Source organism: Proteus sp. G2618 (assembly GCF_009915995.1).
In the GTDB taxonomy this organism is placed as follows: Bacteria; Pseudomonadota; Gammaproteobacteria; order Enterobacterales; family Enterobacteriaceae; genus Proteus; species Proteus terrae.
The window spans coordinates 1-115,343 of the sequence record NZ_JAABNI010000011.1; the positions used below are offsets into that span (position 1 = coordinate 1).

Below are 115,343 nucleotides of genomic sequence, written 5' to 3' on the forward strand. Positions count from 1 at the left end.
ATGCTGGAGGTATCAGAAGTGCGAATGCTGACATAAGTAACGATAATGCGGGTGAAAAACCCGCACGCCGGAAGACCAAGGGTTCCTGTCCAACGTTAATCGGGGCAGGGTGAGTCGACCCCTAAGGCGAGGCTGAAAAGCGTAGTCGATGGGAAACGGGTTAATATTCCCGTACTGGTGGTAACTGCGATGGGGGAACGGAGAAGGCTAGGTTGTCCGGGCGACGGTCGTCCCGGTTCAAGCATGTAGGCAGAGTGATTAGGCAAATCCGGTCACTTAATGCTGAGGTGTGATGACGAACCACTAAGGTGGTGAAGCAATTGATGCCCTGCTTCCAGGAAAAGCCTCTAAGCTTCAGGTTACCAACAATCGTACCCCAAACCGACACAGGTGGTCAGGTAGAGAATACTCAGGCGCTTGAGAGAACTCGGGTGAAGGAACTAGGCAAAATGGTGCCGTAACTTCGGGAGAAGGCACGCTGGCGGTAAGTGAAGTCCCTCGCGGACGGAGCCGAAGCCAGTCGAAGATACCAGCTGGCTGCAACTGTTTATTAAAAACACAGCACTGTGCAAACACGAAAGTGGACGTATACGGTGTGACGCCTGCCCGGTGCTGGAAGGTTAATTGATGGGGTTATCCTTAGGGAGAAGCTCTTGATCGAAGCCCCAGTAAACGGCGGCCGTAACTATAACGGTCCTAAGGTAGCGAAATTCCTTGTCGGGTAAGTTCCGACCTGCACGAATGGCGTAATGATGGCCAGGCTGTCTCCACCCGAGACTCAGTGAAATTGAACTCGCTGTGAAGATGCAGTGTACCCGCGGCAAGACGGAAAGACCCCGTGAACCTTTACTATAGCTTGACACTGAACATTGAGCCTTGATGTGTAGGATAGGTGGGAGACTATGAAGTGTGGACGCCAGTCTGCATGGAGTCAACCTTGAAATACCACCCTTTAACGTTTGATGTTCTAACCTAGGTCCATAATCTGGATCGGGGACCGTGTCTGGTGGGTAGTTTGACTGGGGCGGTCTCCTCCTAAAGAGTAACGGAGGAGCACGAAGGTTGGCTAAGCATGGTCGGACATCATGCGGTTAGTGCAAAGGCATAAGCCAGCTTGACTGTGAGAGTGACGGCTCGAGCAGGTACGAAAGTAGGTCTTAGTGATCCGGTGGTTCTGAATGGAAGGGCCATCGCTCAACGGATAAAAGGTACTCCGGGGATAACAGGCTGATACCGCCCAAGAGTTCATATCGACGGCGGTGTTTGGCACCTCGATGTCGGCTCATCACATCCTGGGGCTGAAGTAGGTCCCAAGGGTATGGCTGTTCGCCATTTAAAGTGGTACGCGAGCTGGGTTTAGAACGTCGTGAGACAGTTCGGTCCCTATCTGCCGTGGGCGTTGGAAGATTGAGAGGGGTTGCTCCTAGTACGAGAGGACCGGAGTGAACGCACCACTGGTGTTCGGGTTGTCATGCCAATGGCATTGCCCGGTAGCTAAGTGCGGAAGAGATAACCGCTGAAAGCATCTAAGCGGGAAACTTGCCTCGAGATGAGTCTTCCCTGTCACCTTGAGTGACCTAAAGGAACGTTTAAGACTAAGACGTTGATAGGCTGGGTGTGTAAGCGTAGCGATACGTTGAGCTAACCAGTACTAATGAACCGTGAGGCTTAACCTGACAACACCGAAGGTGTTTTGTCTGAGAGACAAAGAGTAGATGAAGTAAGCTTGTTTTAAGATTGAAAATTGCTGGTTATGAAGAGAAATCGAAGTAACGGGTAATTAAACAGAATTTGCTTGGCGGCCATAGCGCAGCGGACCCACCTGAATCCATGCCGAACTCAGAAGTGAAACGTTGTAGCGCCGATGGTAGTGTGGGGCCTCCCCATGTGAGAGTAGGGAACTGCCAGGCATTAAATAAGACGAAAAAGCCAACCCAATGGGTTGGCTTTTTTGCGTTTGTAGGTTTAGCTACTCCGAATAAAAAACTATTATTGTTGTTATATTCCTCAATAAAATTGCCACTTTTAACGCAATTAAACCCTATTTATGGTATTTCATTGGCGTGGTTATCCTCTTCTAACATCACTTAATTTGATACCTAGCATTCTGCTATTTTCAACTCTTGTCATCTCAGATAGATCTTATTAGAAATAAATAATGAGAATATAAATACACTTTTCATTATTAAGTGTATTTCGTATTTAGATATTTTTGACGAGAATATTATTGTGGTGTCTGCTCTTCTGAACTTAATACATCATAGTTTAAGAGATTTTTATTCCCATCAATAACCGTTATTTGTGATTTAGGCTGATAGCATTCATTTAATGGTGAATGGCACTTTTGGGGTGAATTATGTTCTATCCCAAGCCAACTACTTAACAGCCAATAGTTATTTACCGTTGAATAAGGTTTATTCACTACATCATCATTAATAATAGGTTTAATAGATGATGGGCTATACCAAATAAATAGCGGTATATCATAAGCTTCTTTTCGTGGTGTATTTACGCCATGATGATAACGAACCTCTCTATTTTTATCGAGACGCTGTAAAGCGTGATCTGCAAAGTAGAGAATAGAAGCTGGCTTGTCTTTGACTCTCTCAATAATGTCATTAATTAATTTATCTGTATAAGCGATAGAGCTGTCATAGCAGTTATCATCATCTTCTTGCGTGAATTTCTTTAAATATTGATTTGGAAACCGATTACAGGCTGGTTCATGGCTACCATATGTATGTAAGATAATTAGTTTTTTCTGTGTAGAAGGTTCATTGAGAGCCTGATCTAAATAAGGAAGTAGTTCTTCATCATAACCGATAAACTCATTCCACTTTTTATTTTGAGCCATATTAGCAATGACAGAAATAACACTGGTTTTTTGATTACCTTTACCTTGGTTACTTAGCCAATATGTTTTAAATCCGGCGTGATTCGCGAGAGAAACAATATTATCAGCATAATGATTTTTATCTTGTAACTGCTCTAATCTTATATTTGAGAGTGAAATGGGTACAGAAAGAATAGTTACTGGTGCTGGGGAATAAACTTGATTGAATAGGATAAGATTACTCTTTTCTTTCATCAAATTAGGCGTTGTATCGTACTGATAGCCATAAATTCCTAGATGATCTCTGCGAACTGATTCCCCAAGAATAAGAATATAAACTTCTGTATTATCATTACTTTTATTATATTGATACTCTACTTTCTGAGTAGCAATTTTTCTAATTTGGCGATTTTCATGGAAGGTTCGGACAAGCGCTGCAGCATTATAAAAAGGGGTATTTAAAAGAGCATATTCTGCAAGTAATTTACTTTTGTTATCGTTTCTTAATGCTAAGTTTTTATATATTGGAATAATGGCGATTAATATAACAAATACAATCACACTTTTTTTTGCTGTTTTTAGATCAGAGACTCGAGCCGTTTTATGGATGAGAAAATAGTAAATGGCAAAAGCACATAGGTAAAATAAGACATAGTACTTATTATAAGAGAGCATACCAACAGTTTCACTACCGTTAGTATTAATAAAAGTTTCAGCAATAGATGATGAAAAAGCAATATCGTGTTCACGATAAAAAAACAGAGAAATAGAAAGGTTTAAAGCCCATAATGCACTAATAATAAAGGTTATTATTTTTCCAAAAACAGAACGATAAATGCCACTACACATCAGCATAAGTAGCCAACCAATAAGAACAATATAGATTTTTTGTTCTATATACAGCGTTGAACCACCCAATATTGCTGGTGCTATAGATAAGAAAAATAAAAGTGCGTAATGAGTTAACGGAGACATAATCTATTTAAAAACTACCACCTCTTCTTATGTAGAATAAAAAGTTAACCATTTACTTTTTGACAATACAAGCCTTGTTTGGCTGAAGTGTGTCTGAAATTGTTATTATTATGGTTATTCCTCACTATTTTGGGCTTTTTGAGTTTATTAATATGTGATATAGCAAATAAATTGTGTTTATTTTTATTTGTAATTAATTGATTTTAAATTAATTTATCTTCCTATTTATAATAATGGAATAACTAATAATAAGTTATTTAAACAATCGTATAGATATGTAGTTGAAGCTTAAATTTATTCTAAATAAGTAAATGATAGAAATATAATCGAGATTCTTATGATAATTGATAAAAATGTTGAAAATGAATAACCCCAAAGTTGAAAATCACTTCGGGGTTACTTTTATTTAGAAAGATAACATTATTTTAGGTTGTTAGTGTTGTTTACCTTGTTCAATGCCTAAGCCAATTTGAGAACGAATAAATTGTACTTGGAATTTTGCTTTCTCTTGTTCACCTAAAGATGATTTATCTGTAATAGAGAAAAGCCACGAGACAACAAAAGCAATAATTATTGAGAATAATGCTGGATATTCATAAGGATAAATAGGTTTTTCATGGCCTAAAATACTTACCCAAATTGTTGGTCCTAAAATCATCAACGTGACTGCAACTAATAGACCAGACCATCCTCCCGCGACAGCACCTCGCGTTGTAAGTCCTTTCCAATACATAGATAACAATATGATTGGGAAGTTACAGCTTGCCGCAATAGAGAAAGCTAATCCCACCATAAAGGCAATATTTTGCTTTTCAAATAAAATACCTAAACCAATAGCGACGACACCTAAGATAACTACAGTAATTTTAGATACTTTTAGTTCTTGTCTTTCATCCGCATGACCATTTTTAATTACATTGGCGTAGAGATCATGTGATACGGCAGATGCACCCGCCAAAGTTAGTCCTGCTACAACGGCTAAAATAGTGGCGAAGGCAACAGCTGAGATAAAGCCTAAGAAGAAATTACCTCCAACAGCATCTGCTAAGTGAACAGCCGCCATATTGGTTCCACCTATTAAAGCACCAGCGGCATCTTTGAACACAGGATTAGGGCTAACGAGTAAGATAGCGCCGAAACCAATAATAAAAGTAAGGATATAGAAATAACCGATAAAACCTGTTGCATAGAAAACACTCTTACGGGCTTCTTTTGCATCGCTAACAGTAAAGAAGCGCATGATGATATGAGGAAGTCCCGCGGTACCAAACATAAGTGCAAGACCTAAAGATAGAGCAGATATAGGATCAGAAACCAAACCACCTGGGCTCATGATAGAGAACCCTTTTGAGTGCACACTAACTGCTTCTTTAAATAAGGTGTTGAAATTAAAATCGACGGCTTTCATAACCATAACAGCCATAAAACTAGCACCTGCAAGTAATAAAATAGCTTTAATGATTTGAACCCATGTGGTGGCTAGCATGCCACCGAATAAAACATATAGCACCATTAGAATACCGACTAGCACAACAGCAATATGGTAATTTAAGCCGAAAAGAAGTTCGATTAATTTTCCAGCACCTACCATTTGTGCAATTAGATAAAGTGCAACAACAACCAGTGATCCAACAGCTGAGAGTGTTCTAACAGGTTTTGGGCTTAAACGGTAGGAGACAACATCAGCAAAGGTATAACGCCCTAAATTACGTAAGCGCTCAGCAATGATAAAAAGAATGATAGGCCAACCAATCAGAAATCCAATTGAATAGATAAGTCCATCATAACCAGAGGTATAAACTAGTGCGGAGATCCCTAAGAAGGAGGCAGCAGACATAAAGTCACCTGCGATCGCCATACCGTTTTGAAAGCCAGTAATTTTCCCTCCAGCAGTATAGTAATCAGCACGAGAGCGGGTGCGTTTAGATGCCCAATAAGTGATGTAAAGCGTTAATCCTACGAATATTAGGAACATTATAATGGCCTGAATATTCATAGGTTGTTTCTCTCCTCCTTCTGTTATTGCGCTAGCATAAGCAACCGTTGAGGAGAGGAAAAATAAGCTTATTGCATAGAGTAACTTTCTCATTTTTCTACCTCTTCAATAATTTCAGCGGTAAGTTTGTCGAACTCTGTATTGGCTTTAATAACGTAAACGCCTGTTAATAGAAATGAGGCGATGATTAAGCCCATACCAATAGGAATACCTCGTGTAATGTAGCTTCCTTCATACAGCGGCGTACCTAACCATTGTGGATAGAACGCAATAAGTAAGATAAATGAGACATACATAACGAGCGTAATAATCGAAAGTGTCCATGAAAAACGACTACGTTTTTTAACCAGTTCTTTAAAGCGAGGGTTATTTTCTATCTCTTGATAAATATTGGCATTCATCAGAGTTCTCCTCTATATAATTGTTTGGTTTATCACTTGATTTAGAGGTTTCAATCCCCCGCATTTCATGATTTTTAGGTAAGAGAGCTCAGCAAAGGCATTTTCATGCCTTTGCTTTGTCGTATTACGTTTTTTTAAATGACAGCTATTTGTTGTGTATTAAGCAGTAAGTGATAGAGACTGTTTTTCTTCTAACAGTTTCTCTACAACACCCGGATCGGCGAGTGTTGAGGTATCCCCGAGGTTAGTTGTGTCGCCAGAGGCAATCTTGCGCAAGATACGGCGCATAATTTTCCCTGAACGTGTTTTAGGTAAGGAATCTGTCCAATGTAGGATATCAGGTGTGGCTATTGGCCCAATTTCTTTACGTACCCAGTTGCGAACTTCAGTGTAAAGTTCAGGTGTTGGTTCTTCACCGTGATTTAAAGTGACATAAGCATAAATAGCTTGCCCTTTAATATTGTGAGGAATACCAACTACTGCGGCTTCCGCAATCTTAGGATGTGCAACAAGAGCGGATTCAATCTCTGCTGTTCCTAAACGGTGACCTGAAATATTCAAGACATCATCAACTCGCCCTGTTATCCAATAGTCACCATCTTCATCGCGACGAGCACCGTCACCAGAGAAATACATACCTTTAAAGGTTGAGAAGTAAGTTTGTTCAAAACGATCATGATCACCAAAAAGTGTTCTTGCTTGACCAGGCCAAGAATCAGTAATCACTAAGTTGCCTTCACAAGCCCCTTGCTGTACTTCTCCCATATTATCGACTATTGCTGGCTGAACGCCGAAGAAAGGACGTGTTGCTGAACCTGGTTTTAGATCCATTGCACCTGGTAATGGGGTTATCATGAAACCACCGGTTTCTGTTTGCCACCATGTATCAACAATAGGACACTGGCTACGCCCCATCTTTTGATAGAACCATTCCCATGCTTCTGGGTTAATAGGTTCACCTACAGAGCCTAGAATACGCAGAGAGGTGCGTTGAGTGCCTTCAATCGCCTTATCACCTTCAGCCATTAATGCACGGATTGCGGTAGGTGCAGTATATAAAATATTGATTTGGTGCTTATCAACGACCTGAGCCATACGGTTAACTGATGGATAATTAGGAACACCTTCAAACATAACAGTAGTAGCACCATTTGAAAGAGGGCCATACAGTAAGTAGCTGTGTCCTGTTACCCAACCTACGTCAGCGGTGCACCAATAAATATCGCCTTCGTGATAATCAAAGGTGTATTTAAAGGTCATTGAAGCATAAACGAGATAGCCTCCTGTTGTGTGCAGTACACCTTTAGGTTTACCTGTTGAGCCGGAGGTATACAGAATGAAGAGTGGATCTTCTGCATCCATAACTTCAACATCACATTCTGTGCTGACATCTTGAATGATTTCATCCCACCAAACATCACGTCCTTCAATCCATTGTTCGGTATGTCCTGTTCGACGAAATACCACTACATGATTAATAGGAGGGATATCAGCGTGATTTAAAGCATCATCAACATTTTTCTTTAAAGGGATGGCGCGGCCCGCACGCAATCCTTCATCAGCAGTGATCACTAATTTAGCTTTTGAATCAATGATCCTACCAGCTACAGCTTCAGGAGAGAAACCGCCAAAAATAACAGAATGGATAGCTCCAATACGAGTACAAGCGAGCATAGCAATCGCAGCTTCTGGCACCATTGGCATATAAATCGCCACAACATCGCCTTTTTTAATACCTAAGTTTTTTAATACATTAGCGAATTGGCAAACATCTTGATGGAGTTGTTTGTAAGTGATTTTTTTCGATTCATTAGGTGAGTCACCTTCCCAAATAATGGCGACTTGATCTCCTCGTGTTTTAAGGTGGCGATCAAGACAGTTTTGACTGATATTTAGCTGACCATCTTCAAACCAGCGAATGCGTACATGGCCTGGGTCAAAAGAAGTATTCTTTACCACGGTATATGGTTTTATCCAGTCAATGATTTTCCCTTTATCTGCCCAAAAGGCCTCAGGGTTTTTGATGGATAATTCATAATCTTTTTGGTATTGCTCTTTATTGATCAGGGCATGTTCTGCAATGCTTGCAGGAATATGATGTTGGTTTATTTTTGTCATAATAGTTCTCCTCACTATTGTTAATACTATGTCAAAAAGTCGTTAACAAAAGAGGGCAAATAAAGATTGTTTCTTTTTTGCGCAGAAGATCACGAATTAATGGAAATGCTTTTCATGGAATGTTCAATTAGTGCTAAAGCGAGTAGAGCATTATTTATCTATTATTTTCTTGTTTAATAGGATTATCATTTAATAGAACGCTTTTAAATTAAAATAATATACTGTGAAAATTAATTAAACCGTGCTGGATAAAAAAAACCACAAAAATAATATGGATATGATAATGATTTTCATTAACGTTTTTTTCACTATAATGAAATGAAAAGATAAATCACATGGTGTGATCCAAGATAAAACAGCACTGGAGATTAATATGAGCTATACATTACCTGCACTGCCTTATGCTTATGATGCATTAGAGCCTCACTTTGATGAGCGTACAATGGAAATTCATCATACTAAGCACCATCAAACTTATGTTAATAATACCAATACAGCATTAGAAAAATTGCCTGAGCTTGCTGGCTTAGAAATTGATGAGTTAGTTAAAAATCTTCATAAAGTCCCTGCTGATCAACGTACTTTTCTACGTAATAATGCTGGTGGTCACTCTAACCACTCATTATTCTGGAAAGGTCTGAAGCTAGGTACTCAATTACAAGGCTCGCTAAAAGACGCGATTGAACGTGATTTTGGTAGTGTTGATGCCTTTAAAGAGTTATTTGAAAAAGCTGCGGCTAGCCGTTTCGGTTCTGGTTGGGCTTGGCTAGTATTAAAAGACGATGGCAAACTTTCGGTTGTTTCTACTGCGAACCAAGATAGCCCATTAATGGGTGAAGAGTTAGCTGGCGCATCTGGTTACCCAATTGTAGGGTTAGATGTGTGGGAGCATGCTTACTACTTAAAATATCAAAATCGTCGCCCTGATTATATTAAAGCGTTCTGGTCAGTGGTTAACTGGGATGAAGCGCAAAAGCGTTTTCAGAGCAAAGTATAATTGAGTTAATAACTTCCTTTCTCTTTTATATTTTCAATGCCGACAAATGTTGGCATTGTTTCTTTTGAACACTATCTTTACTATGAGTTATTCTTTTCTGTTTAGGTAGTGAGCTATGCGTTATTTTCCTAGTGTTTTTATCGGTAATATCACAACAACATCTAATGGATTTACTAGTGCGATCACCAAAAGGTTGGTGGATGGTCATATCAAATTAACATCACTAGGATTAGAAGGTGATGAGCAAGCAGAAAAGAGTTTTCACGGTGGTCCTGATCGTGCACTTTGTCACTATCCTAAAGAGCATTATCTTTATTGGGCTGAGCAATTCCCACAATTGACAGATTTTTTTCATGCCCCTGCATTTGGTGAAAATATCTCAACAACAGGTATGACAGAAGAGAATGTTTTTATTGGTGATATTTATCAGTGGGGAACAGCATTAATTCAAGTTACTCAACCTCGCTCTCCTTGCTACAAACTTAACACTGTGACAGAAGTCAGTAACTTTTCGCAAATTATGCAAGATAGTGGTTATTGTGGCTGGTTATATCGTGTTGTGAGTACAGGTGAAACAGGCAGTCATCATCCTCTTGTCTTGGTTTCAAGAAACAGCGATGTCTCTGTTAAAGAAGCGATTTCGATTGCTTTTCATATGCCATTCGATGAAGAGCTTTATCATCGTCTATTAAGTGTCGCAGGATTATCAGCAAGTTGGAGCAAGACTATGCAATTAAGACTGCAAAATCAAACCATTGAGAGTTTTAATCGACGGTTATTTAAAGAGTAAATAGTTAACTTGTTGATAATTAATATTATTATTAATAAAAATTAGCTTGTAGTATTAAGAACCCAATAATTCCTCTTTACTAAAAAACACCTCCCTAAAAATAGGCGAGGTGTTTTTATGTATTAATGAAAAATTACGGATGTGCAATAAATCCGATCGCGTCATAAACCTTGTCCAAGGTTGCTTGAGCGCGAGCTTTGGCTTTATCAGCACCTTCTTTCATGATTTTATTGAGCAGTGCTTCATCATTACGGAAAGTGTTAAAACGTTCTTGAATGTTGGTTAGCATTTCAGATACTGCATCAGCGACAGCACCTTTTAGATGACCGTACATTTGGCCTTCAAATTCAGCTTCTAATTCAGGGATCGTTTTACCTGTAACACCCGCTAAAATATCGAGTAAGTTAGAGACACCTGCTTTGTTTTCAAGATCGTAAATAACACGAGGTGGCTCTTCTGAGTCTGTCATTGCACGTTTGATCTTTTTAGCCGCTGCTTTTGGATCTTCTAGCAATGCGATAACGTTATTACGGTTATCATCAGATTTAGACATTTTTTTAGTCGGATCTTGTAATGCCATTACACGAGCACCGCCTTTTGGAATAAAAGGATCTGGTACGGTGAAGATATCGCCATAAATAGCGTTAAAGCGCTGAGCAATATCACGGCTTAATTCAAGATGTTGTTTTTGGTCGATACCAACAGGCACTTGGTTTGTTTGATAAATCAGAATATCCGCTGCCATTAATACAGGATAATCGAATAACCCTGCGTTAATATTTTCAGAGTGACGTGCTGATTTATCTTTAAATTGAGTCATTCGGCTCAATTCACCAAAATAGGTATAGCAGTTAAGTGCCCAGCTTAATTGTGCATGTTGTGGAACATGTGACTGAACAAAAATAGTGCTTTTTTCTGGATCAATACCACAAGCAAGATACAGAGCCAGTGTATCTAAGGTTCTTTTTCTTAACTCTTTAGGATCTTGGCGCACTGTAATAGCGTGTTGGTCAACGATACAGTAAATGCAATCATAGTCATCTTGCATTTGTACCCATTGACGTAGTGCACCCATATAGTTTCCGATAGTTAATTCACCAGAAGGTTGTGCACCACTGAATACAATTGGCTTTTGTGCCGTTTTTTCTACTGAAGTCGTCATTTTAATTCTGTTCCACAGTTGTCATTGGCGTGATATCGAGGATAGAGAGCAAGTCAGCAAAATTATCGAGAGTAAAATCAGGTTTGCTGTCTGCAATAGGTACGCCGTAGTTATAGCCGTAGGTTAAACCTACGCAAGGGCATTCAGCCGCTTGTGCTGCAATAATATCGTTGCGAGAATCCCCAACAAAAAGGAGTTCTTCCTTTTTAACACCAAACGTGCCCATTGTTAAATATAATGGTGCTGGATGCGGTTTTTTTTCTTTCACATCATCGCCACCTAACACTAAGGAAAAATATTTTTCAATTTCCAGTTGTTGTAGTAATGGTGCAATAAATGGTGTTGGTTTGTTTGTCACGATACCCAGAGGAATATTGTGTGAAGCTAATACTTCAAGGGTTTCTTTAACGTGAGGGAATAAATCACTACCCGTTTTGACTGAGGTTGCATAATGTTCATCAAAAAGATCACGCATCTCTTTTAATAAGGTATCAGTCACATCTTCAACACCCGCATTGTGCAAAGCGCGTGTCAGTAGCATATCCACGCCATTCCCAACCCAAATAGTAACATTATGTTTGCCAGCAGGCGGGAAGCCTTTTGCTTTTAATGCATAGTCTGTTGCTTCTGTAAGACCAACAGCGCTGTCGGTGAGAGTGCCATCAAGATCAAAGGCGATAGCACGGATACCTTTGAGTTTTTTATCTGTCATTACGATACCTTTTCTAATTCACGGCGCATATTGTCGATAACATGCTTATAGTCTGGCTGATTGAAAATAGCAGAGCCTGCAACAAACATATCAGCGCCAGCTTGCGCTATTTCAGCAATATTATCGACTTTGACACCGCCATCAATTTCTAAACGAATGTCATAACCACCATCATCAATCATCTTACGAACTTGGCGTAATTTATCGAGGGTATTAGGAATAAATGATTGCCCACCAAAGCCTGGGTTAACAGACATCAGCAGAATAAGATCCAATTTATCCATAACATAGTCGAGATAGTTTAATGGGGTTGCTGGATTAAGCACTAAGCCTGCTTTACAACCACAATCTTTGATTAATTGAATAGTACGATCGACGTGGTCACTGGCTTCAGCGTGAAATGAGATATAAGTTGCGCCCGCTTTTGCAAAATCGGGGATGATACGGTCAACGGGTTTAACCATTAGATGAACATCAATAGGTGCTGTAATACCGTAGTTACGCAGAGCCTTACAAATTGGCGCACCAAATGTCAGATTAGGAACATAGTGGTTATCCATAACATCGAAGTGGACAACATCTGCACCTGCTGCGAGCACTTTTTCAGTATCTTCACCAAGGCGAGCAAAATCAGCGGATAAAATAGAAGGGGCAATCAGAAAATCTTTCATCGCATTCTCCAGACAACACTCCCATTGTCGGGAGGTGTTAACGATTATTTATATAAGGCAAGTAATTCGTTCACTTTGCTACGACCGAGTGTGTTGCTACTGATTGTTCTTCTGACTTTCACACTGTGTAGCTCTTTTGCGTCTACATACCACTCTTTTGTTAACGCAGTCTCATGATTTGATATTAACACGGGTATCTGTCTCTCGTAAGCCAGCATTGAGGCAAGTTGAGCCAGATGTTCCTGCTCTTGAAAACTAAAGCTATTTGTATGGTATGACGTAAAATTTGCAGTCTGTGATAATGGTGCATAAGGTGGATCGCAATAAACGACAGCGCCTTTTTCTGCATTTGTCATAGTTGATGAATAGCTTTGGCAAACAAATTCGGCTTTTTGGGCTTTTTCAGAAAACCAGATTAGCTCTGCTTCAGGAAAATAAGGTTTTTTATAACGACCAAAAGGGACGTTGTATTCGCCTTTTGAATTATAACGACACAGCCCATTGTAGCAATGACGGTTAAGATAGAGAAATAACACACTACGCTGATAAGCGTCCGTTGAACGATTAAATTCTTGTCGTAGTTGATAAAACTCTTCTGCGATATTCATTTGAGGGGTAAATAATAAGCGGGCATCCTTCATAAATTTTTCAGGATGTTGCTTTACCGTATTATAGAGATGAATTAGATCACTATTTATATCGGCAAGAATATATGAATCGTATTCTGTATTCAAAAAAACAGAACCGGCACCCATAAAAGGTTCAATTAAACAATTACCCTCAGGCAGATGACGTTTAATGTCATCTACCAAAGGATATTTACCACCAGCCCATTTTAGGAATGCGCGTTTTTTTTTCATGCCGTCCAAATTTCTCAATCGTTTCAGAGTCGCCGATTGTACTCTGTTTCAGACAGCATATCAGCGGTGAACTTCGTCTTAATTATTTTTTTAGATCCTGATGAACATGTTTCATCGGTCTAACCCAAGGTTGTTTCGCTTGTACCGGTGCAGGTAATGAAGAAACTGCCTGTTTAGCTTCGCTTATATTACGATAGTTACCATAGATGAGTACATACCAAGGGTTGCCATTACGCTGAGTTTTATAGATAGCGTAGTTTCCATTGAGGTTCTTTTTAGCGAAAGCCTCTAAGGTATCTTGGCGACTTGCACCACTTAATTGTAACGTATAGTTAGTGGCAGGGATCGCATTTAAATTACCTGCTGATAATGAACCTGAAACAACAGGTTTAGTCGTTGTAGGTTTAGGTTGCGTTGTTGCTGGTGGTGTCACTGGTTTTGCCGGTGGTGTTTTTACTTCAGCCGGTTTTTGTACAGGTTTGGTGACAGGAGGTTGTGTAACAGGCTGTACCGGTTTGGGTTGTTGAGCATTTAACTGCTGACTAGTTGCTTGATTAATACCCGCTTGTTGTTGATTTAATGAATCAACAATATCTCCAGGGATCTCTACTCGTTGACCTTGCGAATCAATCATTGGAGGTAAATTTTGTGAAGGTGGTGTCGCAGGTTGTATATCTTGCCCAGAAATAGATTGAGGTGTTGATGGTTGACCATTTTCTGAAGGCGTAACGGATGACGGTTGCTGAGACAGATCGATATTTCTTTCTGTATTGGCCGGAGAGGTAGGCTCAGTTGTTTCTGGTGATTTTAATGCTGAACTTATTGCGATAATTAGCAGAATAAGGACTAAAACACCTACACCAATCATCATCTGTTGACGGGATACAGAGAATCGTGCGTTTTTTAATGGATTGCTACGAGGTCGGTTGGTTCGACGTTCAGGTCTATCCGATGTATCAGGTTTGAGTGAATTATCACCCTTGGTTTCATTGTCAGGTTTGAACTCGTCCATTATGCCCTCCGTCAGAGCGTCAAAAAGCGAAAAATATTCTATTCAGCCTTAGCCATTACCTCATAGTATAAGGATGAAACGCTTTTTCTGAAACGTTGCATTTGACAATATTAACCAGAATTTTCCTTAAATGAATATTCCGGTTTATTTCTTGTCAGGTAATGGGGAGCTTAATTTGCATTAATGCAAGATGTTATCGCTTTGTGGACTTGTTCGCGAGTAATATCGGCACGCAATTCAGATTGGCCAATACCTTTTGGTAAAACAAGGTGTAATTTGCCGCCAGATACCTTTTTATCTCTCATCATATGAGGTAAATAGTCATCAGGTGTCATTTCAATAGGGCCATTGACGGGGAGATTGGCTTTCTCAAGCAATTGAATAACACGTTGAGTCTCTTCTTCCGTGAATTGACCAAGCGCTTGAGATGTTCTTGCCGCCATTACCATACCTGCGGCAACGGCTTCACCATGCAACCAAACACCATATCCCATATGAGCTTCAATGGCGTGTCCATAAGTATGGCCAAGGTTGAGTAGTGCGCGTAAACCACTTGTTTCTTTTTCATCAGCAGCAACGACATCAGCTTTTAATTCACAGCAACGACGGATACAAAATGCCATGGCTTTAGGATCAAGAGCTAAGAGTTTATCAATATTATTTTCAAGCCAGATAAAAAAGTCTTTATCTAAAATGATGCCATATTTAATAACTTCAGCTAAACCCGATGAAAGTTCACGAGGCGGTAATGTGGCAAGACAATCGAGATCGATAACAACAGAAGCGGGCTGATAAAACGCACCAATCATGTTTTTGCCAAGAGGGTGATTAACTGCAGTTTTTCCACCAACAGAAGAGTCGACTTGTGACAAGAGTGTGGTTGGTACTTGGATAAAGCGAACACCGCGTTGATAGCTTGCTGCGGCAAAACCCGTTAGATCCCCAATAACACCACCGCCTAATGCGATAAGTGTTGTATCTCGATTGTGATTTTTTTCTAATAATGCAGTAAAGACATCATTCATGATCTCAAGCGATTTATATTGTTCACCGTCAGGTAAAGTCACGCTATCAACCAAAACACCCTGTTTTTTTAAGGTGTCTGTTACCTTTTCTAAATAGAGTGGAGCAAGCGTCACGTTTGTGACTATCATAACTTGCTGCCCTGATTTTAAAGGTAAAAAGGTATCTTTTTGATGAAAAAGGCCAGAAGCAATGGTAATGGGATAGCTTCTTTCACCTAATGTGACAGTGATTTTTTCCATAACAGTGGCCTTCTTCTTATTGTCTTTACTTAACCTTATAAATAGCTGAATTTATTAGTTTTGTTCTAATAATTCAATTATTTGATTGGCTACAATTTTTGCACTCTGATCATCAGTATGAATAGTGATGTCAGCAATCTCTTCATAAAGAGGATTACGTTCTTCAGCTAATGTCTCTAGGACATCGCGCACAGGTTCAACACCTTGCAATAAAGGACGTTTTTTATCACGTTGGGTACGAGCGAGTTGTTTTTCAATATTGGTTTCTAAATAAACAACCACACCACGTGCAGATAGTCTGTTACGGGTTTCTCGCGATTTCACCGAACCACCACCTGTTGCAAGTACAATGCCTTGTTTTTCAGTAAGTTCGTTGATTATTTTCTCTTCTCGTTGACGGAAGCCTTCTTCGCCTTCAACATCAAATACCCAACCTACATCCGCACCTGTACGCCGCTCAATTTCCTGATCGGAATCATAAAACTCCATACTAAGTTGTTGAGCTAACTGACGACCAATAGTGCTTTTGCCGGCACCCATAGGCCCAACCAGAAAGATATTACGTTTCTCTGCCATGTTTTTGGTATTACTAAGATATTCGTTAATGATAACCCGCCCCGCCAAATTCATTCAGCGACGGGACCTAAACTGAAATTTATGAGTGTTTATCTAATGCACACCTGATAACATTTGTTATCTACTCTCACAATAAGACTGAGTTCTTTCAGTAGATCGCTATAAAATAACCACATGCTGTCATAAGCGACAACATAGGATAAAAATCCCTTTGCCCACAGTACATAACAAAAACTACTAAAAAAAGTAATTATCTTTGTTGGCAACGCAGAGATTCTAACACAATTTAGTCGGAAAACCGCATCTGATAATATTGTCTTTTTCGTCATCAATCGATCAATATTACATATAAAAAACCCTACCTCCAAGAATAGAGGAAGTGCATAAAATGTATCCGTATTTTTATTGTGATGTTTCAGGCCCACTCAAATTAGCTAACCCTTGTAAGCTAAATCGTCCTCATCGTCAAATCTATAAATACTGATTATAAGAAAAAACAATGAATAACTCTCAGTTTAATCCTAGTAAAAAACATATAGTGCCTTGTATTTTATGATAAAAGTATTTATTGCATAAAAAATTAGATTAATTTGGGTGTAATAAAAATAACCAATTCATGGCGACTGTGTTGATCTCTTTTATGACTAAAAAATGCCCCTAAGAATGGAATAGAGGATAAGAAAGGGATCTTTGCCGTGTGTTCTTGCTGTTTTTGTTGAAATATTCCACCTAACATAATGGTTTCTCCATCACGAATAGTTACTTCTGTGCTGATCTCTTGTTTATCGATAGATAGATGTTCACTTCCACCTTGAACAAGTGCAATACCCGGTGTGTTTTGACTAATTTTAAGTATTAATCTTATCTTTTTATTTCTTTGGATCATGGGGGTTACTTCCATACCCAAGACAGCCTCTTTAAATTGAACTCGTGTCATTTCATTATCTCGACTGACATAGGGGATCTCCGTTCCTTGTTTGATGGATGCTGTTTTTTCATGAACGGTCGTTAGCCGTGGACTTGCAATAATAGATAACTGTTTTTCTTGCTCTAACGCGCTTAATTCAAGTTCTAATAGACGCCCATTAATTCTGGCAATATTAAATGCAATATAATGAAGGGGGTTTTTGGTGTTTTGATGGAGTGATAATGCAGAAAGTGAAGGGGTTGTTGGAATAGCATTAGGTATTGTAGATGTGGCTTCGGTTTGTGTTTTTAATGCTTGTAATCCCCATTGAGTACCTAATTCATTTAAAGCATCCTGACTGCTACTCACAATATGTGCGGTGATATGAACTTGTTGTTGCGGAGTATCCCGTAATTTTAACCAATCCTCAATTTTAGACAGTGTCTTACTATTATCAACTATAGAAAGACTATTTGATTCACTATCTACAATAACACGTCCCTGCTGACTAAGTAATGGAATGGTATGATTACTTAGTTGTTCACCTAATTTCTCAGCATCAGCATAATTTAAAGAATAAAGTTGGTGATGTAATTCTTCAGGTTGTTCTGTGATTGATGTTCGCTCTTCAATAAAGGTGGATGATATTTTTTCATCATCAATATTCTCAGGAAAGAAGGGATCTCTGGTGTGAGCCCAAATGGCGGTTGTCATACATAAGATGATAATTAAAATTCCTATCTTCATGATATATCACCCTGTATTGCGCTAGGATAACTTAGCTCTGTAAGGCTCATTTTTACTGAAATTAAATGGGTTTCTATTGGAATAATATTCAGAGAAATAAGCGCTAAACTCGTTTGATTAAGGTATTCCAATAGCGCTAAAAATTGTGAGTAAGACAAAGTAAAAGTAAGTTTATATAAAGAGTTAGGCATAACTTCCCAAGTCTCCGGTATAAAGTGATAAGCCATCAGTAAGCGTTGTAATTGCTCACTAACTGGTGAGTTATTTAATGGGATGTCATAATCTATTTGCTGTGTGATCAGTGAATTAATAGAAGGCATTGTCTCTAACGTACTTTGATGGTGATTAATGCGCTTTAGCCTTTGTGCAATTTCTATATGTTGTTGGGTTATCTCTTGTTGGTAGTCTGTGTAGATAAAGAGGTAATAAAATAGAAAGGTAATAAAAGGTATAATTAAGCTCAATAAAGTGAGTTTCCACTTAGGTAAAAATGCAATAAATAACAACCATTGTGCATTTATTTTCATTGGATTCCCTCATCTTCTTCATTTTCGTACCCTCGATCTTGCTCTTCTGATTTTCCGTTTAAGTGTACTTCTGTATAAGACGGATCAGCTTTGCTTTGTTTTAAATAACTCAATGTTAAAGAGGATAAAATAGGGTGAGTTTTAAGGTTGGTAATAAAGGAGAGTGATTGTGTATTGGGGAGAGTGAGATACAGAGAGCGTTGATTATCTGCTTCATCATAGTGGTTAATCCAACCTGTTGAAGGAAGATGCGTTTCGATAGCTCGAAAGAAGCGAATGTAATGTAAATAGCGCAGCCAGTTTTGATAATAGAGTGAATAGTTTTGATAGTGTAAAAGTGTCTGCTTTCTTTGTTCTTGATATATATCGAGCTGTTTTAGTAATAAATCTTCTTGTTGTTGTGTTTGACGTTGTTGTGTCGTTATGAGTGTTCGTTTTTGTGTCAGATGGTAAGTGTAATAGCTACAAATAACGAAAGTGATTGTGACCAATGATAGCGTTTGAGAAAGCCATAACATTGCTTTCTGTCTAAATAACCGGTGGCGCCAAGGTAGGTAATTTACTTGGTACATAACACCTCTTCAGGGCGTAATGCCAAACCCAAAGCAATAAGTGGAATGAGATCTTTATTTGACGTTATTTTAAATAAGTCGTGGGAATGACAGGGCCAAATAGGCATTAACTGGCTAAAATACTCCTCATTATCACCCGTTAAGTAACAGTGCTCTAATGACCAATGATATTTTTCTATTAACTGGTCAATACATGCTTGTTGTTCTTGTTGGTTTTCATAGGCGAGAGAGCCGTAATGGGGCATGTTTTCATCAGATGATACCCAAAGTAGCATTTTGTTTTTACAGTATAAAAGTGGATCTTGAGGTGAGATATCAAGGTAAGTTGCTAAGTAGCGTAGTGCACATGCAGGGGTATCAATCGCAGTTATTGTTAAGTTTATTCGAGAAAATAAGTCAATATACTTATCTAAAATTGGTTTATGACATAGATGAATAGCGAGTTTCCCTTTATTTTGCCGATAATCAAAATTAACAGGGATTTTCGTGTTTTGTGTGTAAGATGTGGCTCGTAGTTGCGCTAACCGATAACATGCTGCTGATGTAAGGGAAATAGCATGAGGTAGTGGGATAATTTGATAATTTTCATAAATATCCGGTAGAGAAAGCGTAACATTATTAACAGAGGGTAATTTTTTACGCCAATCTATTAGGATTTTTCTTAATTTTATATCATTCAAATCGTCATTAAGAGGTAAAGGGAATTGCCAAAATGCACTGATCTTCCATTGATTATTCTGCTGAAATACCAAAACTGCATTGATATGATGAGTGTTAATTTCAATACCAATCTGGTAATTGTGTGTTTCCATAAATGATATCCATATCTATTGATGAGTAATTGCCTATTTTCAAAGTGGCGTTACCTTTATACTACGCACTGTTTGTTTATAAACCGCCCAATTCACACTACATGGGAAATTTAAGGTGAAGTTCTTAAAATATTTTTTCATCTTCGTTTTTGCTTGCATAATTTTGGGAGGAGCCTCGATATACGGTATGTATAAGTATGTTGAGCCTCAGTTACCCGATGTCGCGACATTAAAAGATGTTCGTTTACAAACCCCTATGCAGGTATTTAGTGCAGACGGAGAGTTGATCGCGCAATACGGAGAAAAACGTCGTTTACCGTTAACATTGGAGGAGATGCCTCCTCAACTTATCAATGCCTTTATTGCAACAGAAGATACACGTTTTCGTGAACACCACGGTATTGACCCTATTGGGATCACTCGTGCTGTTGTCGTGGCATTAACATCAGGACAAGCCTCTCAAGGCGCAAGTACCATCACGCAACAATTAGCTCGAAATTTCTTTTTGACACCTGAAAAGAAATTAATGCGAAAAATTAAAGAAGCCTTTTTGGCGATCCGCATTGAGAAAGAGCTTACTAAAGATGAAATTTTAGCGTTGTATCTAAATAAAATTTATCTAGGTAACCGTGCTTACGGTGTGGGTGCTGCAGCTTATGTTTACTTTGGTAAAAGTGTTCATGAGCTTAGTCTAAATGAAATGGCAGTGATTGCTGGTTTACCAAAAGCGCCATCGACACTTAACCCGCTCTATTCTTATGATCGTGCCTTAAAACGTCGTAATATTGTTTTACAGCGTATGTATGAAGAGAACTATATCACTCGTGCACAGTATGAAAGTGCAAGAGCAGAGCCGATAGTTGCTAAATACCATGCACCGCAAATTGATTTCTCTGCACCTTATCTAACAGAAATGGTGAGAATGGAGATGTATGAGCGCTATGGTGAAAATGCTTATACAGATGGCTATAAAATCTACACTACGGTTGTTCGTAAAGATCAACTAGCAGCAGAAAAAGCGTTGCGTGACAATGTTATCGACTACGATATGCGTCATGGTTACCGAGGTGCTCAAGAAGTTTTATGGAGTGAAGGGCAAACGCCATGGGATAACGAAGCTATCAACAAGAAATTAAAAGGGATCCAAACGTATGGCTCTTTAATTCCGGCTGTTGTGTTATCCGCGGATGCTAAAGAAGCTAAAGTTATCTTAAAAACGGGTGACAACATTACGCTAGATTTAAAAGCGGTTCGTTGGGCTCGTAAATTTATTTCTGATACCGCTCAAGGTGCAACACCGACAAAAGTTGATGCCGTTGTCCATGTTGGTGAGCAAATTTGGGTACGTCAAAATAACGAAAACAATTGGGTATTAGCGCAGCTTCCGGGTGTTAATGCTGCATTTGTTGCATTAGATCCAATCAATGGTGGGATTATTGCGCTTGTTGGCGGTTTTGATTTTGAGATCAGTAAATTTAACCGTGTTTCTCAATCTTTACGCCAAGTCGGTTCAAACATTAAACCTTTCTTATATGCTGCGGCGTTAGATAAAGGGTTGACGTTATCAACACTGCTTAATGATTTACCTATTAGCCGTTGGGATGCTGGGGCAGGAACAGATTGGCGCCCTAAAAATTCACCGCCAACTTACGCAGGCCCTATTCGTTTACGTCAAGGTTTAGGTCAGTCTAAAAACGTAGTGATGGTACGCGCAATGCGTGCAATGGGGGTGGATTATGCTGCTGATTATCTATTGCGTTTTGGTTTTCCTAATCAAAATATTGATAGAACAGAATCTTTAGCATTAGGATCACCATCATTTACACCAATGCAAATGGTACGAGGGTTTGCTGTTATGGCAAATGGCGGATATCTCATTGAACCTTACTATATCCAACGTATTGAAAATGCTGATGGTGAAGAACTGTTTACTGCAAAACCAAAAGTAGCTTGCCCAGATTGTACTGATATCCCTGTTATTTACGGCGATACTATGCGTTCTATTGCATTATCTGATGACTATATGGAAAACGTTGCTCAATCTCATCAGTCTCAGTCTGTCAATGTAGCTCCTGACATTGAATTAGAACAAGCACCACTGGCTGAGACTGTAAAAGAAAGCCCTTATGCACCACATGTTATCAGTACACCTCTTGCTTATTTAATGCATGATGCATTGAGAACAAACCTTGTGGGTGAGCCGGGATGGTCTGGTACAGGTTGGCGTGCTGTTCGTGATCTTAAACGCCAAGATATTGGTGGTAAGACAGGAACAACAAACAGCTCTAAAGATGCGTGGTTCTCTGGATATGGTGCCAATATTGTTGCCACAGCTTGGATTGGCTTTGATGACAGTAGCCGCAATTTAGGTCGAACCGCTGCTAGTGGCGGTGAAGCGGGTGCTAAAACAGCGCAACCTATTTGGAACGACTTTATGAAAGTGGCTCTGGATGGAGTACCCGTTAATATGATGCCTGTACCAAAAGGTGTCGTGGCTGTTCAAATTGATAGAAGAACAGGAAAACTGGCAGGTGATGGCGCTTCAATGAAAGAATATTTTATTGATGGCACTCAACCGACAGAAAGAGCAAAAAATGAAGTGGGAACAAAGATTTTTGAGGATAATGGTGAATCTAACGAGCTATTCTAATTAATCGAAAATAAAAACCGGATGTCAAAGTCCGGTTTTTTATTATCTACTTATTTTGTAATAGATAGCGATGTGCTAAGAAGAGAGCACTGACGCTACGAGCCTCAGTGAAGTCTGGATGATCGAGTAAGTCCATCATTTTTGCGATAGGCCAACGTATTTGGAACAATGGTTCAGGTTCATCACCTTCAAGTTGCTCTGGATAAAGGTTATGTGCAATAACAATGTTCATTTTGCTAGAAAAGTAAGATGGCGCCATAGAAAGCTTTGCAAGCTCTATTAATGAGTGAGCACCATAGCCAATTTCTTCTTTTAGTTCGCGGTTCGCGGCTTGTAGGGCATTTTCACCAGGATCAATAGCGCCTTTGGGAAAACCAAAATCATAATTTTCGATACCTACGGCGTATTCGCGAATAAGAATAAGATTGTCATCAATAATAGGAACAATCATAACGGCTTCACGATTAGCAGGTTTCATTCGCTCATAAGTACGCTTTTCTCCGTTACTAAACTCCAGATTAACTGATTGGATCTGAAATAATCGAGAACGGGCGATGTTATCAACGTTTAATATATTGGGTTTTTTTAGTTTTTTCATAACAGCCCCTGGCAGAATAGAGATTAACCTGAATTTAACACACTAATGACAAAATAAATCTAACAATTAGATTTAGCTTTTAAAGAAAAATTGAGTACACTCCGCTATCAAACCTAGTTATTTATTGATTTTTTGAGAATATTATTATTTATTGATTCGCTATTTTACCCGAAGATAGCATTGTTAGCGGATATAAACTTGATAAGAGATATAAATTATAACGCGGCAACAAGAATATAATCTATTGTATTTAAATAAAAAATAGAACAAAAGAATAGGAATTGCCTTATGTTAGGCAGGGTTTTAAATTTGTTATTGTTACTACGCAGCATCAGTATAAGTATGGGGAAAAAATGAGATTATCAGTCATTATATTGGCTATCTTGATGATAAGCCTATTTATAATGGCCGCCTTTCTATTCTTTAAAAGAAGGCGGCTTGATGGCTCACATCATCTCCCATCTCTCGCTAAACCTACTTATCGCAAGCTCACTTCTGATGACTATGGGCTTATTAGTGATTATTTATCTTATTTTGGTACATCTGACTTCTCTTCTGGCTATTCATTACAAAACTTCCCCGAGATGCCAATTAAAGGCGAAGTCGTTACTACATTAAGAAATATCGTTAATCGCTTTGCGGGCTCTAGTGAAGGATTAAATCATTGGCGCTACTATATTGATGCTGTAGAAATTCATATCCCCCCGCTGCTTGTTCCTTATCTTCAGCAAGAAAACGTTCTTGATGTTGTCTGCACCCCTTCGATCCCCATCGTGGTTGGCGTGAATGGCCATTTTTTAAAAGATGAAAAAATTCATTTTTCTGCTTTAAGTTTAAAGCAGCTTTCTGAGCCTATATTGGCAAATGGTTCATCAACAATTCAAAAGAATGAAGGTGATGCGGCTCACTTATTACAAATCCGAGAAGAAACAAACGAAGAATATCGATTACATAACTCATCTGGTTTTTGGGATGGTTCTTTTATTTGTATAGGGCTTACTTTGTGCCTAACAGCCTTAATGATGCCTCAAGTTTTTCTTCCTTGGATTTTAGCGACCGGTAGTGCTTTTCTTGCTGTTGGTGTTTTTCTGATCCACAACCCTTTGATCAAACCTCGTAAACAAGAAATTCACTGCTTTAAAGGTCGTTTAAAGCGCTGGGGGCTTTTTGGCAACTTTGATCATGGTCAGGTAAAGAATGTTTCTTTAGGGGGGATTGATCTCGTCTACCCGCCTCATTGGGAGCCTTATATTCAAAGCGATATTGATAAGGTGACTTATTTAGAAATGTATCCAAGTCATCATGTTGTAAAGCAAGGAAATTACCTTTCATTGCATGATGAAGAGAAAAATTATCCATATAAACGCTATATTAAAAATATTATCTTCGTTTTTTGGAGCCTGTTTATTATTTGCATGTTGTATCTCTATCAGCCTCTTTCTCTTTCAATGAAACTCAGTTTTTCATGGCTTAAAGATACAGAACCTCATTTAGTCACTAATTTTACTGAGTTGGAAACAACTGATTTGCATGTAGGAGACATTATTCAAGCGAAAGGCGTTGGGATGTGCTACATGCCACCTAATTTATCAAGTAAGAATAATAAAACGATTTTTGCACCTTTTGATTGTTCTGGAATTTATTGGAATAACAGTAATCCCATGCCAATGCCTGAGTCGAGCACGATAGAAAAAGCTGCCGCGTTATTGCATATGGTTGAAGAACAATTACATCCCGTTTCTAATAACCGAGTTAACCCGAGTTTAGGCCAAGCGATTACTAAATCTGGGATGAATCTGTTAGATAATTTTGATGGCATTGTGTTGAAAACACAGGATTTATGCCCAAGAGAAAATGAGTGTATTCGCCTTAAAATGGCGTTAGTTAACCTAAGTAATGTCAATGATTGGGCTGCATTAGTTCAACGAGCTGAAAGTGGTAAATTAACCGGAACCAATGTTTTATTGCGTGCTGTGAGTGCTGAGGCCTTGGAAAAGCTTATCGACACCACCACATCTTCTTTTATCTACCGAGAAATAGATAAAGCCGCAATACTGTTAAACAGTCCTCCACCGGGTGGTGTGCTGTTAATCAGTGATGAAAGAAAACAGCTTGTTGATTACGCTTCAAGTTCAAACTCTGTGTTTGAACCTACTCCGTTAGAACAGTGGCGAGAACTACAACGTTTATCCGATATTTTATTACATACACCTTTTGATACAGGTGGCGTAATAACCGGCATGGTTGTTGATGCGAATGGTACGTTACAGATATTTTTACATAGCCTGCCCGATTCGATGACGATGTTATATTACATCGGGAATACGTTATTATTGTTTATCGCTATTGGGTTCTTAATATTGAACCTATTTCTTATCATCCGGCGTCGGCGACAAAATAACCAACGCATGAATAAAATCAGTCTCTACTATGAGCACTGTTTTTATCGCCCTCCTCAGTAAGTCCCTTGTTGTGGAAGGCTATGTGTTTACACTATCGCCTTCATAAAGAAGTTGAAGTTAAGGAGAAAGGGATGAGTCAACAATCGCAAGAAAGTGGCGTCCGTTTAGATAAATGGCTTTGGGCTGCACGTTTCTATAAAACGCGCGCAATCGCTCGCACAATGATTGAAGGTGGCAAAGTTCACTACAATGGTGTGAGAGGTAAGCCAAGTAAAATCGTTGAAGAGGGCGCTGAAATACGCCTACGGCAAGGTAATGATGAACGGACGGTAACCATTCTTATGGTCAGTTCACAGCGACAAGGTGCTACCCAAGCACAAGCTCTTTATTGTGAAACACTAGAGAGTATTGCTAAAAGAGAAAAAATTGCTTTAGCAAGAAAAATGAATGCGTTAACAATGCCTCATCCTGAACGTCGCCCCGATAAAAAGGAAAGACGCACCTTACTTCGCTTCAAACAGACAAATTTACAAGAATCGGATTAACCGATTCCCTGAAATGAGAGAAAATCATGTCTAAAAAAGACTCTTTATCACGTTTTTTATTCGAAAAAAACGCGGTACGTGGCGAATTGGTCAATGTGACTGAAACCTATCAATCAATGCTTGAGAATCACCATTATCCTGAGCCAGTTCAACACCTTCTGGGTGATTTACTGGTGGCTACCAGTTTGTTAACAGCTACGCTTAAATTTGAAGGTGATATTACGGTTCAAATACAAGGTGATGGCCCTGTGCGATTGGCAGTGATCAATGGAAATAACAATCAACAAATGCGTGGTGTTGCACGTATTGGGGATGATGTTAAAGCGGGTAGTACCTTAAAAGAGATGATCGGGAATGGTTTTATGGTCATCACGGTAACACCTGAAAAAGGTGAACGTTATCAAGGTATTGTTGCTCTTGATGGTGAAACTATTGAATCCTGTATTGATAACTACTTTAAGCAATCAGAACAGTTACCTACGCGCGTATTTATTCGTAGTGGTATGCAAGCGGGCAAACCAGCTGCAGCGGGTATGTTATTACAAGTATTGCCAGCATCAGAAGAGTTCACCGCAGAACATACTGCTGAACATTTTGAATTGCTCACACAGTTAACACACACAATTAAAGCGGAAGAGCTATTTACGCTAGATACTAAAGAGATCTTACATCGTTTATATCACGAAGAAGATGTCACTCTTTATGATCCTCAAGTTGTTGAATTCCATTGCACTTGTTCGCGCGAACGTTGTGAAAATACATTAGTAACATTGTCGAAAGAAGATGTGAACCATCTGTTGCAAGAACAGGGAAATATTGATATGGAATGCGAATATTGTGGAACACATTATATCTTCACTGAGAATGATATTAACAATATCAATAAGTTGGATGAGTCTGAATTGCACTGATTCGATTTAGCAAGACTGTTTTATCAAAAGGACGCTATTTTGCGTCCTTTTTTATTCAACAATTTTTCTGTAGTTTTGTGCATTAGCTCTCGTTCTTAACATAAAAAAATTATAAATTTTCAAAATATTGATAACAATCGCTGTTAATTACTCGTAACACCTTAATATTATTCGTAGAAAGGTCTATTTATCAGGAGCGAAACTATGAGCGTTAAAGGTCTTACCCCTAAGGATCTCCAGCAGTACGGTATTAAGGACACGAGTGAAATCATTTATAACCCAAGCTATGAGCTGTTATTTGATGAAGAAACCAAGCCAGGATTAACAGGTTACGAGCGAGGTACACAAACCTCGTTAGGCGCTATTGCCGTTGATACAGGTATATTTACTGGACGTTCTCCGAAAGATAAATACATTGTTCGTGATGATGTTACTCGTGACACCGTATGGTGGGCTGATCAGGGTAAAGGTAAGAACGATAATAAGCCACTTTCACAAGAAGTGTGGACTGACTTAAAATCATTAGTCACTAATCAACTATCAGGCAAACGTTTGTTTGTTGTCGATGCGTTTTGTGGTGCGAATGCGGACACACGTTTAAAAGTGCGTTTTATCACAGAAGTTGCTTGGCAAGCGCATTTTGTTAAAAATATGTTTATTCGTCCTGAACAAGAAGAGCTGGAAAATTTTACACCAGACTTCATTGTGATGAACGGAGCGAAATGTACAAATCCAAACTGGAAGGCGCAAGGTCTGAACTCAGAGAACTTCGTTGCTTTCAATTTAACTGAACGCATTCAGTTAATTGGTGGTACTTGGTACGGTGGCGAGATGAAGAAAGGTATGTTCTCTATGATGAACTACTTCCTTCCTCTTAAGGGTATAGCTTCTATGCACTGCTCAGCAAACGTTGGTGAAAGTGGTGATGTTGCTATTTTCTTTGGCCTATCTGGTACAGGTAAAACTACTCTTTCGACCGATCCTAAGCGTAAGCTAATTGGTGATGATGAACATGGTTGGGATGATGACGGTGTGTTTAACTTTGAAGGTGGCTGTTACGCAAAAACAATCCACTTATCAAAAGAAGCCGAACCCGATATCTATGGTGCAATTAAACGTGATGCATTGTTAGAAAATGTGGTTGTGTTATCTGACGGCTCTGTTGATTTCGACGATGGCTCGAAAACAGAAAACACCCGCGTTTCTTACCCTATTTATCATATCGATAATATCGTTAAACCTGTTTCCAAAGCAGGTCACGCTAAGAAAGTTATTTTCTTAACGGCGGATGCTTTTGGTGTGTTACCTCCTGTTTCACGTTTAACACCAGAACAGACGCAATACCACTTTTTATCAGGTTTCACCGCAAAACTTGCGGGAACTGAACGTGGTGTAACAGAACCAACGCCAACATTCTCTGCTTGTTTTGGTGCAGCATTCTTATCTCTGCATCCAACACAGTACGCTGAAGTATTGGTAAAACGTATGCAAGCATCAGGTGCAAAAGCTTACTTGGTTAATACAGGTTGGAACGGTACAGGTAAGCGTATTTCAATTAAAGATACACGTGCGATTATTGATGCCATCTTAAATGGTGATATTGATAAAGCACCGATGAAAACATTACCAGTGTTTGATTTAGAGATCCCAACAGCATTGCCTGGTGTTAACAGCGAAATCTTAGATCCTCGTGATACTTATGCTGATAAAACACAATGGGATACCAAAGCAGATGATCTTGCCGATCGCTTTGTGAAAAACTTCGATAAATATACGGATACCCCAGCAGGTCAAGCGTTGACTAAAGTTGGACCAAAACGTTAATTACTATTAGCGTTAATAAGAACATAACGTTAATGTTAATAAAAACACCAAACTCACAGGATGTGATTTTGGTGTTTTTTTATTTTTTTGAGAGCTTTGAAAAAAAAATCCCTGAAATGCGAGAAGATTTCAGGGAATAGAAAAATAAAATGAAATAGGTTATTAGAGAAAAAGTGGCTTTAGAGGGTGATAGCCCAACTATGCTGTTACAGGAGGTAAGTCAAACAGTAAGATTTCACTATCTTCATCACCAACGAAACGGATCATATCTTCATTAGCAATTGCTACACCATCACTGGTGGTCGCAATAATGTCATTAATCGTTATTTTACCTTTCACAACTTGTAACCAAACATGACGACCCGCTTCGGCTTGATATTGTGCTTTTTCACCTTTTTTCAGGTTCCAGCGCCATAGCGTCATATCTTGGAAGACTTTTAAAGAGCCATCACGGGCATCTGGCGATAAAATAAGCTGTTTGCTTACTGTCGTATCAAAACGGCGTTGATCGTAACGTGGTGTGATACCGACGGTGTTTGGCATAATCCAAATTTGGTAAAAATGCAGTCCTTTATCACTATTCGGATTATATTCTGAGTGAGTAATACCTGTACCTGCACTCATTATTTGAAACTCACCAGCAGGAACATTTTCTTTATTACCCATGCTGTCTTTATGCTCGATATTACCTTCAAGCACATAGGTTAAAATTTCCATATCTTTATGTGGGTGAGTACCAAATCCTTCACCGGGTATGACGCGATCTTCATTAATAACTCGTAGTGCAGAAAATCCCATAAAGTCACGATCGTAATAATTTGCGAAAGAGAAGGTATGCCAGCTATCTAGCCAACCATGATTAGCGTGTCCTCTTTCATTTGCTTTGCGTAGATAAATCATAATGTGTTTCCTTCTCTGAAGTTGTTGAACACAGTTTACTCAATAGCGCAAAGTAAAAAAGCGGAGGAATTTAACCTGAGGATCCAAATAATTTGAATAAGAGGAAACAAAAACATCGAATAAGTTTTAGAAAAGAAAAAGCCAGCACCCGGCTGGCTAAAGTAAAACACTGGAAGCAATGTGAGCAATGTCGTTCTTTCATATGACCCTGAAGGTGGTGCATCTGAAAGTGTTATTGATGATAATGGTTCTCAGTATCATTTGTAAAGTCCTTTTTTTAAGCAAATTAGAAAAAAGAGTCAAAAAAGTCTTAACTCACTGATTAGCGTGTTATTTTATTTTAATAATTTTTTAAAACATTAATATAACCAAATAGTTAACAATATTCTTTATAAGGTTATTTATAGGAAAAATAAGAGAAAATACGGCATAAAACCAGATAAAAGGAAAGGGTATAAGGTATTTTTAATCGCTACTAAGAAATATAAGAAGAAAAAGCCATCACTGATTGATGATGGCTGGTTTTTATTCTGTATGACTTATAAGTTTAAAGAATTATGAAGCCAATATTTATAACTTTAACATTTGCAAATTTATTCATTATTACTCAACAAAAGTCTATTTTGGTGTAGAGATAAGGCTCTGTGCACAGGCATAAGCTGAACTCCATGCCCACTGGAAGTTATATCCACCTAACCAGCCTGTTACATCGACCACTTCTCCAATAAAATAGAGTCCTTTTACTTTTGTGGCTTCCATTGTTTTAGAGGATAGGGCTCGAGTATCTACGCCACCCAGTGTGACTTCTGCGGTGCGATATCCCTCAGTACCATTGGGCTGAACTTGCCATTCTTGTAGTAATGTTGCAATTTGCGTAATACGTTCGTTACTAAGTTGAGTCAGAGAAATATCAGGTAACTGTTTATTTTCTATCATTATTTCAATAAAGCGCTTTGGTAATAAGCGAGAAAGCGTATTTTTTAATGATTGATTCGGATGCTCTTGACGTTTTTCTTGTAAAAGGCTTTCAAGGTCAGTGTTCGGAAGTAAGTTAATACTCACATACTCACCTGGTTGCCAATAACTAGAGATTTGCAAAATAGCAGGGCCTGAAAGACCGCGGTGAGTAAAAAGAATGTTCTCTTTAAAACTCGTTCCATCCTTTGCTGTCACAATAGCGGGTACAGCTACCCCTGATAGTTGGCTTAATTGCTCAAGTTGAGGTTTATGCAATGTAAAAGGAACCAATCCTGCACGCGTTGGTAAAACTGAAAGCCCAAATTGCTCTGCAACTTTATAGCCAAAAGGGGTAGCACCTAAACCGGGCATAGAAAGCCCCCCACTGGCAATCACCACCGAAGGTGTCGTAATAGCTTTTCCATCAACCCAAACAGTAAAGCCTATATCTGTTTTCTCTATTTGCGTGACTTCACTACGTAAGCGAACACTTACTTTTCCTTTTTGGCATTCAGTGAGTAATAAATCAACAATTTGTTGTGCTGAATCATCACAAAATAGCTGCCCTAGCGTTTTTTCATGGTAGGCAATGTTATGTTTTTGCACTAACTCAATAAAATCCCATTGTGTATAGCGAGCAAGTGCTGACTTACAGAAATGTGGATTCTCTGATAAATACGCCGAAGGTTCGATATACATATTGGTGAAATTACAACGTCCACCACCTGACATTAGAATTTTACGGCCTGCTTTTTTACCATTATCGAGGACTAAAACAGATAATCCTGCTTGTCCTGCTAAAGACGCACAAAAAAGCCCCGCGGCACCTGCACCTATAATTACTGTATCGTATGATCCCACAATGATGTCTCGTTCTTGGTTTTCTCTGACTACTTAATCAATGATTTTCGCGTAAGATCAGAGTGTTTTTGTAAAATTATATGGAGAAATCTGCATTTTTCACCTAAATTCGTATTAGCAAGGAAAAAATTTGTCAGAAATTTACTTTTTTTTTATTTTTATTAATTAAATGATATATAAGGAATTATCTTAAAAAGACTCTGATTTTCATGGTTATCAAATCAAAAAAAGGTTAAATTTCGCTTCCACCGTTCGCATTTGTCGCTGATAATGCGCCGCGTTCATGTCCAACTAACTGGCTTAACGTCTATGCTACATTTGTTTACTGACCTAGAATTTCATACAGGTTTAATGTTGATTTTAGCACTGTTATTTGTGCTATTTTATGAAGCTATTAACGGCTTCCATGATACCGCAAATGCGGTAGCAACTGTTATCTATACTCGTGCTATGCGTGCGCAATTTGCGGTCGTAATGGCGGGTGTATTTAACTTCCTTGGAGTTTTGCTCGGTGGATTGAGCGTAGCTTATGCTATCGTTCACTTGTTACCGACAGATCTTCTGCTGAATGTGAGCTCAGCTCATGGTCTTGCCATGGTCTTCTCGTTGCTGTTAGCCGCCATTATCTGGAACTTAGGTACATGGTATTTCGGTATTCCAGCATCAAGTTCACATACGCTGATAGGTGCTATCATTGGTATTGGTTTAACAAATGCTATCGTGACAGATTCGTCTATCGTTGACGCATTAAACATACCAAAAATGATCAGTATCTTCCTATCACTCATTCTTTCACCAATTATCGGCTTGGTTATTGCAGGCGCGATGATTTTCTTACTGCGCCGTTACTGGAGTGGTACGAAAAAACGTCGTCGTATTCACCTGACACCAGCTGAACGTGAGAAACAAGATGGTAAGCGTAAGCCGCCATTTTGGACTCGTACTGCACTAATTTTATCTGCAGTTGGAGTAAGTTTCTCTCATGGTGCAAATGATGGGCAGAAAGGTATCGGTCTTATCATGTTAGTATTAATTGGCGTGGCGCCTGCGGGCTTTGTCGTCAATATGAGTGCGAGCGGATACGATATCACCAAAACTCATGATGCAGTTGTACACTTACAACAATATTATGAGAAACACCAGCCAGCGCTACAGCATGCTATTGAGAATACACCAGTAGTACCAGCACAAGCTGATGCTAGTGATACAGATTTCCATTGTAATAGCGCAAGAACGCCAGTTGTTCTGAATCAAACAGAACAGATGCTTGCAAATATTAGCTCTTATGATGAGCTAACAGCAGACCAGCGTGCTCAAATGCGCCGATTGCTTATGTGTATCGCTGATACCGCAACAGAAGTGGCTAAATTACCAGAAACTAGTTCCCAAGATGCACGGTTCTTAAAAACATTGAGTCGTGACCTGCTAAACACAGTGGAATATGCTCCGATTTGGATTATTATCGCAGTGGCATTAGCGCTCTCTATCGGGACAATGGTAGGTTGGAAACGCGTTGCAGTAACAATTGGTGAGAAGATCGGTAAAAAAGGTATGACTTACGCTCAAGGGGTTTCTGCTCAGGTTACAGCAGCAGTTTCCATCGGTGTTGCAAGTTATACGGGTATGCCTGTATCAACAACACAAGTTTTATCATCTGCAGTAGCTGGTACGATGATTGTTGATGGTGGTGGTGTTCAAACGAAGACAGTGAAAAACATTGCACTGGCTTGGATCTTAACATTACCAGTAAGCATTGGTTTATCAGGTTTACTTTATTGGATATCACTGACATTTATTGTGAATAGCTGATAACAGTAATTTACCCAAGTTTGTTTATAAACGGTGACTTTTAGTCACCGTTTTTTGTTTCTGTCACTACCAGAAAAGCATCGCAATTAAACTTGCGACAGCCAAAATACAAAAACGGCTAACAAGATAAAATTGCCGATATATTCGTTCGCAACGCATAATAACTTCAGGATTATGATGGTTGATGTATTGGCGTTGGTTAATATAGCGGATAAGTCGCAACTGTTTTGAAAATTGCCCATGCATAGTAAAAAATCCATTGCCATCCACCGATTGGTAGAGCAAAGGATCTGATTGGCGCAATATGGTGAGTAATACCCGAATAGATGAGAAATAACGCACCATATTAATCAGGCAAAGAATACATAGCGCCCAAAAGACAACAATGACATTAAACATAATCCCCTCCCTAGAATAATAGATTCTGAGATGAGAAAACCTTTACCAACAAAGGCTACTTTTTTCTCTAATTTAAGTTTAGGTGAAATTAAGCAATAAACAAAAGTGACTTTTTCAAGTTGTTTCCTTTTTCAGAAAAAAAGATAAAAAATAACTCTAAAAGGGTGTTTTTGTTGTTTTTTATACTCAATTCTCATTATTATGATGATATTGTCGCTGAATGACATCGTGCTAATCTAAAATGGTGTATATTGTTATTTATCGATAGATGCTTTCTTGATGAATTTGACATAAGTTGTGATCAAGGCGACATCTAACTTTCATCTTAAAACGTTATATTTAATACATAGGATTTAGGCTTAACCGCCTTTCCAACCGATTAATCAGCTTATGGAAGGAGTTCACGATGGCTTATAAGCATATTCTAGTGGCAGTTGATTTATCCCCTGAGAGTAACGTCTTAGTACAGAAAGCTGTATCTATGGCAAAACCCTATAATGCCAAAGTTTCCTTAATTCACGTTGATGTTAACTACTCTGATCTTTATACCGGTCTAATTGATGTCAACCTCGGTGATATGCAACAACGTATTACTGATGAAACCCGTAACGCGTTAAAAGACCTCTCTGATAAATCAGGTTATGAAATTCAGGAAACCCTGAGTGGTAGCGGTGATTTAGGTCAAGTTCTGGTTGATGCGATTAAGAAATACGATATGGATTTAGTCGTTTGTGGTCATCACCAAGACTTCTGGAGCAAATTGATGTCATCAGCACGTCAACTAATTAATACTGTGCATGTTGATATGCTAATTGTTCCTCTGAAAGATGATGAATAATAATCGCTTGCTTTTTTAAGCAAAAAAAATGCCTGCTTATGCAGGTATTTTTTTGCCTAAAATTCCTATTTTTCCTGCTGTTAAATAGAGTCAACCTTTTTTTTTTGTCTAATTATGAAAAAAATGTCTTGAAGTGTGAATACATTTTAATGATATATTCAAGAAGCAAAACAACATCAACCTCACAAAACCCAAAAATATTCCGAATAAATGAGGTTATGCCAACATCACATTACACAAAAAAGGAATAGCTGAATGAATATATCTGGCTCATTATCTTCGTTTTTAGAAGGGGTAGAAAAATATAACGCTCATCAGCCTGAGTATCATCAGGCGGTTCGTGAAGTTTTTACCACTTTGTGGCCTTTTTTAGAGAAAAACCCACAATATCGTGAACAATCATTACTTGAGCGCTTAGTTGAGCCTGAACGTATTATTCAGTTTCGCGTCTGTTGGTTAGATGATAAAGGTCAAGTGCAAGTTAACCGTGCATGGCGCATTCAATTTAACTCAGCCATTGGACCTTACAAAGGTGGTATGCGTTTTCACCCCTCAGTGAACCTTTCCATCCTAAAATTCTTAGGTTTTGAGCAAACATTTAAAAATGCATTAACCACATTACCGATGGGAGGAGCCAAAGGAGGTTCTGATTTTAATCCTAAAGGCAAAAGTCATGGGGAAGTGATGCGTTTTTGTCAGGCACTAATGACTGAACTTTATCGTCATTTGGGCGCTAATACGGATGTTCCTGCCGGTGATATTGGTGTAGGTGCTCGAGAAGTCGGCTTTATGGCAGGCATGATGAAAAAGCTATCTAATAGCAATGAATGTGTCTTTACAGGTAAAGGTCTTTCATTTGGTGGTAGTTTAATCCGCCCAGAAGCCACTGGGTACGGTTTAGTTTACTTTACGAATGCGATGCTTAAACGTCACGGCATGTCTCTTGAGGGAATGCGTGTGGCGGTTTCTGGTGCAGGTAACGTTGCACAGTTTACTATCGAAAAATGTTTAGAGTTAGGCGCTAAAGTCATCACTGCATCAGATTCGGGCGGTACTGTGGTTGATGAAGCTGGATTTACTACTGAAAAACTAGCTCGTCTCACTGAAATTAAAAATAATTACGGTCGTGTTGAAGAGTACGCAAAAGAATTTGGTTTAACGTATCTTGAAGGGCAACAACCTTGGGCTGTTCCTGTTGATATTGCTTTGCCTTGTGCGACACAAAATGAGTTAGATTTAGAAGCAGCCAAAGTACTTATCAAAAATGGCGTTAAAGCCGTTGCTGAAGGCGCAAATATGCCAACAACAATTGCAGCAACTGATGCTTTTATCGAAGCCGGTGTCCTTTTTGCACCAGGTAAAGCTGCCAATGCGGGTGGTGTTGCAACTTCTGGTTTAGAGATGGCGCAAAATGCGGCACGTTTAAGCTGGAAAGCAGAGAAAGTGGATGCTCGCTTACATCACATCATGTTAGATATTCACCATGCTTGTGTGAATTACGGTGGTGAAGGTAAGCAAACTAATTATATTCAAGGTGCGAACATTGCTGGCTTTGTAAAAGTTGCGGATGCAATGTTGGCGCAAGGCGTGCTGTAAATCTCATTGATTCTGAACGGGTGTTTAACACCCGTCAGATCCCCTTGAATCTGCTACCCTCGTTTACCTATCTTATCTTTTTCAAATTTTTCATCTGCTATCCTTAAAAAAGAGGCACTTTATAAAGTGGTTATTTTTATGGGAGAAATTTATGGCAATGCAGATCGATTTTACTCTACCAAATAAAGTCGCTGTTATTACTGGTGGAGCCGCTGGAATAGGGTTATCTATTGCTAAGATGTTTATTCAGAAAGGGGCTAAAGTCGCGTTATTAGATAGATCAGATAAAGTAGAACAAGTTGCTCAGCAATTAAATAGTGCGGTTGGTATTCAATGTGATGTCACAAATGAAGAGTCTGTACATCGTGCAGTTTATTCTGTAATTGAAGAATTTGGCCATATTGATATTTTGGTGAATTGCGCAGGTATTGTGGCGTTAGCGCCCGCAGGATCACTTTCTGTTGCGGACTGGAATAAAACGCTATCAGTTAATTTAACGGGGACATTCTTGTTATGCCAAGAAGTGGGACAATATATGTTACAACAAGGGCAAGGGAAGATTATCAATTTAGCCTCTCAAGCGGGAGTGATAGCTTTGCCTGAACATATTGCTTATTGTGCCACTAAAGCGGGTGTTATCGGTATGACTAAAGTGTTAGCGTTAGAATGGGCACCTAAAGGTTTACAAATCAATGCAATATCCCCCACTATTGTGATGACCGATTTAGGAAAGCAGGCTTGGGAAGGAGAGAAAGGCGAAAAGATGAAAGCTCAAATTCCAGCTCAACGCTTTGCTGAACCTGAAGAGATTGCTGCTGCCGCTGTCTTTTTAGCGAGTAATGCTTCAGATATGATAAATGGTCATAATCTTGTTATTGATGGTGGGTATAGTATTCAATAATCAGAAAATAGAAGAAAAGTAGTGGTGGTGTAATAAAGGGGCTATAAAAGCCCCTTTATAATAAAAGGATAGCCTTAAACACAAGGATAAATATCAAAACGGTGATTTTTGGTTGTTACATTGGCATGTGCAGGCTGATTATTTAATGGCTCTGCATAATCAGGTCGTTTTACGACGACACGCTTTTTAGCTAAAGTGATTGCTGGTTCGAGTAATGCATCTGCATCTTCATCAGCACCCACTAAAGATTGAAACACTCGCATCTCTTTTTTTACTAATGCGCTTTTCGCCTTATGTGGATACATCGGATCAAGATAGACGACATCAGGAGGAGGCGTGATCTCAGCGAGTGCTTGAGCAGAAGAGGCATGAATTAATGTCATTCTCTCTTGCATCCATTCGCCAATATCTGCATCAAGATAGGCACGCTTTAGGCCGTCTTCAAGTAATGCAGCAACGACAGGGTGGCGCTCTACCATTCTGACTTTGCAACCAATAGACGCTAATACAAACGCATCTCGACCAAGTCCTGCCGTCGCATCAACAACATCCGGTAGATAGTCTTTTTTGATCCCGACAGCTTTTGCGACCGCCTCACCTCGACCACCGCCAAATTTACGCCGATGTGCCATTGTGCCTTCTACGAAATCGACATAGATGCCCCCTAATTTAGGTTCATCTTGCTTGCGTAATTCAAGGTGAGTAGGTGTTAACACTAAAGCCATGATTTGCGTTTCGTCGTGAACTAATCCCCAACGTTGCGCTAAATCAGATAAGGCGCTGTTATCAGCGCCTTCTTCACAAAGTAAACAGATATTCACATATCATCCTTTAATGCCGTAGCCTTTGAGCATAGCATCAAGTTTTGGCTCACGACCACGGAAGCGTTTGAACAGCTCCATTGGCTCTTCTGAACCACCACGAGTTAAAATATTATCAAGGAATGATTGACCTGTTTCGCGGTTAAAAATACCTTCTTCAGAGAAGCGAGAGAAGGCATCAGCAGCCAGGACATCCGCCCATAAATAGCTGTAATAACCTGCGGCATAGCCACCGGCAAAGATATGGCTAAAGGCATGAGGGAATCGCGCCCAAGGTGTTGAAGGAACAACAGAAACTTGCTCTTTCACACTGGTTAAGGTTTCCATCACACGAGCCCCTTTCTCGGGATCATATTCAGTATGTAAACGGAAATCAAACAGACCAAATTCTAATTGGCGTAATACAAACATTGCTGACTGATAATTTTTTGCTTTGAGCATATTATCAAGCATTGCCTGTGGTAATGGTTCGCCAGTTTCATAATGACCAGAAATAAAGGCTAACGCTTCTGGCTCCCAGCACCAGTTTTCCATAAATTGGCTTGGTAATTCAACGGCATCCCAAGGAACGCCATTAATACCTGCAACATCAGCAGTATCAATTTGCGTTAACATGTGATGTAAGCCATGACCAAACTCATGAAACAGTGTGGTGACTTCATTATGAGTAAACAGAGCTGGTTTATCACCTACAGGTTTATTGAAGTTACAGGTGAGATAAGCAACTGGGTTTTGTAGCTTGCCATCGGCATGACGCATTCTTCCCATGCAATCATCCATCCAAGCACCGCCACGTTTGTGTTCGCGTGCATATAAATCAAGATAGAAGCTACCACGTAAGGTGTTGCTTTCATCGTAAAGCTCAAAGAAACGAACATCATCATGCCAAGTGTCGATGTCGTTACGTTCTTTAGCTGTTAAACCATAGATACGATGAACAACTTCAAATAAGCCACTTAAAGCACGTTGTTCTGGGAAGTAAGGACGTAGTTGTTCATCATCGATTGAGAATAGGTGTTGTTTTTGCTTTTCGCTGTAGTAAGCCAGATCCCATGACTCTAATTTATCAACGCCATAGTGTTCTTTTGCAAATTGAGTGAGTTCAGCTAACTCTTCTTCACCTTGCGGATGAGCTCGTTGTGCTAAGTCAGTTAAAAAGCTAAGGACTTGCTCTGGAGACTCAGCCATTTTAGTAGCAAGTGACTTTTCAGCATAATTTTTAAAACCAAGCAGTTGAGCGAGTTCGTGGCGTAGTGCGAGGATCTCGGCAATAATTTCGCTATTATCCCACTGACCTGCATTTGGACCTTGATCGGAGGCACGCGTGCTATAAGCGATGCTCATCTCTTTTCTAAGTTCACGATTATCCGCATAGGTCATGACAGGAAGGTAGCTTGGCATATCAAGTGTTAATAGGTAGCCGTCTTGTTCTTTAGATTGTGCGATAGCTTTTGCCGCATCAATAGCGCTTTGAGGCATACCTGATAAATCTTCTACATCAGTAATTAGTTTAGACCAACCCATTGTGGCATCTAATACATTATTACCGTATTTAGCACCTAACTCAGACATACGCGCACTAATTTCACCAAAACGCTGTTGTTTCTCTTTTGGCAAACCGATGCCTGATAATTCAAAGTCACGTAATGCATTTTCAACCGCTTTTTTCTGTGGTTGAGTTAACGCATTAAAATCAGCACTTTCTTTAATTGATTTATAAGCTTGATATAAGCCTTCGTGCTGTCCCATCCATGTACTGAATTCAGATAGTAACGGTAAACTTTGTTCATAGGCTTCACGTAGTTCAGCACAGTTTTTAACAGAGTTTAAATGGCTAACAGGGGACCAAACACGAGAAAGCTTATCGCCAGCTTCTGCTAATGGTTGGCAAAGGTTATCCCAGTTAAATTGAGTATTATCAGCCAGTAATTTTTCAACTGTTTCACGATATGTGGTTAAAACTTCGTTTAGTGCAGGAACGACATGTTCTGGTTTGATAAGGGAAAATGCAGGTAATCCCGTTGTGCTAAGTAATGGATTTGACATAAAAAACATCCTGTATTTTGGTTTGCAGTGACGTAAAACACACCACTGAGTTTATTCGTTATAGATAGTAAGATGAGGATGAAACTGTATAAGTTCAATAGTATCGCGGTAATTATCGGAGGTTTTACTCAAAAACGGGATTATTTTATTTGAAAGGGGTTTTATTGATTTGATGCACTTGGGATTAAAAATAATTCAGCGTATAATCATCCCGTTATTTCATTTTGACCCATTCAAAAATGGAAGATCATCGTCCCCGGTGGGGCGGCTGGACTTCAAATCCAGATGGGGCCGCCAGCGGTCCTTGGCAGGTTCGACTCCTGTGATCTTCCGCCACTTAAGTTCAATACACCTCCACAAAAATCAAGTAACCCATTATAATACCTGCTATTAATACACTTTCTAGTCTCCTGATATCAACCAAGGTCAACCTACATCAATAGGTTTTTGGGGGCATATCAGAGGGCACTAAAAATTCACCCCGAAATGAGATGCCCCCAATGACATTAACAGCCCGTCAGGTTGAGACTGCAAAGTTGAAAGAGAAGTCATATAAACTCTTTGATGGTGGTGGTTTATACCTTGAAATTACCGCTAAAGGCTCATGCTACTGGAGAATGTGGCGGTAAAGAAAAAAGATTAGCTTTTGGTGTTTTTCCTACCGTGACACTTGCTGAAGCACGTGAAATAAGAAACTAAGCAAAAAAGGTACTCGCTGCTGGTGGAGATCCGGGAGAGGTCAAAAAAGAAGAGAAGGCGATTCAAAAGCTTAGTACAGGAAATACGTTTGAAGATATTGCTTGCGAATGGCATAAATCGAAAGCCGATCGCTGGTCACTGCGTTACCGTGATGAAATTATTGATATCTTTGAAAAAGATATATTTCCTTATATCGGTAAACGCCCAATAGCGGAAATTAAGCCATTAGAGCTGCTAGAAACTCTGCGAAAAATGGAGAAGCGCGGAGCCTTAGAGAAGATGCGCAAAGTCCGCCAGCGTTGTGGTGAGGTCTTTCGCTATGCAATTATTACCGGTCGAGCGGAATATAACCCAGCCCCTGATCTAGCTTCTGCTCTAACTTCACCAAAGAAACAGCACTTCCCATTCTTAACAACTGAGGAGTTACCTTACTTCTTGAAAGATCTAGCTGGTTATACTGGCAGTGTAATCACTAAAACAGCGACTAAAATTATTTTGCTAACGGTCGTTCGGACACAAAAACTCCACTTTGCTCGTTGGCAGGATATTGATTTAGAAAAAGGTATCTGGGAAATACCTGCTGAAGTAATAAAGATGAAACGCCCACATGTTGTGCCGTTATCAAAACAGGTGATTGAGCTGTTTAATTCACTTAAGCCGCTATCAGGGCGTTATGAGCTAGTGTTTATAGGCCGTAACGACCATAGAAAGCCAATCAGTAAGGAAAGTGTGAATCAGGTTATTGAGTTGTTGGGGTATAAAGGAAGGCTGACAGGACATGGTTTTCGCCATGCGATGAGCACGATTTTGCATGAGAAGGGATTTAATTCTGCTTGGATTGAGACACAACTTGCACATATCGATAAGAACGCGATCCGTGGCACGTATAATCATGCTCAGTATATGGATGGACGCAGGGAAATGATGCAGTGGTATACAGATTACATGGATGAGTTGGAGAGGTGCTTGGATAATGTGTTGAGTGTGAATTTCAAATAATACTAATTAGTCATCTTTGTGTCCAGACGTAAAGGTGGCTAATATATGAGTTATTTTTTATACGTTTTAGCGATATTTGAGTCTGCGCGTAGTGTGTATGGCAAGAATACAGGATTTATACAGCGCCTACAGATGTAGGCTGATCACATGGAAGGCTTGATACAATGCATTAAATCATTAGTGTTTTGATTTATTGTGATTCTATTTTTAATTTTATACTCAACAGTGTGCTTATTTAGAACAAGACTCCACCAGAATAGTGCTGACAACATTCTTCTAAGTGAGTTAAAAGAACATTAAGATTAACATCATTATAATCGGGCATGCAGGCTGTATAAAATAAGTACGCATCAATAATCATCCCCCTTCATCTATTTATTTATCGACGATGTACCGTTAGATAATGACTTGTTGCAATAACAGGTTATTTCCATTTTGATACGTTATCAGTACGGGCTTCAGGGCTTCACTAGCCAAAGAGAGTGTTACGCTATGTCTTGCTAAACCACCTATACCCAAAAATACGTTTGAGTCATAAAAATGCTCAGAAAGACAATTTATATTTTGTTGAATATAGTGCGGAATACATTCTCCTTGATCACTCTCACTCACATTACTGTGCCAGAGAGCGGTTAATTGAGGACCACTTAATTGAAATTCACATTGTGTCTTTAATGCATCAGCAAAAGTATCTCTCTCTGTGGCTATCGGACGTAGAAGTTTTGCTTTAATCGGGGCGTTCAGTTGTTCATAAAGCCCTTGGGGGGCAAGCAATAGGCTCGTGGCTTCTTCGCTGGCCGTCGGATCTAACTGAAACGTTAATATCGCGTATACTTTAGGTTCAAAAGCATTTTCATACAGCGCTAATAGCCATTCACTGAACGACGCGTAGGGCAAGATTTCGACAGTATCTAGCGGTAATGATAAGTATACCGCTTCTTGTTGAATAAGCGCTTGCCAATCAGTCTCTTGTTCTTCCGCTTGCCAATATAATGTTAGTGGTACAGTCAGATTGTATTGATGATAATACTCTGCAATCGGAGCCAATAATTTTTGCACCACCCTTTCTTGTTTTTCCCATAAAGAACATGATTTCAACTGTTCGAGCTTAAGGATATTGCCTTTATTGGGAGCCAATGAAGATAAAGGCTCATCTTCTTTTCTCTCTTCATCAATATGCGTTAATCGAGCATGCGTTAATAACCCAAGATGCTTACCCGCCCAGTGACGCCACTTTTGTCTTGCATCATCAAGCATGTCGGTAAAAAGTTGATGACGATAAGAGGCAAAAGAATAAATAAAGAGTCGGATTAACCCCGTTAATAGCGCGGGACAAAGCGCAAAGACAACGATTAGCATGGTGTTATTTATTGTCGGTGATAGCATTTCACTTATGGATAAATAAAGGCCGAGTGCAAATCCAATTGCTCCCATCATGATCATGATAAATAACCAACGTATAAAACGAGGAGGTTTAGGGGCGGGTGGGTGCGTTAAGGAAGGGATGTTCCAACTTATCATGATTGCTCACCTGACGCTGATAAGCTGGCAATCAGTGTACAACCACATTCGGTTTGAAAACCATTGAGTGCAACTCGACGCCCTGACATTATCATACGCGTTGAACCGGGCAAAATAGCATTTATTCCATGTCCTTGCTTAGGGCAATTTACCTTATCGCCGACAAGTGCTATTGGTTTACCGTACATGATGGAACCCGATGCGGTAATCACTTCACCGCCATGGGTTGTCTTGTCCCCTAAACGAATAATCGCGCGCATACTCAAATCCTTTTTATTGGTTTACCTGTTTTTTATACTCAAAAGTACCGTCCCATTCAGGCAGTTCAGCTGGGGGAAGAGGGACAATTTTATCGATATCGGGAAAAGTGGCGGTTTCATTAGAAGCATCAATTTCTTTTACGATAGCTTGGTAACGAGCTGAACGTTCAGGATCAGGCTTGACTGCGAGATAATAGTAGTCTTTGGGGGTTGTAGTTGGTTTAAACGCATCAACTAGCATAGACGCTGACATTTCATGTCCCATAATCGTCGCTAATTGATAGTATTTTAAAGCACTCTCAAAATTTTTTTCAACATTAATTGAATATGCAGCTAAACGCCATGTCGCTTCGTTATTTCCTTGTTGAGATGCACAATTGAGTATTTTTTTTCCAATGTCAGGGCGGTAAGCAGGATTGTTATTATCTCCAATTCGTCGTGCAATAAATATTTTGCCAATCACATATTGTGCTTCAGGATTGCCTAAATCAGCGGCTTGGCGAAAATAAGCTAAGGCACTGGTTTTATCTCGATCAACACCATAGCCCGTATCCAAATAATGCCCCATTTGGTAATAACCATAGCTAATATTGAGTGTGGCCATTTTACGGGCAATATCCCACGCTTCTTGTGCGGGGCCTTTCCCTGCAAGGGGTGCTACTTTACCATAGCTAATTAAGTTACCCAGATTGAGCATGGCTTTAGGGTGATTACGGTCAGCCGCTTTACGATAGAGTTCACCAATTTTGACATAGTCTCGTTGGTATTGGTTGACCTTTTCAAGCTCACGGGCTTGTTTAAACCAGTTATCAGCTTCAGGGTCAATCGGTGGTAAAGTGTCTTTTTCATAGACACAAGTAAAGGTTAAATCGGGTTCGGCTTTTTGATTTATTGAGGCGTCTTTTTTATCTAACGGCTTACAACTTATCAGCAATAGCGCACTGCAAATGATTAGGTATTTGGCGCTATCGCGGATAAAGGATAATGTTGTCGATAAAAAAGAAGTCGCCATTTAATTATTGCTCCTCAGCCTGTTTTTTATACTCAAAGGTGCCATCCCATTCGGGGAGTTCAGCAGGAGGAAGAGGGACAATTTTATCAATATCGGGAAAGCGTGCCTCGGGGTTATTTCTTATTTCTAATTTGATAGATTCATAACGGAGAGAACGTTCAGGATCTGGTTTTACAGGTAAATAATAGTAGGAGTTTTCTTTTACATTAGGCTTAAATGCGCCTTCAAATGTTGACGCAGCAGATCTATATCCATTTTTTGTAGATAGCTGATAGTATTTTAATGTTCCACTAGTATCTTCTTCAACATTCCATAAATAATTTGCTAGACGATATGCAGCCTCTCCATTACCTTGATTTGCAGAACAATCCAGCATTTTTTTCCAATATCAGGTCGATAAGTAGGATTATCATTATCCCCAATTCGTTGTGAGATAAAAATATCCCCAATCACATATTGCGCTTCAGGATTTCCTAAATCAGCGGCTTGGCGAAAATAAGCTAGCGCGCGGGTTCTATCTCTATCAACACCATAGCCGGTATCTAAATAGTGCCCCATTTGGTAATAACCATAGCTAATATTGAGTGTGGCCATTTTGCGGGCAATATCCCACGCTTCTTGCGCGGGACCTTTTCCTGCAAGGGGTGCTACTTTACCATAGCTAATTAAGTTACCCAGGTTTAACATGGCTTTAGGGTGATTACGGTCAGCCGCTTTACGATAGAGTTCACCAATTTGGGCATAGTCGCGTTGGTATTGATTGACCTTTTCAAGCTTACGGGCTTGTTTAAACCAATGGTCAGCTTCAGGGTCAACAGGCGGTAACGTGTCTTTTTCATAGACACAAGTAAAGGTTAAATCGGGTTCTGTCTTTTGAGTCACCGTGATATCCTTTTTTTCAATGGGCTTACAACCCGCAAGTAAAATAAAACTTAGCAATAATGCCGTCATTATTTTGTTTTTCATGATTTAATCCGAATTTTTTAGATTAATGGTTTTATCTTCAAAAGGGATAAGTGAACTTATGGGTGTTTTTTTATCTTTTTTTAATCCTTTGTTTTTATTAGCGATATCAGCCCATTCATCAAATTCCGTCTCTGAATCATCAGAAATATTTCCTATTCCTTTATGCAACCCCCATAACCTTTTTCTTAACGGTTTAACAATGGGAAAGTCGTCGGTATCTTGCAATACCACAGCAATTTCACTATCAAATGCCATACTGCGTAGATTAATATTCGCAGAGCCTTGAATTAAAAGCGTATCGTCAACTAAGGTTAATTTGCTGTGCACATATACGGGTTGCCATTTATCTGAATCAGGCGATACCAATGTACAAATCATGGTTTCTAGACCTTCAATTTTTTCAGGTTTAATATCATCAGGACTTTTTATATTCTCATCGGGAATATAGGTTCCCCAAAAACCTGATTTTATTTTATAGTTATAGTCGAAAACGTGTTCTTTCATTAAATCTCGACGACCTAATTGATCTAACATCTTAAAAGTTTGATAACCGCCGACTTCATTAGACTCACCTACACTCGGTTTTTCCGTTGAATTCGTGACCACAAAAAGATAAAACGGGGGAGGATTAAGACCTTGTAACTTGCTATCGGTGGTTGCGGCTTCGGCAAAACGCTTATTACGTTCACTGACCATATCTCGCAAATTTTGTGCAATAGATGACAAGCGAAAATATTGGTTCTCAAAATAGATATAATGACGAGCATGTTTCACACCATGGTCGTAAGCTTTTAAAATATCGTATTCGTTATATTCAGGTTGAGTACGGCAAATTTTACCACTGGTCTTTATTAGGGGTTGTTTTAAAAAAGAATAACGGTTAGCGATAGCATTAATTTGTGCATCACTAGGCGTATAATCACAACGTGAGCAGTTTTTTCTTTGGGAAAGCTGTTTTAAGTCTTCTTTATTTGCTGATCCTGCTTTTTCCCATGCCGTCACAAAGTTATCATTTAAATCATATAATAACTCGCCATACACACAATTCGAGGTATCTTGCCATGCAGTAGGGCCATCACGTCCTTGATTAGGAGCACAACGTTCAATGCTATGAGCATCTTGATCCCAATATTGAGAATGCATATTGTGTCCCATTACAAAACCAATGGCATCGAGACTCTCTTCATAATCAATTAATACCATTTTTTGATGATGGGTTGAGCCACCAGCAAGTGCTGCCCATCGAATACTTAACTCTGATTCTTCACTCGAAAACGGATGGTTTGTTTGTTTAGTGACGTCGGCTAATCGTGAGCCAGGGATACTCATAGAAAGGGCGCGTACTCGTACAGATAGGTTGGGAATTTCTTGTCGTAAGACTTTCCTTGTCCAAGCAATATCAAATTGGTACTGTTTCTCTGATTGATAACCTAGCTTTTCACCGAATACATTATAGTCATTAGTATTAAAATGCGTATATTCAGGTAGCTGAAGTGGCTGCCCCCAACCCGGAAAGCTTTTTTCTGCTAATTTTCCCACATGGTCAAACCAAACTAACACCCGAACTTGAATACCTTTATTGGCTTTTTGCACTAATAATTCACCAATATTGGGGTAACGTCCTGTCGATACTGGACCACTCTCTCTTTCAAACCACATAGAAGGCTGAAACCCCCAAGTAATAATATCGATGCTTTTTTTCGCTTTTCGTATTGCTTCAGCAACGGCTGCAAAGGTCTCTTCGCCGTTAACCAGTGGAGAATAAGCGAATAGGCTCATGGGGTACTTTGTTCGTTCAGGTATCCAACTTGGCGTTGCTATTGTCTGCATACACTGAGAAACGGGGATTTCAATCATCGGCGGTGTCGCTGATTGAGGGAGTTTAACTCCTATCGGAAATTGATCCCATGGATTGCCAGCCATATTACTTATCCCCCTTGTCGGTTGCTAAAAATTGAGCCAGATTTTCACTCCACTGATTGCCTATTCTCGATACTTCTCTATCTTGACTTGGGGCGCTAGTTCTAAAACCTTGATTGACCGGTAAATTCTCGCTCTCCTCATTCTCTTCATTTTCACTTGTTGGGATGGTGATGTCATAGCGATCGCCACTCAATAAACACAATTGATAACTTTCGGTTGAGATATCGTGATTAATTTGGATATTTCCCTCTGCATCACTTACCCCTTTATGGATAAGCGCGCCATTGGTATAAAGCTCATAAGGCTCAAATGCTCTCGCTTTCATGGGGCTTTGGGGAGAGGCACTTAATTGAAAGCGTAGCGTTTGTTTAGGTAAGGACTGAGGAAAATGGGGATGTGTGATATCCATAGATTCAGGGCCATTGACCACCCAATTAGTGGCTTTTACCGTTTGATTTCCTGGGCTACCGTACTCAATTTGTCCCCCTTTTAAGCGAATAAACGCCCCGCCACAGGTGAGTAATAGCTCATCTTTGGCGGCTACCACGGTTTTCCCTCCCGTACTGGTGACGGTTAAATCTTTTAGCGATGTTAAATGCATTTCATCACTTTGTGCTTGCAGTTCGACCTTTCCTTTTGCCGCAAAAGCTTTAATACCACTGCTTTGAGCAAATAGACTGATGGCCTTGCCCGCGGCTAAGGTGATTTTTTTGCCCACTGAAATATCCGCTTGGTGTTGTGCTGTTAGCACAATGTTTTCACCGCTATTGACATGAACCGTTTTAGGCGATGTCAATGCCATCCCCGCAGGTGCACTTAACAGCATGGCATTTTGTTGTAATTCACTGATTGATTGCGTTAATAAATGCTGTTGGGCTTTGACATTGGCTAATTCTGCTTTTGCTACCTCGGCGGCTTCACGCAGAGAATCGACTAAATGAAGTGCATCTTCTAACTGTTGTTTGGCTTCACGAATATCCAGTTGTTCAGAAGACGCTTTGGTGCGTAAATCGGTACTAATAAACAGCCCTTTACCTGCTCTGATAGCACCCCAACTGTCGGTGCGTAATTCAAAGCCGTCACCGCGCTTTTCACGCCCTTGGTTAACCAAATGCCCTAAATTGAGTTGCGTTTTTCCGCCATACTCAGTACTCAGCTTGATATGTTCTTCACCCCGTTTGTCTTCCATTCGCAATTTATTATTTGCAGGAGTACGAATCACATTACGGGTATTATTTTTATCGGTGATGGGATCAGGGTGGCGAGAATCATGCAATGCATGGGCAATATAAGGGCGGTCAGGGTCGCCTTCATGAAAGGCAATGGCGACTTCGGTGCCTTGAATTAGCGGAAAATGCATACCGTAGGTGTCGCCCGCATAAGGTTTGGCAAGCCGCACGGGCATACTTTCATACCCCATGGGTTTATCGTCACGGTCGGCATCAAATTTCACCCAATAAAAACCCGCATCATTTTGATGAGCATAAATATCGTTATCTTTCGCGCTAGTAATACGTGCGGTTAACGTTCCTGTGACGACAGGGCGTGGCTTTAATGCCGGTCGCCAACACAGGGTTTCACTGTAAGGAACAGCGTTAAATCGTACTTGCAGTGCTTTTTCTCGTCCGCCACTAAAGCGTAAACGAGTGATTAAAATCGGTGATTGAAATACGGTAGGTAATGAGGAAGTTAAACTGTTATCCGTAATGGTGAACACTTGTAATGGTGATAAGAAATCCGCATTACTCTCGCCTTTTAAGCGCGTTTGATGAGTAAGGAAACGTTCATGATCAAGACGTGCCCAAAAATTGGCGCTTTCCACCTCGGGATTGATTTTATCACCGCGGGTCAAATGACGTGCTTGATAGTGATAGACCTCGCCATAATGAATATCATCGGCATCACCCCGCGTCATATCCGTGACGGCTGAAATCAAGGTATCTTGTGCTTGGCGGTGGTTGTAATCTTTAGTTAAAACACTTTGTTCGACCACTTGGTGATGTAATGATAATCCCCACACACTTTCTTGATGATTATCATTCATGCCTGATGGGCTATTTAACGGCAGGGTTTTATCAAAGGCATACGCACTTTGGCGGTCGGCAAAACGGATCACTTCGGTTTGAGCGTCATCTTGCAGATAAAAGGAGTAGAAAATCCCCACTTCACTTAGTAAACGCTCAATAAATTGACGGTCGCTTTCGTTATATTGGTTGATTTGCGCCCGTTTGGGGTAATCTTGCTTAAGGATAAATTCAAATTCCCAATCTTTAAAATTATGCTCACGTAAGATTTGACTTACCACATCAGGCACCGATTGATTGAGGAAAAATCGATGGCTACGAATTTGATGACGCAATAAAGCAAACATTGGCTCAATCACCAATTGATAGCGCGCTTCATCAGCAGAGCCAGATAGACGACGAAATTGAGTCACAACACCATGAACTTGTTTAGTGACAGGAGGTTGGGAGACTAAATCACCCAAGCTATTCAGTGGTGGCGTAAAAGCGAGTGTGGCGCTACGGCGAAGTAACTGTTGCGGTTGTAAATCTTGAGCATCACAAGTGAAGGTAATTTGGTAATAGTAGGTATCACTGATAGCTTCATGCCCTGTGAAGTGCTCGACATCTAATAATGCCTCACAGCCTTGTACCGTGAGATGATAACGATCCTGAGATTGTATAAAAACATCCATGCTTATTTCCTTTCAGATGCAGGGTGGCAACTGAAAATAAAGCAGACCATTCCGTTATCCACCGCATTTATTTCACATATTTACTTTAAGCTAGCAAGTTGTTTCAGATAAGCGCAAGCTAAATAGTAAATAAATTTAATCTATATGCCGTAAATAAGACTTATCTGTACAAAGTGAGTGGTCGATGTGATTGGGTGAAGAAATCCATAGGAGACGTTATTCTTTGTTTGCCACAAGGCGATAATGAGCACTCGAGTAGGTTTATTTACTGTTATGTCTATAAATCCTTATGCAGTAACTTAGGATGAATTGGAGGTGGTAAAGACTTCAGAGGGCTCTTCACCTTTTGAGGGGGTGTAATGAATATATTATGTGCGACCTTTTAGCAGAGAAAGGGCGTTATAGCGTGGTAAAAACTCAGCTACCTAGAGATTGTGGATCAGGTGGAATTTGGGCTGTTAACGTTAAGAAGAAACAAGCCGTCTTTATGCCTAATATGATTCACTGTGATTTTGATATAGAAAAAAATGCGGTAATTATTTATCCGCAGCAAGGGTATGCCAATATTTATCAAGGTAGCACGAATGCAACACCTAGTATTAGTGAGGTCGAGTTACCTTAATTAAATAATGATCTTATGATTCCTGTAACCCACCCGCTATATTTAGGCTGGTGGGTTACGGATTATAGATAAATGTATTAATAATAGATACGACAGATACAGTTATTCCTCATGAATTAACATGATAAGAGTGATTGAAATGGAATAATTTAATTAATGGATAAGGAGAAAATAATAAATAAAAATAAGAAGTGATTATTTTCTTGATTTAGAAATTTGTTCTTTTAGCCAAGTTTCTACTTCGTGTTTGTACCAACGAGAACTTCGTCCTAGTTTAATGGGTTTAGGAAACTGACCGTCTTTAATGAGTTTATAAAACCATTTATCGGTGAGTTTAGTAAATCGAGTAATGAATTTCATATCGATTAATTCACCGTCTAATAAAGAAGTGGGTTGTGTACTCATGATAATGCTCCTGTCTTTTATGAGAATAAAAAAGCAGAAGTCGTCTCTTAATTAAGGGAAGAGTATGACTTCTATATCATTACCCTTCTGTGTAAAAAAAGACTATTAGAGGCTATAACCAATCGAACGATAAGCATCGTTATAGTCTTTTGTATGATGTTTAGCTAAGTATTTAACTCGTATTAAAATGGAGCTTAAGTCTTGTTTAAAAGAAGGTGAGTTTCTATCTAAATAATATTTACCTTGCTCTGTAAAATGTACTAAAGAAGCATTGGCAGGGTAATTAATATTAAGTGCGCTACACCAAGCAGATTGTATAATGGAAGATAAGCCATTATCACTTTCATTATATCGACCTAATGTGTAATAGATGTCTTTATTCAATAATAAAAGAAGATGGTAATGTTTTTGTTTATTCCTTTCACTGTATTCTCTTACCCAAACATAATGTAATGGATTATTGAGACGCCTACCCCAAGCTTTCTCTTTTCTTCTCGTGTCACTGATTAGTTTTGCTTTGAGTGATTCGATAAAGCGTGTCATTATTTTATTATTAGGTGGAATATCAATAGAGGAATAAGGGAAACGTAGATCAACACGAATAGCAATAATACGTGATAATGAATTCAACGCATCATTAATCACATTGTGAATGATTGTTAGGTAAGACGAATTGTAACTCTCGTCAGGGTAGTTAATAAACATGATATTTATCCTTGATAATGGGTTTGTTCATATCAATGGATATAATGTTTATTTTTTACTTTGTAATTTATTGTTAATGGTTTAATTGAACAGCTATTGGTGAGTTAATATGAATGCTTAATATATATTACTGCGAGAGTGCTTAGTGATGACTTACTCATCTTTATCACTGAGAGAGATATCAGTAAAGTAGTCATATAAGTAAAGTGGATATGTAACAAAGATAATCATGTAACAATCATAGGTATATTACTATACCAACAAAAAGGAGTTTACCCTCAGCTTTTGTTGAGAAAAAAATGCTTTCTATACCCTCTTTTTTTGCGTTTCCTTTCCCCGTTTTTACTCTGATATTAGCTTTAATCATCATCATCTATTTTTCCTTTTGTTTTCGAGATAAAGTGATAACTTGTACATTTTAAATATGATAACTATTGTGTTTTTATAGATAACATCTATTTTTAATATGATAAGGTTTGTGTGATGATTTTAAAGGAAATGAGAGAAGACTTTTACTTTGTGTTACCTGACAAAAAAGATACTTATATTGAAGTTAAGGCTGACAAGGCGTTGATAGAAAAAATAGAAAGATTAATGCAGGATTACTGTTTCTTTATTGAGGTAGTGGATCAAGGTAAGGTAGTTTTTGGATCAATATTAAATTATTTATATGAGTATTATTTCAATAATTATAACTATGATGTTCCCAGAAAAATTTTAAACTCTTTACATGAACAAATCTATAAAAAGGCATTACTCTATAGAAAGATAGATAGTTCGATTAGAGGGAAAATGTCAGTTTAATCGTAATACTCTACATTACAACTTCTCAATGATTGCTAGGTATTACAATACCCAGAGGGTAGTAAGAAAACTACGGATAACTGACGGTTCATAACAACGAAAAGTATATTAAGAACCTTTCAGTATTAGTCGTTCATGACAGGTTTTAGTTGAGGTTATTTTCTCACTAGAAATCAGTCTTAGAAAAACCGGTCATCCCCTCTAGCTCCATTTCGCGCCCTAATGCTGTCATTGGATGGACAATTATCAATCCTCGTACGGCTTTCTTCAGCTTGCCAATATCAGCTTGTTCTTTCTTAGTGATGAGGCGTTTGAATGGCATACCCTCTAATTTCTGTGCTTCTTTACTGAGTTTATTGTTACGTACTGCTTTCAGACGAGCGATTTCAGTTTCCAGTTCTACTTTTTCTTTCTCAAACTCTGCATATTTTTCCGCTTCGTCTGATAACGAAAGGCTTGCCATCTTGTGACGAATAAAGTCTAAACGGTCGCTGAGGAGTTTGATTTTTGCTTTTTCGTTTTCTTTCATTATTAATTAACCATGAACAAATTTATGGTTGGCAAGTATACACTATTCTGTGTAAGAGCGTGAAAAGGGAGCTGGTTGGTTGCACCAAAGCAGACAATATCTTCACTATTTTTTCTTATTAAGCATCGACTTTAAATCAGCAAAAGGATTATAGGTTGCTGCACCGACATCATCTTGTGCATCTTCACCGGCAACAACCGTTGTGCCGTATTGGTCTGCTTCTGTGTATTTAGAGTGTTCATGATCATGGCAAAATAGACACAATAACTCCCAGTTACTGCCATCCTCTGGGTTATTGGTATGGTCGTGATCAATATGATGAACGGTGAGTTCACGTAAGTTCGAGTAGACAAATTCACGCGCACAACGTCCACATACCCATGGGTAGATTTTCAGTGCTTTTTCACGGTAGCCACTTTCTAACCGTGCATAGTTTTTTGGGATCAGAGCCATTGTTAGTATTACCTGTTATAAAAGAAAGTTTGATAATAGTTTTTCCAATATACTCTGAATGTGCGGATAGGTTCAAATTTCACAACTCCAATTTCTCTCAATAAACCACTAATCTTACAATCTGATGCACTCTTGGAAATTACAGGTATAATTTCAAAAATTATTGAGCAGATTTAGGCATAAAAATGGCAAAACTTACCTTACAAGAGCAAATGTTAAAAGCAGGGCTTGTGACCAGTAAAAAAATGGCAAAAGTCCAAAGAACAGCAAAAAAATCACGCATTCAGGCACGAGAAGCAAGAGAAGCCGTAGAAGAAAATAAAAAAGCCCAACTTGAACGCGATAAACTGCTTAGTGAGCAACAAAAACAGGCCACTTTATCTAAAGAATATAAAGCACAAGTTAAGCAACTTATTGAGATGAATAGAATTACGCCAGCAAAAGGCGATATTGATTTTAACTTCACTGACAATAATGTGATTAAAAATATCGTGGTGGATAAGTTGACGCAATCTCAATTGATTAGTGGACGTCTCGCGATTGCTCGTCTGGATAATGCGGATAAAACGGAATACGCAATTATTCCAGCCAGTGTTGCGGATAAGATTACACAAAGAGATGTGGACTGTATCTTGTTAAATAACGCACTTAGCGAGACAGAACAAGATGAAGACGATCCTTATGCTGATTTTAAAATTCCAGATGATTTGATGTGGTAATAAGCAATGTAGCTTATTAGCTCAAAGGCATAGTCTGTATAAGCATTGTGCTTTATACTGCATCTGGAAATTTTTGTAGATAAACGATTAAGTAGGCGATAATGGCAATGAACGGAATAATCACGAAGTGGTTTGAAGATAAAGGTTTTGGATTTATTAAAGATGAAAACGGGGATAACCGTTATTTTCATGTGATTAAAGTTGCCAACCCTGCTTTGATAAAGACAGATGCCAATGTCACGTTTGAGCCAACCACAAATACCAAAGGTCTGTCGGCTTACGCGGTGAAAGTGATCCCAGACAGCAAATATGTTTATATTGCTGGTGAACGAATTAAACTGACATCCATTAAATCATTTCGAATTTTTAGTGAAGATGTGTCCGCAGATACGCATATCAATAAAGAAAACACCGTACTTTCTGTCGGTACTTTAATGAATAGCATCAGACCAAAATCAGCGGATGGCGCTAATAATATGCGTACGTTGAGAAAGCTTGCGATCACCACAATGCACGGAACAGAAATAGTTTTTACTGAAGATGAACTTGATATCGATGAAACAATAAAAGCGCTTAAACTGTAATTATCGATATTTAAAACGGGCTCTTGTTGTACGCTTTTATTGGTACTTGGCTAATGGGGTGAACAAAATGAAGTTCACTCGCATGAAGCATCAGCCGCAGAGTCCGTTCAGTTCCGTCCATTAAACCCCCATCGCACCCACCATATAAATCACAACCTAAAATAGGATGCCCTATAAATTGGCTGTGAATACGAAGTTGATGCGTCCTTCCTGTTTCAGGCACAAATTGTACCCGTGTTAAAGGCAACAACCTTCCATCTTCTAACGTATGATAAAAACGCTCAATAATGTGATAACGAGAGCGTGCAGGCTTGCCATTAATCGGACAAATTGACATGCGCGGGAACAGAGCCGGATCTTTTGCAATAGGTGCATCGATTATTCCTTCATTATCATTCAAATGTCCACATAGTAGTGCGTTGTATACCTTGGTTACACTGCGCTGGCTAAATTGCTGACACAAAAGGGCATTAACTGCTTTATTGCGTGCCACAACTATCAATCCAGATGTGCCAAAATCAAGCCGATGCACAAGAGTACATCCCGGAAATAGCTTCACTAATCGATAATGTACCGAGTCTATATTTTGTGGATTTTTTCCTGATAAGCTCAATAATCCTGTCGGTTTATTGATAAGGACTAAGTGCTCGTCTTGATAAAGGATCTCGATTTCATCATGGCAGGGTGGAGCAATAAAAGTATCGATAATCGTAGACATCAGCTTATCCGCAAAAAAGAAGGAAGTGGATGATAGCGAATTTTAAGTTAACAGGCGAATGTAGAGATATACTCTTAATAATTTGAATATAATGATTATAAACTAACCTTGGGGATAACCAATGAACAATGAAATCCATTTTAAATATTATGATATGGTCGAAGAGTATGCGATGGAGTCGATAGAGCCTGTTGCTGAAGCAGAAGAAGATGCGCTTGCCCTCTACTTCCAACTGCTACTCACCCGATTAATGAATAACGAAGAAATTAGTGAGAACGCGCAGCAAGAGATGGCAAAAGAAGCGGGTATTGATAAAAAGCGCATTGATGATATCGCCATGTTTCTTAATCGCTGGGGTAACGAATAACACGTATTGAGCTCATTAAAAAATGGGCTCAATATTATCCTATTTCACAAAATACCACTCTGATCCTACATAACTGTATGATTTAACGTATACTCGTTATGCACTTTATTTCACATAAACTCGCAAAAAGAACAGAACTGCTTTTTTGATGTGTGCTGTCTTCATAAGATGTTTTAGATTAATTTATTGGGTGAGATATGCTGGATTTTTTAAAAAATTATGACAATTTAACCATCAGCGAAAAGAAAGTATTAAAATATCTCACCGATAATATTGCGGATATTCCGTATTTAAATATTAATGATTTAGTTGCCAAAACATTTGTATCAAAAACGGTTATCATTAATTTATCGCAAAAATTAGGATTTAGTGGATTTAAAGAGCTTAAATTCCAAATTAATAATTATATCTTGACGAGAAATAAAGTCGAAAAAACTAATGCGGCGTCTTATAAAAAACAATTAGAAAAAAATATTCATAAAACATTCACCTTAATTAATGAAGAGCAAATTCAGGAGTGCGCGAAGACTTTACGTCATTCTAGAAATATTTTTATTGTCGCAAGAGGTACGAGCAAAGCGGTAGGGTATTACCTTGAACATCTATTGTTTGCATTAGGTCTACATTGCTTTTTTATTAATGATTACAACTTATCTGATTCGTTTACACGCCTTGTTAATGAAGACGATACGGTTATCTTTATCTCGCTTTCTGGTGGTACCAAGAAAATCATTGAGACAGCAAAAATTGTGCAGTTAAAAGATGCCAACATCATTAGCATGACAGCATTTAATACTAATGAATTAACCACTTATGCAACTCATGCTCTATTTTGTTTTGCTGATAATCATGATACTAAAAAAGATGATACCAAATCGCGTATTGGCTTTTTTATGCTGGTGGATTTACTGATTAATGAGCTGGAAAATCTACTTTAAAAAGAGATAACAGTGTCTATATGATTTATTAGATCCTCTTTCTAATGATTAAAGCGTGAAGAGTATTAATATATTCCGTTAGATTAATCATCACTTATTCTAAAATAGCCTTTCTTTTCAATCTTACTTCTAAGCTCTAAAATAAATATTATTTAATAGAATAAAAATTTTTATTCATTGTTTTTTATTAAATCGATTTTTAATAAAAAGACCTAAGTCATAAAGTATGACCTGAGATAATATTTAAAACCAGCGCGCCATTCATTTCCTATAATCCCTAAGATAGAGTACCTCGGTAATTCTTTTATATTCGAGAAGTCATAAGGAAAAAAATATGGCCAGGAAAAAGTTCAGCGAATCTATTCAGCGCTTTGGTAGAACCCTACTTCTACCTATCGGCGTATTGGCACCTATTGGTATGATCTTAGGTATCAGTGGTGCTTTAGTTCAGTCTTATATGATTGCACGCTTTCCTTTTCTAGGAAATGAAACAGTCAATGCTCTATTAGTTAGTATCCGTACTATTGCCGGCGTGGTGTTTGATAATATTCCACTCTTATTTGCAATGGGTGTGGCATACGGTATGAGCCACAAAGATAAGGGGATAGCGGTCTTTGCCTCCGTTGTCGGCTATTTGACCTTGATAAGTACTATCAATATCTGGCTGGTATTGACAGGAAAGCTTGCTGATCCTGCGATTATGACGCAGGTGGGGCAAATCAAGGTACTTGGTATACAAACCATGAATATCAGTGCCGCAGGGGGGATTATCACGGGATTAATCGCTGCATGGGCAACGGATAAATTCTATAACCTTGAATTACCGACGGCATTTGCCTTCTTCTCTGGGAAAAAATCTGTCGCCATTATTATGGTCGGATTGATGATCTGCGTAGGTGCATTACTGCCATTTATTTGGGAAGTATTAGTGATGGGCTTAACTAAGCTCTCGGTAGTCTTCTTAAGTCCTGTCGGGCCTTTCTTTACTGCGGGTGGTGAACGCCTATTTATTCCATTCGGTTTACACCATGTCTGGAACGTTCTGTTTAGATTTACCGAAGCTGGTGGTTCTTATGTGATTGATGGACAAACCTATGTGGGCGTTGTTCCAGCAATGACAGAAGTGTTATTTAACCAAGGGCCAAGCAGTGAATATTGGGCAATGATGCCAAGCCTAACGCGTTTTATGGCTCAGCAACAAATGTTGGTTACGCTATTCCTGTTCCCAGCAATTGCATTAGCGATTTATAAAACCTCGAAAAAAGAGAACCGTGCTGAAGTTAAATCAATGCTGGTGACGATGGTTTTAACAGCAATGTTAGGTAACGTTACCGAACCGCTTGAATTTACCTTCGTCTTTATCGCACCGTTACTTTATTTAATTTACGCGATTATCGTGGGTATTGGTGCAGTTCTGCTCTCGTTTGCAGGTGTTGCGATCGGTTATATCCGAGGCACAGTCTTTGACTTCACCATCTTTGGTTTACTGTACGAACACACTAACTGGATCTTCTTAGTGCTTATTGGTAGTGCGCTTGCTGTTGTGACCTACTTTATTTTCTACTGGGCTATCGTCAAATTCGATATCAAAACACCGGGTAGAGAAGAATCAAGCAATATGAAAAATACGCTGATCAAAGAAAAACGTTATGGCGAAATCGCAGAGATCCTTATTAAAGCCTTAGGTGGTAAACAAAACATTCGTAATGTTGATAACTGTATTACACGATTACGTATCGACATTAATGAAGTTAATCAAATAGATAAAGAATTAATGTTGGAGTCTGGATGTACAGCATTCTTCTTTCCGGCAGCAAACCATGTCCATGTCGTTTATGGCCCTAAAGTCGAATTTGTTCGCAATGCTGTTGATGAAGCAATGAAGAAATAAAAGGATACATGATGAGAGCGTTATACGATTCTAAAAGCAAAACAATCGACGATCGCGGTATTAAAAATCTGCTGTCCAATGAAGCTAAATATTCAACTTGGTTGATGTTTGAAGCAATGTTAGCGCAAGCACAAGCTGAACACGGTTTTATTCCACAGTCTGCCGCTGATGAAATTAAAGAAAAGGCGATTATTGAGAATATCGATTTCGAAGAGATGAACCGCATTTATCAAAAAATCGGCCATGGCTTTGTACCTTTCTTAAAAGTGCTGGTGAATGCGTGCTCTGAAGAGAGCGGTAAATACGTGCACTACGGCATTACCACGCAAAACATACAGCAAAGTTCACAGCTGTATATGATGAAAACCGTACACAATAAGTTCATGTTATTGTTGAGCGAAATTATTGAAAACTTATCAAATCTCGCTGAAAAAACAAAACATATGGTAATGGCAGGTAGAACACACGGTCGTCATGCTATTCCTATCACTTACGGGTATAAAGTTTCAGTGTGGATCAGCGATTTTATTGATTGCTACCAGCGCATGAAAGAGAGTGAGAAACGTGTATTCACCATTATGATGGGTGGCGCAGTAGGTGCTTTTAACTCAATGCCTGAAGTTGGGATGAAAGTACAAAAACGTGTTGCTGAATTAGTGGGTATGCAGGCAATGGAAGTACCATCACGTAACCTAAGTACGCATAAATTAGAGTACATGATGAACTTAGCACTGATGGCAAATATCTGTCATAAAATTGGTGAAGAAGTTTATAGCACTACATTAGAAGAAATTGCTGAGGTTTCTGAAGGGTTTACAAAAGGCACTGTGGGTAGTAGCACGATGCCTCATAAAATTAATCCAAAATTAGCGAAAGGTATTATTGCTAACTCACAGAAACTGTACTCATTACCTAATGTGGGAATGTACTCTGCGGTAAGACCTTATGAAGGTGACAGCAGTTCTTATATGTTATTCGATGGCTTAATTGAAGAAGCATTAGAATTAACAACAGAAATTTTATTAAGAACAGAAGAGCTTTCAAGAACCATCGTTCCTCATGAAGAGAGAATGTTACATAACGTGATGAGAAATAAGGGATTAGATAATACCGAATACGTTATGATGAAAATGGCAGAAAAATTGGGTAAAGATAAAGCGCATTCACTGTTATATGAAGAAGCTATTAAAACGGCTGCAGACGGTGAAGATTTTTATACTAACCTGATGAAGAATGAAACCATTACGGCGGCCTTTAATGCTGATGAAATTAAGGCAATGCTTGATCCTCGTTCTTATATCGGTTTATCCGTTGAACTTGCTGAAAAAGAAGCAAAACGTGGGTTAGCAATTTCTCAAGAAATTAAAAAAAGTTATAAATAAATAGTAAAAACCATCAAGTATCTATAAAAAATCATTATCAGTTAAGTCAAGAGCCACTCATTTGAGTGGCTCTTTTTTTTATTTAAGCAGTAAAAAAATTTACCTTTTTCTATAAAAAGAACGATATCTTCAAAAAAATAAAACAATGTTTTATATTTTTATTGCTGGTTGTGTTTTTTATTGATATCGTGTCCCTATAAAAAGAGATGCATTTTCACACATTATCATTAATGCCTATCAAGGCTAGGAATTGAGGTTCATTATGCAAACTCGTCAAAGCATTCATAGCGACCATGCCAAACAACTAGATACAGAAGGCCTGCGCCGCGAGTTTCTGATAGAAGAAGTTTTTAGCCCTAATAAACTGACGATGACTTATAGTCATATCGACCGAATTGTATTTGGCGGAATTATGCCAGTAGACTCTACACTCACTTTTTCTAATGAGTTAGGTAAGTCTTTTGGTGTCACCTATTTTCTAGAGCGCCGTGAATTAGGCCTTATTAATATTGGTGGCGCAGGTATGATTACGGTTGATGGCACAAACTATGAAGTGGGTAAAGCAGAAGCGCTTTATGTAGGAAAAGGCGCTCGTGAAGTGAGTTTTAAGAGTGTTGATCCTGCACATCCTGCCAAATTCTATTATAACAGCGCACCTGCACACACCACTTACCCAACACGTAAAATCACACAAGATCAGGCTTCTCCTGAAACATTAGGGGATGCAAGCACCAGTAATCGTCGTACTATTTATAAGTATTTAGTTCCTAACGTATTACCAACCTGCCAATTAGTAATGGGTATGACTCAGCTAGAGGAAGGAAGCCTTTGGAATACCATGCCTTGTCATACACATGAACGCCGTATGGAAGTCTATTTCTATTTCAATATGAAAGAAGATGCTGCGGTATTCCATATGATGGGTAAACCAGATGAAACTCGCCATTTATTAGTTCATAACGAACAAGCCATTATTTCACCAAGTTGGTCTATTCACGCAGGTGTTGGAACACAAGCTTATACCTTTATTTGGGGTATGGTGGGTGAGAATCAGGTCTTTAGCGATATGGACCACGTTGCGGTTCGCGATCTGCGCTAATCAGATAAATGTATTACTCATAATAAAGTCGCCACCAATTATATGAATTGGTGGTACATATTTCCTATATTCGAGGTAATAGTATGATCCTGAATGCATTTGATCTGAAAGGTAAAGTCGCCATTGTGACTGGCTGTAATACAGGTTTAGGCCAAGGTATGGCATTAGGACTTGCTCAAGCGGGTTGCGATATTGTGGGGATCAACCTTGTTGAACCGACAGAGACTATCGCCGAAGTAGAAGCGCTTGGTCGCCGTTTTTTAAGTTTGCAAGCTGATGTGAGTAAAACAAATGAGTTGCCAGGGCTGGTGGATAAAGCAGTCGCTCATTTCGGACATATTGATATTTTAGTCAACAATGCCGGTATCATTCGTCGAGAAGATGCGATTAATTTTACAGAAAAAGATTGGGATGATGTTATGGATCTCAATATTAAAAGCCTCTTTTTCATGTCTCAAGCAGTGGCTAGAAAATTTATCGCTCAAGGCACTGGCGGTAAAATTATTAATATCGCATCAATGCTTTCATTCCAAGGTGGCATACGTGTGCCGTCTTATACTGCATCTAAAAGTGGTGTTATGGGCGTAACCCGTTTATTAGCAAACGAATGGGCAAGTAAAGGCATTAACGTTAATGCCATCGCTCCGGGCTATATGGCAACAAATAACACTGCGGCTTTACGTGCTGATGAAGAGCGTAATGCGGCTATTTTAGAGCGTATTCCGGCTGAGCGTTGGGGTGTTCCAAGTGACATGATGGGGCCTGTTGTTTTCTTAGCATCTTCGGCTTCTGATTATGTTAATGGCTATACCATCGCAGTCGATGGTGGTTGGTTAGCGCGTTAATACGCTATTGTTGAAGAAGGCGCCCAAAGGCGCCTTTTTTCGTTGAGCTGGGAATAAGGGGGCTGCATGTTTTTTGATAACTATTGGTTTGCCCAAGGTATTGGTGTTCTGGGGTGTCTTATTGGTGCAACTGCCTTTATGCAACGACAAGATAGCAAATTGAGATTTCAGCTCACGCTCAATGGCCTTTTGATGTCGATTCATTTCTTTTTAATTGGTTCCACGGTAGGCGCCATTAACTGTTTGCTTTGTGCAATACGAAATTGGGTATCGGGTTATTCGCGTAATATTGGGATCATGTTGATCTTTATTACATTGGCATGGTTTTTAGTGATCCCGAAAATCATACATCCAATACAGATCTTAACGTTATTTGCGACAACATTAACAACCTATGCACTATTTCGCTTTAACGGCATTGTGCTTAGGTTGTGTATGTTAACCAGTACGCTATGTTGGTTAACGCATAATATTTGGGCGGGTTCAATTGGTGGAATAATACAAGAAAGTCTTTTCTTGGTGGTGAATAGTCGAACTATTTTTAATCTCTATAAGGCGAAATTACAGGGTTCGTTGTGACAAAGAGAAATAAAAAAACCCATTAATAATGTATTAATGGATTTTTAGTATAAATAAAGAGTTAGGTTTTATTTTTAAATATTCTCAGCTAAGACATTGGTGTCTGTGTAGCTAAAAGGGTAGTCGTGGAAACCTAATCCAGCAGAAATATTGGCTGCCGCTTCATGTAATTGCGCGATTAACGCAACTTTACTCTCTTCTTGGAAACGAATTAAAGGTAGAGATAAAGAGAGTCCCGCAATAATTCTGCCCATACGGCTATAAATAGGCACAGCAAAACAGCACAAGCCATGTTCCATTTCTTCTTTATCTTCTGCGTAACCTTGTTTGCGAACTTGTTCTAATTCAGCGAGTAAAGCATCGATATCTTTCAGTGTATATTTTGTAAAAGGTTCAAAAGTCACATTAGCCAAAATAGCGCGAATTTCCGTTTCTGGTAGCCAAGCCAGCATAATTTTACCTAGCCCAGTGCTATAAAGCGGACGGCGGCGACCAATGCGAGAATACATCTGTAAATTATATTCAGAGTCTATTTTATGCAGATAAACAATGCTGTCTTCGTCTAATGTACCGAGGTGAAGCGTTTCTTTGGTTAGTTTTCCAAGGCGATACATCTGCTCATCAGCAAGTTTAATCAAGTCTTGGTTTTCAAGTGCTTTTGCGCCTAACTCAAATAATTTTAAGTTAAGAGAATACTTATCTGTTTCACCTTCTTGGGAAACATATCCTAACGTTTTCATCGTTTGTAAAAAACGATAGACGGTGCTTTTAGACATCATGATCCGTAAGGATAACTCTGTCACACCAATCACTTTTTCCTCGCCAAGTGCTTGTAATATAGCGAATACTTTGAGTACAGAGGAAACTGAATCAGGAGTGTTTTCTATTTCAGACATTGTGAGTCCTAAAAAATGATTTATTGTTTCATTATATTTGAAATATCATAAAAATTATAGTGATTAGCGATGATGATTCAATAAGGTTAATGATTTTTCATCATGTAACGTGTTGCTAATCACAATATTTTTAAACAAAAAAATATCTAAATTTGATATTTTTTCTGTGTGTATCACTTTGAATTTAAAGTAGATAGAGATAAATAACCGCCATGGTTTTGTATATGCTATTGGGTATCTGAACACGCGATAGCATGATGAGTACTTTATGGCTTTTTATGGATCTTCTTTAAACTTACTTTCTTATGAATTTTGAAAATAATGACAATATCACAAAATTAATGAAATGTTGTTTTAAATCTTTTTAATTGAATCGATTTAAAATAAAATGACATCACTGCTAATGTGAAAATGGAAAGCGCTATGGCTATCAATGTGGCTGTTATTGGCGAATGTATGATTGAACTATCCGAAAATCAGGCGAATATTGTACGCCATTTTGGAGGAGATACTCTTAATACTGCTGTTTATTTGACTCGCGTAAACCCCAATTTATCTGTTCATTATGTAAGTGCGTTAGGTACAGACTCAATGAGCAGTGCCATGTTAGCGCAATGGCAAGAAGAAGGCGTACATACTGAATTAGTCCAGAGATTAGACAATAAATTACCCGGACTTTATCTCATAAATACAGATAGCCAAGGAGAGCGTACCTTCCATTATTGGCGTAACGATGCTGCCGCGCGATATTGGTTACGATCACCAAAAGCTCCAATGATTTTTCAACAACTGCTTGATTTTGATTATATCTACTTAAGTGGTATCAGCTTGGCGATTTTATCTCCTGAAGATAGAGAACTGCTTTTACAACAATTAGCGAAGTGTCGAGAAAAGGGTGTGAAGATCACCTTTGACAATAACTATCGACCAAGATTATGGGAAAGTCTCGATGCTGCGCAAAAAGCCTATCAAGCTATTTTGTCACTCACTGACTTGGCTTTTCTCACATTAGACGATGAATTCCTTCTTTGGGGGGATAGCGAAGATGCGCAATGTGTGTCCAGAACGATTGAATTTGGTGTTGGGGAAATCGTTATTAAAAAAGGCGCAGAACCTTGCCTAATTATACAGCAAGGACATTGTGATGAAGTTCCTGCTATAAAACTCGATAAGCAAAGTGTGATTGATACAACTGCAGCCGGTGATTCATTCAGTGCTGGTTATCTTGCTACGCGATTAGCAGGTGAGTCAGTTGTGAAGTCTGCGCGTTATGCACACTTACTTGCAAGTACGGTTATTCAACATCGTGGTGCGATTATCCCAATAGTCGCGATGCCACACTCCTCAATAAACACGCCACTTATTCATTCAACGAGACACACTATGTCAACATTACTTGAACAACTTTCGGCACTAAAAATTATTCCTGTTATCGCAATTAAAAATGCAGATGACATTGTTGCATTGGGTAAAGCATTAGTTGAAAACGGTATGCCTAGTGCGGAGATAACCTTTCGTACCCCTGCGGCTGCGGAGGCTATTCGCCAGTTAAGAAATGAATTTCCGAAAATGATCATTTGTGCAGGTACGGTATTAACGAAAGCACAGGTTGATCAGGCAATTGAAGCCGGCGCGGATTTTATTGTGAGTCCAGGATTTAACCCTCGTATTGTGCAGTATTGCCAGCAACGAGGCATTCCTATCATTCCGGGTATTAATACGCCAAGTTTAGTCGAAGAGGCAATGGAACTCGGCATCAATTTATTGAAGTTTTTCCCTGCGGAACTTTCTGGCGGTGTTGGCATGCTCAAAGCATTGAGTGCCGTTTATCCCGTTTCCTTTATGCCAACAGGTGGGGTTAATGCCAGCAATGTGAAAGATTATCTCGCATTACCTCGTGTTGTTGCTTGTGGTGGTACATGGATGGTGCCTTCAGATCTCGTCGATAATCAACAATGGGAAAAAATAGGCGCTCTTGCTAAGGAAGCAATGGCAGCTTTGTAATTGAATTTAAACACGGATTTAAGAGGGTAACCTGATGATCACTGGAAATTTAAAGCAACTTGATGCAACAATGCTGCCGCCCGCACTATTAAAATTACTCACTAAAAAAGAGTTATCGTTAAACGCTTTGCAAGAGAAGAGTGAAGGGACATATAACATTATTAATAATGATGTTTTTTATATTATTTCCACACCGACTACCGATCGTGAAGAAAACTTAAAAAGTGAGTTTCATGACCATTATCTTGATATTCAAGTTGTACTTAAGGGTCAAGAGATGATCTCTACCAGCACAACGATTACCTATCCTCATCAATATCAAGAAACAAAACCGGATTTGATTTTCTTAGATAACCCACCTATTACAACCCGTTTATTACTTGATACAGGGGATTTTGCCATTTTTTATCCTGGAGAAGTTCATCGACCTACTTGTCAGGTAAATGCTTCGCAAAAAATTAAAAAGGCGGTTTTTAAAATCAGCAAAACATGGCTGGCAACTCAGTAATAATAACTAAGAGTTTCATCCTATCATTCCCCATTCAAAATATGATTATCGGCTACTTTTTTGCTTAATAAGTAGTCGGTAATTCAGATTTAAAGCGATTCTATAGTTTATTTCAGAAGATATATTTCCTATTTTTTCACAGATAAATTATCTTTTTTTGATATTTTAATCCTTATTTATCAATAAGTTATTTTATTTTTGAAATTGCAAACATAAAATTGGTAATCTATTTTCAAAAAATAGGAACGCCATTTCATTTTCTTGAATTCGATCACTGAAATATCGTCAAATTCAAGTAGCATTAACACTATCAAAATACGCAAACCCATAAGGGGTTCACATGCATACAATGAATGTTTTGCCTAAGTTATCTCTTATCAGCACCGTTGTAGTCGCTAGCCTTTTTTTATCGGGATGTGGTGAAGATGACAAAACAGATAGTCCTGTTGTTTTGAAAACGGCTTTTAACCAATCTGAAAAAAATCCTCAATACAAAGCACTGGAAGATTTCAGTCAAAAATTAGAAGCTGCGACGGGGGGGAAATATAAACTCGAAATTCATCCGAATGAATTATTGGGTGACCAACGTGCCGCTCTTGAATTAGTTCAATCAGGAGCCATTCAATTGGCTGTGGTTGCAAATCCTCTTGTTGAAAACTACAACAAAAACTTCTCTGTTCTGGCGATGCCTTATATCTATAACGACTCAGAACACCAAAGAAAAGTTTTTACAGGTGATATGTTAGATGGCCTATTTAGCTCAACCAAAGGAAATGGTTTCGAGGTACTTACTGCCTATACCGCGGGTGCTCGTAGTATGTATGTGAAAGGAACACCTATTAAAACACCTGAAGACATGAAAGGAAGAAAGATCCGGGTTATGCAATCTGACACTATGGTGAAAATGCTGTCTTGCATGGGAGGAACAGGTGTTCCTATGGGACAGGGTGAAGTTTATTCCGCTATCCAACAAGGTGTTCTTGATGGTGCAGAGAATAACGAAATCACTTATGCTGACTTAAAACAGTATGAAGTTGCACCTCATTTCTCTTATACCCGCCACGTCATGGTTGCCGACTTACTTATCGTGAATGAAGCATTCTTAAGCAAGATGAGCCCTGAAGATCAGGCGACTTTCCGTAAGTTAGCGAAAGAAAGTACGGTTACTGAGTTTAATCTCTTTAACCAAGCGTTAGACACGGCTCGACAATCTGCTATTAGCCAAGGTGCAACATTTACTGAGGTTGATATCAAGCCATTCCAAGAGCGTTGTAAACCGCTGCAAGAATCGATGCTGACCACACCAGAACAGAAAGATATCTACAATAAGATCCGCGCATTAGCCAACTAATGCCGTTTGTTACAAGGGGCTAAATTTTTAGCCCCTATTATAAGGATCAACCATGGAACCTTCAGAGAAATTACCCTCTTCAAACGACTTTAATACGCCTGTTGCAAAAAAGGATTTTTATACTTTTTTAACAAGCATTAAGCTAAAAATAGATACCATCGTCGCTTATTTTTGTATTTTTCTTGTGGGTTTAATGACGATATTGGTGACTTACCAAGTTATCACCCGTTACCTATTTAACGATCCTAGTGCAGTCAGTGAAGTGCTTTCTCGCTACCTATTTATCTGGTTAATTTTAATTGGTAGTGCTTATGTGTTTGGATTACGTGAACATATCGCGATTACGTTTATGCGTGATCGTATGCCTCGTAAAGTCCGTATTTTCCTTGAAATTTTAGGTGAGTTCGCCACAACCGTTTTTGTGTTATTGGTGCTCACTATTGGTGGCTACATCGGTATGAGTCGCCAAATGGGACAACTTGATTCGGCACTGCAAATCCCTATCGGGGTTATCTATGCAGCTATACCTATAAGCGGTGTTCTCTCTATTTTTTATTGCTTATATAACCAATATGGATTGGTTAGACAATTTTCTTCAAAGCAAAAGGTGTAACCATGGATATTGCAATTGTTGTTGCCCTAGTCATGTTTATTGGTGCATTCCTTCTCTTATTTATTGGTACACCAATCAGCGTCAGTATTGGACTTTCTTCTTTCTTCGCCATGGCAATGATATTGCCTTTTGATGGTGCGATTTTAACCTCAGCTCAACGCGTGTTTGTAGGGTTAGACTCTTTCGCTTTGTTAGCAATCCCGTTCTTTATTCTGGCGGGTAACTTAATGAATAACGGCGGTATCGCTATTCGTTTAATTAACTGCGCTAAGTTAGTTAGTAATTTTTTACCGGGGCCTTTAGCGCAAACTAACGTTGTTGCAAATATGCTATTTGGTTCAATCAGTGGCTCTGGTGTTGCGTCTGCGGCGGCGATTGGTGGCATCATGTCTCCAATTCAAAAGAAAGAGAATTACGATCCCGCTTTTAGTGCTGCGGTTAATATTGCATCAGCACCAACTGGCATGTTAATTCCCCCAAGTAACACACTGATTGTTTATGCCACTATTGCAGGGAGTGTTTCGATTACAGCTCTGTTTATGGGGGGCTATATTCCCGGTATTTTATGGGGACTGGGTGTGATGTTAGTGGCAGGTTTTATTGCTAAACGTCGCGGTTATGTTGCTGAAAAGCGTACCATGAAAGGACAAGCCTTTAAGCTCGTGCTTGATGCGGTTCCTAGCTTAATGATGATTGTGGTTGTTATCGGTGGGATCTTAGGCGGAATTTTTACCGCAACAGAAGCTTCAGCCATTGCTGTTGTATACTCTTTAATCTTGGGTATGTGTTATAAAAATATCAAAATAAACCATTTGCCTGCTATTTTCTTAGCAACAGCAAAAATGACGGCAATTGTTATTTTGATGCTTGCAACATCATCCATTATGTCTTGGGTAATGGCATTTACTAAAATACCTGCCATTATCGCATCAGGTTTACTCTCTTTTACCGATAGCTTTTTAGTTATCTTACTGATTATGAACCTAGTTTTACTGTTGGTTGGTACTTTTATGGACCCAACGCCAGCGGTGTTAATCTTTACTCCAATTTTCCTACCGATTTGTGCTCAATTTGGTATGGACCCGGTGCAATTCGGTATCATGATGGTGTTTAACCTTTCATTAGGTACGATAACACCGCCAGTAGGTCCTATTTTATTTACCGGTTGTAAGATAGGTGAAATTAAGATTGAAGGTGTAATCAGACCGCTATTACCTTTTTTTGCAGTTATCGTTCTTGTACTGTTACTAGTGACATATATTCCTGCAATTTCTATGTTCTTACCTCAAGCTATGGGATTGGTTGGGTGATCTTGATAAACCAGCTAGGGAAAAAGTAATATAAAGTATCCAAAGAAAACAAGCAGAAAGAGAGGGCCATTTGACCCTCTCTTTCTATTTAATAAACGTTTTTTACAGGGAATTTATTTAGCCAATCAATCCATGAACTAAAATGATTCCTATACAAACTGGACCAATATAACGCCATACCAGTAATAAGCTTTGACGTTTTAACCCAGTGATGTTTTCAGGAATAAATGCATTCGCTTTACTTGACCAGCCAAAGATCAAACACATCGCAATACCAAATAAAGGCATCAAGATATTGGATGTCAGATAATCCAATAAATCAAAGACCGTCTTGCCCCCTAATGTCATATCACTCATAGGTCCAAAAGATAATGAAACGGGAATACCCATCAACATAATAGAGGCTGTAACCACTAATCCAGCACGGCGACGAGTCCACTGAAAACGCATCTGCACATAAGCTACGATATGCTCAAGTAATGAAATTGCAGAGGTTAACGCTGCCATTAATAACAAGACAAAGAAAGTTACTGCTAAAATATTACCGCCGGGTAAGTTGGCAAAATAAACCGGCATAGTCATAAAGGTTAAACCGGGGCCTGCATTCGGCTCTAAACCTGCGGCAGATAATGCAGGGAAAATCATTAATCCGGCAAGTACACACACCATACAAGATAAAATAACGACCCACATACTGGAGTTGGCGATCCCTTTGTTATCCGCCAAATAAGCACTGTAAGTGATGTGAATACCTAAACCGATAGACAGTGAGAAGAAGGCTAACCCTAATGCATCTAATACACCTTGAGGGGTTAACTTACTGAAATCAGGGTATAAAAATAATTTTAAACCTTCAGAAGAACCCGGTAAGCTAATACCAACAATAATCAATAAAATCATAATGATAAATAACATTGGCATCATGATTTTGACGGCTTTCTCTAATCCACGTTGTACACCCGCTAAAACCACAAAACAGGTTAATCCAGCAAAGGTAAGGTGAGCCAAAATAGGCCATAAAGGATCACTAATAAAGCGGGTAAAAATACCAGTTAATTCAGTGCTATCTGTAATATTCAACTGACCTGTTGCCGCCATAACGGTATAGCCAATTGTCCAACCACCGACAACACTATAGAAGCTATAAATACACCATGAACTGAATACACCAATAACGCCAATAATGACCCAATTGCGTCCCATCATTCTTTTAAATGCGTTCACGGCTTCAGCGTGTGTGCTACTGCCCAAAATATTCTCAGCCAGTAATACAGCAAGCCCGATAACAAAACTAAATAACAAGAAGACAATTAAAAATGCACCGCCCCCATTATTGGCTGCGACATAAGAAAACTTCCAAATTGCGCCAATACCGATTGCAGAGCCTGCGGCTGCTAAGATATGACCGACTCGTGATGTCCATTGTTGGCTCATTTTGCCTCCTGCTTCATTTGGTTTGTTATGAAAGGCATTGCCATACAGTGGCTTATTGGTAAGACGTTGTAACTCATCATCCTAATGGTGAAACTAAACATCATAGAAACTCCCCTAAAAAACAGTTCCACCAGTAGGGGCACAACAAAAAGCCACCTGACTGGTGGCTTTTGCAAAAAAATGAACGTGCTCGGCCACCTAACGAAGGAGTAGTAGGTTTAGGCCTAGGAGTCGGTTATTGGTGTTCATATTCATCTTTTTGCTCTTTATTGAAATGGATATAATCGCAATGCAATATGAAATATTGCTTTTCAAAATGCGTATTTATTATTTATATCATAAATTCAAACTAAAGAAATAAATTTTATTAGAATTCAGTATTAATTTTTATTTCCAAATGTTCCCCTGATGCTAATTGCCTAATTCCGTAATAAGTTAGGGTATTAACCCTATTTGTGTAAAGTGAGCATCGACAAAAATGACGAAACGATTATCAAATATTATTTTTTTTTGTATCTCATTGATTATATTTTGAAAATTAATTGGCATAATTCCTGCTTAGTTAAATGTTCTTTATGACTCTTTTACTCCCTAGTTAGGGGAAAGGATATCAAATGAACAAAATCAACTCCGTCTGTCCTTACTGTGGCGCTGGCTGCAAAATCAATCTCTGTGTCGAAAATGGTCGCATAATCAAAGCTGAAGGTGCCAATGGTGTCACCAATCAAGGAGAACTTTGCTTAAAAGGGCTCTATGGTTGGGATTTTCTTTATGACAATAAATTGCTGACCGCCAGAATTCATGAACCCATGATCCGCCGACAAAAAGGGGCTGATTTTGAAATTGTAAGTTGGAATGAAGCGATTCAATATACGGCAAAAAAATTACTGGAAATCAAAGAAAAATACGGTGCAAAATCCATCATGTGTACAGGATCTTCTCGGGGAACTGGGAATGAAACCAACTTTGTGATGCAGAAATTTGTTCGCGCAGTATTAGGTAATAATAATGTCGATTGCTGTGCGCGTGTTTGTCATGGCCCTTCTGTTGCGGGTTTACAAGAAACACTCGGCAATGGTGCTATGAGCAACTCGATTGCGGATATTGAAGATTCAGATTGCTTATTAGTTTTTGGCTATAACTGTGCTGACTCTCATCCTATTGTGGCGCGTCGGGTTGTAAAAGCGAAACAAAAAGGTGCAAAAATAATCGTTTGTGATCCTCGTAAAATCGAAACAGCCAAAATCGCTAATCAATATTTACCATTAAAAAATGGGACTAATATGGCGTTAGTCAATGCCTTTGCGTATACGCTAATTGATGAAGATCTTTATGATAAAGATTATGTCAGTCGCTATACCGAAGGTTTGGAAGAATATAAAAAACAACTCGCAGACTATAGCCCTGAAGCGGTACAAGATATTGTCGGTATTCCTGCAATTGAAATCCGTAAGGCAATGCGTACTTATGCGGGAGCTAAAACAGCCACAATTATGTGGGGAATGGGGGTCACGCAATTTGGCCAAGCGGTTGATGTGGTTAAAGGCTTATCTGGTCTTGCATTATTAACGGGTAATTTAGGTAAACCGCATGTTGGTGTTGCACCAGTTCGTGGACAAAATAATGTTCAAGGTGCTTGTGATATGGGGGTTTTACCGAATATGTTCCCAGGATATCAATATGTCACTGATGAAGAAACACGTAAAAAATTTGCTCAAGCGTGGAATATTCCTGTGGAACAACTTGATCCTGAAGTGGGATATCGGATTACTGAAGTACCGCATTTAGCCATTGAAGGCAAAGTAAAAGCGTATTACATCATGGGCGAAGATCCACTACAAACCGAAGCTGATTTAGGCTTAGTGAGAAAAGGCTTTGAAGCGCTCGATTTTGTGGTAGTTCAAGATATCTTTATGACCAAAACCGCTGAGCAAGCCGATGTGATTTTACCGTCAACGAGCTGGGGTGAACATGCAGGCATCTTTACCTGTGCGGATAGAGGTTTTCAGCGCTTTGAAAAAGCTATTGAACCACGTGGCAATGTAAAACGTGACTGGGAAATCATTAGCTTATTAGCCACAGAAATGGGCTACCCGATGTCTTATGAAAATAATGAAGCGATCTGGAATGAAGTCAGAGCATTATGCCCACTGTTCTTTGGTGTCACTTATGAAAAACTAGCAGGTTTAGCTCATATTCAGTGGCCTTGTACTGATATTGAAGATAAAGGGACACCTTATTTATATTCAGGTAATCAATTCACCACACCATCAGGCAAAGGTCAGTTGTTCGCGACACCATGGCGAGCGCCTGCTGAATTACCTGATGCTGATTATCCAATGATTTTATCTACAGTGCGTGAAGTTGGGCATTACTCTTGTCGCTCGATGACAGGTAACTGTAAAGCATTGGCATCACTTGCAGATGAACCTGGTTATGTTCAAGTTCACCCTGATGTCGCCAAAGAAGCCGGTATTTGTGATCAAGAGATTGTTTGGGTTGAATCACGCCGAGGTAAAGTAATGTCTCGTTGTAATGTGAATGAGACAATCAACAAGCAAGCGATTTATATGACTTATCAATGGTGGATTGGAGCATGTAATGAGCTGACTCAAGATAATCTTGATCCTGTGTCAAAAACGCCGGAAACTAAATATTGTGCAGCTAGAGTGATTAAAATTGAGGATCAAAAATGGGCGGAAAGCCAAATTTCTCAACACTATCACACAATGAGAAGTCGTTTAATTAACTTAGTGGAGCAAGCAAAAACAGTGGCACATTAAGTTAATCGTTGATTAAAAATAGAATGGAGGCTATTAAGCCTCCATTTTTCTCTCATATCTATTTTATAGAAAAAAACAGTCTATTATTTTTGGTTTAATTTACTTTCTGCTTCTTTTTTTTCTTCTTCTAAAATCTCACGATACCAACGTGGATGGTGCTTTTTCGCCCAACCTCGAGTTACCCAACCTTCAATCATGCTACGAATTGAACCTTTTACCCAAAACGCAGCATAAGCATGAACAATCACTGTTATGATCAGTAAGATAGCGGACAGTGAGTGAGCTAGTAAGGCAATGCGAATAACGGGGATCGAGAAATAATCCGCAAAATAAGGACGCCAGATAATCACACCACTGATGGTAAGGACGATAAGACTAAGACTTAATGTCCAATAAATCCCTTTTTGACCTAAGTTATAATGCCCAATATCACCAGCTTCTTCGTTTTGTAGCACTTTATGGATATTCTTCGCCCATACTAAGTCGTCTTTATCAACAAAGTTATACTTTAAGTATCTAAAAAACATAAAGATAAAGAAGAATACCATCGCGACACCCGTAAATGGATGCAGTAAACGCGAAAGCTGTGGGGTGCCTAAAATATTCATAAACCAGTTTAGAGATGGGAAGAAAAAGCCCAATCCACTAAAAGTGGTAAAGATAAAGAAAATCGCCACAACCCAGTGATTAATACGCTCTGAGGCAGTATGACGAAGGATTTTATCACTTTTCTTCTTCATTATTTCTGCTCCTCTTTATTCACTGAATTTTGTGATGCTTCCATCTCTTTTTGTGCCTCTTCTTCATCTTCTTCTGTGGTGTGGTTAGGGCCAATACCTAAATAATGGAATATTGCACCCGCAAAAGTGGCTGCAAAACCAACCGCTGCTAATGGTTTCCAAATACCTTTCCAGAATTTAACCGTTGAGCTAATTTCTGGATTTTCAGGTAAGCCATGATACAAATTAGGTCTATCTGCATGATGAAGTACATACATAACGTGAGTTCCGCCAACACCTTGAGGATCGTATAAGCCTGCTTTGTCATAACCACGGGTATTGAGTTCAGCGACTCGCTCATTGGCAAGATGAGTCATTGCTTCTTTAGAGCCAAAATGAATCGCACCTGTAGGACAGGTTTTTACACAAGCGGGTTCTTGACCGACTTCAACACGATCAACACACAATGTGCATTTATAAGCGCGGTTATCTTCTTCATTAATACGAGGAACATTGAAAGGACAACCCGCAATACAATAACCACAACCAATACAGTGTTCTGATTGAAAATCGACAATACCATTAGCGTATTGAATGATGGCACCTTCTGCTGGACACGCTTTTAAGCAACCTGGATCAGCGCAGTGCATACAGCCATCTTTACGAATTAGCCACTCCAGCTTGCCGTTTTCTTCGACTTCAGAAAATCGCATTACGGTCCACGATTTAGCGGTTAAATCCATTGGGTTATCATAAACACCGACATTAAGACCGACTTTATCGCGAATATCGTTCCATTCAGAACAGGCAACCTGACAGGCTTTACAGCCAATACAGGTTGTCACATCGATAAGCTTTGCCACTTCTTCTTTAAAGTCACGTACTTGTGGTGCAGGCGTGAGAGAATTTGTAGCAGAACGACGAATAATATCTTGAGATTGCAATGACATTAGTTTCCCCTTATGCCTTTTCGATATTGACTAAAAACGCCTTATATTCAGGTGTGAATGAGTTCGCATCACCCACAGATGGCGTTAATGTATTGGCAAGGAAACCTTTGCGAGTTGCCCCCTCAAAGCCCCAGTGACAAGGAATGCCGATGGTATCAACGACTTTGCCATTTATCGTTAGAGGTCTAATTCGCTTAGTCACCACGGCTTTGGCTTTGATATAGCCACGTTTCGCACTCACTTTAACTTCATCACCTTGAACAATGCCTTTACGTGAAGCAAGTTGTTCACCAATCTCAATAAATTGATCGGGTTGTGCAATAGCATTAATTAATGAGTGTTTTGTCCAGTGACGGAACAATTCAGTAATTGAATAGGTTGTTGCCACATAAGGGAATTCATCTGCTTTACCTAAATGTTCGGCATCGTAGCTATATAAACGTGCAACAGGGTTACGAGAGACTTTTGGGTGCAGAATATTATCTTCTGTTGGCGATTCAAACGGTTCGTAGAATTCAGGGAATGGACCATCAGCCATTTTATCAACAGCAAATAAACGTCCCATACCTTCAGGTTGCATAATGAACGGGCCTACACCGCTATTAGGCGCTGCATTGCTATAATCGGGTACATCAGGGCCAACCCATTGATTACCATTCCATTTGATAAGCTGACGCTTTGTATCCCAAGGCTGCCCTTGTGGATCAACTGATGCGCGGTTATATAACACACGACGGTTTTGAGGCCACGCAAAAGCCCAACCCGGTGTACAACCTAGTCCAGATGGATCGGCGTTATCACGGTTCGCCATTTGGTTGCCTTTTTCAGTCCAGCAACCAGAATAAACCCAACAGAAACTCGCAGTTGAACCATCTGATTTCAGTTGATGAAAACCATCAAGCTGTTGTCCTTTTTTAAACAACAATTTGCCTGTTTCATCAAAGATATCTTGCATGGCTTGACCATTCGCTTCTTTCGCCACTTCTTCAGGTTGTGGATCGTAAGGGTCAACGTAGTTCCAAGAAAGATTCATTACAGGCTCAGGGCAAACGCCACCTTCTTCACGATAAAGCTCGCGCAGACGCATTAATAAATGCCCTAAAATTTTACCATCATGCCATGCTTGTGCTGGTGGTTTAGCACCCGCCCAATGCCATTGTAACCAGCGGCCTGAGTTTGCAATTGAGCCATTTTCTTCAGCAAAACATGATGAAGGTAAACGGAAGATTTCAGTTTGAATATCTTTTGGTGAGACTTCATTCATCTCGCCGTGGTTTTGCCAGAAATTAGATGATTCAGTCACTAATGGATCAATGACAACCATATATTTCAGCTTGGCTAATGCGGCGCTACATTTATTTTTATCGGCAAAAGCGGCTAATGGGTTAAAACCTTGAACGATATAACCATTCATTTTTCCATCGATCATCAATTGGGTCTGCGCCATGATGTCATAGCTTTTATCCCATTTTGGTAACCAGTGATAACCCCATTCGTTTTGTGCCGTTGCGTGCTCACCCCAGAAGCTTTTTAGTAAGCTAATAAAGAAATCAGGGGTTCTTTTCCAGTAGTTAACTTGGTCTGCAACCACGGTTTTCGGTGTTACCTGAGATAAATAAGTTTCTAATGATGTTTGTTTTTCATTAGGCAGGGGCATATAGCCTGGTAGATTTAATGATAATAAACCCAGATCACTATAACCTTGAATATTCGAGTGCCCACGTAACGCATTCACACCACCACCTGGCATCCCCACGTTACCTAATAATAACTGGATCATACCTGCTGCACGGATAGTTTGAGCGCCACCGGTATGGTGTGTCCAACCGAGGGCATACAAAATAGTTGAGGTTCTGTCTTTTACACTGGTAGACGCAAGCGCTTCACAGATATAGGTGAAATCTTCTAAAGGCGTGCCACAAAGAGTGGTAACAATTTCAGGGGTATAACGTGAAACGTGCTGTTTTAAAAGATTCCACACACAACGAGGATGTTGCAGTGAATTATCTCTTAATGCTAAACCATTCTCATCAAGTTCATAGTGCCATGAGGTTTTATCATAGCTTTGGTTTTCTTTATCAAATCCACTGAAAAGACCTTCATCAAAGCTAAAATCTTCACGAACAATCAAAGAAGCATTGGTATAGGCTTTCACATATTCATGCTGAATTTTATTGTGTTCAATAAGGTAATGAATAACACCTAATAAGAACGCAGTATCAGAGCCTGCACGAATAGGAGAGTAGAGATCGGCAACCGCAGCACTACGGTTAAAACGAGGATCGACAACGATAACCTTCGCATTGTTCTTAATTTTAGCTTCGATAACCCATTTAAAACCGACAGGGTGCGCTTCAGCAGGGTTACCGCCCATGATCAGCACAACGTTAGCGTTTTTAATATCAACCCAGTTATTGGTCATTGCACCACGACCAAAAGTTGGAGCTAATGCTGCAACGGTTGGCGCATGGCAAAGTCTTGCCTGACAATCGATAGCAATCATGCCTAATGAACGAGAAAATTTATTATCTAAAATTCCGGTTTCATTACTGGCGGCAGAAGAACAAAGCATACCGGTGGTGAGCCAGCGGTTAACTTCCTGCCCTTTTTCATTATGAGTAACAAAGTTTTCATCACGATCTTTTTTCATCAGACGGGCGATTTTATCAATCGCTTCATTCCATGAAATGCGCTCCCACTTATCAGAGCCAGGTCTACGATATTCAGGATATTTCAGGCGATTTTCACTGTGAATATAATCGACAAGCCCAGCACCTTTCGGGCATAAAGAGCCACGGCTAACAGGATGATCAGGGTCGCCTTCAATGTGATAAATACTTTTATCGACATTCTTTGCACCATCCCCAAGGCTATACATCAAAATACCGCAACCTACAGAGCAATAAGTGCAGTTATTACGAGTTTCAACGGAACGTAATAATTTATATTGGCGAGTGTTCGCAATAGATACTTCAGGTGCCAAGCCTAGTAATGCTGCAGATGTACCAGCCATACCGCCTGCACAGATCTTAAAGAAAGACCTACGACTGATTTGCATCAGTGTCTCCTTGATAAATTGATAAATAACATCCGTACCGGGCGTTTAAAAAACGTCCAGTAAAGATACGATTTCATTTTTCAATCATTCAAGACAGACCTGAGTATCGTTTTGTGAACTCAATGTGATGAACTACTACTTAAAATGACGTTGGTGATTATAACGAGGAAAAAAATAAATCCATGCTAACAATGCGGATACAAAATATATTAAAAAATAACAATTTAGTTTGATTTCCATCATGTTAAATAACCAATTTTTCAATTAACACACAAGGTAAAAATGAGGATGTAATCTATTAAAAAGGCGCTTGAAATAAAACTCCATTTTTACCTGTGTCATAAAAATTTTTTACTGTAAAAAAAGTAACATTATATTCTGCATAAAACCTCAATAATAATTTATTGAGACTGTCTTTTATTCTATTGTCAGATTTTTATTCCTAAATTTGATTTAAAGAAAGTTGTAAAAATATAAGATTAAAAAATAGACATTTTGATCGCCTTCACAATTCAGAAAAGATCAATTTGAAGTTTAACTCCGAAAATAATTATATATTGGAGTGATATTTAAGATACAAGAAAAACCCCTACTTGATGACAATAATAAGAGCTAATAAGTATGAACAGAATAAAGAAAATATCTTACTCCTGTCTTTCTGTAATGCTAATGTCGGCAATATTCACGTCTACTAGTTTTGCAGAAAAGCTGCCTAATTTACCAGTAACATTTAAAAGTGGTGCTGGAACAATTAGCGAAAATATTATTTATGTTGGTTTAGGTACAGCGGGAAAATCATGGTATAAGCTTGACCTGAATAGTTCGAAAAAACAATGGGAAAGAATAGCAGACTTTCCTGGAACACCAAGAGATCAAGCTATTGCTCTAGAGCTAAATAATGATATTTATATTTTTGGTGGAGCAGGAAAAGAAAATGAAAATAGCGAAACAATTAGTGCGCTGACAGATGTTTATCGCTATTCACCAAAAGAAAATAAATGGGAAAAGATCAACACTCGAGCACCTTACGGATTGGTTGGGCATACAGGAGTTAGTATTAACAATGATCAAGCTATTATTCTTGGTGGTGTTAATCAACAAATCTTTGACGGTTATTTCGTTGATTTAAACCGTACTAAATCGAATGAATCTGAAAATAAAAAAATTATTAGTGATTATTTTAATAAGCCTGCTGAAGGTTATTTTTTTAATCGAAATATAATGGAATATAATGCTGAAAATAATCAATGGAGATTATTAGGTATTACGCCATTTAATGGAACAGCAGGCTCTGCATTAGCTTATGATGGCAATAAAATCACTTTAATCAATGGTGAAATAAAACCAGGGTTACGCACCAGTGAAGTGCAAACTGCCACATTAAAAAATACTCAATTACAATGGGGGTCTGTTGCTCAGAAATTACCCGACCCTACGCCTAATCAGCCACAAGACGGTTTGGCTGGTGCATTTTCCGGTTACAGTATGCACACTTTACTTGTTGCTGGCGGGGCAAATTTCCCGGGAGCACAGGCAAACTATGCACAGCAACATTACTTTGCGCATCAAGGATTAGAAAAGACATGGCATAAAGAAATTTATGGTTTTATTAATAATCAATGGAAAGTCATTGGTGAATTACCTCTTCCTCTTGGCTATGGTGTTACTGTTTCATATGATAATTCACTTTATTTAATTGGAGGCGAAACAAATAAAGGTGAAGCTGTTAATTCAGTTATTACTTTAACAATGAAAGATAAACAATTAATTATTGAATAATCTCTTCCTAAATATAAATTAAAATAACTCATCAAGATCTCCTTTGTTAATTCAGGGGATCTCACCTTTTTGGAAAAATATTATGCTAAATAAAAAGAAGAAACTTTTATTGTCATGCTGTACTTTATTAATGTCATCTCAATTATATGCGACTACATTAGACTTTCGTCATGAATATGCAGACTCTACTCGAATTAATAAAGATAGAGTTGCATTTATTCACTCTTTTTCAAATGGTGTTGGTTTCTATATTGATGCTAGCGTTAAATCGGGTGGTGTTGATGGTGAGAAAGATAAACTATTCAGTGATGTTGTTAATAATGCTATTGAAATGGGATTAAGTTATAACTATAAACTAAATAACTATATTACATTACAGCCTGGTCTTATTTTTGAAACCGTAACAGATACTTCTATATATAAACCTTATTTAAAAGCACAATATAACTTTGATAATGGTTTATATATTGCAGGACGTTATCGTTTTGATTATGCCCGTAAAACAAAACAAGGTGTTGATGATGAAAAAACAAATCGTCTTGATGGTTTTATAGGTTATAAATATAACAAATTTAAAGTGGAATATGATTATACTCAAATGTATAGCGACGCCATAAAATATGATAATAAAAAACGCAATTATGAGCATAACGTCGCTTTCTCTTATCAAATCAACAGTACTTTCACACCTTATATTGAAGTTGGCAATATGGCTGTAAGCCCTCTCAGTGATGATCGTCAGACACGTTATCGAGTCGGGTTGCAGTTTCATTTTTAATTTAAGTTAAGTAACACGGAATAAAAAAGAGGAAGAGTGGTGGAAACATCACTCTACTTTTTATTTTGTTTATTTATCAGTGTGTTAGAAGATATTGATTATTGTTTGATCTTCTTCACAAATTACTGTTTTTTTGATTGAGAAATTAAACTCCGTAAAATATTATAATTTGGAGTTACATTTCAAAAAAGAGAACAGTGAGTCAAAATGGCGCTAATTGAAAAGATGACTAAAGATATTCAACAAAAAGGCGGACTGATTGTGTCTTGCCAGCCTGTTGATAATAGCCCAATGGATAAGCCAGAGATTGTTGCTGCAATGGCTCAAGCAGCGGTAAATGCAGGAGCAATCGCTGTGCGTATTGAGGGAATTGATAATTTAAGAGCAACTCGTCCTCTTATTGATGTGCCGATTATTGGCATTGTGAAGCGTGATTTACCTGATAGCCCAGTAAGGATCACTCCGTGGCTTAGTGATGTTGATGACTTAGCTAAAGCGGGCGCCGATATTATTGCTTTTGATGGTACTGATCGTGTGCGTCCTATACCAGTGAAAACACTATTAGCTCATATTCATCGTTTAGGAAGATTGGCGATGGCAGATTGTGCCACCTTTGACGAAGGTATGTATTGCCAAGAGTTAGGCACTGAATTTATTGGCTCAACGATGTCGGGTTATACCGGTGGTGAGATACCAAAACTACCTGATTTACAACTTGTCACCGCATTGGCCGAAAAGGGATGCCGAGTGATTGCCGAAGGGCGTTATAACACACCAATGATTGCCGCAAGAGGAATGCAAGCTGGTGCTTGGGCTGTCACAGTAGGCTCTGCATTGACGCGTCTTGAGCATGTCTGTGATTGGTTTACTCAGGCATTAAAGTGGCAGCAGGAGTTAGATAAATGAATACATTAGCAATTGATATTGGAGGAACAAAAATCTCGGCGGCACTAATCAGTCGAGATAACCAATTGACACAACATACTCAGATAGCCACACCCGCAAGTGCATCACCAACGCAACTTTATGAAGCTTTAGTTGCTATTACTACACCACTAAAAAGCGATGCAGATAGAGTTGCTGTCGCATCAACAGGGATTATTTGTAATGGCATTTTGACCGCATTGAATCCGGGTAATTTAGGTGGACTAAAAGACTTTCCTTTAAAAGAAACACTCGTCGCACTTACAGGATTGCCTTGTTGGCTACTCAATGATGCTCAAGCAGCCACATGGGCTGAATATGATCATCGTCGTGAAACTATTTCCGATATGGCATTTATCACCGTATCGACAGGTGTTGGCGGTGGCGTAATTCAACAAGGACAACTCTTTACAGGAAAGCGAGGTATTGCAGGTCATTTAGGTCACACGCTTGCCGATCCTCATGGCCCACTTTGTGGTTGTGGTCGCTATGGTTGTGTTGAAGCAATCGCTTCTGGTCGTGCAATTGCATCACAAGCGACACGGGAGCTTGCTGGAAAAGATGCAAAAGCGATTTTTGCTGCCTTTCATCAGGGAAACTTACAAGCAAAATCAATTATCGAACGTTCAGCAAACATCATTGCAAATTTGGTGACCGATATTAAAGCAACAACAGATGCTGATTGTGTCGTTCTTGGAGGAAGTGTTGGGCTGGCAAAGGGATATATCGAACTCGTTCAAGCAGCCCAGATAAAGCAACCAGTTGCATTACAAGTGCCGATATTATCGGCTCACTATCATCATGATGCCGGGCTCTGGGGCGCTGTCCTTTGGGCTAGAGAGCAATAAAAAACTGTCGTAAAACTTACCTTTTACCCTACATATGGCAGGACTAAAAAATGCAATTACATGATTTTGGTTTTATTAACTATGCAGTGCTGTTTGGTTATTTAGCTGCAATGTTACTCGTGGGTGTTTATTTCTCTAAACGCCAAAAAACAGCGGATGATTATTTTCGTGGAGGAGGCCGGGTTCCTGGGTGGGCCGCAGGGGTTTCTGTTTTTGCGACTACTTTAAGTTCTATTACTTTTATGTCGATCCCAGCAAAGGCCTATACTTCCGACTGGACTTTTATTATCGGGCAATATTTAGCTATCGCTATTTTGCCATTAGTTTTTTATTTTTATATTCCTTTCTTTAGAAAATTAAAAATCACTTCGGCTTATGAATATTTAGAAGCACGTTTTGATATACGCAGTCGTTTATTTGCCAGCCTTTCATTTATGTTATTCCATATTGGTCGGATTGCCATTATTACTTATTTAACTGTACTTGCTTTACGCCCTTTTATGGGTATTGACCCTGTTGTTTTAATCGTACTGATTAGCTTGCTCTGTATTATTTATACTTGGATGGGCGGAATTGAAGGTGTTATTTGGACGGACGTTATCCAAGGGTTATTGCTTTCAGGTGGTGCAGTTCTTATTTTTATTATGATCTGCTTTAAAGTTGATGGCGGAATTAGTGAAATTTTCACAGCAACATCACAAGCTGATAAATTCTTTCCTACGACTCAATTTCGTTGGAGTTGGACGGATAGCACTATTCCTGTTTTGATGATTGGATTTTTATTCGCTAACATTCAACAGTTTACAGCAAGTCAGGATGTCGTACAGCGTTATATCGTGACGGATTCTATTGAAGAAACAAAACGTACACTAATAACAAATGCGAAATTAGTTGCCATTATTCCTATCTTCTTCTTTGCTATTGGATCTGCTTTGTTTGTGTATTACAAACAGAATCCTAATTTCTTACCTGAAGGCTTTAATACAGGAGGTATTCTGCCTCTGTTTATTGTGACTGAAATGCCTGTTGGTATTGCTGGATTAATTATTGCAGCTATTTTTGCTGCGGCTCAATCCAGCATTTCGAGTAGCTTAAACAGTATCTCAAGCTGTTTTAATTCTGATATCTACACTCGTTTAAGCAAATCTGAACGCAGCGCTGAACAAAAAATGAAAGTCGCAAGATTAGTCATTATTGTTGCTGGTGTCTTCAGTAGTTTAGCTGCAATTTGGTTAGTTTTATCTGATGAATCTGAAATTTGGGATGCCTTTAATAGTCTGATTGGTTTAATGGGTGGCCCAATGACCGGTTTGTTTATGCTGGGTATTTTTGTCAAACGTGCTAATGCAGGTAGTGCAGTTGTCGGGATCATTGTCAGTATTATTGCTGTATTAGCTGCACGTTATGGCAGTGATCTTAATTTCTTCTTCTACGGAGTGATTGGTGCGATGTCTGTTGTTATCGCAGGAACAATTACAGCACCGCTTTTCGCATCAGCAAAACAAATTTCATTAGATGATAGTGAAACATCAGGAAACTAATAGGGAATAATCTATGTTATTTGGACACATATCAGATTTGGCTACAATGCCAGAAATGAATCCCGCGTTGCGTGACGCGATGGAAAAAGCATTAGCACTTGATCCTGCTTCACTTGCTCCGGGTAGTTATAAGATTGACGGTGAAACGCTATTTATGAATGTTATGACGTTTGATACACAGCCTCGTGAACAGAAGCGAGCTGAGTTACACCAGCGTTATATTGATATTCAAATATTGCTTAGTGGCGAAGAAATTATTGATTTTGGTATACAAGGCTCAGCACAAGACGTGGCGCCTTATAATGAGGCTGATGATTACCAACTAACCGACACAATAATAGGTCAACAGACCTTAACACTTTCATCAAGCATGTTTGCTGTTTTTATGCCTTATGAACCTCATAAACCGGGCATTTCGGCTGAAAATGGTGCAAACACACTGAAAAAAGTCGTTGTTAAGTTAGATGTCACCGCATTGACCGACTAATAATTACTATTTTTATTAAGCGCTTTATTTCTGATGTATCAGTAAGTTGTATTCTGATGCTATTAAGGAATAAAGCGTTTTTTATTATCATATTATTGTATGAGCAAGGCTTTTTTTAACCTGTTGGAATTGGTACTCTTGTTGGCAGAATTTTTTTCCGTGTATCTTCTGCAACCAAGGATAATCTCCATGACAGAACAGGCAACGACTCGATTAAAGCCGGGTAAAATACTTGATACGCTAGGCGCAATGAAAAATAGTCTAACGCGAGTATCACAGCGCATTGCAGACTATATCCTGTTCCATCCTACAGAAGTTACTCAGCTCTCTATTGCTCAACTTTCACAAGCAACAAAAGCGGGTGAAGCGACGGTTGTGCGTTTTTGCCGTACATTGGGTTATAAAGGGTTTCAAGATTTTAAAATGGATTTGGCGATTGAAATGGCGACCTCTGATAATGAAGAGTCACCTATTCTTGATGCAGAAGTGACCCATCAAGACGATATCCATACCATTGGTTTAAAACTTCAAGCAACGATTAATAACGTATTATCAGAGACATTAAATCTGCTCGATATGAAGCAAGTTCAAGGTGCTGTAAATGCTTTATTATCAGCAAATTATATTTTTATTTGTGGTGTTGGCTCTTCAGGAATTACAGCAGAAGATTTAAAAAATAAACTTATGCGAATTGGCTATCGTGTTGATGCTGTTACAAATAACCACTTTATGTATATGCAAGCCTCTCTATTAAAACCAGGCGATGTGGCTATTGGAATTAGCCATTCCGGTAATTCTCCTGAAACGGTCCATGCTCTTAAATTAGCTAAAGAAGCAGGAGCCAGCACGATCGCATTGACTCATAATTTAGGCTCACAAATTATGGAGTATGCTGATCATCATTTAATTAATGGTAACCGACAAGGGAAACTGCAAGGTGACTCTATTGGTACAAAAACCGCACAACTCTTTGTATTAGATCTTCTTTATACGCTATTAGTGCAAGCTCAGCCTGATATGGTTAAAGAGCAAAAACTGCGAACATTGAATGCGCTAAAACAGACTCATTCCGCATAAGTTTATCTCTACATTGTGTGATTTTTAGTGAAAATTGGCTAAAGATCACACTTTCATTTTTCTCTTCCTTTAATGCTCATTTCGTTATTGCGTTCTGAAGTATTGCTCCCTAATATAGAGTTAAGCTCCATAAAATTAATAGAAAAGAAATTAACCTCCAAAGGAAGTTATCATGAACAAACTCTCTGGACTGATTGCCGCACCTCATACTCCTTTTGCAACTGATGGTAGCGTTAATTATCCTGTCATTGATGAAATAGCTAAACACCTAATTGCAAGTGGTGTGACAGGTGCTTATGTATTAGGAACAACAGGCGAAGGTATTCATTGTTCTGTTGAAGAACGTAAGAAAGTGGCTGAACACTGGGTTAGTGCCAGTCAGGGTAAGCTTGATCTTATTATTCATACAGGTGCATTAAGTATTGCTGATACGCTAGAACTTGCTCGCCATGCCGAAACCTTAGATATCAAAGCAACATCCGTTATTGGCCCTTGTTTTTTTAAACCAGGCAATGTTGATGATCTCGTTGAATATTGTCGTTTAGCGGCTGCAAGTGCGCCATCTAAAGGTTTTTACTATTATCACTCCACCATGTCAGGCTTAAGTATTGATATGGAGAAATTCTTACAAGTAGCGGGTAAAGCAATTCCAAATTTATCTGGTATGAAATTTAATTCTCCCGATATGTATGAATTCCAGCGTTGCTTACGAGTAGATGGCGGAAAATATGATGTGCCATTTGGTGTTGATGAATTTATTCCTGCGGGATTAGCCTGTGGTGCATTAAGTGCAGTTGGTAGCACATATAACTATGCTGCACCATTATACCTTGAAATTATTGAAAAATTTAAAGCTGGTGATCATGAAGGTGTTACTGCTTGCATGGATAAAGTGATTGCGATTATTCGTGTTTTAGTTGAGTACGGCGGTGTTGCAGCAGGAAAAGTAGCAATGCAACTGCATGGTATTGATGTTGGTGACCCTCGTCGCCCATTACGTCCAATGACGGCAGAGCAAAAAGCTGATGCTTTAGCGAAGTTTAAAGCAGCTAATTTTCTGTAATCGATTTGACTTTGATTGATAATTTTATAGATAGACCCATATTTCAACATCTCCCCCTTTGATGTGACAGTGGCTTTTAGAATAAAGCCACTTTTTTATTATTGACTCTAAAACTTGATTTTAAATGCCACTCAAACCAAAGTACTAATTATTGTCTTATTTTTAATTAAGGTGTCTTGATGGCATACGAATTTCTGACACAAGCAACGCTCAAAAAATTGGCAACTGGCGAAATTTGGCAACGACAAATTAATGATGAAAGTATTATTGATGTCAGCTTAAATGCAGGGTACTTAATGATTTCTCAGCCTGAAATTGAGGAAAGCTTTATTCCCTTTAGTCAGAAGTTAATGGTTTATTGCGAACAGCTTAAGCTTAAATTTCCATTTATTGAATTTACTCAGCCCCAAGAATTTCATTCCACATTATTAACGATTTGTAATCAACAAAATGAGCAATTTAAACTACAACGGCCTGTATTATTATCGTGGTGTCATGAGATTGCAAAAATCTTTAATCAAATAAAAAGTATTGGAATTTTATTTAATGACGTTGTCCTAACATCCAATGGTAGTCTGATATTAACGGGTATTTCAGAGGAATTAACACGCTTTAGGCAACAGATTTATCAGCAGATCCCAATTGAAAGTAAACTTCATAAAGACATTATCCATATTACGCTTGGGCGATTACGTGATAGTACGTCATCAGCAGATATGAAGAAGCTTTATGATGAGCTAGAGCAAAACCGATCATCATTAATACATTATGCGATTAACACTCCTATCATTATCCGACATCCAAAATTTGTGGTAAGCAAAGGTTCACTTTCCTCTGAAGTACAATTGGGTTTAACGATGGAATTTAATCAGTTATGGCCATTTAGGTGTTATTAATCATAAATATTAAATCGCATTCATCTTTTTGTGACTAAAGCGATATAGCTAATTAGTATATAATTCAACGATTCTTTTTATTCGGATTATGTGTTTGAATTATGAATGTAAAATATCGTGCTGATATCGATGGTTTAAGAGCGGTCGCTGTTATTCTGGTTATCCTGTTCCATTTGGATAATCGCTTAATTCCTTCGGGATTTATTGGTGTCGATATTTTCTTTGTGATCTCTGGTTTTTTGATCTCGTTGATAATTAAAACTTCATTGTCACAAGGTAATTTTTCATTTCGTGATTTTTATAATCGTCGATTATGGCGATTACAACCACTTTATCTTGTTGTACTAATTTCAGTTCTAGTGATATCTGGACTTTTTTATCTACCTAGTGATTATTTAGATATTACGAATAGCGAGAAATATGCCTCAGCCTTTCTCTCTAATAAATATTTTGCGAGAGCAACAACCAGCTATGCAGCGCAAGATGCACTATTTTTACCGTTATTGCATACGTGGTCTTTAGCGATAGAGTGGCAATGGTATCTTTTCTTGCCTTTTGCTCTTTATTTTCTACACAAAATTAATGTAAAAGAAAGAGTTAATCATTTTTATCCGGTGGTATTAGTCACTGTTATTTCATTTGTTCTGGTGTTTTATTACCAGAAAGACCAACCGAAAAATTATTACTATTTTAGTACGCGGATCTTTGAATTTATGTTGGGAGCTTGTGTTGCCTACTTCCCAACAAAGATAAAACCTAATCGAAGAATAAATGATGTTATTAGCTTAATTGCGCTAGGTGTTATTGTTTGGGTTGCATTTCAAAACGATATTATTGCAGATTATCCGAATCTTAATACGTTGTATGTTTGTCTTGGTGCTGCGCTAATTATTTATACTGGACAACATGGAAGTATTATTGAAAAAATACTCTCGTTAAAGCCAATCGTGATCGTTGGGTTATTATCTTATTCTCTCTATTTATGGCATTGGCCATTATTTGCTGTTGCACGCTATGTTGGTGTGTTTAATACAGAATTGCAAAAGGGATCACTGTTAGCATTAACCTTATTGCTATCAATTAGCTCTTATTTTCTGATTGAAAAACCGTTTAGAAGAAAGCGTTTAGCCTTTAAATATTCCATCACTCTCTTGTTAATTGTTCCTATTTTATTCGCTTTGGGGCTAAATGCATTGAATGAAAAATATCAAGGTATTGGAGCAAGGCTTGGGCAAAATTACGTTAATTTAGAAGCAAAATTGAATCAGTTTGATTATCCCAATCGAACTAAATGTATGAATTTCGAAGCCTCTGATCCAGATAAAATGTGTCATATTGGTGAAGTAGGAAGCCAGAAAAAAGCCTTTTTATTTGGTGATTCTCATGCAAATCATTATTGGGGCTTTATGGATATTTTAGGTAAAGACGCCAAAATAGATGTATATGCACAAGCAACTTCATCGTGTATTACGCTTCCTAATATTTATCTTTATGACTGGTCTAATCATAAAAATACAGTTTATCAACGTTGTTACGATCAAACGGCGAAATATTATCAACTTATCAGGAATGGTCACTTCGATTATGTAATATTTGGGCAAGTTTGGAATAACTACGCGTCAAATCATGTCATTAATAAGATAGGTGATGTTAGAACCGTTGAAGAGTCTCGCAAACGCGTTGAGAAAGCGATGCGTGAAGCGCTTGATATAATTATTGCCACAGGGGCTAAGCCTGTTTTTATTAAAACAGTTAATTCTATGCCAAGTGGTTTTATGACCTGTTTTTATGAAAATGCAAAATTAAGAAAGGATTTTGCAGATAATAATTGTAACCCCAAAAACTATAAAGGTGAGGGAAATACATGGATGAATCAGTTATTTGTTAAGTTAAAAAAGGACTATCCAACCTTAATTATCATCGACCCTAAAGATGTGCAGTGTGATAAAAATATCTGTCTAACCGATATAGAAGGTGTGCCAGTATATCGTGATGTAGGACATATTACAGACTATGCTTCAACCATCTTTGGCATGATGTATTTAGAGCGTTTTGGTAATCCGTTAGTCGTGAAAAATCCTTAATAAGACAATTAATCGATCATCAAAATAATAAAAAAGTGCGCAGTTATCTAAGGTAGTGCGCACTTTTTACTTTTGAATATATTAATGATCTAAAGAAACAGAATGAACATGTTCAAGCTGTTTTAATGAGCAATAAAATTCGGGTAAGGTAATTTTTTGTCGGACTAACAGTTTCAAATTCACTTCAACACGCTCTTTTTTAATATCGCGAATAGTCAGATTTTCAATCACGTCTTTATGGTTTTTCAAATACTCAATTAAAAGAGGAACACCGCTTTCATGAGTAAATAACATGCGCACTTTAATCTTACCTAAGCGTTGGTTTTTCATCTGAAATAGCACCACTTGTGGGCTAAGTTGAATAGCCATAAAAAAGAGAACAGTCACAATCATGGCATGCCAATAAAAACCTGAACCACAAGCAATACCAACCCCTGCTGAAGCCCATACTATGGCTGCGGTTGTCAGGCCTGAAATGGCATCATCACGTCGATGCAATATAACGCCAGCGCCAAGAAAGCCGACACCACTGATAATTTGTGCTGCTAATCTCATGGGATCACTACGAATATTGTCTGAAATATTGGCGTAATATTCCGCAGATTGAATAGAGACAATAGTTAATAAACAACTGGCAACGGCAATAATGACACAGGTTTTAAAACCGACAGGTTTTCCCTTTGATTCACGCTCTAAGCCAATAAGGCCGCCCAAAATAAAGGCGGCCAGTAATTTAGCGATACTTGATAGTGATAAAGGGCCAATGCTGCCAACAAACTGAATTAATGCGTCCATGGTTTGCTCCTAACGTTGGCCTATTATTCTAAGACTAAGGAGTTACTGTGCCTTCTGGTACTTTCTTATCTTCGTTATTTTTCTTTTTACTCACATCATCTTTAAAGAAGAAGATAAAGAATAGGGTTACAACGGCAGCAACGATTGCTGGGTATATCCAGAATGTTGACCACTGTGGTAATGCAGCATCACCTGTTTCTGTTACGGTTGAATTAAAGATTTGACCACAAATAGTGGAAGCAAATAATAGGCCGAAACCATTAGAGACAATAAAGCGTAGGCCTTGTGCTTGAGCACGAATTTCCGGTTTGGCTTTGCGGTCAACATAGATATCACCAGCAGTAAAGAAGAAGTCCCAACATAATCCCTGTAGCATTAATCCGATAACGATAAAGTAAAACTCTGTATTTACCGCAGCATAAGAGAAGAATATTGAGCGAATGATCCAGCTAACAGCACCTAAAAGTAATGTAATTTTGAAGCCAAACTTCATTAAGAAGAATGACAATACAAACATAAACAGAACTTCGCAGGCTATACCTATTTGCATAATAGACGCTGCATTATTAAAACCTAATGCTTTAATAAAAACAGGAATATAAGCGGAGTACGCTGTTTTAGGGATCATTAAAACAAAGATACTAAACATTAAGATAGCGAAATAACGATCTTTAAATAATGAAAGCGCATCTAAACATAAAATATCACGAGTAGAGAATGGCTTACCTTTCGCTTTTGGTGGCGTGTTAGGTAAAGTAAAGCAGTAGAAACCAAGTAAAACACCTACAGCAGAAGCGATATACCAAGTCATCGTACTACCAGAGAAGCCCATTTCACCTAATATAAATCCGATAGCCATAAAACCAAACGTACCGAATACACGAATAATAGGGAAATATTTCACGCCATTAATATGGGAGAAACTAATACTATTTGAAAGCGCAGTTGTTGGATAAAACAATAATCCAATAATGAAAATTAAGAATAAAGTCATGCCACTGTTTTGTGCTTCAATAAATTGAGGAACACAAATAATGACTGCGGCATTAATTAAATGAAGGATACCCATGACTTTTTGTGAAGCAAAGAAACGGTCAGCCACCATACCAATAAATAATGGAGAGATAATTGTAGCGACGCCTAATAAAGCGTAGGCATTACCAATAATGCTTGCCATACCATAGCTACTTAATACTAGCCCCATAGTCATATTCCACGCACCTTGCATGAAATATTGCACAAACATCATTATTAGTAAGCGAGAGGTTATTTTCATATCCATCATCGTTCTCCTCTTAATTTGTTTCTAACGTTAATCCGTCGTAGGCAACGCGGATATTATGAGGAGCACAAACAGCTTCTAATTCGTGATGAAGCAATTTACCACTATGTGAAATATGCGAAACGGCAATTTGTGTATTTTGATGTAAACAACTTTGCTGTTGCAGTTTTTCTTTTGCTGCAAATACGGTTTCTAGGCTCATATGATTATCGGTACGATCTTTACCATTGAGTCCATAAGTACATTCAAAAACAACGATATCTAGTGGTTTGTTCTCTAACCATTTCCACGTTAATTCAGGGAACCAACCAGAATCATGTCCATAGAAAATAACCTTGCCATCTTTCTCAATATGATAAACATAGCAAAGTTCCCATTTCGCATGATTAGCGAGTAATGGTGTAATTTTATAGCCATTTCTTTCGACAGTAACAAAAGGAATTAAGCAGTGAAAAGCAAAACGCTCTTTACTGTAACCAGGTAAAACTTCGATGCATCCATTAATCGCGCGATCATTACCAAAAATATGAAGAGGATGGTTAATTTCAAAACCATAACCTTCCATTCGGCTAAACAGATCGCCAACATTGAAATGATCTGGATGAGTGTGAGTGAATAGAAGGCTTTCAAAATTGGTAGCATCCATTCCATCACGCATTAATTGGTAACTAAATGTAGGTGATACGTCGATTAACATAATGTCATCGACAATGGCAGAAGAGTGAGTTCTGATATCTTTCCCACCAAGTTCTCTTGCTTTCAGGCAGTGTTCACAACGGCAGAAGGGATTGGGTATGCCTTCTGAGGCAGCCGTCCCTAAAAAATGAAGTTTCATAAGAAATCCCCTTATCCTATTGTTTTATTATGATTTTATTAATTATCTGGTGTTGGCTATCTGTAAGTTATAGATTGATTTGAACGTTCCAATAATAAAATGATGAAGATTATTTGCCAATAAATGAAGATCAGATCAGTGATCTTATTCAAATTAAATTTCTTATCGTATTGATTAATATTGATATATATTTTAATTGATATTGATAATCATTTATTTGTGATAAGTAACAAGCGCTTGTTTTATAAACAAATTAAAAATGGAACGTTCAAATCAATTAGCAGTAGTCGCGATAAATAATTCAGGTATGCTAGTGAAAGCAGAAATTGAGATGGAAAAAGGTCAATGGCAACGATTAAAGATATTGCAAAACTAGCAGGTGTCTCTCATGGAACGGTTTCTAACGTATTGAATAAACGTGGGAATGTGAGTGTTGAGAAAATTGAAGCTGTGTATCAAGCCGCCAAACAAATGGGCTATCAATTAAATACACAGGCTCAACTGTTAAGAACCAATAAAAGCCATAAAATTGCCATACTTCTACCTCAATTAGTTTCTGAAAAATATGCCGTTTTTTTTAATTCCTTAAGACAGTCTATTGCTCATTTTCCTGAGGTAACTTACGATCTTTTTTTAACCGATGATCTTGAAACCACCGAATTAGAAGCATTACAGAAAATTGCAGCAGGTGGCTATAAACAAGTGATCACCGTTAGCTGTCTTAAAGATGCAAATATTTATTTTGACACGTTAAAATTACCGCCTTCTCAAGTTGCATTTGTTTATCGTGAACCACTAAATGTTCAACGATATTTCACACTCGATTTTGCTCAAGCCGCAGAAGCTATTTGCCAACAGGTTGCAAAAACCACAGGTAAATTAGTGGGCATTTTTATGGGAAGTAGCGACTATTTAAATAATCAAAACTTTGCCAATGAATTACAAAATCGACTTTTAGAGAATGCACCCAATAAAAAAAATGTGGTGCTTTGTGCGTCAGATGAAGAAAGTTATAAAATTGCGTTTGATTTCTTTTCTATGGAGCAAATCCCAGACATATTTATTGCTCAAGATATAGAGAAAGCTCGTTATTTAACACAAGCCAGCTATTTCGGTAGCCATAATGATTGCCCTCCTATTTTTGCATTGAGCGACAATATTCCACCTGTATTAAAAGGGTTGTATTACTTTCCAATGAATTACGCTCAACTTGGATTAGAAGTCATGGATGCATTAATGCAAGAAGAGTATGAAAGTGAAATAACTGAAAAGAATGTGACTTTTGTGCGTAATCAAAGCGATCATCTTTATACATTAACGCCGGCAGTTGTCAGTGAGGATAAAGCAGATATAAGTCTTAATTTATTGATTTTACCTAGCCCTTCAACCAGTGCATTAAAAAAGCTGCTACCCCATTTTTATCGCCAAACAGGCATTAAAGTTAATTTAGCAATACATCCATACGATGAAGTTTATCAAATATTAAGTCAGTTACATTTACATCCATATTATGATTTATTGCGTATTGATATGGCTTGTTTTCCTTGGTTTGCGGAAAGAATACTACAGCCATTAGATAAAATCGGTAACGGATTAACAGATTTATTAAATAATTTTTCACTGCCTACTCAGCAGAAATTTAGTTTAGTGAATAATGTTGCTTATGCCATGCCTTTTGATGCTAGTGCGCAACTCCTATTTTATCGAAAAGACTTGTTTGAAGATCCTATTCTAAAAAGAATGTATTACGAAAAAACAGGTAATGAGTTAATTGTACCGACGACATTTGAAGAATACGATAATGTGACGCAGTTTTTTACTGAACAACATGAAGAAGGGCAATTAAGTCGCCCAATGGGAGCTTCAACAACATTGGGTAGTGCAGGATTGATCGCAACAGAATATCTATTACGTTATTACGCAAAAGGCGGGCGCTTAATAGGAAGCCATAATATTCCTAGATTAGAAATGCCTTTAGCAAGTGAAATATTAGAAGAATATTTAAAACAGTTGTCGATCACTGAGAATATTCATAATAAGTGGTGGAGTGAGTCGGTTAGACAATTTGAGCAAGGGCATCTTGCTATGCTTATCGCTTATATGAATTTATTTAACGATGTTGCTCATAGCAATATTTTACCTAAAACAGGTTTTGCACCTGTACCAGGAAGTATTCCGCAATTAGGCGGTGGCGTATTAGGGGTTTCACGTTATAGCCAAAAATCACGATATGCAGAGCAATTTTATCGTTGGCTTTATTCCCCTGTGGTTATGGATCACCTTATTTTATTAGGTGGAAACAGTAATCATCAAAATTTCAGCCATAACCAAGAAATTAGCCATCGTTACCCATGGATGACATTAGCTTATCAAGAAATTAATAAGGGAATACGAGAATCGTCAGTACCAAATGGCAAATTATTTAATTTGCGCCAAGCCGAAATTATTATCGGACAAGGTATTACTAATGTCGTTAATAATATTATGACGATAGACGAGACTATCGAATATATAAATCAGCGTTTGTTAATAGATACTCAAGGTGAGCGGTAGGGTTTACTGATTGTTATAAAAATGGCAGGGGATAATGAAATCCCCTGTATGTACACGACTACTCGCCCGCTAATGCCCTTGGAAATAATAAGTTGTTTTCTAAGCTAATATGATTCATTAAATCATCGATAAGCTCATTAATACCATTATAAAGAACTCGCCATGTGGTGCAGGCCTCAGGTGGTGGCGTGACGTTTTTGGTAATAAACTTAATCACTTCAACAATTTCACCAGCATCATCATGTTCGTGTTCCATAACACTAATGGGTGCTCCTGCTTGGCTTCCTAATCCATTTTTTATCATAGGAAAGAGAATGCGTTCCTCTTTCATCATATGGCTTGTCAGCTCATCTAATAATAGCGTTAACTGACGAGATAGCCCTTTAGGAACAGTCGGTTTTGCTTCATGAACCCGCTCTACTTTTTCTGCTTGTAGAATAAGCTCCGGTAATTGTGCTCTATGTTTGTCATGATAACGAACAATAATAAAATCAATAATTTCACTCAATGGAGCTTGTCGCCAATCTTTTTCTAATGGCTGTTCTGAAAGGGCAATTAATTTACTTTCAATTTCATCAATATTGAGTCCTGCTTTCTCTGCAGATTTGCTTAATGTTCTTTTTCCACCGCAACAAAAGTCGAGGTTATATTGACGGAATATGGCACTGGCGCCAGAAATAGATAGAGCCAGTTGGCCTAGTGGTTGATCACGTAAGTTCATAGTTTCACCTGTTTATACTCGTCATACTTCAAGTTGTAGCGTTGTTGACTGCGTTCATTCGCACTAGTCACATACTTATGTATGCTCCTAGCGACTCGCTCACTTGTCGCCTAGCTACACCTAGAATTATTTAGAGTATCTATTTGTGTCTATTCAAGTTGCAGCGTTGTTTGGCGATATCACTATTAAAATTAAGCGGGCAGCGCTCTTAATAAAGCAAAGGCTTCTTTTACCTGCTCTTCTGTAACCACAAAGGCGCGTAATACATTGTTATCATCAAAGCCTTTGGCGATAACACCCGATTGTGTTGTATTAATATTCCACGTTAAGTCATTACGAGCAGTTTCACCGGCAAGATGTAGAGGCATTAACGGTGTTTTCACCCGAATAATCATTGGCGGTAAATTCAGTGGAGTATTATTTTCACCAACGAGTGATTTGGCTAAGTGCATCGCACTTAATTGTATTGGCTGCAAAAATGGTAATAAGTTACCGTCGATTTGCGCACAATCACCTAAGGCATAAATATTGCTATTACTGCTTTGCAGATATTCATTCACAACAATCCCACGATCAGTATGCAAACCCGCAAGATGAGCAAGCTCTATATTCGGCGTGAGTCCTGTTGCGGCAATAACACAATCAACAGTTAATTGATGGTGTTGATTAAATGTCGCTAAAATACCGTTATCAGTTTGTGTTAATGACTGTAATGGTGATTTCAGCATTAATCGCACACCAATTTCAGTGAGGCTAGATTGCAAACGACCACTAAGATCAGACGGGATCAAGGATGATAATAATTGCCCTGAAATATCTGCAAGGATCACCTCTTTACCTGCCCGACTAAAATCCATGGCTAATTCAGTGCCAATTAAACCCGCACCTAAAATTAATACACGCTTAGCTTGGTGAATTTGAGCTTCATAAGTTCGGTACTCTTGTTGGCTATTAAGTGTAAACATTAGCTCATGGCCTGAAATAGCAGGACAATAAGTTTTGGCTCCAGTGGCTAATACCAATTTATCGTAATACCATTGCTCACCTTTGGTACTTTGAATACGTTTTTCATCCGTATTAATATCAACAATTTGCGTATAAGGATAAATGGCTAGTTGATATTGTTGTGCAAAGTCTTCAGCTGTTTGTTTTGTTAGATCATCCGCATTTTGAGCCAGACTAATAACATGGCTTAAATCCGGCTTGTTATATTCATCAATACTGTCTGATGCAATTAAAGTAATGGGAATATCTGCATTAAATTTGCGAATGTTTTTAACTAATTGGCGTGCGGCAAACCCCGCACCAATAATAACAATCCCATTATTGAGAAGGTCTGTACTCATTTTGCCTCCTTTGCAAGCGCATCAAAGACATCTTTTCCTAATGAGCATTCAGGGCATAAGAAACTATCAGGGACTTCACTCCATGGTGTATTAGGTTGAACGTTTTGTATTGGTTCACCTACTGCCGGATCGTAAATCCATTGGCATACACTACATTGCATACGTGGACCTAAGTCGATTGCTTCAATCTCTGTGATAGCTTCAGGTTGTGATGAGGTTATACAACAAGGTTGAGTTGCAGTAAGTGGCGCTAAAGCCCATTGGCGTGCAATTTCACGGCCATATTCACGACAAATCTCTTGAGCTTGCATGTCTGGACGCCATTTGGTTTTTAGCGCTAGTGCGGTTTCAAATCCAGCATCCATCAAGCGGGTTTGAATGCGGTCAACAGCACCACCATTCCAACCATAACTCCCAAAAGCAGCAGCTTTCTTATTACGAAAACGTAAGCCCGTCATCTCTTCAAGCATGGCAGCAATTTTTGGCATCATGACATTATTCATTGTTGATGAACCAACAAGTACACCTTTAGAACGAAATGCACTGGTGATAATGTCATTTTTATCACTTTTGGCGACGTTATAGCTTTTTACAAACACGTTAGGATCAATTTCATTGATACCTTGTGCAATGGCATCTGCCATCATACGGGTATTGTTAGACATGGTGTCATAGAAAATAGTGATACGATCTTCTTGGTAGTCAGCAGCCCATTTTAGATATAATTCAACGATTTGTGTTGGATTATCACGCCATACCACGCCATGAGAAGTAGCAATCATATCAACAGGTAAATTAAAGCCTAAAATTTCATTAATTTTTGGTGTCACAAGGCGACTAAATGGCGTCAAAATATTGGCATAATAGCGTTGGCATTGCTCAAATAATTCCGTTTGGTCAACTTCATCGTTAAATAAACGCTCATCACAATAGTGCTGGCCAAAGGCATCATTACTAAATAAAATCGCATCACCAGTTAAATAGGTCATCATGCTGTCAGGCCAATGTAGCATTGGCGTTTCAACAAAAATTAGTTGTTTGCCATTGCCAATATCAAGGCTGTCGCCTGTTTTAACGATATTAAAATTCCATTCAGGGTGATGGTGGTGGCCATTGATTGAATCAATCGCATTTGCTGTGCAATAAATCGGGGTATTAGGAATAAAAGACATCAGCTCAGTAAGAGCGCCAGCGTGATCTTCTTCTGCATGATTAATAATAATGTAATCAATCTCTTCCAGATTAATTTGAGCTCGTAAATTTTGCACAAACTCGCGACTAAATTTATGGTCAACTGTATCAATAAGGACATTCTTTTCTTCACGTATTAGGTAACTGTTATAGCTACTTCCTAATAATGTTTTATATTCAGTGCCATGAAAATCACGAACTTCCCAGTCACGTTGTCCAACCCAATTAACATTATTTTTAACATGAATAGCCATTTTGTATTGTTCCTTCTCATTAATCTTTTCATAGGGATATGTATAGATATAATCAAGAAGCGTGCCAGTTCTTATCTTATTGTTTTAAAATGATTTTTGTTTTTGTGGTGATTTAAATATTGTCAATATGACTATCTTTATCATGTCAAAATGACCATAATAACAGTCATAATGACTATGAGGTGTTTTTATGGGCTTTTCCGTTGATGTGTTGGCTAAAATTGCCATTGAATTACAAAAAGATGTGGGTCATCAAGATAGATTTCAGCGACTGGTGACCACGCTTCGGCAAGTGCTAAATTGCGATGCAGCTGCGTTGCTTCGTTATGAGCCTCATCAATTTATTCCATTAGCCATAGATGGCCTTGTACCTGATGTTTTAGGTCGTCGATTTTTACTTGAAGGGCATCCTCGCCTTGAAACTATCGCGCGTGCAGGGGATGTGGTTCGCTTCCCTGCGGACAGTGATTTACCCGATCCTTATGATGGACTTATCCCAGATAGAGAGCATTTAAAAGTTCATGCATGTGTGGGATTACCATTATTTGCTGGGCAAGATTTAATTGGTACGTTAACACTTGATGGAATGGACCCTCATCAGTTCGATACTTTTAGTGATGAAGAATTACGTTTAATTGCGGCATTAACCTCTGGTGCATTAAATAATGCGTTATTGATTGAGCAACTCGAAAATCAAAATATGTTATTTACGCCAACCAATACGTTTAAGCCCACAGTAAAAACAGAAATTATTGGTTTATCGCCTTCGATGATGCAACTGAAAAAAGAGATAGAAATTGTTGCACCCGCAGATATGAATATCTTAGTGAGTGGTGAAACGGGAACCGGTAAAGAGCTGGTGGTAAAAGCCATTCATGAAATGTCTAATCGTGCAGATAATCCGTTAGTCTATTTAAATTGCGCGGCACTTCCTGAGAGTGTGGCAGAAAGTGAATTATTTGGGCATGTGAAGGGGGCTTTTACCGGCGCAATTAGTCATCGTAGTGGTAAATTTGAAATGGCAGATAATGGAACTTTATTTCTTGATGAGATAGGGGAGTTATCATTATCACTTCAGGCCAAATTACTGCGGGTCTTACAATATGGCGATATTCAACGTATTGGTGATGATCGTAATTTACGCGTTAATGTACGTGTATTAGCGGCAACGAATCGCGATTTATGGGAAGAGGTATTAGCGGGAAATTTCCGTGCCGATCTTTTCCATCGTTTAAGCATTTTTCCTTTGCATGTTCCGCCATTACGAGAAAGAGATGAAGATATTTTGCTATTAGTGGGTTATTTCTGCGAGCAATATCGTCAGCGTTTTAATCTCACGCAGGTGATTATTAGTCCTGAATTACGCCTTTATTTATTACACTATTCTTGGCCGGGTAATGTGCGTGAATTAGAACATACCATTCACCGAGCAATTGTGTTGGCAAGAGCTGGAAATAAAACTGATAGCCTTATTTTACAAGTTAGTCATTTTGCTTTAGGGGCTGAAAATCCAGTTCACTCTGCCTCTCAAACATTACCTTCTGAAGAAAAGAATTTAAAAGAAGCAACGGATGAATTTCAGCGGGATTTAATTAAACAAGCATTGCTACGTAATAACCAAAATTGGGCGGCAACGGCGCGAGAATTATCACTCGATCCAGCTAACTTACGCCGTTTAACAAAACGCTTAGGATTAAAGTTGTCATAATTTAAAAAGAGAATGTCTTAAACGAAAAAAGGTAATTTGGGTGCGTGGTCCAAATTACCTTAAATAATTATGTTAGGATGATAAGTTGTTAATAAATTTCTATTTTCTGAATGCGTTCACCGTGATGGTTACCAGTTCTGTTAACGTGCTATAAAATTGGCTATACCCACTCATTTTTAATTTATTTAAATAGTGAGGTAGCCATGTGGTCAAATGAAGGGATAATAATTCATTAACCGCTTCTTCTCTGTTTTCCGATGCCAATACCGCTGCTTGAAATAACATCAAACCGATATGATCAACAGGCTCTGGAAAAGACGTGTTTACTTTTAAACGTTCCCGTTTTAAAAACGCACTCAGTGCAAGGGTAGAATCTCCTTGTAATAAGCCCTCTGGATCTAAATAGACTGAACCCCAAGGAGGAGCTGGTAATGCATTAGGGCCAACAAAAAGATTTTGCCATTGGGTTTTTAATTGCTCTGTATCGATAGAAACAGAATCAATTAAACGTTCACACAAGCGGTTTTCAATTTTACAAGGCCACTGTGCTGCAAAATCCCCAGTTTTAAAAAAGTTGAGTGCAGTTTTATTGGTGTCATCATCAGGTGGGAATAAATAACAAATTCCCAATAAATTAAATGCAGCCGCATAATAAGAGAGTCTGCTCATAATTTTTGATATTTCCTTAAACAAACCCCAATTAATGAGGTTTGTTTTTTATTATTTAAACCACAAGCTCAATTACAATTAGTGAATTGAGTAGAAAACATAACGCAACATAAAGTCAGCGATAATCGCGATAACGCAGCCAAGTGCAAAAATAGACTCAGTTGGTTTACCTTGATTTTTAGGGGCTAGGAATTTCACTAAACTATAGCCACAAGCCAATACTGCAAAGGTTGCTAAGATCCAGCATGTAGTACGTAACGAACCGATGGAGTAATACACTTGAACAGGTGATAACGGGAATGTCACCGATTTTTGGCTATATAACGTGCTAGTTAAATATTGCTCATAAAAAGGGTGATACAGTAATCGACCCATTAAGCTAAATGCCATTATTCCCCATAATTGCCATTTCCAGCGCATTGGGAAAGAGTCTTGTGGTATTTCAATACCTAACTTACTTCCTATACGTTGTAATACTTTGATCAGCAAAAAGAAAATAGCCGCACCAAGCGTTAGCATCGCACCGAAGAACATCACGTAAGTATTAGGATCCATCCATGTCAAAATGGAGGTATGGCGATAAATCGATGCCATGCAATAAATATCAAATAGCCCAATCAGAATACTGGTACTTAATAGAAGCATTGAGAGTTTGCGAGTGCGCCAGAGCCATAAAAAGGTTAATCCTAGGCAACCGACAAAAATAGCAGTGACGGCAACTTCACGACTTAACCAAGCAGAAAAAATATTTCTAATGGCATTAGGGGCATTTAATGGCACACCTAAGTGAGTAATTGAAGCGATAGAGCCTAAACCGGCTAATCCACAAATAATAAATAAGGCTAACAGCATAAAGTGATAGTAGCTTTCTGCATTGAGATAATGAGAAAGGCGACGAGCAAAAAGCCCTGTTGTTAGCGCAAGACCGATGGTCGAATTCATCATAAATGTGAAGATTAATAATGACCATTCATTCATTTTCTTTCTCCCTTATTATTAATTCCGTCATTATTGGCACCCTGATGTGGGTTAATAACAAGGTTTGGATGCGTTATTTCAGGGGAAGGTAAACCAGTGACATAATCTAAATCGCCATAGCGTTCACGCAATTCGTCAATAGGACCAAATTGGATCGCACCTAGCGGACAAGTCGCAACACAAACGGGTTGTTCACCTTTTTGCTGTAAATCGATGCAAAAGTCGCATTTTGACATCTGTTTGGTTTCTGGATTCATTTGTGGTGCGCCATAAGGGCAAGACCACGCACAAGCACCACAACCGACACATTTGTCTGTATCTACCATGACGATGCCGTCGCCTTCACGCTTATGCATTGCTGTTGTTGGACAGTTTTTAACGCAAATTGGGTCATCACAATGATTACAAGAGATAGATAACGTGTAAGCAAAGACATTATTGACCAGCGCACCTTTAGGATTGCGAGTATAACCGCCACCAGTGATTTCATAGACACGACGAAACTTGCGTCCAACATCGAGGTTGTTTTTATCTTTACAAGCAACCTGACACGCCTTACAACCTGAACAGCGAGCGCTGTCGATATAAAACCCTAACTGTTTGTTACTCACAGCGGGATAAACGATAAATTTACTCATGCTTTTGCTACCTCGACCAATAATGTTTGGTGAGCATTGCCGTGTGCCATTGCGGTGCTACGGGATGATGTTAATACGTTGGCACATCCACCTTGATCTATGCCTTTTGCATCAGGTTGCCACCAAGCACCTGCTTGCAAGGCGACGACCCCAGGCATAATTCGTTGTGTTAATTTGACGGGAACGATCGTGATCCCACGATCGTTATACACTTTGACTTTCTCACCTTCTTTGATGTTTCTATCTTGAGCATCTAACGGGTTTAACCAGAGTTCTTGGCGCTGTACTTCTTGCAACCAAGGGTTGGCAAATTGCGTTGAGTTTGCGCGGTTACGCCCTTTCCATGTGATAAGTTGTAGCGGGAATTTATCCGTTAACGTGTCTTCAGGGCCCTCAATGGCAGGTACATAATGAGAGAGTGCAGGAATATCGACATTATTCATGTCATATAAACGCTTAGAAAAAATCTCAATTTTGCCTGATGGCGTTGGGAATGGATTATTTTCGATATCTTGGATATTTTTCTCAAACGCCACATTTTGAGTATGTGGACGATGTTTTAATAGATGTCGACGTTTAACCAACAACTCTTTAAAGGTTGGAATACCATCTTCAGGGCGTTTAATACTCGCGTCATCGACTAAATATTCAATCCAATCGCGATCAGTCTCTTTACCTTCGCTAAATTGCTCACCTACACCTAATTTATCGGCGACTTCTCGTAACCAATCGTAGTCAGTACGACGCTCAAATTCAGGCTCAATAACTTTTTCAGACAGAATAATGTAGTCGCCATAGCTCCATGTACCACCGATATTCCAGCGTTCTAAGAAGCTGGTTTCTGGCAGTAAAATATCGGCATATTTTGCACTTGGGGTTAAATAGAGATCACTACAAACGATAAATTCTACTTTTGATTCATCTTCAAGTACTTTTGCGGCATGAAGAATATCGGTATTTTGGTTTGTCATGTAGTTACCCGCCATTGAGAAAATCATCTTGATTTCAGTATCAAGTTTCTCGGCATTGAGTAACCCATTTTGTGGCGTGACTAAGTTTTTATCTTCACACGCTTGTACCCAGTTGGTGATATTGATTTTCGCTTTTACTGGGTTAGTTAATAGGCTTGGCCCTGCAATGGTTTTACGCAATTCAGAGTTTAAAGCCATACCATAGCCAGCGGCCCAACCACCACGAACACCCACATTACCAGTGATAGTCGCAAGTAATGTCGCGCCACGCGCCGTCCGTTCACCACAAATATGACGTTGAGGACCCCAACCTTGCATTAATGCAGCCGGTTTTGTCGATGCGTATTCACGAGCTAGCTGTTTAATAGTATCAGCCGGCACTTTAGTGATGGTTTCAGCCCATTCAGGAGTTTTCTTAACACCATCTTTTTTACCCATTAAATAGGCAACTAAAGACTCATTCTCACCCACACCTTCAGGCATTTGGTGTTCATCAAAGCCAACTGTGTATTTATCGATAAAGGCTTGATCGTGCAGATTTTCGCTTACGATGACATACATCATCGCATCCATCATGGCGTTATCCGTTGTTGGCAATAACGGGATCCATTGATCAGCTAAAGAAGAAGCGGTATCTGAATAACGCGGGTCAACGACAATAAATTTAGTGCCGTTTTTCTTCATTTTTTGGAAGAAATGGTTTGAATGACCAAAAATAGTTTCGTTAGGGTTATGACCCCATAAAATCACAAGAGGGGTATTTTCTAACGTATCGAGTGTGCTACCACTGGCCGCTGTGCCGTAAGTATAAGGGGTGACGGCAAGGGTATTACCGTTACTGACTGAGTGATAGTTTTCCAGAAAACCGCCTGTGAGATTAAACAGACGACGTAACATATTCGCACCAGAGAAAATACCACCAGTAACACCTGTACTTAAGCTGACAAAGCGAGATGCTGGACCATATTGCTGGTTAATACGTTGCATATTTTGCGCAATAAGAGTGGTTGCCTCTTCCCAAGTGATGCGTTCAAATTTGCCTTCGCCACGTTTACCAACGCGTTTCATTGGGTATTTTAAACGGTCTGGATGATAGACAAATTTACGATAACCACGGCCTCGTACACAGGCACGCATAATTGGCATTTCTTCATCTAAATCAGTATCTGGGCGAGTGCTAATACGGGTAACTTTGCCATCTTTTACATGGGCACGAATGTCACATTTACCGCCACAGTCAAAGCTACTACAAGTTGAAACAATGCGCTCACCATCTTCGGTTGTTATTGATTTTACTGGGATAGCGTTGTCTGTTGTCGCAGCAAAAGAGTTTGATGCGAGAAAAGGAAGGGTGACTAATGCTGAGCTCGCTTGAATAAAGTGACGGCGGCTAACATCGTTGAGAATGCTCTTTGTATCACTATCGTGATCGGACTGATTGCTCATAATGAACTCTACCTTAAACATAATAGGCGGATCCCGATATACCCGATACTTGATATAAAGAATGTGCGTGATTTTTCTAGGCTATGAATAAAGGGAATGTCTGGTATCCGCTGCATTATTATTGAATGCATAGATAATTGCAGAATGCTCGAAATAACATCTGCGAGAGGGATAGTAGTTGATTAATCTTTTGCCAACATTCTAAAACCAGACAACGACATTCGAATTTCAGCCTATTTACAAGGGGTGTTAAAAGCTCGTTTTTTGATTGTTAATAGGGTTTGTTAAATAGATATCAAGAAGGTTGAAATTTTACATAAGGTATTTTCGTTATTTATTTAAATATATAATGATTTTAATTATATAGGTCATTATTTGCCAGTGTGTAGAGTGTGGGATAACTGTTATATTAAAAGAACGAAAATAAAAAGAGAGCGACCCAAATTGTGAGAAATGTACCTTTAAAAAGCGTTGATTCACTTGACCGAGATGTTATTGCGCTGGGTACAGACTATTTGCCCAATACGTTGTTAGAAACGCATCAACATCGTCGAGCCCAATTTTTATATCCTGCAACGGGTTTAATTGAAGTGAGTACAGATGATGGTGAGTGGGTTATTCCACCGTCTTGTGGTGTGTGGATCCCACCAGAAACTGGGCATGAAACGCGTATGTTAGATGTGAGCACTCGAAGCTTGTATATTGAGCCTTCCGCAGCACCTCGATATAGCAAACAATGTGAGGTTGTCAGTGTTTCTCCTCTTTTTCGCCAACTATTACTTGAAGCCGTAGATGTGCCTGCAGAATATGATAAAAAAGGACGAGATGGTCTTTTAATGCAGCTCATTCTATGTGAATTAGCGAAAGCAAAACCGTTACCATTTTTTGCACCTATTCCACAAGACAGTAAATTAGCTAAATTATGTCGTGATTTTATTCGTAATCCCAAAATAGATTCTTTACCGCAACAATGGGCAGATAAATTACATAAAAGTGAGCGCTCTTTTAGCCGTTTTTTCCGCCAACAAACAGGAATGTCATTTTCACAATGGCGACAACAAGTCTGTTTATTGAATTCATTAACACAAATCTTATCAGGACGTGGTATTACTGAAGTTGCCTTTGATTTGGGTTATAACAGCGCTGGCTCATTCTCGACGATGTTTAAAAAACAGATGGGACAATCGCCTTCTCATTTTAGTATGGATGGACTGAAATTGGATCGTTTTTAATATTTAATTTCAATTATTATTCTTTTTAAGATTCTTTCCAATATTTTAAATAAAGAATAATTCTTTTTAAGATTTACCTTATATGTTAATTACGTATTTATTACTATTTCAATAAAAGAAAAGCATACTAAATTTATATTTAACTATTTGATTAATATATATAAAATAACAAAAACTTTTAATATTTGTTTTATATTAATATAATTGTTGCCTGATAATGAAAAATATATCTTTTTACTTTTTATGAAGATGATTGTTATATGTATGAAATTTTAAACACTTGATTTTTTGATTCTTATCTATTGGAGTTGATCTGTTGTTGTTTATTTTCTCTAGGTTTTTAAATATTAAAAATCATTAATGTTTAAGTCATACTTTTTTCATTTATACATAATAAGTTACAATTATCGTAATAGTTTCGAGTGTGTGATTTTTATATTCCACTATACTTGTTCATTAGCTCATCATGTTAATACAGAAGTTGTTACAATAGGGTCAAGAATATGTCAAAAGGCAATTCAAATAATAATACAGGCCAGAAGATAGGACTACTTGCGTTGATTGCCATCGTAATCAGCTCAATGATAGGTAGTGGTGTTGATGGATTACCGCAAAATATGGCAGCAACATCTGAAATTGGTCCAGTCATTATTGCTTGGCTAATTTGCGGTTTTGGTATGTATTTTATTGCCCGGATCTTTATGGTGCTTTCAGATATTCGACCTGACCTTCAATCAGGTATTTATATGTATGCTCGTGAAGGATTTGGTGCTTTTGTTGCTTTTATTGTTGCTTGGGGTTATTGGTTAATGACCATTTTTAGCAATGTTGCTTTTGCTATTATGGTGATGGATACCTTAAATTATTTCTTACCTGGTGATTTTAAAGGCGGAAATAATATTCCCTCTATTATCGGTGCTTCTATTCTTATTTGGGGATTTAATTACCTTGTTTTATCCGGCACGAAATTGGCGGGTGCAATTAATATTATTGGTACGTTTGCGAAGTTAATTCCTTTAAGTATTTTCGTGTTTATACTGGTTTACTTCTTGAATTATGAAGAGTTAACTAATAATTTTTGGGGAAATTCAGCATCTATTTCAGCCGATAATTTAGGGCCTATTCCTGCACAAATTTTAGCGCCTTTAGATGTTGCTCTGTGGTGTTTTATCGGTGTCGAAGGTGCGGTTGCGTTATCTGGTCGAGCGCGCAATAAAAAAGATGTGGGCAAAGCAACATTGATAGGGTTTATTGTCTCACTGATTATTTGTATTTTTATTTCAGTATTACCTTTTGGGGTTTTACCGCAAAAAGCATTAAGCGTAATACCAACACCATCAACAGCCGGAATATTAAAAACTGTTGTTGGGGATTGGGGAGAGTGGTTAATTAATATCGGCGTATTAGTGTCCGTATTAACCAGTTGGCTAGCTTGGACGATGATTTGTGCTGAAATACCTATGGTAGCGGCTCAAAATGGTACCTTTCCTAAAGCATTTTCAGTAAAAAATAAAAATGGCGCGGCCTCTACCTCTCTGTGGGTGAGTAGCCTATTTATGCAATTGGTTGTCTTTGTTGTTTATTTTTCTAATGATGCTTGGCTAACAATGTTAGCTATTTCTGCATTAATGGTTCTACCTGCTTATTTGGCGACATCGGCTTATTTATTACAGCTTTGTTTGTCGGGTGACTTTTCAAAATATGCCAATAAAGGTAAGGCTTCTGCTTTAATTAGTGGATTTATTGGATTAATGTTCTGCTTGTTTATGTTTTATGCTTGTGAAATTAAATATTTAGCGATGGTGCCTATTTTACTGACATTAGGTATTCCCCTTTTTATTTGGTCGAGATATCAAGAGCAGAAGACACTATTTAATCCAACAGAGCGTATTTTATTTGTTTTTATTATCTTACTGGATGTATTGACGATTTTTCTATATCTCAATAATTATATTGAATTTTAATTATTGTGCATAATTATTAATTGAAATTTTTTCAATGAAATGAATCAGATAATGGCAATATCAATCAATATTGATACCTATGGAGGTGTCTATGAAGTTTAATCATCATGTATTATTTGTCTCATCTGTGGGACTAAAAGAAGATAGCCCTGCAAAACAAGCATTAGGATCATTAAAACATGCAATTACAGAGCGTGGTTTAATCGCTCAAATTGCAGATAATATTGATCATGGGATTAAATATATAAAAGAAAGCCCTAAATACAGTGCGGTAGGTATTTTCTGGGATAAAAACAATCCAAAAATGAATATAGAGAGTGAAGCCTTTATTTCATTATTTAGAAAAAGAAACCCAACGACACCTATTATTCTACTGTCTGAAGAGAATATTACCGATAGTGTTTCTATTAATATTCTTAAAGAAGTAAGTGAATATATCTATCTCTATTCAGAAACCGCAACATTTACAGCTAATCGTATTTATACTTTAATTCATCGCTATGCAGAGAGCCTTTTACCTCCATATTTTAAAACATTAAAAGATTTCACTGAGGATGGTGATTACTATTGGGATTGCCCAGGACATATGGGCGGTATGGCTTATTTGAAACATCCTATTGGTATTGAGTTCATCAATTTCTTTGGTGAAAATATGATGCGTGCTGATATTGGTGTCGCAACGGCTGAAATGGGGGATTACCTTATTCATGCGGGGCCATCAAAAACATCAGAAGAAATAGCAGCAGAACTATTTGGCGCTGATTGGACATTTTATGGTGTTTCAGGTTCATCCGGCTCCAATCGTATTGTGGCACAAGGCGCTATTGGGGCAGACGAGATTGTTGTTGTGGATAGAAACTGCCATAAATCATTGAATCATGGCTTAACACTTTCACAAGGGCGTCCAGTTTATTTAAAACCTACACGAAATGGCTACGGTTTAATTGGTCCGATCCCAACCAAACGCTTAACACAAGCCAGTATTAGCAAACTGATAAAAGAGAGTCCGCTAGCCGAAGGTGCTATCAGCCCTGAACCGACTTATGCTGTCGTGACAAACTGTACTTATGATGGTTTTTGTTACAACGTAAATGATGTGGTGACAAATTTAGCAACCAGCGTACCTCGAATTCATTTTGATGAAGCATGGTATGCTTATGCGCGTTTCCATCCTTTATATAAAAATCGTTTTACGATGGATGTATCTGAAGATATTCCTAATTGTCCTACCCTTTTTGCCGTGCAATCAACACATAAAATGTTGCCATCACTCTCTATGGCATCGATGATCCACGTGAAAAAAAGCGAACGTGCGCCGTTAAATTTTGATGACTTTAATGACTCATTTATGATGCATGGCACCACTTCGCCTTATTATCCTATTATTGCTTCTATTGATGTTGCAGTCGGAATGATGAAAGGAGAATCTGGTTATTCTTTAGTACAAGAATCGATAGAAGAAGCAATTGCATTTCGTAAGGCCGTCGTTTCTGTCAAACGCCAATTAAAAGAGCAAAATGGTGATTCTGATTGGTTCTTCGATGTATTACAGCCAACTCAAGTACGTGATCCGAAAACTGGCGAAAATTACAGCTTTGAGCAAGCACCTCTCGATTTGTTAAGCCAAGAGTCTGATTGTTGGACATTAAAAATCGGTGATAAATGGCATGGTTTTTCTGATGAAGATATTGCTGATACCGACAGTATGTTAGACCCTGTTAAAGTAACAATTACCTGCCCTGGTATTACTGCCGATGGTCAATATCAAAAGATGGGTATCCCAGGTTATATCATTACTAAATTCTTGGATGAGCGACGTATTGAAATTGCAAGAACGGGGGACTACACCGTTTTAATCCTCTTTTCTGTAGGGGTCACTAAAGGTAAGTGGGGAACGTTATTAGAAAGTTTACTGACCTTTAAAAAGCTCTATGATTCCGATGCGTTAGCGATAGATGCTATTCCCTCACTAAAAGAAATCTCTCTTCAATATGCAAAAATGACATTAAAACAACTCTGCCAATCTATGCATGAAAAGATGGATGAGCTTGATTTAATGAAACATATTAATGATGCAGTAAATAGTGATCCAGAACCTGTCATGTCACCAGCGGAGGCTTATCAAAAAGTCGTTCGCTATAAAGCTGAACATATCCCTTTAGATAATTTTTCAGGTCGTATTTCGGCGAGTATGTTAGTTCCTTATCCGCCGGGAATTCCTGTTCTTATGCCGGGGGAACGCTTACCTAAAGGAGATCAAGGTATTATTGGTTACCTAAAAGCCTTACAAATTTTTGATAAGGCATTTCCAGGGTTTGAACATGAAATACAAGGGATCAATGTCGATGAAAAGGGTGATTTTTGGGTAAGAGCGATTGTTGAAGATGAACGCATTGCGAAAGAATTACCTTCACATGTGAAATTCAAACGCCGTGTGTCAGCAATTAAAAAAGGCCGTCAGTAATTAATGACAACATTATGATGCGATGAAAATATCTGGCGTGGGATTAGGCGCCAGATATTATTATCTTAAGGTAAGAGGTTTTTATGGCAAACAAATCAGAAGCCACATCGTCAAAGAATACCACCCACGCGACGAGTGATAATGGTGCAAAGTTGGGTTTATTTGCCCTGATTGCAATTGTTGTGGGCTCTATGCTAGGCGGTGGTGTGTTTAGCTTGCCACAAAATACGGCAGCAAGTTCAGCGATAGGGCCGGTTTTGATCGCATGGATTATTGCGGGTATTGGTATTTACTTTATTGCTAATACATTTCGCTTATTATCTGATTTACGACCTGACCTTCAAGCTGGTGTCTATATGTACGCACAAGAAGGTTTTGGGTCTTTTATTGGATTTAATGTTGCATGGGGATATTGGTTAATGACCGCATTTGGTAATGTGGCTTTTGCTGTTATCTTGATGGATGCATTCGATCAGTTTTTCCCAGGTGTATTTACCGATGGCAATAATTTAAATTCCATTATTTGTGGTTCTATTTTAATTTGGGGCTATAACTTTTTAGTATTATCAGGAACGAAAGTTGCAGGTTTTGTGAATACAATGGGTACTATAGCTAAATTAGTGCCATTGGTCTTATTTGTTATTATTCTGGGTGTGCTGAATGATTATTACCAGTTATTTAGTAACTTCTGGGGTACATCACCACAAATTATGAGTACGGTGGATAATAAGGCAGAGCCAGTGTCATTAATGTCCCAAATACTGGCACCGATGACAGTAACCCTATGGGCATTTATTGGTGTTGAAGGCGCTGTCGTTTTATCTGGTAGAGCAAAAAATAAAAAAGATGTTGGTAAGGCAACCTTATTAGGCTTTTTATTAGCATTAATTATTTATATTTTATTATCCATCTTACCTTTTGGTATTATGCCACAATCACAACTGTCTCAATTAAGTAATCCATCAACTGCGGGTGTATTAGCCAAAGTTGTTGGTAATTGGGGAGACTGGTTAATGAATGTCGGGCTGATTATTTCGGTTTTAGCAGGATGGTTAGCATGGACAATGTTATGTGCAGAAATTCCGATGGTCGCAGGGCAAAAAGGTGCATTTCCTAAAGCCTTTGCACGCACCAATAAAAACCAAGCCGCAAATACATCTCTATGGGTGAGCAGTATTGTGATGCAAGCAGCGATGTTATTGGTTTATTTCTCAAATAATGCATGGAATACCATGTATAACATTAGCGCATTAATGGTTGTTCCCGCTTACATCACTACAACGTTATATATCACTAAGATTTGTATTAACCGTCAATATGATCAATATGCAAAAACAGGAAGAGGATTAGCCTTATTAAGTGGTGTATTAGGTGTTATTTTCTGCCTCTTTATTTTGTATGCAAGCCAAATTCAATATGTTGCATTAGTCCCAATTTTATTGACATGTGGACTGCCTGTTTTTATCTGGTCACGTAAAGAGAAACACGATAATAAACCTATTTTTCAGAAAAAAGAGACGCTTTATCTCGTTATTTTATTACTACTTGATGTGATAATTATCGGTTTACTGATGAAAGGAATTATCACGCTTTAATATTCTCTTATATTGCAATCAATAACCTCACGTACCATGGTGATGCGTGAGGTTATTTATCCTATTGATCTAATAGTGAATTATGGTTAATTGTTTTTTTTCTTACAGTATGACGTAAACAATAAGGCAAAAAGAATAAACTTAATGCAGTCATAATAGCCGTGGCAATTAATACAACAAAAAAAGCATTATCAAAAGCTAAATTTGCTTGAGATATCACAAGAGAAGCCACATCATTTGGTAACTCCTCTGCCACAATCAGGGCTTCGTCTAAACTGTCATAGGCCGCATCGTTGATAGCTAATGAGTCAGGTAGTACGAGCTTTAAAGTGTACACGGTACTCATCAAACTGCCCATAAATGTCACGCCAATCACGCTCCCAAGCTCATAAGCCACGTCTTCAATGGAGGCTGCCATTCCTGCTTGTTTATCTGCCACACTCAACATAATTGAAGTTGATGCAGTGGTAAAAATAATACCTAAACCAAAGCCGATTAAGAACAAGCTACCAATTAACACCATTGGCGATGTAGTTTGGTAAACGGCAATTAACCACAGGTTTCCCACTAAAGTAAGCATAAATCCGGCAATAATTAAGCGAACTTCTCCTAAACGCACTAAGAAATAGCCAGCTAATGGAGAAGCAAGTACGGAGCCAATAGGAATAGGTAAGATCACTAATGCTGCATTAAGTGGGGTAAAACCTGCGACAAGCTGTAAGCGTTGGCTGAGCAGTAATTCAATACCTACAATGATCACCATAGAAAGCACCGCCATTAAAATACCGATACTAAAAAAGCGGTTTTTAAATAACCCAAAATCAATCATTGGGTGAGTTTGTGTACGCTGACGCAAGGTAAATAGAGTGAGAAAGATCACTGCAATCACTGTGGCAATTGTGGCTTCACTCCACTGTGTATAAGGTTTTCCTATCTCTTTTAAGGCATAAATGGCGCTGATCAAACCCACTAAAATTAGTACTGAGCTTAAATAATCAATTTTATGATCACCATGTCCTGAAAATTTAGGGATAAGCCAAAAAGAAAACGGTAGTACAAAAAGAACAATGGGAACGTTAATTAGAAAGACGGAGCCCCACCAAAAGTTATTTAATAAAATACCACCAATTAAGGGCCCTAACGCCGCACCGCCTGAGGCAACAGCAGACCAAATTCCAATCGCAATAGCACGCTCTTGTGGATCGCTAAAAACTTGGCGCACTATTGATAGTGTTGCTGGCATACTCATTGCAGCACCCACGGCTAAAAAGCCTCGAGAGGCGATTAAAGCGGTAGCCGAAGGTGAAAATGCCGCACACAATGAAGCGAGTGCAAATAGCGGTAATCCACTAATAAATAATGTTTTATGACCAATCCTATCTGTGAGCATACCTGCTGCGGGTAATAATCCAGCAACAATTAATGGATAGGCATTCATTATCCAAAGTTTTTCTGATGCACTGGCGTTTAAATCATGAGTTAAACGTGGCAATGCGGTATAAAGCACTGTGACATCAACAACAATGAGAAACAGCATGCTAGATACCAAAAGTAATACTATCCAACGTTTATAATCTTTTATCATAGAAATCTCAGTTATTTTTATGTGTATTATTTTTACTAACGGCTACAATATAAATCCATACAGCCGTATTGAAAAGAGGTTTTTTATGGGACGTCAAAGAACGATTGATAGAGAAAAATTATTAGAAGCGATCTTCGATATCGTTATGGAACAAGGTGCCGCAGCGTTAACGATTGATACCGTTGCAAAAAAAATGGGGATCTCTAAAGGGGGGGTTCAATACTGTTTTAGCAGTAAAGAGGCGATGATTGATGCTATGTTTGAACATTGGGAAGGCAGTTATGAAACTCAATTTAACGAGATAGTTAAAAATGATAATTCGCCTGACAATCGTGTTGCAGCACATATTCATGCGACTCATCATCACGATAAAGTCTCTTTTGCCAAAGGCGCGAGTTTGATGGCGGCATTGCTACAAACTCCAGAATATCTACAAAGTACTAAAGAGTGGTATCAACAACGATTAGCGGGTGTAGATACGACAACAGAAGCGGGAAAACGTGCACGATTGGCATTTTTAGCGACAGAAGGCACCTTTTTATTGCGTTATTTTGGACTAATGGGTATTGATGATAACGAATGGCAATCTATCTTTGAAGATATTGATTCAGAGTTACTTCAGCAAGGTAAAAAGCAATAAAAAAGCACGCTGTTAATGAGAAGAACAACATGCTTTTTATTGAAGATAATCGGCTAAATGGCATTAGTAATACATAGCAATTAGCTTATTATCGAGCTCTTTAACGTTAACGGGGGTGTCGAAAATATCTTCGATAATATCCGCTTTCATGATCTCTTTGGGTGAACCGTGATAATACAATTGTCCGTTACGCATGGCTAAAATATAGTCAGAGTAAACAGAGGCAAAATTGATATCATGAATAACGATAATAATGGTTTTTCCTAATTCATCTGCGGCTTTTCGCAGAAGTTTCATCATTATTACCGCATGTTTCATATCAAGATTATTCAGTGGTTCATCAAGCATGACATATTCTGTATCTTGGCATAGCACCATTGCCACATAAGTGCGTTGGCGTTGCCCGCCCGATAATTCATCGAGATAGCGATGACGAAATTCAGTGAGATTTAAAAAAGCTAATGACTCATCAATTATTTTCTTATCATCAAGCGTTAAACGTCCTTTGCTGTAGGGATAACGCCCGAAACCGACTAATTCTTCTACGGTTAAACGACTAACGAATTGATTTTCTTGGCGCAGTATTGAAAGGCTTTTTGCCAGTACGTCACTATCTGTTGCCGCAACATCCATGCCGTTAACACTGACCATGCCACTTTCAGGT

General features: G+C 38.6%; 96 protein-coding genes, 1 tRNA gene, 2 rRNA genes and 2 pseudogenes (1 of these 101 running past the window's edge). 50 read left to right on the forward strand and 51 right to left on the reverse strand.

Annotated features, from left to right (window positions below; all coding sequences use genetic code 11):
- Positions 1 to 1,676 (forward strand): 23S ribosomal RNA (locus GWJ01_RS03805); the annotation flags it as partial.
- A 118-nt stretch (positions 1,677 to 1,794) separates the two neighbouring features.
- Positions 1,795 to 1,910, forward strand: a 5S ribosomal RNA gene (rrf, locus tag GWJ01_RS03810).
- 314 nt (positions 1,911 to 2,224) lie between these two features.
- Here rrf and GWJ01_RS03815 read toward each other — a convergent pair.
- The 4 genes from GWJ01_RS03815 to acs form a co-directional block, all read right to left on the reverse strand.
- Positions 2,225 to 3,808, reverse strand: a complete 1,584-nt coding sequence (locus tag GWJ01_RS03815; protein ID WP_109401681.1) for a phosphoethanolamine transferase — start codon at positions 3,806 to 3,808, stop codon at positions 2,225 to 2,227.
- A gap of 433 nt (positions 3,809 to 4,241) precedes the next feature.
- Complete coding sequence (locus tag GWJ01_RS03820; protein WP_109401680.1) at positions 4,242 to 5,897, reverse strand: cation acetate symporter; 1,656 nt, start codon at positions 5,895 to 5,897, stop codon at positions 4,242 to 4,244.
- Positions 5,894 to 6,205 carry a DUF485 domain-containing protein gene (locus tag GWJ01_RS03825; RefSeq protein ID WP_075672606.1) on the reverse strand — a complete coding sequence of 104 codons (312 nt, stop codon included), beginning with the start codon at positions 6,203 to 6,205 and terminating at the stop codon, positions 5,894 to 5,896. The genes GWJ01_RS03820 and GWJ01_RS03825 overlap by 4 nt, the downstream gene beginning before the upstream one ends.
- A gap of 159 nt (positions 6,206 to 6,364) precedes the next feature.
- A complete protein-coding gene (gene acs / locus GWJ01_RS03830) occupies positions 6,365 to 8,323 on the reverse strand; it encodes an acetate--CoA ligase (RefSeq protein ID WP_109395193.1) in 1,959 nt (652 codons plus the stop codon).
- A 373-nt stretch (positions 8,324 to 8,696) separates the two neighbouring features.
- On the opposite strand from acs, the gene sodA reads away from it, so the two are divergent.
- Both sodA and yiiM read left to right on the forward strand, forming a co-directional pair.
- The gene (gene sodA / locus GWJ01_RS03835) at positions 8,697 to 9,320 is read left to right on the forward strand and encodes a superoxide dismutase [Mn] (protein ID WP_161710717.1); all 624 of its coding nucleotides are present in this window, start codon (positions 8,697 to 8,699) and stop codon (positions 9,318 to 9,320) included.
- Positions 9,321 to 9,435: 115 nt separating this feature from the next.
- Complete coding sequence (gene yiiM / locus GWJ01_RS03840; RefSeq protein ID WP_109395195.1) at positions 9,436 to 10,110, forward strand: 6-hydroxyaminopurine reductase; 675 nt, start codon at positions 9,436 to 9,438, stop codon at positions 10,108 to 10,110.
- 133 nt (positions 10,111 to 10,243) lie between these two features.
- Here yiiM and trpS read toward each other — a convergent pair whose 3' ends face one another.
- From trpS to GWJ01_RS03895, 11 genes are all read right to left on the reverse strand, one after another.
- A complete protein-coding gene (gene trpS / locus GWJ01_RS03845; protein WP_075672602.1) occupies positions 10,244 to 11,272 on the reverse strand; it encodes a tryptophan--tRNA ligase in 1,029 nt (342 codons plus the stop codon).
- 1 nt (position 11,273) lies between these two features.
- On the reverse strand, positions 11,274 to 11,984 hold the full coding sequence (locus GWJ01_RS03850) for a phosphoglycolate phosphatase (protein WP_109401678.1): 711 nt from the start codon (positions 11,982 to 11,984) through the stop codon (positions 11,274 to 11,276).
- Complete coding sequence (rpe, locus tag GWJ01_RS03855; RefSeq protein WP_075672600.1) at positions 11,984 to 12,655, reverse strand: ribulose-phosphate 3-epimerase; 672 nt, start codon at positions 12,653 to 12,655, stop codon at positions 11,984 to 11,986. Before rpe ends, GWJ01_RS03850 begins: the two co-directional genes overlap by 1 nt.
- Positions 12,656 to 12,699: 44 nt before the next feature.
- Positions 12,700 to 13,515: an adenine-specific DNA-methyltransferase gene (gene dam, locus GWJ01_RS03860; protein WP_109395197.1), complete on the reverse strand. Its 816-nt coding sequence runs from the start codon at positions 13,513 to 13,515 to the stop codon at positions 12,700 to 12,702.
- An 82-nt stretch (positions 13,516 to 13,597) separates the two neighbouring features.
- Positions 13,598 to 14,527: an SPOR domain-containing protein gene (locus GWJ01_RS03865; protein ID WP_109401677.1), complete on the reverse strand. Its 930-nt coding sequence runs from the start codon at positions 14,525 to 14,527 to the stop codon at positions 13,598 to 13,600.
- A gap of 170 nt (positions 14,528 to 14,697) precedes the next feature.
- Positions 14,698 to 15,792 (reverse strand): 3-dehydroquinate synthase, encoded by a 1,095-nt coding sequence (aroB, locus tag GWJ01_RS03870; protein WP_161710718.1) that lies wholly within the window; start codon positions 15,790 to 15,792, stop codon positions 14,698 to 14,700.
- 54 nt (positions 15,793 to 15,846) lie between these two features.
- A complete protein-coding gene (gene aroK / locus GWJ01_RS03875; protein ID WP_036914409.1) occupies positions 15,847 to 16,368 on the reverse strand; it encodes a shikimate kinase AroK in 522 nt (173 codons plus the stop codon).
- A 580-nt stretch (positions 16,369 to 16,948) separates the two neighbouring features.
- Entirely contained in the window at positions 16,949 to 18,022 is a 1,074-nt protein-coding gene (pilQ, locus tag GWJ01_RS03880) for a type IV pilus secretin PilQ (protein WP_109401675.1), read from the reverse strand.
- The gene (locus GWJ01_RS03885; RefSeq protein ID WP_109395201.1) at positions 18,019 to 18,549 is read right to left on the reverse strand and encodes a hypothetical protein; all 531 of its coding nucleotides are present in this window, start codon (positions 18,547 to 18,549) and stop codon (positions 18,019 to 18,021) included. Before GWJ01_RS03885 ends, pilQ begins: the two co-directional genes overlap by 4 nt.
- Entirely contained in the window at positions 18,546 to 19,121 is a 576-nt protein-coding gene (locus GWJ01_RS03890; RefSeq protein ID WP_109401673.1) for a fimbrial assembly protein, read from the reverse strand. Before GWJ01_RS03890 ends, GWJ01_RS03885 begins: the two co-directional genes overlap by 4 nt.
- Positions 19,109 to 19,933, reverse strand: coding sequence for a hypothetical protein (locus tag GWJ01_RS03895; protein WP_109401672.1), 825 nt, complete (start codon positions 19,931 to 19,933; stop codon positions 19,109 to 19,111). Before GWJ01_RS03895 ends, GWJ01_RS03890 begins: the two co-directional genes overlap by 13 nt.
- A gap of 115 nt (positions 19,934 to 20,048) precedes the next feature.
- Between GWJ01_RS03895 and mrcA the strand changes: the two genes are divergently transcribed.
- A complete protein-coding gene (gene mrcA, locus GWJ01_RS03900) occupies positions 20,049 to 22,583 on the forward strand; it encodes a peptidoglycan glycosyltransferase/peptidoglycan DD-transpeptidase MrcA (protein WP_161710719.1) in 2,535 nt (844 codons plus the stop codon).
- Between the two features lie 46 nt (positions 22,584 to 22,629).
- Here mrcA and nudE read toward each other — a convergent pair whose 3' ends face one another.
- The gene (nudE, locus tag GWJ01_RS03905; protein WP_109401670.1) at positions 22,630 to 23,181 is read right to left on the reverse strand and encodes an ADP compounds hydrolase NudE; all 552 of its coding nucleotides are present in this window, start codon (positions 23,179 to 23,181) and stop codon (positions 22,630 to 22,632) included.
- Between the two features lie 353 nt (positions 23,182 to 23,534).
- Here nudE and umoB point away from each other — a divergent pair, with 353 nt between their 5' ends.
- From umoB to pckA, 4 genes are all read left to right on the forward strand, one after another.
- The gene (gene umoB, locus GWJ01_RS03910) at positions 23,535 to 25,643 is read left to right on the forward strand and encodes a flagellar biogenesis regulator UmoB (RefSeq protein WP_109395206.1); all 2,109 of its coding nucleotides are present in this window, start codon (positions 23,535 to 23,537) and stop codon (positions 25,641 to 25,643) included.
- Between the two features lie 71 nt (positions 25,644 to 25,714).
- Entirely contained in the window at positions 25,715 to 26,128 is a 414-nt protein-coding gene (gene hslR, locus GWJ01_RS03915) for a ribosome-associated heat shock protein Hsp15 (protein ID WP_109395207.1), read from the forward strand.
- A 26-nt stretch (positions 26,129 to 26,154) separates the two neighbouring features.
- Positions 26,155 to 27,039, forward strand: a complete 885-nt coding sequence (gene hslO, locus GWJ01_RS03920; RefSeq protein ID WP_109395208.1) for an Hsp33 family molecular chaperone HslO — start codon at positions 26,155 to 26,157, stop codon at positions 27,037 to 27,039.
- A gap of 204 nt (positions 27,040 to 27,243) precedes the next feature.
- The gene (gene pckA, locus GWJ01_RS03925) at positions 27,244 to 28,863 is read left to right on the forward strand and encodes a phosphoenolpyruvate carboxykinase (ATP) (RefSeq protein WP_109395209.1); all 1,620 of its coding nucleotides are present in this window, start codon (positions 27,244 to 27,246) and stop codon (positions 28,861 to 28,863) included.
- 198 nt (positions 28,864 to 29,061) lie between these two features.
- Here the strand turns inward: pckA and GWJ01_RS03930 are convergent, their stop codons facing one another.
- A complete protein-coding gene (locus tag GWJ01_RS03930) occupies positions 29,062 to 29,763 on the reverse strand; it encodes a pirin family protein (protein ID WP_109401669.1) in 702 nt (233 codons plus the stop codon).
- A gap of 618 nt (positions 29,764 to 30,381) precedes the next feature.
- Positions 30,382 to 31,581, reverse strand: a complete 1,200-nt coding sequence (locus tag GWJ01_RS03935; protein ID WP_109395211.1) for an NAD(P)/FAD-dependent oxidoreductase — start codon at positions 31,579 to 31,581, stop codon at positions 30,382 to 30,384.
- A gap of 309 nt (positions 31,582 to 31,890) precedes the next feature.
- Here GWJ01_RS03935 and pitA point away from each other — a divergent pair, with 309 nt between their 5' ends.
- On the forward strand, positions 31,891 to 33,390 hold the full coding sequence (gene pitA, locus GWJ01_RS03940; RefSeq protein ID WP_109395212.1) for an inorganic phosphate transporter PitA: 1,500 nt from the start codon (positions 31,891 to 31,893) through the stop codon (positions 33,388 to 33,390).
- Positions 33,391 to 33,456: 66 nt separating this feature from the next.
- Here pitA and uspB read toward each other — a convergent pair whose 3' ends face one another.
- A complete protein-coding gene (gene uspB / locus GWJ01_RS03945; protein WP_075672586.1) occupies positions 33,457 to 33,789 on the reverse strand; it encodes a universal stress protein UspB in 333 nt (110 codons plus the stop codon).
- Between the two features lie 406 nt (positions 33,790 to 34,195).
- Here uspB and uspA point away from each other — a divergent pair, with 406 nt between their 5' ends.
- The 3 genes from uspA (at position 34,196) to GWJ01_RS03960 (ending at position 37,124) form a co-directional block, all read left to right on the forward strand.
- On the forward strand, positions 34,196 to 34,627 hold the full coding sequence (gene uspA / locus GWJ01_RS03950) for a universal stress protein UspA (protein ID WP_023583131.1): 432 nt from the start codon (positions 34,196 to 34,198) through the stop codon (positions 34,625 to 34,627).
- Between the two features lie 255 nt (positions 34,628 to 34,882).
- Positions 34,883 to 36,223, forward strand: a complete 1,341-nt coding sequence (gene gdhA, locus GWJ01_RS03955; RefSeq protein WP_075672585.1) for an NADP-specific glutamate dehydrogenase — start codon at positions 34,883 to 34,885, stop codon at positions 36,221 to 36,223.
- A 151-nt stretch (positions 36,224 to 36,374) separates the two neighbouring features.
- Positions 36,375 to 37,124, forward strand: coding sequence for an SDR family oxidoreductase (locus GWJ01_RS03960; protein ID WP_109395214.1), 750 nt, complete (start codon positions 36,375 to 36,377; stop codon positions 37,122 to 37,124).
- 74 nt (positions 37,125 to 37,198) lie between these two features.
- On the opposite strand, the gene rsmJ is transcribed toward GWJ01_RS03960, so the two are convergent.
- On the reverse strand, positions 37,199 to 37,945 hold the full coding sequence (rsmJ, locus tag GWJ01_RS03965) for a 16S rRNA (guanine(1516)-N(2))-methyltransferase RsmJ (RefSeq protein WP_109395215.1): 747 nt from the start codon (positions 37,943 to 37,945) through the stop codon (positions 37,199 to 37,201).
- A 3-nt stretch (positions 37,946 to 37,948) separates the two neighbouring features.
- A complete protein-coding gene (gene prlC, locus GWJ01_RS03970; RefSeq protein ID WP_109401668.1) occupies positions 37,949 to 39,991 on the reverse strand; it encodes an oligopeptidase A in 2,043 nt (680 codons plus the stop codon).
- 241 nt (positions 39,992 to 40,232) lie between these two features.
- Between prlC and GWJ01_RS03975 the strand changes: the two genes are divergently transcribed.
- Both GWJ01_RS03975 and GWJ01_RS03980 read left to right on the forward strand, forming a co-directional pair.
- Positions 40,233 to 40,327: transfer RNA gene (locus GWJ01_RS03975), tRNA-Sec, on the forward strand.
- Between the two features lie 164 nt (positions 40,328 to 40,491).
- Positions 40,492 to 41,689 (forward strand): annotated as a pseudogene (locus GWJ01_RS03980) (tyrosine-type recombinase/integrase).
- Between the two features lie 396 nt (positions 41,690 to 42,085).
- On the opposite strand, the gene GWJ01_RS03985 reads toward GWJ01_RS03980, so the two are convergent.
- The 7 genes from GWJ01_RS03985 to GWJ01_RS04010 are packed head-to-tail and all read right to left on the reverse strand — an operon-like array spanning position 42,086 to position 50,069.
- Entirely contained in the window at positions 42,086 to 43,210 is a 1,125-nt protein-coding gene (locus GWJ01_RS03985) for a hypothetical protein (protein ID WP_109401667.1), read from the reverse strand.
- A complete protein-coding gene (locus GWJ01_RS03990) occupies positions 43,207 to 43,470 on the reverse strand; it encodes a PAAR domain-containing protein (protein WP_109401666.1) in 264 nt (87 codons plus the stop codon). The genes GWJ01_RS03985 and GWJ01_RS03990 overlap by 4 nt, the downstream gene beginning before the upstream one ends.
- 13 nt (positions 43,471 to 43,483) lie before the next feature.
- The gene (locus GWJ01_RS03995) at positions 43,484 to 44,482 is read right to left on the reverse strand and encodes an SEL1-like repeat protein (RefSeq protein WP_161710720.1); all 999 of its coding nucleotides are present in this window, start codon (positions 44,480 to 44,482) and stop codon (positions 43,484 to 43,486) included.
- A gap of 4 nt (positions 44,483 to 44,486) precedes the next feature.
- Positions 44,487 to 44,858 (reverse strand): DUF6396 domain-containing protein, encoded by a 372-nt coding sequence (locus GWJ01_RS18770; protein ID WP_237585694.1) that lies wholly within the window; start codon positions 44,856 to 44,858, stop codon positions 44,487 to 44,489.
- Complete coding sequence (locus GWJ01_RS04000) at positions 44,807 to 45,448, reverse strand: tetratricopeptide repeat protein (RefSeq protein ID WP_237585695.1); 642 nt, start codon at positions 45,446 to 45,448, stop codon at positions 44,807 to 44,809. The genes GWJ01_RS18770 and GWJ01_RS04000 overlap by 52 nt, the downstream gene beginning before the upstream one ends.
- Before the next feature lie 3 nt (positions 45,449 to 45,451).
- Entirely contained in the window at positions 45,452 to 47,371 is a 1,920-nt protein-coding gene (locus GWJ01_RS04005; RefSeq protein WP_109401664.1) for a phospholipase D-like domain-containing protein, read from the reverse strand.
- A 1-nt stretch (position 47,372) separates the two neighbouring features.
- Complete coding sequence (locus tag GWJ01_RS04010) at positions 47,373 to 50,069, reverse strand: type VI secretion system Vgr family protein (protein WP_161710721.1); 2,697 nt, start codon at positions 50,067 to 50,069, stop codon at positions 47,373 to 47,375.
- Positions 50,070 to 50,439: 370 nt separating this feature from the next.
- Between GWJ01_RS04010 and GWJ01_RS04015 the strand changes: the two genes are divergently transcribed.
- Complete coding sequence (locus GWJ01_RS04015; protein WP_161710722.1) at positions 50,440 to 50,691, forward strand: hypothetical protein; 252 nt, start codon at positions 50,440 to 50,442, stop codon at positions 50,689 to 50,691.
- A 195-nt stretch (positions 50,692 to 50,886) separates the two neighbouring features.
- Here GWJ01_RS04015 and GWJ01_RS04020 read toward each other — a convergent pair whose 3' ends face one another.
- The 3 genes from GWJ01_RS04020 to GWJ01_RS18915 form a co-directional block, all read right to left on the reverse strand.
- Positions 50,887 to 51,096 carry a helix-turn-helix transcriptional regulator gene (locus GWJ01_RS04020; RefSeq protein WP_161710723.1) on the reverse strand — a complete coding sequence of 70 codons (210 nt, stop codon included), beginning with the start codon at positions 51,094 to 51,096 and terminating at the stop codon, positions 50,887 to 50,889.
- Between the two features lie 105 nt (positions 51,097 to 51,201).
- Positions 51,202 to 51,801, reverse strand: a complete 600-nt coding sequence (locus tag GWJ01_RS04025) for an inovirus Gp2 family protein (protein ID WP_109401661.1) — start codon at positions 51,799 to 51,801, stop codon at positions 51,202 to 51,204.
- Positions 51,802 to 52,039: 238 nt separating this feature from the next.
- On the reverse strand, positions 52,040 to 52,174 hold the full coding sequence (locus GWJ01_RS18915) for a hypothetical protein (protein WP_261245723.1): 135 nt from the start codon (positions 52,172 to 52,174) through the stop codon (positions 52,040 to 52,042).
- A 110-nt stretch (positions 52,175 to 52,284) separates the two neighbouring features.
- On the opposite strand from GWJ01_RS18915, the gene GWJ01_RS04030 reads away from it, so the two are divergent.
- A complete protein-coding gene (locus tag GWJ01_RS04030) occupies positions 52,285 to 52,605 on the forward strand; it encodes a hypothetical protein (RefSeq protein WP_161710724.1) in 321 nt (106 codons plus the stop codon).
- A 166-nt stretch (positions 52,606 to 52,771) separates the two neighbouring features.
- Here GWJ01_RS04030 and GWJ01_RS04035 read toward each other — a convergent pair whose 3' ends face one another.
- A complete protein-coding gene (locus tag GWJ01_RS04035) occupies positions 52,772 to 53,134 on the reverse strand; it encodes a YibL family ribosome-associated protein (RefSeq protein WP_109395225.1) in 363 nt (120 codons plus the stop codon).
- A 105-nt stretch (positions 53,135 to 53,239) separates the two neighbouring features.
- Positions 53,240 to 53,587 (reverse strand): HNH nuclease YajD, encoded by a 348-nt coding sequence (yajD, locus tag GWJ01_RS04040; RefSeq protein WP_006534437.1) that lies wholly within the window; start codon positions 53,585 to 53,587, stop codon positions 53,240 to 53,242.
- A 185-nt stretch (positions 53,588 to 53,772) separates the two neighbouring features.
- Here yajD and GWJ01_RS04045 point away from each other — a divergent pair, with 185 nt between their 5' ends.
- Together GWJ01_RS04045 and GWJ01_RS04050 are read left to right on the forward strand one after the other, a co-directional pair.
- On the forward strand, positions 53,773 to 54,306 hold the full coding sequence (locus tag GWJ01_RS04045; RefSeq protein WP_109395226.1) for a DUF2058 domain-containing protein: 534 nt from the start codon (positions 53,773 to 53,775) through the stop codon (positions 54,304 to 54,306).
- Positions 54,307 to 54,413: 107 nt separating this feature from the next.
- Positions 54,414 to 54,890 (forward strand): cold-shock protein, encoded by a 477-nt coding sequence (locus tag GWJ01_RS04050; RefSeq protein ID WP_161710725.1) that lies wholly within the window; start codon positions 54,414 to 54,416, stop codon positions 54,888 to 54,890.
- 10 nt (positions 54,891 to 54,900) lie between these two features.
- Here the strand turns inward: GWJ01_RS04050 and GWJ01_RS04055 are convergent, their stop codons facing one another.
- Positions 54,901 to 55,608 carry an RluA family pseudouridine synthase gene (locus GWJ01_RS04055; RefSeq protein WP_161710726.1) on the reverse strand — a complete coding sequence of 236 codons (708 nt, stop codon included), beginning with the start codon at positions 55,606 to 55,608 and terminating at the stop codon, positions 54,901 to 54,903.
- A gap of 121 nt (positions 55,609 to 55,729) precedes the next feature.
- Here GWJ01_RS04055 and GWJ01_RS04060 point away from each other — a divergent pair, with 121 nt between their 5' ends.
- The 7 genes from GWJ01_RS04060 (at position 55,730) to GWJ01_RS04090 (ending at position 62,709) form a co-directional block, all read left to right on the forward strand.
- Positions 55,730 to 55,975 carry a DUF2543 family protein gene (locus tag GWJ01_RS04060; RefSeq protein WP_098944033.1) on the forward strand — a complete coding sequence of 82 codons (246 nt, stop codon included), beginning with the start codon at positions 55,730 to 55,732 and terminating at the stop codon, positions 55,973 to 55,975.
- 197 nt (positions 55,976 to 56,172) lie between these two features.
- Positions 56,173 to 56,913 carry a MurR/RpiR family transcriptional regulator gene (locus tag GWJ01_RS04065; RefSeq protein ID WP_098941581.1) on the forward strand — a complete coding sequence of 247 codons (741 nt, stop codon included), beginning with the start codon at positions 56,173 to 56,175 and terminating at the stop codon, positions 56,911 to 56,913.
- Between the two features lie 334 nt (positions 56,914 to 57,247).
- Positions 57,248 to 58,804, forward strand: a complete 1,557-nt coding sequence (locus GWJ01_RS04070) for a PTS transporter subunit EIIC (RefSeq protein WP_109395229.1) — start codon at positions 57,248 to 57,250, stop codon at positions 58,802 to 58,804.
- A gap of 11 nt (positions 58,805 to 58,815) precedes the next feature.
- Positions 58,816 to 60,186 (forward strand): class-II fumarase/aspartase family protein, encoded by a 1,371-nt coding sequence (locus tag GWJ01_RS04075; RefSeq protein ID WP_109395230.1) that lies wholly within the window; start codon positions 58,816 to 58,818, stop codon positions 60,184 to 60,186.
- 262 nt (positions 60,187 to 60,448) lie between these two features.
- Complete coding sequence (kduI, locus tag GWJ01_RS04080; RefSeq protein WP_109395231.1) at positions 60,449 to 61,285, forward strand: 5-dehydro-4-deoxy-D-glucuronate isomerase; 837 nt, start codon at positions 60,449 to 60,451, stop codon at positions 61,283 to 61,285.
- 83 nt (positions 61,286 to 61,368) lie between these two features.
- Complete coding sequence (kduD, locus tag GWJ01_RS04085) at positions 61,369 to 62,130, forward strand: 2-dehydro-3-deoxy-D-gluconate 5-dehydrogenase KduD (protein WP_109395232.1); 762 nt, start codon at positions 61,369 to 61,371, stop codon at positions 62,128 to 62,130.
- Positions 62,131 to 62,196: 66 nt separating this feature from the next.
- Positions 62,197 to 62,709: a YgjV family protein gene (locus GWJ01_RS04090; protein ID WP_109395233.1), complete on the forward strand. Its 513-nt coding sequence runs from the start codon at positions 62,197 to 62,199 to the stop codon at positions 62,707 to 62,709.
- A gap of 74 nt (positions 62,710 to 62,783) precedes the next feature.
- On the opposite strand, the gene kdgR is transcribed toward GWJ01_RS04090, so the two are convergent.
- The gene (gene kdgR / locus GWJ01_RS04095; RefSeq protein ID WP_109395234.1) at positions 62,784 to 63,605 is read right to left on the reverse strand and encodes a DNA-binding transcriptional regulator KdgR; all 822 of its coding nucleotides are present in this window, start codon (positions 63,603 to 63,605) and stop codon (positions 62,784 to 62,786) included.
- 423 nt (positions 63,606 to 64,028) lie between these two features.
- Between kdgR and GWJ01_RS18775 the strand changes: the two are divergent.
- The 6 genes and pseudogenes from GWJ01_RS18775 to GWJ01_RS04120 form a co-directional block, all read left to right on the forward strand.
- Positions 64,029 to 64,943, forward strand: a pseudogene (locus GWJ01_RS18775) (sugar kinase); the annotation flags it as partial.
- A 45-nt stretch (positions 64,944 to 64,988) separates the two neighbouring features.
- On the forward strand, positions 64,989 to 65,609 hold the full coding sequence (locus GWJ01_RS18780) for a bifunctional 4-hydroxy-2-oxoglutarate aldolase/2-dehydro-3-deoxy-phosphogluconate aldolase (protein ID WP_237585697.1): 621 nt from the start codon (positions 64,989 to 64,991) through the stop codon (positions 65,607 to 65,609).
- A 34-nt stretch (positions 65,610 to 65,643) separates the two neighbouring features.
- Positions 65,644 to 66,117, forward strand: a complete 474-nt coding sequence (locus GWJ01_RS04105) for a YhcH/YjgK/YiaL family protein (RefSeq protein WP_109395235.1) — start codon at positions 65,644 to 65,646, stop codon at positions 66,115 to 66,117.
- Positions 66,118 to 66,457: 340 nt separating this feature from the next.
- Positions 66,458 to 67,468: a TRAP transporter substrate-binding protein gene (locus tag GWJ01_RS04110; RefSeq protein WP_109401656.1), complete on the forward strand. Its 1,011-nt coding sequence runs from the start codon at positions 66,458 to 66,460 to the stop codon at positions 67,466 to 67,468.
- 52 nt (positions 67,469 to 67,520) lie between these two features.
- The gene (locus tag GWJ01_RS04115) at positions 67,521 to 68,081 is read left to right on the forward strand and encodes a TRAP transporter small permease (protein WP_109401655.1); all 561 of its coding nucleotides are present in this window, start codon (positions 67,521 to 67,523) and stop codon (positions 68,079 to 68,081) included.
- Between the two features lie 2 nt (positions 68,082 to 68,083).
- Positions 68,084 to 69,391, forward strand: a complete 1,308-nt coding sequence (locus GWJ01_RS04120; RefSeq protein ID WP_109395238.1) for a TRAP transporter large permease — start codon at positions 68,084 to 68,086, stop codon at positions 69,389 to 69,391.
- Between the two features lie 117 nt (positions 69,392 to 69,508).
- On the opposite strand, the gene GWJ01_RS04125 is transcribed toward GWJ01_RS04120, so the two are convergent.
- On the reverse strand, positions 69,509 to 70,825 hold the full coding sequence (locus tag GWJ01_RS04125) for a sodium-dependent transporter (RefSeq protein ID WP_109401654.1): 1,317 nt from the start codon (positions 70,823 to 70,825) through the stop codon (positions 69,509 to 69,511).
- A gap of 614 nt (positions 70,826 to 71,439) precedes the next feature.
- Between GWJ01_RS04125 and fdhF the strand changes: the two genes are divergently transcribed.
- Positions 71,440 to 73,608 (forward strand): formate dehydrogenase subunit alpha, encoded by a 2,169-nt coding sequence (gene fdhF, locus GWJ01_RS04130; protein WP_161710728.1) that lies wholly within the window; start codon positions 71,440 to 71,442, stop codon positions 73,606 to 73,608.
- 83 nt (positions 73,609 to 73,691) lie between these two features.
- Here the strand turns inward: fdhF and fdoI are convergent, their stop codons facing one another.
- The 3 genes from fdoI to fdnG are packed head-to-tail and all read right to left on the reverse strand — an operon-like array spanning position 73,692 to position 78,335.
- Positions 73,692 to 74,351, reverse strand: coding sequence for a formate dehydrogenase cytochrome b556 subunit (gene fdoI / locus GWJ01_RS04135; RefSeq protein WP_109401652.1), 660 nt, complete (start codon positions 74,349 to 74,351; stop codon positions 73,692 to 73,694).
- Positions 74,348 to 75,277: a formate dehydrogenase subunit beta gene (gene fdxH / locus GWJ01_RS04140; protein ID WP_161710729.1), complete on the reverse strand. Its 930-nt coding sequence runs from the start codon at positions 75,275 to 75,277 to the stop codon at positions 74,348 to 74,350. The genes fdoI and fdxH overlap by 4 nt, the downstream gene beginning before the upstream one ends.
- A 10-nt stretch (positions 75,278 to 75,287) precedes the next feature.
- Positions 75,288 to 78,335 carry a formate dehydrogenase-N subunit alpha gene (fdnG, locus tag GWJ01_RS04145; RefSeq protein WP_161710730.1) on the reverse strand — a complete coding sequence of 1,016 codons (3,048 nt, stop codon included), beginning with the start codon at positions 78,333 to 78,335 and terminating at the stop codon, positions 75,288 to 75,290.
- A gap of 621 nt (positions 78,336 to 78,956) precedes the next feature.
- Here fdnG and GWJ01_RS04150 point away from each other — a divergent pair.
- The 10 genes from GWJ01_RS04150 to GWJ01_RS04195 all read left to right on the forward strand — a co-directional run bounded on the left by GWJ01_RS04150 (position 78,957) and on the right by GWJ01_RS04195 (position 89,812).
- A complete protein-coding gene (locus tag GWJ01_RS04150; RefSeq protein WP_109401650.1) occupies positions 78,957 to 80,114 on the forward strand; it encodes an N-acetylneuraminate epimerase in 1,158 nt (385 codons plus the stop codon).
- An 82-nt stretch (positions 80,115 to 80,196) separates the two neighbouring features.
- On the forward strand, positions 80,197 to 80,892 hold the full coding sequence (locus GWJ01_RS04155) for an oligogalacturonate-specific porin KdgM family protein (RefSeq protein ID WP_075672569.1): 696 nt from the start codon (positions 80,197 to 80,199) through the stop codon (positions 80,890 to 80,892).
- A 207-nt stretch (positions 80,893 to 81,099) separates the two neighbouring features.
- On the forward strand, positions 81,100 to 81,798 hold the full coding sequence (locus GWJ01_RS04160) for an N-acetylmannosamine-6-phosphate 2-epimerase (RefSeq protein WP_109395244.1): 699 nt from the start codon (positions 81,100 to 81,102) through the stop codon (positions 81,796 to 81,798).
- Entirely contained in the window at positions 81,795 to 82,664 is an 870-nt protein-coding gene (gene nanK / locus GWJ01_RS04165) for an N-acetylmannosamine kinase (RefSeq protein ID WP_109401648.1), read from the forward strand. Before GWJ01_RS04160 ends, nanK begins: the two co-directional genes overlap by 4 nt.
- Positions 82,665 to 82,714: 50 nt before the next feature.
- The gene (locus tag GWJ01_RS04170; RefSeq protein ID WP_109395246.1) at positions 82,715 to 84,205 is read left to right on the forward strand and encodes a sodium:solute symporter; all 1,491 of its coding nucleotides are present in this window, start codon (positions 82,715 to 82,717) and stop codon (positions 84,203 to 84,205) included.
- A gap of 13 nt (positions 84,206 to 84,218) precedes the next feature.
- Positions 84,219 to 84,692, forward strand: a complete 474-nt coding sequence (nanQ, locus tag GWJ01_RS04175; protein ID WP_109401647.1) for an N-acetylneuraminate anomerase — start codon at positions 84,219 to 84,221, stop codon at positions 84,690 to 84,692.
- 189 nt (positions 84,693 to 84,881) lie between these two features.
- Entirely contained in the window at positions 84,882 to 85,769 is an 888-nt protein-coding gene (locus GWJ01_RS04180) for a MurR/RpiR family transcriptional regulator (protein WP_088494247.1), read from the forward strand.
- A 172-nt stretch (positions 85,770 to 85,941) separates the two neighbouring features.
- Complete coding sequence (locus GWJ01_RS04185) at positions 85,942 to 86,832, forward strand: dihydrodipicolinate synthase family protein (RefSeq protein WP_109401646.1); 891 nt, start codon at positions 85,942 to 85,944, stop codon at positions 86,830 to 86,832.
- Positions 86,833 to 87,011: 179 nt separating this feature from the next.
- Positions 87,012 to 87,728, forward strand: coding sequence for a hypothetical protein (locus GWJ01_RS04190; RefSeq protein ID WP_161710731.1), 717 nt, complete (start codon positions 87,012 to 87,014; stop codon positions 87,726 to 87,728).
- Positions 87,729 to 87,829: 101 nt separating this feature from the next.
- Positions 87,830 to 89,812: an acyltransferase family protein gene (locus tag GWJ01_RS04195; RefSeq protein WP_161710732.1), complete on the forward strand. Its 1,983-nt coding sequence runs from the start codon at positions 87,830 to 87,832 to the stop codon at positions 89,810 to 89,812.
- An 81-nt stretch (positions 89,813 to 89,893) separates the two neighbouring features.
- On the opposite strand, the gene GWJ01_RS04200 is transcribed toward GWJ01_RS04195, so the two are convergent.
- From GWJ01_RS04200 to GWJ01_RS04210, 3 genes are read right to left on the reverse strand one after another with little or no spacing between them, the layout of a single operon-like run.
- On the reverse strand, positions 89,894 to 90,607 hold the full coding sequence (locus GWJ01_RS04200) for an MgtC/SapB family protein (RefSeq protein ID WP_109395250.1): 714 nt from the start codon (positions 90,605 to 90,607) through the stop codon (positions 89,894 to 89,896).
- Positions 90,608 to 90,641: 34 nt separating this feature from the next.
- On the reverse strand, positions 90,642 to 91,889 hold the full coding sequence (locus GWJ01_RS04205; RefSeq protein ID WP_109401643.1) for an MFS transporter: 1,248 nt from the start codon (positions 91,887 to 91,889) through the stop codon (positions 90,642 to 90,644).
- Between the two features lie 13 nt (positions 91,890 to 91,902).
- Positions 91,903 to 92,724 carry an MBL fold metallo-hydrolase gene (locus GWJ01_RS04210; RefSeq protein ID WP_109395252.1) on the reverse strand — a complete coding sequence of 274 codons (822 nt, stop codon included), beginning with the start codon at positions 92,722 to 92,724 and terminating at the stop codon, positions 91,903 to 91,905.
- A 345-nt stretch (positions 92,725 to 93,069) separates the two neighbouring features.
- Between GWJ01_RS04210 and GWJ01_RS04215 the strand changes: the two genes are divergently transcribed.
- Positions 93,070 to 95,277: an extracellular solute-binding protein gene (locus tag GWJ01_RS04215; protein ID WP_161710733.1), complete on the forward strand. Its 2,208-nt coding sequence runs from the start codon at positions 93,070 to 93,072 to the stop codon at positions 95,275 to 95,277.
- Positions 95,278 to 95,335: 58 nt separating this feature from the next.
- Here the strand turns inward: GWJ01_RS04215 and ytfE are convergent, their stop codons facing one another.
- From ytfE to norV, 3 genes are all read right to left on the reverse strand, one after another.
- Complete coding sequence (ytfE, locus tag GWJ01_RS04220) at positions 95,336 to 95,998, reverse strand: iron-sulfur cluster repair protein YtfE (protein WP_098941606.1); 663 nt, start codon at positions 95,996 to 95,998, stop codon at positions 95,336 to 95,338.
- 191 nt (positions 95,999 to 96,189) lie between these two features.
- Positions 96,190 to 97,344, reverse strand: a complete 1,155-nt coding sequence (norW, locus tag GWJ01_RS04225) for an NADH:flavorubredoxin reductase NorW (RefSeq protein ID WP_109401640.1) — start codon at positions 97,342 to 97,344, stop codon at positions 96,190 to 96,192.
- Entirely contained in the window at positions 97,341 to 98,789 is a 1,449-nt protein-coding gene (norV, locus tag GWJ01_RS04230; RefSeq protein WP_161710734.1) for an anaerobic nitric oxide reductase flavorubredoxin, read from the reverse strand. The genes norW and norV overlap by 4 nt, the downstream gene beginning before the upstream one ends.
- A gap of 190 nt (positions 98,790 to 98,979) precedes the next feature.
- Between norV and norR the strand changes: the two genes are divergently transcribed.
- A complete protein-coding gene (gene norR, locus GWJ01_RS04235; protein WP_075673994.1) occupies positions 98,980 to 100,497 on the forward strand; it encodes a nitric oxide reductase transcriptional regulator NorR in 1,518 nt (505 codons plus the stop codon).
- 99 nt (positions 100,498 to 100,596) lie between these two features.
- Here the strand turns inward: norR and dmsD are convergent, their stop codons facing one another.
- The 4 genes from dmsD to GWJ01_RS04255 all read right to left on the reverse strand — a co-directional run bounded on the left by dmsD (position 100,597) and on the right by GWJ01_RS04255 (position 105,199).
- Positions 100,597 to 101,166: a Tat proofreading chaperone DmsD gene (dmsD, locus tag GWJ01_RS04240; RefSeq protein ID WP_161710735.1), complete on the reverse strand. Its 570-nt coding sequence runs from the start codon at positions 101,164 to 101,166 to the stop codon at positions 100,597 to 100,599.
- Positions 101,167 to 101,244: 78 nt separating this feature from the next.
- A complete protein-coding gene (locus tag GWJ01_RS04245) occupies positions 101,245 to 102,144 on the reverse strand; it encodes a dimethyl sulfoxide reductase anchor subunit family protein (protein WP_161710736.1) in 900 nt (299 codons plus the stop codon).
- On the reverse strand, positions 102,141 to 102,782 hold the full coding sequence (locus GWJ01_RS04250; protein WP_075673997.1) for a DMSO/selenate family reductase complex B subunit: 642 nt from the start codon (positions 102,780 to 102,782) through the stop codon (positions 102,141 to 102,143). The genes GWJ01_RS04245 and GWJ01_RS04250 overlap by 4 nt, the downstream gene beginning before the upstream one ends.
- On the reverse strand, positions 102,779 to 105,199 hold the full coding sequence (locus tag GWJ01_RS04255) for a DMSO/selenate family reductase complex A subunit (protein WP_161710737.1): 2,421 nt from the start codon (positions 105,197 to 105,199) through the stop codon (positions 102,779 to 102,781). Before GWJ01_RS04255 ends, GWJ01_RS04250 begins: the two co-directional genes overlap by 4 nt.
- Before the next feature lie 446 nt (positions 105,200 to 105,645).
- Here GWJ01_RS04255 and GWJ01_RS04260 point away from each other — a divergent pair, with 446 nt between their 5' ends.
- The 4 genes from GWJ01_RS04260 to GWJ01_RS04275 all read left to right on the forward strand — a co-directional run bounded on the left by GWJ01_RS04260 (position 105,646) and on the right by GWJ01_RS04275 (position 112,454).
- Complete coding sequence (locus GWJ01_RS04260; RefSeq protein ID WP_161710738.1) at positions 105,646 to 106,431, forward strand: helix-turn-helix domain-containing protein; 786 nt, start codon at positions 105,646 to 105,648, stop codon at positions 106,429 to 106,431.
- Between the two features lie 503 nt (positions 106,432 to 106,934).
- The gene (locus GWJ01_RS04265; protein WP_109401634.1) at positions 106,935 to 108,395 is read left to right on the forward strand and encodes a basic amino acid/polyamine antiporter; all 1,461 of its coding nucleotides are present in this window, start codon (positions 106,935 to 106,937) and stop codon (positions 108,393 to 108,395) included.
- A 91-nt stretch (positions 108,396 to 108,486) separates the two neighbouring features.
- Entirely contained in the window at positions 108,487 to 110,859 is a 2,373-nt protein-coding gene (locus tag GWJ01_RS04270; RefSeq protein WP_109401633.1) for an Orn/Lys/Arg decarboxylase N-terminal domain-containing protein, read from the forward strand.
- 83 nt (positions 110,860 to 110,942) lie between these two features.
- Complete coding sequence (locus tag GWJ01_RS04275; protein ID WP_161710739.1) at positions 110,943 to 112,454, forward strand: basic amino acid/polyamine antiporter; 1,512 nt, start codon at positions 110,943 to 110,945, stop codon at positions 112,452 to 112,454.
- A gap of 61 nt (positions 112,455 to 112,515) precedes the next feature.
- Here GWJ01_RS04275 and GWJ01_RS04280 read toward each other — a convergent pair whose 3' ends face one another.
- Entirely contained in the window at positions 112,516 to 114,039 is a 1,524-nt protein-coding gene (locus GWJ01_RS04280) for an MFS transporter (protein ID WP_109401631.1), read from the reverse strand.
- 85 nt (positions 114,040 to 114,124) lie between these two features.
- On the opposite strand from GWJ01_RS04280, the gene GWJ01_RS04285 reads away from it, so the two are divergent.
- Positions 114,125 to 114,679: a TetR/AcrR family transcriptional regulator gene (locus GWJ01_RS04285; RefSeq protein ID WP_109395105.1), complete on the forward strand. Its 555-nt coding sequence runs from the start codon at positions 114,125 to 114,127 to the stop codon at positions 114,677 to 114,679.
- Positions 114,680 to 114,742: 63 nt separating this feature from the next.
- On the opposite strand, the gene GWJ01_RS04290 is transcribed toward GWJ01_RS04285, so the two are convergent.
- Positions 114,743 to 115,343, reverse strand: the 3' portion of a protein-coding gene (locus GWJ01_RS04290) for an iron ABC transporter ATP-binding protein (protein WP_161710740.1). It continues 155 nt past the right edge of the window; only the last 601 of its 756 coding nucleotides appear in the window; its start codon lies off the right edge, out of view; it ends in the stop codon at positions 114,743 to 114,745.

Coding starts and splice junctions, on each gene's coding strand:
- GWJ01_RS03815 (WP_109401681.1), bottom strand. CDS start 3,808: ATGTCTCCGTTAACTCATTACGCACTTTTATTTTTCTTATCTATAGCA.
- GWJ01_RS03820 (WP_109401680.1), bottom strand. CDS start 5,897: ATGAGAAAGTTACTCTATGCAATAAGCTTATTTTTCCTCTCCTCAACG.
- GWJ01_RS03825 (WP_075672606.1), bottom strand. CDS start 6,205: ATGAATGCCAATATTTATCAAGAGATAGAAAATAACCCTCGCTTTAAA.
- acs (WP_109395193.1), bottom strand. CDS start 8,323: ATGACAAAAATAAACCAACATCATATTCCTGCAAGCATTGCAGAACAT.
- sodA (WP_161710717.1), top strand. CDS start 8,697: ATGAGCTATACATTACCTGCACTGCCTTATGCTTATGATGCATTAGAG.
- yiiM (WP_109395195.1), top strand. CDS start 9,436: ATGCGTTATTTTCCTAGTGTTTTTATCGGTAATATCACAACAACATCT.
- trpS (WP_075672602.1), bottom strand. CDS start 11,272: ATGACGACTTCAGTAGAAAAAACGGCACAAAAGCCAATTGTATTCAGT.
- GWJ01_RS03850 (WP_109401678.1), bottom strand. CDS start 11,984: ATGACAGATAAAAAACTCAAAGGTATCCGTGCTATCGCCTTTGATCTT.
- rpe (WP_075672600.1), bottom strand. CDS start 12,655: ATGAAAGATTTTCTGATTGCCCCTTCTATTTTATCCGCTGATTTTGCT.
- dam (WP_109395197.1), bottom strand. CDS start 13,515: ATGAAAAAAAAACGCGCATTCCTAAAATGGGCTGGTGGTAAATATCCT.
- GWJ01_RS03865 (WP_109401677.1), bottom strand. CDS start 14,527: ATGGACGAGTTCAAACCTGACAATGAAACCAAGGGTGATAATTCACTC.
- aroB (WP_161710718.1), bottom strand. CDS start 15,792: ATGGAAAAAATCACTGTCACATTAGGTGAAAGAAGCTATCCCATTACC.
- aroK (WP_036914409.1), bottom strand. CDS start 16,368: ATGGCAGAGAAACGTAATATCTTTCTGGTTGGGCCTATGGGTGCCGGC.
- pilQ (WP_109401675.1), bottom strand. CDS start 18,022: ATGAAGATAGGAATTTTAATTATCATCTTATGTATGACAACCGCCATT.
- GWJ01_RS03885 (WP_109395201.1), bottom strand. CDS start 18,549: ATGAAAATAAATGCACAATGGTTGTTATTTATTGCATTTTTACCTAAG.
- GWJ01_RS03890 (WP_109401673.1), bottom strand. CDS start 19,121: ATGTACCAAGTAAATTACCTACCTTGGCGCCACCGGTTATTTAGACAG.
- GWJ01_RS03895 (WP_109401672.1), bottom strand. CDS start 19,933: ATGGAAACACACAATTACCAGATTGGTATTGAAATTAACACTCATCAT.
- nudE (WP_109401670.1), bottom strand. CDS start 23,181: ATGAAAAAACTAAAAAAACCCAATATATTAAACGTTGATAACATCGCC.
- umoB (WP_109395206.1), top strand. CDS start 23,535: ATGAGATTATCAGTCATTATATTGGCTATCTTGATGATAAGCCTATTT.
- hslR (WP_109395207.1), top strand. CDS start 25,715: ATGAGTCAACAATCGCAAGAAAGTGGCGTCCGTTTAGATAAATGGCTT.
- hslO (WP_109395208.1), top strand. CDS start 26,155: ATGTCTAAAAAAGACTCTTTATCACGTTTTTTATTCGAAAAAAACGCG.
- pckA (WP_109395209.1), top strand. CDS start 27,244: ATGAGCGTTAAAGGTCTTACCCCTAAGGATCTCCAGCAGTACGGTATT.
- GWJ01_RS03930 (WP_109401669.1), bottom strand. CDS start 29,763: ATGATTTATCTACGCAAAGCAAATGAAAGAGGACACGCTAATCATGGT.
- pitA (WP_109395212.1), top strand. CDS start 31,891: ATGCTACATTTGTTTACTGACCTAGAATTTCATACAGGTTTAATGTTG.
- uspB (WP_075672586.1), bottom strand. CDS start 33,789: ATGTTTAATGTCATTGTTGTCTTTTGGGCGCTATGTATTCTTTGCCTG.
- uspA (WP_023583131.1), top strand. CDS start 34,196: ATGGCTTATAAGCATATTCTAGTGGCAGTTGATTTATCCCCTGAGAGT.
- gdhA (WP_075672585.1), top strand. CDS start 34,883: ATGAATATATCTGGCTCATTATCTTCGTTTTTAGAAGGGGTAGAAAAA.
- GWJ01_RS03960 (WP_109395214.1), top strand. CDS start 36,375: ATGGCAATGCAGATCGATTTTACTCTACCAAATAAAGTCGCTGTTATT.
- prlC (WP_109401668.1), bottom strand. CDS start 39,991: ATGTCAAATCCATTACTTAGCACAACGGGATTACCTGCATTTTCCCTT.
- GWJ01_RS03985 (WP_109401667.1), bottom strand. CDS start 43,210: ATGATAAGTTGGAACATCCCTTCCTTAACGCACCCACCCGCCCCTAAA.
- GWJ01_RS03990 (WP_109401666.1), bottom strand. CDS start 43,470: ATGCGCGCGATTATTCGTTTAGGGGACAAGACAACCCATGGCGGTGAA.
- GWJ01_RS03995 (WP_161710720.1), bottom strand. CDS start 44,482: ATGGCGACTTCTTTTTTATCGACAACATTATCCTTTATCCGCGATAGC.
- GWJ01_RS18770 (WP_237585694.1), bottom strand. CDS start 44,858: ATGCTGGATTGTTCTGCAAATCAAGGTAATGGAGAGGCTGCATATCGT.
- GWJ01_RS04000 (WP_237585695.1), bottom strand. CDS start 45,448: ATGAAAAACAAAATAATGACGGCATTATTGCTAAGTTTTATTTTACTT.
- GWJ01_RS04005 (WP_109401664.1), bottom strand. CDS start 47,371: ATGGCTGGCAATCCATGGGATCAATTTCCGATAGGAGTTAAACTCCCT.
- GWJ01_RS04010 (WP_161710721.1), bottom strand. CDS start 50,069: ATGGATGTTTTTATACAATCTCAGGATCGTTATCATCTCACGGTACAA.
- GWJ01_RS04015 (WP_161710722.1), top strand. CDS start 50,440: ATGTGCGACCTTTTAGCAGAGAAAGGGCGTTATAGCGTGGTAAAAACT.
- GWJ01_RS04020 (WP_161710723.1), bottom strand. CDS start 51,096: ATGAGTACACAACCCACTTCTTTATTAGACGGTGAATTAATCGATATG.
- GWJ01_RS04025 (WP_109401661.1), bottom strand. CDS start 51,801: ATGTTTATTAACTACCCTGACGAGAGTTACAATTCGTCTTACCTAACA.
- GWJ01_RS18915 (WP_261245723.1), bottom strand. CDS start 52,174: ATGATGATGATTAAAGCTAATATCAGAGTAAAAACGGGGAAAGGAAAC.
- GWJ01_RS04030 (WP_161710724.1), top strand. CDS start 52,285: ATGATTTTAAAGGAAATGAGAGAAGACTTTTACTTTGTGTTACCTGAC.
- GWJ01_RS04035 (WP_109395225.1), bottom strand. CDS start 53,134: ATGAAAGAAAACGAAAAAGCAAAAATCAAACTCCTCAGCGACCGTTTA.
- yajD (WP_006534437.1), bottom strand. CDS start 53,587: ATGGCTCTGATCCCAAAAAACTATGCACGGTTAGAAAGTGGCTACCGT.
- GWJ01_RS04045 (WP_109395226.1), top strand. CDS start 53,773: ATGGCAAAACTTACCTTACAAGAGCAAATGTTAAAAGCAGGGCTTGTG.
- GWJ01_RS04050 (WP_161710725.1), top strand. CDS start 54,414: ATGAACGGAATAATCACGAAGTGGTTTGAAGATAAAGGTTTTGGATTT.
- GWJ01_RS04055 (WP_161710726.1), bottom strand. CDS start 55,608: ATGTCTACGATTATCGATACTTTTATTGCTCCACCCTGCCATGATGAA.
- GWJ01_RS04060 (WP_098944033.1), top strand. CDS start 55,730: ATGAACAATGAAATCCATTTTAAATATTATGATATGGTCGAAGAGTAT.
- GWJ01_RS04065 (WP_098941581.1), top strand. CDS start 56,173: ATGCTGGATTTTTTAAAAAATTATGACAATTTAACCATCAGCGAAAAG.
- GWJ01_RS04070 (WP_109395229.1), top strand. CDS start 57,248: ATGGCCAGGAAAAAGTTCAGCGAATCTATTCAGCGCTTTGGTAGAACC.
- GWJ01_RS04075 (WP_109395230.1), top strand. CDS start 58,816: ATGAGAGCGTTATACGATTCTAAAAGCAAAACAATCGACGATCGCGGT.
- kduI (WP_109395231.1), top strand. CDS start 60,449: ATGCAAACTCGTCAAAGCATTCATAGCGACCATGCCAAACAACTAGAT.
- kduD (WP_109395232.1), top strand. CDS start 61,369: ATGATCCTGAATGCATTTGATCTGAAAGGTAAAGTCGCCATTGTGACT.
- GWJ01_RS04090 (WP_109395233.1), top strand. CDS start 62,197: ATGTTTTTTGATAACTATTGGTTTGCCCAAGGTATTGGTGTTCTGGGG.
- kdgR (WP_109395234.1), bottom strand. CDS start 63,605: ATGTCTGAAATAGAAAACACTCCTGATTCAGTTTCCTCTGTACTCAAA.
- GWJ01_RS18780 (WP_237585697.1), top strand. CDS start 64,989: ATGTCAACATTACTTGAACAACTTTCGGCACTAAAAATTATTCCTGTT.
- GWJ01_RS04105 (WP_109395235.1), top strand. CDS start 65,644: ATGATCACTGGAAATTTAAAGCAACTTGATGCAACAATGCTGCCGCCC.
- GWJ01_RS04110 (WP_109401656.1), top strand. CDS start 66,458: ATGCATACAATGAATGTTTTGCCTAAGTTATCTCTTATCAGCACCGTT.
- GWJ01_RS04115 (WP_109401655.1), top strand. CDS start 67,521: ATGGAACCTTCAGAGAAATTACCCTCTTCAAACGACTTTAATACGCCT.
- GWJ01_RS04120 (WP_109395238.1), top strand. CDS start 68,084: ATGGATATTGCAATTGTTGTTGCCCTAGTCATGTTTATTGGTGCATTC.
- GWJ01_RS04125 (WP_109401654.1), bottom strand. CDS start 70,825: ATGAGCCAACAATGGACATCACGAGTCGGTCATATCTTAGCAGCCGCA.
- fdhF (WP_161710728.1), top strand. CDS start 71,440: ATGAACAAAATCAACTCCGTCTGTCCTTACTGTGGCGCTGGCTGCAAA.
- fdxH (WP_161710729.1), bottom strand. CDS start 75,277: ATGTCATTGCAATCTCAAGATATTATTCGTCGTTCTGCTACAAATTCT.
- fdnG (WP_161710730.1), bottom strand. CDS start 78,335: ATGCAAATCAGTCGTAGGTCTTTCTTTAAGATCTGTGCAGGCGGTATG.
- GWJ01_RS04150 (WP_109401650.1), top strand. CDS start 78,957: ATGAACAGAATAAAGAAAATATCTTACTCCTGTCTTTCTGTAATGCTA.
- GWJ01_RS04155 (WP_075672569.1), top strand. CDS start 80,197: ATGCTAAATAAAAAGAAGAAACTTTTATTGTCATGCTGTACTTTATTA.
- GWJ01_RS04160 (WP_109395244.1), top strand. CDS start 81,100: ATGGCGCTAATTGAAAAGATGACTAAAGATATTCAACAAAAAGGCGGA.
- nanK (WP_109401648.1), top strand. CDS start 81,795: ATGAATACATTAGCAATTGATATTGGAGGAACAAAAATCTCGGCGGCA.
- GWJ01_RS04170 (WP_109395246.1), top strand. CDS start 82,715: ATGCAATTACATGATTTTGGTTTTATTAACTATGCAGTGCTGTTTGGT.
- nanQ (WP_109401647.1), top strand. CDS start 84,219: ATGTTATTTGGACACATATCAGATTTGGCTACAATGCCAGAAATGAAT.
- GWJ01_RS04180 (WP_088494247.1), top strand. CDS start 84,882: ATGACAGAACAGGCAACGACTCGATTAAAGCCGGGTAAAATACTTGAT.
- GWJ01_RS04185 (WP_109401646.1), top strand. CDS start 85,942: ATGAACAAACTCTCTGGACTGATTGCCGCACCTCATACTCCTTTTGCA.
- GWJ01_RS04190 (WP_161710731.1), top strand. CDS start 87,012: ATGGCATACGAATTTCTGACACAAGCAACGCTCAAAAAATTGGCAACT.
- GWJ01_RS04195 (WP_161710732.1), top strand. CDS start 87,830: ATGAATGTAAAATATCGTGCTGATATCGATGGTTTAAGAGCGGTCGCT.
- GWJ01_RS04200 (WP_109395250.1), bottom strand. CDS start 90,607: ATGGACGCATTAATTCAGTTTGTTGGCAGCATTGGCCCTTTATCACTA.
- GWJ01_RS04205 (WP_109401643.1), bottom strand. CDS start 91,889: ATGGATATGAAAATAACCTCTCGCTTACTAATAATGATGTTTGTGCAA.
- GWJ01_RS04210 (WP_109395252.1), bottom strand. CDS start 92,724: ATGAAACTTCATTTTTTAGGGACGGCTGCCTCAGAAGGCATACCCAAT.
- GWJ01_RS04215 (WP_161710733.1), top strand. CDS start 93,070: ATGGCAACGATTAAAGATATTGCAAAACTAGCAGGTGTCTCTCATGGA.
- ytfE (WP_098941606.1), bottom strand. CDS start 95,998: ATGAACTTACGTGATCAACCACTAGGCCAACTGGCTCTATCTATTTCT.
- norW (WP_109401640.1), bottom strand. CDS start 97,344: ATGAGTACAGACCTTCTCAATAATGGGATTGTTATTATTGGTGCGGGG.
- norV (WP_161710734.1), bottom strand. CDS start 98,789: ATGGCTATTCATGTTAAAAATAATGTTAATTGGGTTGGACAACGTGAC.
- norR (WP_075673994.1), top strand. CDS start 98,980: ATGGGCTTTTCCGTTGATGTGTTGGCTAAAATTGCCATTGAATTACAA.
- dmsD (WP_161710735.1), bottom strand. CDS start 101,166: ATGAGCAGACTCTCTTATTATGCGGCTGCATTTAATTTATTGGGAATT.
- GWJ01_RS04245 (WP_161710736.1), bottom strand. CDS start 102,144: ATGAATGAATGGTCATTATTAATCTTCACATTTATGATGAATTCGACC.
- GWJ01_RS04250 (WP_075673997.1), bottom strand. CDS start 102,782: ATGAGTAAATTTATCGTTTATCCCGCTGTGAGTAACAAACAGTTAGGG.
- GWJ01_RS04255 (WP_161710737.1), bottom strand. CDS start 105,199: ATGAGCAATCAGTCCGATCACGATAGTGATACAAAGAGCATTCTCAAC.
- GWJ01_RS04265 (WP_109401634.1), top strand. CDS start 106,935: ATGTCAAAAGGCAATTCAAATAATAATACAGGCCAGAAGATAGGACTA.
- GWJ01_RS04270 (WP_109401633.1), top strand. CDS start 108,487: ATGAAGTTTAATCATCATGTATTATTTGTCTCATCTGTGGGACTAAAA.
- GWJ01_RS04275 (WP_161710739.1), top strand. CDS start 110,943: ATGGCAAACAAATCAGAAGCCACATCGTCAAAGAATACCACCCACGCG.
- GWJ01_RS04280 (WP_109401631.1), bottom strand. CDS start 114,039: ATGATAAAAGATTATAAACGTTGGATAGTATTACTTTTGGTATCTAGC.
- GWJ01_RS04285 (WP_109395105.1), top strand. CDS start 114,125: ATGGGACGTCAAAGAACGATTGATAGAGAAAAATTATTAGAAGCGATC.